This window comes from Lentzea sp. NPDC051213, assembly GCF_044455585.1.
Classification (GTDB): domain Bacteria; phylum Actinomycetota; class Actinomycetes; order Mycobacteriales; family Pseudonocardiaceae; genus Lentzea.
In genome coordinates, this window is sequence record NZ_JBITEX010000005.1 from 506,822 (window position 1) to 619,164 (window position 112,343).

Here is a 112,343-nt window from a genome sequence, read left to right on the forward strand (position 1 = left end):
TGGCGGCTTGCCGTCGCCTCCTGGGCACCCGAGCCCGAGTGCTGGTGGCGGCTTGCCGTCGCCTCCTGGGCACCCGAGCCCGAGTGCTGGTGGCGGCTTGCCGTCGCCTCCTGGGCACCCGAGCCCGAGTGCTGGTGGCGGCCTGCCGTCGCCCCCTGGGCACCCGAGCCCGAGTACCGGCGGTGGTTTGCCGTCGCCTCCCGGCCATGACAGCCCGAGTTCGGGTGGCGGTCTGCCGTCGCCTCCCGGGCACCCCAGCCCAAGTGCCGGTGGCGGCTTGCCGTCGCCTGCTGGGCACCCGAGCCCGAGCTCCGGCGGCGGCCTCCCGTCGCCTCCCGGACACCCCAGCACCGGCACGGACCACTCGACGCCCAGCGGCTCGGGCGGCGCGACCCCGCACGACGGCGGCACGCGTCCGCACGACACCACGCCCAACGGGTCGACGGACACCAAGCCGCACGACACGCCAGACGGCACCAAGCCGCACGACACGACTCCACACGAGTCCGGCACCAAGCCCCACGACGCAGCCGATAAGCCCCACGACACGGGCGACAAGCCGCACGACACCGACGGCAAGCCGCACGACACCGACGGCAAGCCGCACGACACCGACGGCAAGCCGCACGACGCGAGCGACAAGCCCCACGACACCGACGGCAAGCCCCACGACGCGGGCGACAAGCCGCACGACGCGGGCGACAAGCCGCACGACACCGACGGCAAGCCCGACGACGCAAAACCCCACGACACCGACCCGAGCGGCGCCGAGGACCCCAAGCCGGCCCACGACACCCAGCCCGACCCCACCCCAACCGACCACGACCTCAAGCCGCATACCGACGAGCCGGCCCCCACCGGCCAAGACGGCAACAACGGCGACGGCAACAACGGCGACGGCAACAACGGCGACGGCGCAAGCAGCAACCGCCCACCAGGCCCAGACCTCACCCCGCACTTCGACGCGGCCGCGATGGCAGCGCAGGGCGATGGCTACAAGCACCAGCTCGAGCAGATCCTCCCGAACGAGGCCGACCGCGAGCGCTACGTCGACCTGAGCAAGAAGCTCACCACCGAACTGAGCCCGACCGAGGCGCAGCACGTGGCCGACGTCCGCAACCAGATCACGGTCGGCACCGGCGACATCGTCACCAAGGCGCTGAACCAGGGCGCGCTCAGCACCTACCTGCCGGACACGCCCCACGCGGACGGCAGCAAGCAGGCGAACTGGCAGAACCAGATGGGCGGCTCGATCGCCAGGGGCCAGGACGTCGTCGACATCAACACCCCCGCAGGACTCCGTGACGGTCTGGCGCTGGACGACAAGGGCAAGGGGTGGACGCCCATCCCCGAGAACGCCCCGTCCGCCATGCAGTTGCGGTACGAGGTCACCGACCAGAACGCCGGTGCGCACAACGTGCCGTTCGGCGGTCCGAAGAAGGACGTCCCCGACTTCAACACGTTCGGCCCCCGCCAGGACAGCGAGTACCAGTCCCCGCAGGAGCAGGCGCACTACGAGGCTTCCCAGAAGCAGATGGCCGCGGCCGGCGGTGCTGCCAAGCCGTACGACGGGTACGACCCGTTCACCGGCACCGGCTCCACGATGGGCGGTCTGCCGGAGTGGCGCGTCGACGGCGGTACGCCTCTGCCTGACCGTGCGGAGATCTGGCAGGTCAACGCGGACGGCTCGGAGAGCCTGCACGCCGTGTACGACCGCAAGTTCGGCTGGACGAAGCTCTGATGACCAACTACTCGCAGGAGATGGCCGAGTACCGCGGCGAGGTGTACTTCGCGGGCGCCGAGGGGGACGGGTCCGTCTGGATCCGCAAGATCCCCGGGGTGACCTACCGAACCGACGAGGGCTTCGAGAGCTACGGTGGCAGGCACTTCAAAACGGTGCCCGTCACCGAGCTCGACGCCTGGTACTTCGAGAAGATGACGGCCACCTGGCGCGACCAGCCGTTCAACGTCATCGCCGTCGATGCCGGCTTGGCGGAGGCGGGGTACGCCGGAGGCGAGTACGTCTGGGCGGCGCAGAACGGCCTCCAAGGCGACCAGTACAACGGCTTCACGGCCACGCTCGACGTCGAGGAGCTGGGGAACGTGCAGGTCGACCGCACCGACTACCTGGCGCGGTGGAAGGAGAAGAACCCGGGATGAGCACCCCACAGGTCGTGCAGAAGGCGGCCGGTATCGGGCCGCAGACCATCCTGCAGAAGATCGTGCACCCCGCGATCGCGCAGCTCTACCTGGGCAACGTCGTCGTTCCCGGCAAGTTCGAGCCGCACCGCACGGGCGGGTTCGTCACGCGCGGCCAGGACTTCCCGCAGGGCACGGCAGAGCAGTTCGCGGAGGCGTTCGGCGTCGACAAGGTCGCGGAGTGGCCGGGAGGAACGCAGTACCTGCTGCGGTTCCTCGCCCACACCGCGGAGATCTTCGAGACCAGCTTCGGCGGCCCCACGCTCGAAGGCGCGCAGAAGATGGGCACGAGCCGCGTCTACCCGGTGCCGTTCACCGGCACCGGCTACACCCCGAGCGCGCAGCCGATCCCCGAGTACGTCATGGAGCTCACCGAGCTGCCGGCGGGCACCGAGCTGTGGCGGTTCGAGTCGAACGGCGACGCGCGCAGCGTCGGCAAGTACCTCAACCGCCAGACCGGCTGGATCCCCACCGGGGACGTCGGCTTCGGGCCGGGAAGGTTCTGGCAGGCCCCGGTTCCGCTGCGGCCGACCGTCCGGCGTGGACTGATCGGCAAGTTCCGCGGGCAGGACTTCGACCTCGACTTCGGCACCACCCCCGGCTCGGTGCTGCTGCACCCGCTGGCCGGTCACCGCGCGCCGGACGACTTCACCGCGAGCGAGGGCGCCAGGTTCCTCGAGGTGTCGGACGCCGCGGTCCAGGACCTCTCCCTACTGCGCAAGCTCTGCACCTGGAGGGGCGCCGAGTTCGAGATCCTCGGGATCATGGGCGAGAACGCGGTCCTGCACTTCCTCGGTGAGAACTACGAAACGGCCCAGCAGCTCGGTCTGTCCGAAGTAGACTTCCGGCAGTGGCGCACCCTCGCGTCGAGGGGCGAGCTCGGCGACGTCCGCGACGAGGTCAGGCCGATCCAGCGGGGATTGTTCGCGAGGGAGAACTGATGACCACGCCCAACGACAGCTGGAAGTCGCCGGAGTTGCGCGCGGCCGAGGCGCAGGTCGACGCGCGCTTCAAGGAGGCGCAGGACCTGGCGAACCGCCTCAAGGACACGCCGCTGCCGCCGATCCCGCCGGTCGACTTCAAGGCGATCGCCCAGCAGGTCGAGCGCGCGGCGCAGGAAAAGGACGCGCCCGAGCAGCTGAAAGCCTTGAAGCGCAAGGTGGACGCGGGTGAGTTCTCCTGGGAGGACGTCGTCTCGGGCAAGGCCGCCCAGGATCCGGACGTGCAGGCCATGCAGCAGGAGAACGTCAACAAGATGAAGCAGGCGTTCCAGATGCTCCAGGAGGGCATGACCGCCGAGGAGATCATGGAAGCGCAGAAGCCGCGCAGAGGCCGGGGTGACGACGGCGACGAGAACGACCCCGACATCTTCGCGGAGGACAAGTGGTGATGACGGCCTGGCGGACACCGGACATCCTCGCGGCCGAGGACTTCCTGACCAGCACCGTCGCCGAGGTGGACCGCGCTATGCGGTCCGCCCAGCAGGGTCTCAAGGGCAAGGAACCGTCCACTGAGGACATCCGCAGGGTGATGCAGTTCGCCAAGTCGAGCGAGGCGTCACCGGCGATGCGGCAGCTGGCCGACCGCATCGCCCGCGGCGCCGGGCTGAGCTGGCGTCAGGTCCTCACCGGCGAGGCGGGGCACGATCCGCTGGTGCGGCAGGCCCTCGAGGCCGACCGCGCCAGGCTGGACGAGCTGATCCAGGGTGAGGCGCCCCCTCCGCCGGCCCCGCGCAAGCCCGCGCGACGGGACGACGACGAGCCGCCTCAGTTCACCGAAGACGCCTGGTAGCGCGGCGAAAGCCTCAGTCAAGGACCAGGCCGGCGCTGACCAGCACGGCCCAGGCGAGCATCGCGATCCCGGTGAACTGCAGCACCGGGATCAGCTCACGCCCACCGCGCCCGGCGGCCACCCGGCGCACGGCGGGCAGCAACACCGGTGCCGCAAGGAATCCGAGCAACGCGTAGGGCACCCGCACGGTCATCCCGAGCGCGATCAGGAACGGCACGGCCACCAGCGCCAGGTACAGCCGGCGGGTGTCCTTGTCGCCCAGCACCACGGCCAGGGTCCGCTTGCCCGACACCGCGTCCGTCGGGATGTCCCGCAGGTTGTTCGCCACCAGCACGGCGGCCGAGATCGACCCCATCGCGATCGCGGCACCGATGCCGATACCGGTGATCTCGCCGCTCTGCACGTACAGCGTGCCCAGCACCGCGGCCGGTCCGAAGAAGAGGAACACCGCGATCTCGCCGAGGCCCGCGTAGCCGTACGGCCGCTTGCCGCCCGTGTAGAACCACGCTCCAGCAATGCAAACGGCGCCGAATGCGAGCAGGAACCAGTACCCGGACAGGGCCACGAGCACGATCCCGGCGAGCGCGCCGACACCCAGCGAGATGAACGCCGCCAGCCGCACCTTCGCCGGCTCCGCGGCGCCGGAACCGGTCAGCCGGAACGGCCCTACCCGGTTGTCGTCCGTGCCGCGGATGCCGTCGGAGTAGTCGTTGGCGTAGTTGACGCCGATCTGCAGCGCCACCGAAACGACCAGCGCCAGCACTGTGTAGAGCGCGTTGAACTCGTCGATGTGGTGCGCCGCCGCCGCGCCGACGAGCACCGGTGCGATCGAGTTCGGCAGCGTACGGGGGCGGGTCCCCTGGATCCACTGGACGACTGAGGCCATGCCTCCATCCTCCGCCATGGGTGCTGAGGACCCGCCAAAGGGGTGTATCAGCAGGCGGGCGCGCCGCTGACGCCCGCGACGTACGCCTTGGCCACGTGCTTGCCGGACGCGATGCGGTACCAGACGTTCGAGGTGCCCTGCGTGCCCGTCACCGACTCACCTGTGAGCTGGCAGGTCACCCTGACCTGCGCGTAGTTCGCGGCCAGACCCACCTGCGAGGTCGACGAGTTCGCGCCGCTGCGCACGTTCACCGTGCCGTTCGCCGCCGCGGTGCGCACCGTCCCGACAGGACCGGAGCCGGTCCACAGGTACGTCACGGTCACCCACGAGTTCGTGGTCAGCTTGAGGCCGTCCCAGAACGTGCCGTCGGCCAGGTCGATGCCCGCCGGGTTCGCGACCTCGCGGCCGTACTGGTCCTTGCCGCCGTTGTAGTTGTTCTCGTACGCCGCCTGCGCCTCGGGCTTGCCCTGCGGCAGGTCCTTCCACATCTCGCGGGTCGCGGACGGGTTCCAGTAGTCGTCCTTGGTGTTCCACGGGCCGACGTCCCACACCGGTGCCCACTCGCAACGGCCGTTCGACGCGCACACCTGCACGCTGTAGCTGCCGGAGTTGTTGGGCGCCAGGCCACGCCGCGACGGCAGCGCCACGAAGTGGTCGCGCGAACGGATCGTGTGGCCGTTCGCCGTCGTGCCACCGACAAGGCCTTCACGCGTGGCGTACACGCGGTACGAACGGCCCGCCGCAGCAACAGAAACGTCGTCCGCGGCAACAGCGGGCGCGTTGGACGCCGTCAGCTTCACGCGCGATGCCTTGCCACCGCTCAGAACCACCCGCGTCTGCACGGTCTGCGTGCTCACCGGCAACGTGGCCGGCGCCTCCAGCCACTCGGTCCACTGACCGTCCGGCCGCAGCCCGCGCACGTCCACGACACCATCGCCGGTCACCGCCGCCGTGACCGTGTTGGCCGGCTGAGCGAGTCTGTGCGACCCGAGCTCGATCAGGCCCGTCCGCGGGGAGCCACCCCACGTGACGGCGTGGCCGCTGACGTCCGCGGACCACTCGTTGCCCGCCGCCTGGGCAGGGGATGCCAGTCCGACCGTCAGAGCGGCTCCGGCGACCAGCGGTAACAGGTAGCGCATGAGAAACCCCCATCGCTAACGCGCGCGGCCTGGGTCCGCGTGCTTCGCGAGGAGAGTTGTGCTCGGCGGTAAAGGTTCACCTAAAAGAGTCAGCCACCGCTGCTCTGTCGACTTTGCCCGGCCCCCGCAACGGCAACTCGGACACGAACCGCACCAGCTTCGGCGCCGCCGCCCGGCCCACCTCGGAGACGACCGCGGCCTTCAGGTCCTCGACCGAGGGCGTCACACCGCGGGCAACGACGACCGCGGCGATCACCTGCCCCCACTCGTCGTCCGGCACACCGACGACACAGGCCTCCAGCACGCCCTCCACGGTCGCCAGAGCCCGTTCCACCAGCACCGGAGGCACCTTCTCGCCGCCCGTGACGATCACGTCGTCCGCGCGGCCGAGGACCTCCAGCCGCCCGCCGCGCAGCCGCCCGAGATCCCCGGTGCGGAACCACTCGCCGAACGGCTCCGCGCTGCCGCGATAGCCCAGCGCCAGCACCGGGCCGCTGATCTCGATCAGCTCGTCGGTGCGCAGCCGGACGTCCCGCAACGGCACGCCGTCGTAGACACACCCGCCGGCCGTCTCGCTCATGCCGTAGGTCGTGACGACCTGAACGCCCAGGTCACGGGCCTGCTGGAGGAGTTTCGGCGGGGTCGCGGCCCCGCCGATCAGCACGCCGTCGAACTGCCGCAGCGCCGAGAGCCCCGGACCCTCCCCGACCACGAGCCGGGAGAGTTGCGTCGGCACGAGCGCGGTGTAGTGGCGTCCCGGCTGGGCCAGCACCGGCTGCGCGGCCTGCGCGAAGCCCATCGCCCGGAAGCCCTTCGCCATGTCCAGCACGCCGGGGGTGGTGCCGGCGACCAGCGAGCGCACCAGCACCTGGACCCCGGCGATGTGGCTGGTCGGCAACGCCAGCAGCCACGTTCCCGGCCCACCCAGCCGCTCGTGGGTGGCCTCCGCGGACGTGGTCAGCGCGTCCGCGTCGAGCAGCACGGTCTTCGGCTCGCCCGTCGACCCGGAGGTGGGCACGCCGAGCACGGCCCGCTTCTCCCAGCCGTCGAGCGGGCCGTCGACCAGCGGTTCTCCGCCGCTGAGCGCCGAGCGCAGGTCGTCCAGCATGATCAGAAGTAGTACGGGTAGTTCGACCAGTCGGGGTCGCGCTTCTCCAGGAAGGCGTCCCTGCCCTCGACGGCCTCGTCGGTCATGTACGCGAGCCGGGTCGTCTCACCGGCGAAGATCTGCTGTCCCACCAGACCGTCATCGATCAGATTGAACGCGTACTTGAGCATCCGCTGGGCGGTGGGCGACTTCCCGTTGATCTCGCGGGCCCACTGCAGCGCCGTCGTCTCCAGCTCCGCGTGCGGCACGACCTCGTTGACCGCGCCCATCTTGAACATGTCCTCGGCGGAGTACGTGCGGCCGAGGAAGAAGATCTCGCGGGCGAACTTCTGCCCGACCTGCCGTGCCAGGTACGCCGATCCGTAGCCGCCGTCGAACGAGCCGACGTCCGCGTCGGTCTGCTTGAACTTCGCGTGCTCGGCGCTCGCGATGGTGAGATCGCACACGACGTGCAGGCTGTGGCCCCCACCGGCCGCCCAGCCGTTGACCACCGCGATGACGACCTTCGGCATGAACCTGATCAGCCGCTGGCACTCCAGGATGTGCAGCCGTCCCGCCCGCGCCGGGTCGACCGTGTCGGACGTCTCACCGGAGGCGTACTGGTAGCCGCTGCGCCCGCGAATGCGCTGGTCACCGCCGCTGCAGAAGGCCCAGCCGCCGTCTTTCGCACTCGGCCCGTTGCCGGTCAGCAGCACGCAGCCGACGTCGGACGACATGCGGGCGTGATCCAGTGCCCGGTACAGCTCGTCCACGGTGTGCGGCCGGAACGCGTTGCGCACCTCGGGCCGGTTGAACGCGATGCGGACCGTGCCCTGGTCGATCGCGCGGTGGTAGGTGATGTCGGTGAAGTCGAAGCCCTCCACGGACTTCCACAGCGACGGGTCGAAGAGCTCCTGGTCTGCCACGACCGGAGACTCTAGGCGCACCTGGCTGAGATGCTTCACAGAACGGTACTGGGACAATCGAGAGATGAACGGGTCAACCGCGCAGGCGAGGGTGATCGTCGACGAGCTGGTGCGCAACGGCGTCCAGCACGTCGTGCTGTGCCCTGGTTCGCGCAACGCCCCGCTGTCGTTCGCGCTGCACCAGGCCGAGCAAAAGGGCCTGCTCCGGGTGCACGTGCGGATCGACGAGCGCAGCGGCGGCTTCCTCGCGCTGGGGCTCGCCAAGACGGGCACGCCGGCCGTCGTGACCTGCACCAGCGGCACCGCCGTCGCGAACCTGCACCCCGCCGTGATCGAGGCGCAGCTGACGAACGTCCCGCTGATCGCGCTGACCGCCGACCGTCCTGTCGATCTGTACCGGACCGGCTCCAGCCAGACGATCAACCAGCACGACATCCTCGGCATCCCGACGCTGCACATGCCGGAGGCCGCCGACGAGCCGACGACGCGTTCGCTGATCTGCCGTGCCATCGCGGCGGACGGGCCGTCGCACGTCAACGTGCCGTTCCGCCCGCCGCTCACACCGGAGGACGACGCGTGGCCGTCGTCGGATCGCAGTGGCCCGTGGACCGCGACGGACCGGGCGTTCGCGGTCGAGACCAGGCCGTCCGCCCTGCCCGCCCGCACGCTGGTGCTGCTCGGCGACGACCGCCCCGAGCGGCTGCGTCAGGCCGCCTCGCTCGGCTGGCCGGTGATCGCCGAGCCGACCGCGCCGAACGGGCTGCGCCACGGCTCGTTGCTGCTCAACGCGGGCCTCCCCGAGCACCTGCGGCCGGACGCGGTGCTGGTCGTCGGCCGGGTGACGCTGGCGCGCGGGCAGCAGACGTTGCTGCGCGACACAGAGATCGTGCACGCCGTCGGTGACCAGGCGCTGTGGCCGGACGTGCAGTTCACCGCGACACAGGCGTCGACCTGGCTGCCGGAGCCCGCGGAGATCGACGCGGAGTGGGGCCACGCCTGGCAGACCGCGGTCAAGAGCGTAAGCGTGGCCGTCGACGAGCTGCTCGACGCCGAGCCCTGGCCGACCGGGCTGCACATCGCGCGTGACCTCACCCAGGCGCTGCCGACGGGAGCGATGCTGTTCGTCGGGTCCTCGAACCCGATCCGCGACGTCGACTTCGCGGGCGAGCGGCGGTCGGACATCACCGTGCACGCCAACCGGGGTGCGGCGGGCATCGACGGGAGCGTGTCCACGGCCATCGGTCTCGCCACGACCCATCAGGGCCCCGCATACGCGCTGATGGGCGACCTGACGTTCCTGCACGACAGCAACGGCCTGCTGGCCGACCACCACCCGGACCTGACCATCGTCGTGCTGAACGATGACGGTGGGGGGATCTTTTCGTTGCTGGAGCAAGGCGCGCCGGAGTACGGCGGGAGTTTCGAAAGGATATTCGGCACCCCGCACGGGACGGATCTGACCGCTTTGTGCGCGGGCTACCGAATTCCGCACTCCACAGTGGATGGCCAGGAGGAGTTCCGTAGCGCAATTGCGCAGCCCCAGGGCCTCCAAGTGGTGGAAGTGCAGGCAAAACGAGACGAGCTGCGCTCGTTGCACCAACGTCTCAAGTCGACGGTGTCAAACATTTTCAGCAGGTAGGAAACCTACGGAAGTCGGTGGCTCCCGCGTCAAAAGTGTGGATAGCGTCCCGCGCATGTCGATCAGATCCAAGACGACGACCGCGGTAGCGTCCGCGGCCGCGATGACGCTATTCGTGGGGACGGCGCTCGCGGCGTCTCCGGGCGCACCCGGCGTCGGTGACCCGTACTTCCCTGCGTACGGCAACGGCGGATACGACGTTTCCCACTACGACATCAGGCTCAACTACAACCCGACCGGCGACCAGCTGTCGGGCACGACGACGATCCTGGCGAAGGCCACCCAGGACCTGACGCAGTTCAACCTCGACTTCCTGCTCAAGGTGAAGTCGGTGCGGGTCAACAACGTGCCGGCCACGTACGTCTCCGACGGCGGCGAGCTGACCCTGACCCCGCGCGGCGGCGTCCGCAAGGGTCAGGACCTGACGATCGTCGTCACCTACGCCGACACGCCGTCGGCCGTGAAGGACGCCAAGGGTTTCACGGCGTGGACGAAGACTCCCGACGGTGCCCTCGCCATCGGTGAGCCGGAGATCGCCTCCTGGTGGTTCCCGTCCAACGACCACCCGACCGACAAGGCCACCTTCGACGTCAACGTCGCCGTCCCGAACGGCGTCGAGGCGATCTCGAACGGCACGTTCGTCGGCCAGACCCGCCAGATCAACGGCTGGACGCGCTGGAACTGGCGCAGCACCAAGCCGCAGGCGACCTACCTGACGTTCCTGACGATCGGCCAGTTCGAGCTCCGCCAGGGCACCGCGCCCAACGGCCAGCCGTACGTCAACGCCTACTCCGAGCGCCTCGGCGACAACGCAGATGCCGCCAAGGCGAGCATCGAGCGCACGCCCGAGATCAACGAGTTCCTCGCGGAGAGCTTCGGCCCGTACCCGTTCGAGGCGCAGGGCGGCGTCGTGACGCCGAACCTCGGCTATGCGCTCGAAAACCAGACGCGCCCGACCTACGACACCGCGTTCTTCCGCCGTGGCGCCAACACCTACGTCGTCGCGCACGAGCTGGGCCACCAGTGGTTCGGCGACTCGGTGTCCGTCCACCACTGGCGCGACATCTGGCTGAACGAGGGCTTCGCCTCCTACGCCGAGTTCCTGTGGTCCGAGTACATCGGTGAGGGCACGGCCCAGGAGAACGCCGACTTCACCTACGACCTGTACCCGGCGGAAGACCCGTTCTGGCAGGTCCTGCCCGGCGATCCCGGCTCCTCCAACGTCTTCCACGGCGCCGTCTACGACCGCGGCGCGCTGACCGTGCACGCCCTGCGCGTGGCCGTCGGTGACGACAAGTTCTTCGAGATCCTCAAGACGTGGCAGCAGGAGAAGCGCTACAAGGACGCCACCATCGAGGAGTTCATCGCACTGTCCGAGCGGGTGTCCGGCCAGCAGCTCGACCAGCTGTTCCAGACCTGGCTCTTCACCAAGGGCAAGCCGGCCGAGGCTCCTGGCCGTGCCGCTGCCGAGGTGGCCGCGAAGTCCCTCTCGGTGAAGGCCGAGCCGAAGTCGCGCGCCAAGATCCAGCTCACGCACGAGCTGCTGGGTGCGCACGAGCACTGAGTGTCAGACCGGCTGAGTACGTTGTGATGCAGGGGTTCCCAGCTCAAGGGGACCCCTGCGTTAGCGTTGGCCCGAGCCTGCCTGGTCGCCTGCTGGCGTCTGCAAGTACCGCCAACTCAAGGTCAACAGGCACTTTTCTACTACCAACAGACCTTCTCGGCTGTCCCCGGCGACCTGGGAGTCCGGCACGGCGCGCGGGTTGGGTGTAGTTGGCGGCGATTCGATCAAGAGTTGGTGGTACTTGCAGACGCCAACGGCACAAACGGCCATGCAGGACCCCTGCGTTAGCGTTGGCCCGATGAGCGAAGACGCCCCGGCCTGGGCACACGAGCGGGCAGAAGTCAGCCCGCACGACCCCCGCTGGGCCGCCAGAGCAAAGGCGGAGAGCGACCAACTGGCCGACCTCCTGGCCCCCTGGCTGACCGAAGAAATCGAGCACATCGGGTCGACGGCCGTGCCAGGCCTCGCAGCGAAGCCGATCGTCGACCTCATGGCCTCCGTGACCGACCTGGACACCGTGGTCGAGCAGGCCACAGAGCGCCTGGCCACCGAAGGCTGGTGCCTGGTACCGCCGAACCTGGATCTCCGCCCGTGGCGCCGCTTCTACGTGAAGCCGGACGCGGAAGGCCACCGCGAGGCACACCTGCACCTGATCCAGGCAGACCACCCGAGGTGGACCGAGCAGATCAGGTTCCGCGACGCACTCCGCAGCAACACCACCCTCGCGCAGGCATACGAAGACCTGAAGCGTCGACTGGCAACACAAAGCGGCCACGACCGTGAGGCGTACACAGAAGGCAAGGCCGAGTTCGTGGCCAGCGTCCTGGAGAGCTAAGAACTACAGCCCTTCGAGAGCCTCGCGCATAGGCCGCATCTTGGCGTGCGCCTCCTGCACCTCGATGTCCGGATCCGAATCCGCGACCAGCCCGCACCCCGCGAACAGCCGCGCGGTCGACCCGCTGATCTGCGCGCACCGCAACGCGATCCCGAGCTCGCCGTCCCCGTTGCCGTCGATCCACCCGACCGGCCCGGCGTAGCGCCCGCGGTCCATCCCCTCGAGCTGGGAGATCAACGTCGTCGCGTCCAGCCGCGGCGTCCCGCCGACCGCCGCCGTCGGATGCACGGCCTCGCCGAGGTGCAGCAACGACGCGGAGGACCCCAAAGTCCCGATCACGTCGGAAGACAGGTGCGACACGTTCGGCAGCCGCAGAACGGACGGCCCCTCGACTGACATCGTCGTGCAAAAGGGCCGAAGCGTCTCCGCGAGAGAAGTGATCGCGTACTCGTGCTCTTCGAGGTTCTTCTCCGACGACATCAACGCCGAAGCGAGTTCCTCGTCGCTGACCCCGTCGTGCGGCCAGGTCGTTCCCGCCAGCACCCGCGAGTCCACGACCGACCCGGTGCGGCGCAGCAGCAGTTCGGGCGTCGCCCCCACGAGCCCGTCGACGGCGTAGGCCCAGCACTCCGGATAGCGGCGGGCCAGCCCCTGCAGCACGAACCTCTGGTCCAGCCGCTTGTCCGTGACCGCCACCAGGTCGTGCGCCAGCACGACCTTGCCGAGCTCGCCGTCCCGCATGCGCGCCACGGCTTCCCGCACGGCCTCGCGGTACTGCGTCACCGGCAGCTGGCCGTTCGCGTACCGGACGGTCGACGGCCTGGTCAGCGGCGCGACGTCCGGTGCGGTGTCGGCGGCGCCGATCGTGGTGATCCACTGCTCGCCGTTGCGCCTGCCCACGACGACCTCGGGCACGATCAGCACCGAGTCGCCCGGCTCGTCCGCGAAGGCCATGCTGATGAACGCCACCGGCCCGCTGCCCGGCACGCCCAGCTCGTCGTCGACCTCCAGGTGCGCGACGAGTTCGCGCCACCACTTGTCGGCCTGGGCGAACCTGTCCGGTCCGCTGACCTCCAGTCGGGCGGCCTCGCCCCATCCGACCAGACCGGACCCATCTCGCACCCAGGCCAGCGCGTGCGCGGGGTCTGGCAGCAGTCCGAGCAGGTCACCGGCGGTGTCCCGCCTCGACCGGACGCGGATTCGCTGCCGTGCTCGCGATGTGGGTGCTGAGGTCACGGTCCGACTGTATGGACCTCAACCTGAAAGCGCGGCACCCGCCCGGCTCTAGACTTCTCAGTTGTGGTGGAGGACGCAGTGACCAAGCCGCCGCTCGGCGTACGCGTCCGCCGTGCGGTGAGTCGCACTTTGCTCGTTGTCGGTGGGGTCGTGACGCTCGTTTGCGTGCTCCTGCCCATCGCGTGCTGGCGGGATGACGTGGCCATCGAGCGGAACATGGGGCAGGCGGTCGCGCAGGTCGACTCCGTCGCCTTCAACCGGACCGTTGTGCGCTACGCCACACCGGACGGCCGCGTGATCATCCCGTCGCAGGGCGTGCTGTACCCGGCCGGCTTGAAGGTGGGGGACAACGTGCGGGTCGAGTACGACCAGACGAACCCCGAGCTGACTCGCGTGGCGGGCCGGACCGCGGTCCTCAGCCTGCTGCCCGTGGGCACCTTCCTGTTGGTCGTCTGGCTGGTCATCGGAGTCGTTGTGACAGTTCTACGCAGATTCGGCACTCAGGTGTAACATCGGTGGCATGGCGGATGACCTGGAGCTGCGTTTCGAGCGCACCGTGCAGGCCGAATCGCGCATCGAGCCGCGCGACTGGATGCCCGACGGCTACCGCAAGACCCTGATCAGGCAGATCGCCCAGCACGCGCATTCCGAGATCATCGGCATGCAGCCGGAGGGCAACTGGATCAGTCGCGCGCCCTCGCTGCGGCGCAAGGCGATCCTGCTGGCGAAGGTGCAGGACGAGGCCGGGCACGGCCTGTACCTGTACTCGGCGACCGAGACGCTCGGCGCCGACCGCGAGGACCTGACGATCAAGCTCATCGAGGGCCGTCAGAAGTACTCCTCGATCTTCAACTACCCGACGCTGACCTTCGCCGACGTCGGCGTGATCGGCTGGCTGGTCGACGGCGCCGCGATCTGCAACCAGGTGCCGCTCTGCCGCACGTCCTACGGGCCGTACGCGCGCGCCATGATCCGCATCTGCAAGGAAGAGTCGTTCCACCAGCGTCAGGGCTACGAGCTGCTCATGACGATGATGACCGGCACCCAGCAGCAGCGCGACATGGTGCAGGACTCGGTGAACCGCTGGTGGTGGCCGGCGCTGATGATGTTCGGTCCGCCGGACGCGGAGTCCTCGAACACCGAGCAGTCGATGGCGTGGCGCATCAAGCGCGACACGAACGACGAGCTGCGGCAGAAGTTCGTGAACATGAGCATGCCGCAGGCCGAGAAGCTCGGCGTGACGTTCCCGGACCCCGAGCTCAAGTGGAACGAAGAGCGCGGCCAGTACGACTTCGGCTCGCCGGACTGGAACGAGTTCTGGCAGGTCGTCAAGGGCGGCGGCGTCTGCAACGAGCAGCGCATCGCCCACCGCCGCAAGGCGCACGAGGACGGCTCGTGGGTCCGCGAGGCCGCTGCCGCGCATGCTCAGAAGCAGGTTACGAAGGAAGGTGCCGCGTGAGCACGTCTTGGCCGCTGTGGGAAGTGTTCGTGCGCGGCAAGCGCGGCCTGAACCACGTGCACGTCGGTTCGCTGCACGCGCCGGACGCGGAGATGGCGCTGCGCAACGCCCGTGACGTCTACACGCGTCGCAACGAGGGCGTGTCGATCTGGGTCGTGCCCGCCACCGAGATCACGGCCTCCTCGCCGGACGAGAAGGACCCGTTCTTCGCGCCGTCGGGCGACAAGGTCTACCGGCACCCGACGTTCTACGCGATTCCCGAGGACGTGCCGCACCTATGAGCTTCGACAACGCGTACGAATCGCTCCTCGGTCACGAGGACGCGCACTGGGCGTTCGGCACCGGATTCTCGGACGCTCTCGTCGGCGTGAACCGCGAGTTCCCCGCCGGCGTGGATCGCGAGGCGCTGGCCGCGTACTGCCTGATGCTCGGCGACGACGCGTTGATCTTCTCGCAGCGGCTGTCGGAGTGGTGCTCGCGCGCTCCGGAGCTCGAAGAGGACATCGCGCTCGCCAACATCGCCCTGGACCTGCTCGGCCAGGCCCGCATGCTGCTCACCCGCGCGGGTGAGGTGCTCGGCCGCGACGAGGACGCGCTGGCGTACCTGCGCGACGAACGCGAGTTCCGCAACGTGCACCTGGCCGAGATCGACTGCGGTCCCGGTCCTGGCGGCGACTTCGCCACGACCATCGCGCGCCTGCTGGTGTTCTCGTCGTGGCGGCTGGCGCTGTTCTCGCGCCTGCGCGGCTCGGCCGACCCGGTGCTGGCCGCCGTGGCCGCGAAGGGCCTGAAAGAGCTGGCCTACCACCGCGACCACGCCGCCCAGTGGACCGTCCGGCTGGGCGACGGCACCGACGAGTCGCACCGGCGCATGCAGGCCGGTCTCGAGCGCGTGTGGCCGTTCGTGGACGAGCTCTTCGCCACGCACGCCGTGGAAACCGCGCTGACCGGTGTCGCGGTCGACCCGGCCTCTCTTCGGTCCGAAGTGGACGGTGTGCTGGAGGCGGTGCTGTCCGCCGCGGGCCTCACCCGCCCCGCGGACACTCGCGCGGCGCGGGTCGCCGGCATGGCGGGCCGCGACGGCGTGCACACCGAGGCCATGGGCTTCCTGCTCGCCGAGATGCAGCACCTGCACCGCTCGCTGCCGGGAGCGGTCTGGTGACCACGGCACTCGAGGTCGCGTCGGCCGTGCGGGACCCGGAACTCCCGGTTCTCACGCTGGCGGACCTCGGCGTGCTCCGCGAGGTGTCCGAAACCGACGGCCGCGTCGTCGTGACGATCACCCCGACCTACTCGGGCTGCCCCGCGATCGACGAGATGGGCGCCGATCTGCGCCGTTCGTTGCTCTCCGCGGGGTACGCCGAGGTCGAGGTGCGCTTGTCGCTGTCACCGGCCTGGACCACGGACTGGATCAGCTCGGAAGGCCGCTCCAAGCTGGCGGCCGCGGGCATCGCGCCACCCTCGCGCATCGGCCCGTCCGTCGCCGGCCCGGTGCCGTTGAACCTGGTACCGCCGTCACGTCAGGTGGCGTGCCCGCAGTGCGGTTCTCTCAACACCTCGGAGATTTCGCGGTTCGGCTCGACGGCGTGCAAGGCACTGCGCCGCTGCCACGCCTGTTCCGAACCGTTCGAGCACGTCAAGGAGATCTAGTTGTCGCGCCGTGCTGCCTTCCACAAGCTGACGGTCGCCCGCGTCGACCGCCTCTGCGACGACGCCGTGGCCGTCACGTTCGACGTGCCCGCGGACCTGTCGGACGACTTCACCTTCGCCGCGGGCCAGTACCTGACCCTGCGCCAGGGCGAGGAACGCCGCTCGTACTCGATCTGCGCCCCGGCGGGCGCCGCCCCGCGCATCGGCGTGCGCCGCGTCGACGGCGGCCAGTTCTCCAGCTGGCTGGTGGACCGCGTCGCCCCCGGTGAGGTGATCGAGGTCCTGCCCCCGCTGGGCAAGTTCTCCCCGACCGGTGTGGGCACGCACCACGGCTTCGTGGTCGCCGGCTCCGGCATCACCCCGGCCCTGTCGATCGCCGCGACCGTGCTGGCCACCGGCGCCCGCGTGACGCTGCTCTACGGCAACCGCCGCACCGACACGGTGATGTTCGCCGACGAACTGGCCGACCTGAAGGACCGCTACCCGGCCACCTTGCAGCTGGTCCACGTCCTGTCCCGCGAACCGCGCGACGTGGAACTGTTCAGCGGCCGCCTGAACGCCGAGAAGCTGAGCGCGCTCTTCGACACCGTCGTCCCGTTCGACGGCATCGACGAGTGGTGGCTCTGCGGCCCGTACGAGATGGTCCAGGACGCCACCGCCGTGCTGCGCGACCGCGGCGTGCCGGCAGATCGCGTGCACCACGAACTCTTCTACGTCGACGAGCCCCCGCCCCCGCCGCGCCGGGTCGAGGCCGTGGTGGAGTCCGCCGCCTCGGTGACCGTGGTCCTGGACGGCAAGTCGACCACCCTGCCCCTGCCCGCGGACGAGCCGATCCTGGACGCCGCCCAGCGAGTCCGCGCCGATCTGCCGTTCGCGTGCAAGGGCGGTGTCTGCGGCACCTGCCGTGCGCTGGTCACTGAGGGCACGGTCGAGATGCGGCGGAACTACGCGCTTGATCCGCACGAGGTGGAGGCCGGGTTCGTGCTGACCTGCCAGGCGTTGCCGACCAGCGAGTGCGTGACGGTCGACTTCGACGCCTGAGTTCCCCTACGAACCAGCGCGGAACATGGCACGATCACTCACCATGGGGGTCGTAGTCCGTTCAGCGCTCTGGGGTGCCGCATCCGGCACCGTGCTCATCGGTGCCCTCGCGATCATCACCGAGTTTGCGGCGCCGAGCGAAACCCCGACCTCGCCCCTCGTGACCGTCATCGTGATCCTCATCATCACCGCGATGTTCGGCACGGCCCCCGGCGCCATGATCGGCACCGCCGTCGGCCTGATCCGCCGCGCCGTCCAGAAGCCCAAGCAGCCGAGGGTGTTCCACCCGCCGATCCCGCAGCAGCCCTACGACATGTGGTCCGAGCTGGTCGAACGCTGCGCGGAGTCCACGAGGCGGGTCGCGGCGGCGGTCCAGACCGTGCCGAGGTCGGCCGCCAAGGACTGGCTGGTCCGGATCAGCGAGCAGCTCACCCAGGAGCTCGACGACGTGCGCGGCATCGCGCAGCTGGGCAGGGCGCTCGGCGCGGTCGACCGGCAGCACCCGGTGTACCAGCGGCTGCTCACGGCGGCGCACGACTTCAAGGTGTTCGAGAACGAGGTCGGGCGGGTGGCGTTGCAGATGTTCGACCACCCGGAGCTGGACTCGGCGCGCGTCCACCTCGAGGTGCTCGAGAAGCAGCTGCCTCAGCTGTCCACCTGAGCGATCACCTGGAACAGCCGTGCGGTGTGCATGTACGGCTCACGGTCGGTCAGCGCGAGTTCCAGTTCCTCCAGCGCCTCGTACGCGCTGTGCTTCAGCGAGTCGTCGGCGATGTAGTCGCACACGCTGCGGATTCCGTAGTGGCCGAGCACCTCGCACCCGCGCAGTTCGGTGACGATCTCGTCGTACGTGAACAGCCGGATCTCCCGGTCGAACGTCGCCGTGCGTGCCACCGGAGAGTCCAGTGCGGCCACCGCACCGGCCAGGTCCAACGCGCGGATCGCGGTGACCAGCGGTGCGGAGTGGCGGTTGATCGCCATCACGGACACCAGGCCGCCGGGCCGCAGCGGTGCCACCACCGCGGGCAGGCACTCCGGCTCGTACTGCACGAGGTTGTGGCACAACACCACGTCGAACGACCCGAGGTCGGGCATCTCCCACACGGACGCCTCGACGCATTCCAGTCCGCGCGACCTGGCGATCTCCAGCATCGAGGGGGAGTTGTCCACGACCGTCACGTCGTGTCCCAACGAGGTCAGTGCGACAGCGTCGGACCCGTCACCGCCACCGACGTCCAAGATCCGCGCCCAAGGCGGCAGATGACGGCGCAGATTCGCCAGCGCCAACGCGTAGCGGAGCCGCCCCCACGGACTGTCCTGCCATTCCCGCCAAGCAGTTGTCACGCCTCAACACTAAGCGCGGACTGCCACCACCCCAGCACCTCATCGGCAGCATCCGGCGCAGCCACCAGCAACCCGTCCACCGGCAGCTGGGCCCCCTCGCCACGTCTGTCCAAAACCACCGCCCCAGACTCCACAGCCAGCGAAACGGCCCCAGCGACGTCCCACTCGTGATAGCCGTGCAGCACCGCAGCCGCCACATGTCCTAAAGCCACCTGCGCAACGGCCAGGCACTTAGAGCCCAGCACGCGCACGCCCGTGCCAGCGATCGCGGCGGTAGAGATGAACTCACCCATACCGGGCCACGGCCCGGAGCGCGTCATCTCGGTGCACACGACCAGCGAGTCGCCCTGGCGTTCGGTCAGCCGCACCGGCGCTCCGTTGGCACGCATGCCACGGCCGCGGGCGGCGGCGTAGATCTGGGAGCGGTACGGGTCGGCCACGACGCCGACGACGGGGCCCCAGCGGTCCACCAGAGCCAGGCTGTAGGCGCACCAGGGCATACCGGCCGTGTAGTTCGCGGTCCCGTCGACCGGGTCGACCACCCAGCGGAACTCGGAGTCGCCGGGGACGTCCACGTCGGAGTTCTCGCAGAACACCGGGATCGCGGGGAACTCGGCGGTGAGCACGCGGCGGGTGTGGCGTTCCAGGGTGCGGTCGGTGTCGGTCACCCAGTCGAACGGCGACTCGTCGGAGTCGGGACGCACGCCGCGGCCGGCGGTGGCCATGATGACGTCCGAGGCGTCGTTCGCCAGGCGACCTGCCACTTCCAGGGCGATGGACACCAGTCCCGGGTCTACCGGGTGCGCGGGACGGGACGACAAGACGGTCATGCTGGCCTAGTTTCACCGCGTCTGATGGCCGGGAACCGAAGCGAAGATGACGAAACGACGATCACCTGGCCACGACGTGAGGTGTTCGGGCCGCGTCAAATTTCGTGTCACGCGGACTTCATGCTGGCACCTCATGGTGTCCTTGTGCGAGTAGCGATCGTGACCGAGAGCTTCCTGCCCCAGGTGAACGGCGTCAGCAACTCGGTGCTCCGAGTCCTGGAGCACCTGCGGCGCAACGGCCACCAGGCCCTGGTCGTCGCGCCCGGTGCCGGTGCGGACGACCACCACGGCACCCCCGTCGTCAGAGTCGCGTCGGTCGACGTGCCGATGGTGACCAGCCTGCCGGTCGGTGTGCCGAGCAGAAGGGTGCACAACGCACTCGCCGACTTCCGGCCGGACGTCGTGCACCTGGCCTCGCCGTTCGTGCTCGGTGCGAGCGGGCTGAGAGCCGCGCGGAAGATCGACGTGCCCACCGTCGCGGTCTACCAGACCGACGTCGCCGGGTTCGCCGGCAACTACGGGCTCGGGCTCACCAAGCGCGCCGCGTGGCGGTGGACCAAGCGCCTGCACACGCTGGCCGACCGGACGCTGGCGCCGTCCAGCTCGGCGGTCGAGGCCCTGGAACAGCACGGTGTCCCGCGCGTGCACCGGTGGGGACGCGGGGTCGACATCGACCTCTTCCACCCACGGCCGAAGCACAACGACCAGCTCACCGTGGGCTACGTCGGCCGTCTTGCGCCGGAGAAGCAGGTGCACCGGCTCAAGGAGATCCACGACCTGCCGGGCGTGCACCTCAGGATCGTCGGTGACGGGCCTGACCGCGAGCAGCTCCAGAAAGACCTCCCCCGCGCGGAGTTCCTCGGCTTCCGCACCGGTGAGGCGCTCGCGGAGGCCTACGCGTCGTTGGACGTCTTCATCCACACCGGCCCGCACGAGACGTTCTGCCAGGCCGTGCAGGAAGCCCTCGCGACAGGCCTGCCGGTGCTGGCGCCGAACGCGGGCGGCCCGCGCGACCTCGTGCGGCACGGCCGGACCGGGTACCTCTTCGAGGACGACATCGCGCAGTACGTGGAGCTGCTGCGCGACCCGTTGCTGCGCAAGCGGTTCGGCCTCGCCGCCCGCAAGTCGGTGCTCTCCCGCACCTGGCCGGCGATCTGCGACGAGCTGATCGGCCACTACGCCGCGGTCATCGGACTCACTCACCAAGCGGCCGCATGAGGATCGTGCAACTGGCCAACTTCTACGGACCGAAGTCGGGCGGACTCCGCACGGCACTGCACCACCTCGGCACCGGCTACGTGCAGTCGGGTCACGAGGTGGTGCTGGTCGTGCCGGGCGCCCGCCGCGCCGACGAGATGTTGCCCGGCGGCGTCCGGCGCATCACCCTGCCCGCGCTCAAGGTCCCGTACACCGGCGGCTACCGCGTGGTGGACCCGTTGCGCGTCAAGGCCTTGCTGGCACACCTCATGCCGGACCGGCTGGAGGTGTCCGACCGCCTCACGCTCAGAGGCATGGGCGCCTGGGCGAGTGAGCGCGGCATCCCGAACGTGGTGATCTCGCACGAACGCCTCGACCGCCTGCTCCAGTTCGTGCTGCCGGCCGACCCCGCCGTCAGAGCCGCAGACTGGGCCAACCGGCGCATGGCCGAGTCCTACGACACCGTCGTGTGCACGACCGGTTTCGCCCGCGAGGAGTTCGACCGCATCGGCGCCCGCAACGTCACCCAGGTGCCGCTCGGCGTCGACCTCACCACGTTCACGCCTCGCCGTCACTCCGCCGAGCTGCGCCGGGACCTGTTGCAGGGCAAGGAGAACCTGCTCATCCACTGTGGACGGCTCTCGCCGGAGAAGCACGTAGAACGCTCCGTGGACACGGTGGCCGAGCTCCACGAGCAGGGCTACAGCGCGCGGCTGGTGATCGCCGGCGACGGACCCCGCAGAGCGTTCCTGGAGAAGCGGGCCCAAGGCCTGCCCGTGACGTTCCTCGGCTTCGTGAAGAACCGGCTCGACGTCGCGAACCTGCTCGCCTCCGCCGACCTGTCGCTGGCGCCCGGCCCGCACGAGACGTTCGGCCTGGCCGCCCTCGAGGCGCTGGCCAGCGGCACCCCGGTCGTCGTCAGCCAGAGCAGTGCCCTGAAGGAGATCGTCCAGCCGTCGTGCGGCGCCGCCGTCGACGACCACGCGCTGGCTTTCGCGACCGCCGCCCAGCGGCTCCTGGCGTCCAGTTCGCGGGAGGCCGCGCGGGCCAGGGCAGAGGAGTACCCCTGGCAGGCGGCGGTGGACGGCATGCTGACAGCTCTCCGGGTGCCCTAACGCCCTCTCAGCCGGGCTGACTTACGCTCTGGGCATGTCGCGAGCAGGTCTGGACAAGAACCCCCGCGAGGTCGCCGAGATGTTCGACGGCGTGGCCAAGGGCTACGACCGCACGAACTCGGTGATGACGCTGGGCTTCGACCGCCGCTGGCGGGAGTGGAGCAGGCGCGTCCTCGACGCCCGCCCCGGCGAGAAGGTCCTCGACCTCGCCGCGGGCACCGCGGTGTCCACCGTCGAGTACGCCGAGTCCGGCGCGTGGTGCGTCGCCGCGGACTTCTCCGTCGGCATGCTCGCCTCCGGCGCCCACCGCCGCGTCCCGAAGGTCGCCGCAGACGCCCTGCGCCTGCCCTTCAAGGACGAGTCCTTCGACGCCGTCACGGTCTCCTTCGGCATCCGCAACTTCAACGACACGGTCGTCGCCCTCCAGGAGATGGCCCGCGTCACGAAGCCGGGCGGCCGCATGGTGATCTGCGAGGTCTCGACCCCGGTCTGGAAGCCGTTCCGCTTCGTCTACATGCGGTACCTGCTCAAGCTCCTGCCGTTCATCGCGAGGTTCGTGTCGTCGAACCCGGTGGCGTACTCCTACCTGGCCGAGTCCATGGCGACGTGGCCGGACCAGCGCGCGCTGGGCGAGCTGATCGCCAAGGCCGGCTGGGAGGACGTCGCCTGGTTCAACCTGACCGGCGGCATGGTGGCCCTGCACCGCGCGACCAAGCCGAAGCAGGCAGACCCGGAGCCGGCCGCCTGACCTCCGGACCCCCCTTCTCCAGGGAACGCGGGGCCCCTGCGTTTCCTGGGCGGGAACGCGGGGCCCCTGCGTTCCCCTCAAACGGGCCGCCACAGCGTTGCCACCACGCTGGGCCGTGGGCGAGTAGCAGCCGAACGGTATGCGCCGACGAGTTCTTCGAGCACGGCGTTGGGGTCGGTTTTGAGTCGCGACGGAACGGTGTGCACAGTCATCACGCCGTGCGCCAACAGGGCTGAGTGCTGAGCCATCGTGTGGGCATAGTCGTCGGGAGACATGTGGAACTCTTTCGAGTCGATCTGCCATGCCAGCCCCACGTCGTCCCACCAGCCGTCCACGATCGCGAGTTGCCGGCCCCGCGCGGTGCGGATCAGCACGTTGTGCTGGGGCGACGGCAGCGATGAACGGCCGACAAGCGATCGTGCCCAAGCCTCAGCTGCGGAGCGGACACCGTCCGACACCTCGCCCAGCACCGCTCTGGGCAGGGCGGTACCACCGAGGTGGAGGTTCCGGAGCTCGGCTACCAGCGCGTTCGGGGAGCAGAGTTGTCGCTGGACAGCGTCGGCGATCATCGCTCGCACCACGTCGAAGCGGGCTTCCCGGCGCGCGGCGTCGATCAAGGCACGAGCGAGATCGACCACAGGAAAGCCATCACGCACGGTGCCGGACCATGACCGGTTGGTCCGTTCGACCAGGAGAGGACCTTGACTTGAGAGGCCACGCCCGTGAGGTACGAGAACATGGATCCGTTGGTCTTCGGGAATACGTCGCACGCCATGTCGCCGCGCAGCTTCCAGACCGGTCAGGTAAGTGAGCGGACCTGCGCGTAACAACGCACCTCGGACAAGCTGTCTTCGATCAGGAGTTCCGCCCGTCAACAGGTAGACGCCGAGGAACAAGCGCGTCCAACCACCTCCGGGCCGACACTTGAGCGCCATCACCTTCCCCGTGAGCCCAAGTTTGAGCAGTTCACGACGGGCTGCGACGCCGTCCTCGAACAGGTCGGCCAGCCGTCCGTAGTCAGCTGCGGTTCGTTTCGTCATTCGCGCAATCATGGGCAGGAATGAGCGGACAGCAACCACCCCATGATCGACATGTGGACAACTTGAGATCTTCAGGGTTACGCGGGGGTCCTGCGTTTCCTTGTAGGGAACGCGGGGCCCCCGCGTTCCCCCCAGGCAGCAGGGGGCGTGGGGTCTCAGGGAGCGGCGGTTAGAGTCGCGAGCAGAGCTGTGGGCTGTGACAGGTACACGTGTAGGGAGTCTGGATGAGCAGGCGCGGGATCAACGAGGACGCCGACGTCATCGTGGTGGGGGCGGGACCGGCGGGCTCGACCGCGGCGACCTACCTGGCCCGCGCGGGCCTCGACGTGCTGTTGCTGGAGAAGAGCGCCTTCCCCAGGGAGAAGGTCTGCGGTGACGGCCTGACCCCGCGCGGCGTCAAGCAGCTGATCGACCTCGGCATCGACACCCGTGAAGAGAACGGCTGGCTGCACAACAAGGGGCTGCGGGTCGTCGGCGGTGGCGTGACCATGGAGCTCGACTGGCCGGACCTCGCGACCTTCCCGAACTACGGCGTCGTCCGCCCCAGGCAGGACTTCGACGAGATGCTCGCGAACACCGCGAAGGCGGCGGGCGCGCGGCTGCACGAGAACACCACGGTCACCAAGGCCATCGTCGAGAACGGCCGGGTCGTCGGCGTCGAGGCCAAGCAGGGGCCGGAGAAGAACCCGGTCACCTACCGGGCGCCGATCACCGTGGCCTGTGACGGTGTGTCAGCGCGACTGGCGCTGAGCATCGGCCTGCAGAAGGACGACGACAAGCCGATGGGCGTCGCGGTCCGCCGGTACTACTCGAGCCCGCGCACCAAGGACGACTACCTCGAGTCGCACCTCGAGCTGTGGGCGCCGGACGGCAAGCTGCTGCCAGGCTACGGCTGGATCTTCGGCATGGGTGACGGCACCGTGAACGTCGGCCTGGGCATTCTCAGCACGTCAAAGGCCTACGGCACCACGGACTACCGCGCGCTGCTGCGGTCCTGGCTCGACGGCACGCCGGAGGAGTGGGGCTTCCGCGAGGAGAACGCGACGAGCCGCATCGGCGGCGCCGCGCTCCCGATGGGCCTCAACCGCAAGCCGCACTACCGGGCGGGACTGGTGCTCGTCGGCGACGCCGGCGGCATGGTCAACCCGTTCAACGGCGAGGGCATCGGCTACGCCATGGAGTCGGCCAAGATCGCCAGCGAGTGCGTCGTCCAGGCCCTCGCGCGGACGGGCGTCAACCGTGAACGCGCGCTGCACGGCTACCCGGTCCGGATCGAACAGGCGCTCGGCAGCTACTACCGGCTCGGGAACGTCTTCTCGAAGCTCATCGGGAACCCGGCGGTCATGCGGACCGCAACGAAGTACGGAATGCCGCGAAAGCGTCTGATGAAACTCGTGCTCAAGCTACTCGCGGGCCTCTACGACCCGAAGGACGGCGACGCAATGGACCGCCTGATCGTGGCCGCCACGAAGCTCGCGCCCACCGCGTAAATTACTCCGAATAGGTGACGGCACCGGCTCAATACGAGCCGGTGCCGTTTCGCATGTGTCAACGAAGTTAAACCCCCAGGTCAGACCCTGTGACCTAGGTCATTTACAGGCGTTCTACACTGGCCACCGAGCTTGTGAATCACTTCACAACAGTCTGCACAAGCTTGTGAACTGTTTCACAAGCGTTTGTTAGGGCCTCCTAACAAACGGAGCAGTGAAGAACACCCCTTAGGGTGCGCTCGACCGCGAGGAAAGGACGACGGAGCGTGCTTGACCCTTACCTCCCCCTCGTATTGATGTTCGCCCTCGCCGGGGCGTTCGCCCTGTTCTCGGTGACCGCGGCGCCGTACATCGGACCCCGCCGCTACAACCGGGCGAAGCTCGACGCGTACGAGTGCGGCATCGAGCCGAGCCCGCAGCCGGTCGTCGGTGGTGGGCGCATGCCCGTCGCCTACTACCTGACGGCGATGCTCTTCATCTTGTTCGACATCGAAATGGTGTTCCTCTACCCGTTCGCCGTAGCCGCGGACAAGCTCGGCCTGTTCGGGCTGGTGGAGATCGTGCTGTTCGTCGCAACGGTCGGCTTCGCGTACGTCTACGTGTGGCGTCGCGGCGGCCTCGACTGGAACTGAGGAAGTCATGGGTCTCGAGGAGAAGCTCCCGAACGGCATCCTGCTGGTCAGTGTTGAGAAGCTGGTCAACTGGACCCGCAAGTCCTCGCTGTGGCCTGCCACCTTCGGCCTGGCCTGCTGCGCCATCGAGATGATGACGACGGGTGGTCCGCGCTACGACCTCGCCCGCTTCGGCATGGAGGTCTTCCGGGCCTCACCGCGCCAGGCGGACCTGATGATCGTCGCGGGTCGCGTCACCAACAAGATGGCGCCGGTGCTGCGCCAGATCTACGACCAGATGCCCGAACCGCGCTGGGTGCTGGCGATGGGCGTGTGCGCCAGCACTGGCGGCATGTTCAACAACTACGCGGTGGTGCAGGGCGTCGACCACGTCGTGCCGGTCGACATGTACCTGCCGGGCTGCCCGCCGCGGCCGGAGATGCTGATCGACGCGATCCTCAAGATCCACGCCAAGATCATGGACGAGCCGCTGAACGCCGTGCGCGCCAAGGCACTCGCCGACTCGGGCTACCGCACCGACCTCATCCCGTCCTCCGAGCGTTTTGCGAGGAAGAAGTGACCGAGCCAGGGGGAGAGCACTCCAGCGCCGAACGCGCTGTCGAGGGCCTCGAGACGAACGGCGCCGAAGCGAAGGCACCGATGTTCGCCGGCCACGAGCGCCAGGGCCTCTTCGGTGTCACCGGCTCCGGTGACACCTCCGGCTTCGGCGGTCTGCGCCTGCCCGCCCACGTCGCCGCGCCCGCCGAGCGCCCGTTCGGCGGCTGGTTCGACGAGGTCGCCGACGAGCTGTTCGCCGCGATCAGCGACAAGGGCCTGCCCGCCGACACGGTGCAGCAGGTGACGGTCGACCGCGGCGAGATCACCTTCTACCTCAAGCCGGAGACGCTGCTGGAGGTCGCGCGGATCCTGCGCGACACCCCGTCCCTGCGCTTCGAGCTGTGCAGCTCGGTGTCCGGTGTGGACTACGGCGTCGACGTGCCGCAGCGCCTGCACTCGGTCACGCACCTGACGTCGATGACCTACCGCCGCCGCATCCGGCTGGAGGTCGCGGTCGACGTCGACAACCCGCACGTGCCGAGCCTGATCGACGTCTACCCGACGGCGGACTGGCAGGAGCGCGAGACCTGGGACATGTTCGGGATCATCTACGACGGTCACCCCGGACTGACCCGCATCCTCATGCCGGACGACTGGGACGGCCACCCGCAGCGCAAGGACTACCCGCTGGGCGGCATTCCGGTCGAGTACAAGGGCGCGGAGATTCCTCCGCCGGACCAGAGGCGGTCGTACTCATGACCGAGCGACTTTCCGACGCGACCACCGGAACGGCCACCGGCCCGGCCGGTCGCGACAGCGCGCCCGAGGAGATCGCCGAGTCGCGGCGCACCACCGAGGGCACCGTCTACACGGTCACCGGCGGCGACTGGGACGAGGTGCTCGCGGACGCGGTCCACGACGAGCGCATCGTCATGAACCTCGGCCCGCAGCACCCGTCGACGCACGGCGTGCTCCGCCTGGTGCTGGAGCTCGAGGGCGAGACGGTCACGCACGCCCGCAGCGTCATCGGCTACCTGCACACGGGTATCGAGAAGAACCTCGAGTACCGGAACTGGGTCCAGGGCGTCACCTTCATCACGCGCACCGACTACCTGGCGCCGCTGCACCACGAAGCCGCGTACTGCATGGGCATCGAGAAGCTGCTCGGCGTCACGGTGCCCGACCGCGCGCAGGCGATCCGCGTGCTGCTGATGGAGCTCAACCGCATCAGCTCGCACCTCGTCGCCCTCGCCACCGGCGGCATGGAGCTCGGCGCCCTCACGGGCATGACCTCCGGCTTCCGCGAGCGCGAGGAGGTGCTGCACCTGCTGGAGCACCTGACCGGCCTGCGGATGAACCACGCGTTCATCCGTCCCGGCGGCATCGCGCAGGACCTGCCGGCGGACGCGATCGAGAAGATCCGCGCCTTCCTCAAGATCATGCACAAGCGGCTGCCGGACTACGACAAGCTGCTCACCGGCCAGCCGATCTGGCGCAACCGCATGGCGGGCGTGGGTTACCTGCCCGTCGACGCGTGCCTCGCGCTCGGCATCACCGGCCCGATCCTGCGCTCCGCCGGCCTGGCCTGGGACCTGCGCAAGATCGAGCCGTACTGCGGCTACGAGAACTACCAGTTCGACGTGCCCACCTCGAACGCGGCGGACTGCTTCGCGCGGTACCTGCTGCGGCTCGAGGAGATGCACCAGTCGCTCAAGATCATCAAGCAGGTCGTCGACACGCTGCCGACCGGCCCGGTGATGGTCGAGGACGCCAAGATCGCGTGGCCCGCGCAGCTCACGATCGGCAGCGACGGCATGGGCAACTCGCTCGAGCACGTCCGCAAGATCATGGGCCAGTCCATGGAATCCCTGATCCACCACTTCAAGCTGGTGACCGAGGGCTTCAAGGTGCCGGCGGGCCAGGTGTACCAGGCGATCGAGTCCCCGCGCGGCGAGCTGGGCTACCACATGGTCTCCGACGGCGGCACCCGCCCGATGCGCGTGCACGTCCGCGAACCCAGTTTCGTGAACCTCCAGTCGATGCCCGCGATGTGCGAGGGCGGCATGGTCGCCGACGTGATCGCGTCCGTCGCCTCGATCGACCCGGTGATGGGTGGTTGCGACCGATGACTCAGGCCCCAGAACAGACCACGTTCGACCAGTCCACCGCGGACAAAGCGCAGGCGATCATCGCCCGCTACCCGCAGGCCCGCAGTGCCCTGCTGCCGATGCTGCACCTGGTGCAGTCGGTCGAGGGCTACGTGAGCCAGGACGGCATCCGGTTCTGCGCCGGGCAGCTCGACCTGAGCGAGGCCGAGGTCAGCGCCGTCGCGACGTTCTACACGATGTACAAGCGCCGTCCGTGCGGTGAGCACCTGGTCAGCGTGTGCACGAACACGCTGTGCGCGGCGCTCGGCGGCGACGCCATCTACTCCACCCTCAAGGACCACCTCGGGGTGGGCCACGAGGGGACCGCGGGCGAGCCGGGTGCGCCGGGCTCGATCACGCTGGAGCACGCCGAGTGCCTCGCCGCGTGCGACCTCGGCCCGGTGCTCCAGGTGAACTACGAGTTCTACGACAACCAGACGCCGGACAAGGCGCTGGGACTCGTGAAGGCGTTGCAGTCAGGGGAAAAGCCCGCCCCGACCCGCGGCGCTCCGCTCACCGACTTCAAGCAGGCGGAACTCCAGCTCGCCGGCTTCTTCGAGGGCCGCGACGCGGACCTCGACGGACCGTCGGCGGCACCGGAGACGCTCCGGGGCGCCCAGATCGCGAAGGACCGCGGCTGGGTCGCGCCGGAGATGCCAGCCGAGGTCGAGTTCCCTGCCCTGCCGGAAAAGAAGTAGGGGAACCATGGTCAACCCACTGACTCCCGTTCTCACCACGCGCTGGACCGAGCCCAGGTCCTGGACCATCGAGACCTACGAGCGCACCGGCGGCTACACCGCCCTGCCCAAGGCGCTCAAGGCCCACCCGGACCAGCTCATCCAGCAGTGCAAGGACTCTGGACTGCGCGGCCGCGGCGGCGCGGGTTTCCCCACCGGCATGAAGTGGGGCTTCATCCCGCAGGGCGACGGCAAGCCGCACTACCTCGTCATCAACGCCGACGAGGGCGAGCCGGGCACCTGCAAGGACATCCCGCTGATGATGGCGGACCCGCACTCGCTGATCGAGGGCGTGATCATCACGTCGTACGCGATCCGCGCGAACTTCGCGGCGATCTACGTCCGCGGTGAGGTCCTGCACTGCATCCGCCGCCTCAACGCGGCCGTGCGCGAGGCGTACGCCAAGGGCTACCTGGGCAAGGACATCCTCGGCAGCGGCTTCGACCTGGACGTGGTGATCCACGCCGGCGCCGGCGCGTACATCTGCGGCGAGGAGACCGCGCTGCTCGACTCGCTGGAGGGCCGTCGTGGCCAGCCGCGACTCAAGCCGCCGTTCCCCGCGACCTCGGGCCTCTACGCGGCGCCCACTGTCGTGAACAACGTCGAGACCATCGCCTCGGTTCCCTTCATCGTCAACGGTGGCGCCGACTGGTTCCGCGAGATGGGCCGCGATCGCTCACCCGGCCCGAAGATCTTCTCGCTGTCCGGCCACGTGACGAACCCCGGCCAGTACGAGGCGCCGATGGGCACCACGCTGCGCGAGCTGCTGGACATGGCCGGTGGCATGAAGGACGGCATCCCGATCAAGTTCTGGACGCCGGGTGGCTCGTCCACGCCGCTGTTCACGGCCGAGCACCTCGACGTCCCGCTGGACTTCGAAGGCTGTGCCGAGGCCGGCTCGATGCTGGGCACGACGGCACTGCAGATCTTCAACGAGACCGTGTCCGTGCCGTGGGCCGTCATGAAGTGGACGGAGTTCTACAAGCACGAGTCGTGCGGCAAGTGCACGCCGTGCCGCGAGGGCACGTACTGGCTCGTGCAGATCCTGCAGCGGATGGTGGCGGGCAACGGCACGGCGAGCGACATCGACACGTTGCTCGACGTCTGCGACAACATCCTCGGCCGCTCGTTCTGCGCGCTGGGTGACGGTGCCGTCAGCCCGATCACCAGTGGCATCAAGTACTTCAAGGACGAGTTCCTCGCACTGTGCGACACGAACTCCAAGGTCCTGGCTGGAGCGAACGCATGACCATCGCCCCTGACAAGCCCACGACGGCCGAGGTTGTCGTCCCCGAGGGTCACGTCAAGCTGATCATCGACGGCGTGGAGGTCATCGCGCCCAAGGGTGAGCTGCTGATCCGCACGGCAGAGCGCCTCGGCACGGTCATCCCGCGCTTCTGCGACCACCCGCTGCTGGAGCCCGCGGGCGCCTGCCGCCAGTGTCTCGTCGAGGTCGAGATGGGCGGCCGGCCGATGCCGAAGCCGCAGGCCTCCTGCACGATGACGGTCGCGGACGGCATGGTCGTGAAGACCCAGCTGACCTCGCCGGTCGCGGACAAGGCCCAGCAGGGTGTGATGGAGCTGCTGCTCATCAACCACCCGCTGGACTGCCCGATCTGCGACAAGGGCGGTGAGTGCCCGCTGCAGAACCAGGCGATCGCCCACGGCCGCAGCGACTCCCGCTTCCACGAGCACAAGCGGACGTTCCCGAAGCCGATCAACATCTCGACGCAGGTGCTGCTCGACCGCGAACGCTGCGTGCTCTGCCAGCGCTGCACCCGGTTCTCCGCGCAGATCGCCGGCGACCCGTTCATCGAGCTGCTGGAGCGCGGTTCGCAGCAACAGATCGGCATCGCCGAAGAGAAGCCGTTCCAGTCGTACTTCTCCGGCAACACCATCCAGATCTGCCCGGTCGGCGCACTCACCAGCGCTGCCTACCGGTTCCGCGCCCGCCCGTTCGACCTCGTGTCGACGCCGAGCGTGTGCGAGCACTGCTCGTCGGGTTGCGCCGAGCGCACCGACTGGCGGCGCGGCAAGGTGCAGCGCAAGCTCGCCGGCGACGACCCGCAGGTCAACGAGGAGTGGATCTGCGACAAGGGCCGGTTCGCCTTCCGCTACGCCACGGCAGAGGACCGCATCACGCGGCCGATGGTCCGCGACGCCGAGACCGGTGAGCTGCGCGAGTCCTCGTGGACCGAGGCGCTGCAGGTCGCGGCGGCCGGTCTGGCGGCGGCACGCGACGCTCAGGGTGTCGGCGTGCTGACCGGCGGCCGGCTGACCGTCGAGGACGCCTACGCGTACTCGAAGTTCGCCCGGATCGCGTTGCGCACCAACGACATCGACTTCCGCGCCCGGCCGCACTCCGCCGAGGAGCTGGAGTTCCTGTCCGGCACGACGGTGTTCACCAACCCGGACAACGGCGTCACCTTCCAGGGCATCGAGAAGGCACCGGCCGCGCTGCTGGTCGCCTTCGAGCCCGAGGAAGAGGCGCCGATCGTCTTCCTGCGCCTGCGCAAGGCCGCTCGCAAGGGCACCACGAAGGTCTTCCACCTCGGCCAGTTCACCACCCCGGCCGTCGAGAAGACCTACGGCACGCTGCTCGCGTGCGTGCCGGGTGCCGAGGCGAACGCGCTGAACGGGTTGGCAGAGCACGCTTCCGACGTCGTCGAGCTGCTCGGCAAGCCCGGTGCGGTGATCCTCGTCGGCGAACGTGCCGCCGAGATCCCCGGCGCGTTCACCGCGGTCGCGAAGCTGGCCGAGCGCACCGGTGCCCAGGTCGCGTGGATCCCGCGCCGTGCCGGTGAGCGCGGTGCGCTCGCGGTCGGTGCCACGCCGAACCTGCTGCCCGGTGGCCGCCACGTCGCGAACGCGGCGGCGCGCACCGAGGTCGAGCGCACCTGGGGCGTCGAGGAGGGCACGATCCCCGCGACGCCGGGCCGCGACACGACCGGAATCCTCACCGCCGCCGCGAACGGCGAGCTGTCCGGCCTGGTGGTCGGCGGCGTCGACCCGTTCGACCTGCCGGACTCGCTCCTCGCGGAGAAGGCGCTGGCCGGAGCCGGTTTCGTCGTGAGCCTCGAGCTGCGGCCGAGTGCGGTCACCGCGCACGCCGACGTCGTGCTCCCGATCGCCCCGTCGGCCGAGAAGTCCGGCACCTTCCTCAACTGGGAGGGCCGCCGCCGGGAGTTCGGCACGACGCTCGAAGGCACCGGCTCGCTGCCGGACTGCCGCGTGCTCGACACCCTCGCGGTGGAGATGGACGCGGACCTGTTCACGCAGACGCCCGCCAGCGCGGCCGCCGACCTGGCCCGCCTCGGTGAAGGCGCGCCGAGCGGCTCGTCGCTCAACGTCGCCGCACCGCTGCAGAGCCCGGCAGGCTCCGGCAAGGCCGTCCTCGCGACGTGGCACCGCCTGATCGGCAACGGCTCGTTGCAGGTCGAGGAGCCGAACCTGGCCGGCACCGCCCGCCCGGTCGTCGCGAAGGTCGCCGAGGCCACCGCGCAGCAGCTCGGACTGGCGACCGGCGGTCACGTGACGGTCTCCACCGACCGCGGCGCGATCACGCTCCCGGTCGAGACCGACGACCTGCCCGAGGGCGTCATCTGGCTGCCGACCAACTCGGGTGACGTGACCGTCCGCCGCACGCTCGGTGCGGGCCACGGCTCGATCGTCTCCGTCAGCGGAGGGAAGTCATGACCCAGCACGTCTTCGCAGCGGAGATCGGCGACACCGCCAAGCTGCTCGCGGACGACCCGATCTGGCTGGTGCTGATCAAGGTCGTGGCGATCTTCGCGTTCCTCGTGGTCATGACTCTGTTCATGATCAACTGGGAGCGCAAGGTCGTCGCGCGGATGCAGCACCGCCCCGGCCCCAACCGCGTGGGCCCCAACGGCTGGCTGCAGTCGCTGGCGGACGGTCTGAAGCTCGCGTTCAAGGAGGACATCCGCCCGGTCCTCGCGGACAAGTGGGTGTTCTTCCTCGCCCCGGTGATCTCCTGCATCCCCGCGTTCCTCGCGTTCTCGGTGATCCCGCTCGCGGGTGAGGTCAACCTGTTCGGCCAGCAGACCGCGTTGCAGCTCGTCGACCTCCCGGTCGGCGTGCTGGTGGTGCTGGCCTGCTCCTCGCTCGGCGTCTACGGCATCGTGTTGTCCGGCTGGGCCTCCGGCTCGCCGTACCCGCTGCTCGGCGCGCTGCGCTCGGCCGCGCAGGTGATCTCCTACGAGATCTCGATGGGCCTGTCGATCGTCGCGGTGATCATGTTCACCGGCTCGCTCTCGACCGGTGACATCGTCGGCGCGCAGGCGAGCACCGTGCTCGGGTTCGCGCCCGGCTGGTTCGGCCTCCTGCTGTTCCCCAGCTTCGCGATCTACGTGGTGTCGATGGTCGGCGAGACCAACCGCGCGCCGTTCGACCTCCCCGAGGCCGAGTCGGAGCTGGTCGGTGGTTTCCACACGGAGTACAGCTCGCTGAAGTTCGCGCTGTTCTTCCTCGCCGAGTACGTCAACATGGTCACCGTCTCGGCGCTCGCGACCACGCTCTTCCTCGGCGGCTACCACGCCCCGTGGAGCGGCGAGTTCATGAACACCGGCTGGTGGGGCCTGCTCTGGTTCATCGGCAAGACGCTGTTCTTCCTGTTCATCTTCATCTGGCTGCGCGGCACGCTGCCCCGCATGCGCTACGACCAGTTCATGAAGCTGGGCTGGAAGGTGCTGGTCCCGACCAGCCTCGTCTGGATCATGGCCGTCGCGGTCATCCGCACCGGTGCCATCCAGCAGCTCTCGACCGCACAGAGGCTGATCGCGCTCGGCGTGGTCGTCGGCCTCGTGCTGCTGGTCTCGTTCCTGCTGCCGGACAAGAAGGTCCAGGACACCAGAGGCGTGCCGCTGGCCGGCGGAGGCTTCCCGGTTCCGCCGCTCGACCTCGCTGTTCCCAAGGCCGCGCCCAAGCGCAAGGTCAAGGTCGCGACTTTGCCCAAGGACACGGAAGTCCTGGCCGCCGCTCCCACCGCGAAGGAGGCTGAGTAGGGATGTTCGAGTCCCTCAAGGGCTTCGGAGTCACCTTCGGCACCATGTTCAAGAAGGTGGTGACGGAGGAGTACCCCGAGGTCAAGAAGGTGACCGCGCCGCGGTTCCACGGCCGTCACCAGCTGAACCGGCATCCGGACGGGCTGGAGAAGTGCGTCGGCTGCGAGCTGTGCGCGTGGGCCTGCCCCGCGGACGCGATCTTCGTCGAAGGTGGCGACAACACCGAGGAAGCACGCTTCTCGCCCGGTGAGCGCTTCGGCGCGGACTACCAGATCAACTACCTGCGCTGCATCGGCTGCGGCCTCTGCATCGAGGCGTGCCCGACCCGTTCGCTCACCATGACGAACGAGTACGAGCTCGCCGACGACAACCGGCAGGACCTGATCTTCACCAAGGAAGACCTGCTCGCCCCTCTGCTGCCCGGCATGGAGCAGCCGCCGCACCCGATGCGGCTCGGCGAGAACGAGCAGGACTACTACGTGAACGGCCCGCAGCTGGCGAAGGAGGCTCAGCAGTGAGCCTGCTCGTTCAGTTCCTGGCCCAGCAGCCGGAGCCGGTGCAGCGCGCGGTGGACACCGTGACCACCGGTGAGGCGATCACGTTCTGGGTGCTCGGCCCGCTCGCGCTGGCCGGCGCGCTCGGCATGCTCTTCGCGCGCAACGCGGTGCACTCCGCGCTGTGGCTCGTGGTGACGATGCTCAGCCTCGGTGTGCTCTACATGGTCCAGCAGGCGCCGTTCCTCGGCTTCGTGCAGATCATCGTCTACACCGGCGCGATCATGATGCTGTTCCTGTTCGTGCTGATGATGGTCGGCCGCGACAGTTCGGACTCGGTCGTCGAAGTGATTCGCGGGCAACGACTCGCGGCCGCGTTGCTCGGCATCGGGTTCGCCGTCCTGATGGTCGGCTCCGTCGCCCGCGCGCTCAACTCGGTCGAGCCGGTCGGCCTGGCCGAGGCGAACGCCACGAACGGCGGCAACGTCGGCAACATCGGCACGAAGCTCTTCACGGACTACCTGTTCGCGTTCGAGCTCACCTCGGCGCTGCTGATCACCGCGGCGCTCGGCGCGATGATCCTGGCGTTCGTCGGCCGTGACGGGAAGCCCTCCAAGAAGACGCAGAAGGAACTCGTCGAGGAGCGCTTCCAGGACGGCAAGCGGGTCGGGTCCATCCCCGGCCCCGGTGTCTTCGCCACCGCGAACTCGGTGGCCACCCCCGCCCTGCTGCCCGACGGCAGCGTGTCGGAGGAGTCGCTGTTCGAGGTCATCGAGGCGACCGACAAGGACACGCTCTCGGACGACGTGGCCGAGGTCGCGGGCACCGCGCACGAGGCCGACGCGCACGCGCTCAAGGGAAGTGAGTCGTGACTCCCACGTACTACCTGCTGCTGTCGGCACTGCTGTTCAGCATCGGCGCCGTCGGCGTCCTGGTGCGCCGCAACGCCATCGTGGTGTTCATGTGCGTCGAGCTCATGCTCAACGCGGTCAACCTGAGCCTGGTGACGTTCGCGCGGATCAACGGCTCGCTCGACGGTCAGGTGATGGCGTTCTTCGTGATGGTCGTCGCCGCGGCGGAGGTCGTCGTCGGCCTCGCGATCATCATGTCCATCTTCCGGACGCGTCGCTCGGCCTCGGTCGACGACTCGAACCTGCTGAAGTACTGAGGGGTCACCGGTGACGGAACCAGTTGCCGCCAGCGGGATCGCGAGTCTCGCCTGGTTGTTGCTCGCGCTGCCCGCGTTGGGTGCGGCGGTGTTGTTGGTCGGTGGCAAGCGCACGGACAAGTGGGGTCACCTGCTCGGCTGTGCCACGCTCCTCGGCTCGTTCGCCTACGCGATCGCGTTGTTCTTCTCCACCCTCGGCATCTCCAACGCCGAGGAGCGGGTGCAGAACGTGCACCTGTTCAACTGGGTGAACATCAACGCGCTGACCGTCGAGTTCGGACTGCGGATCGACCCGCTGTCGCTCACGTTCGTCCTGCTGATCACCGGTGTGGGCTCGCTGATCCACATCTACTCGGTCGGCTACATGGCGCACGAGGAAGGCAGGCGGAAGTTCTTCGCCTACCTGAACCTCTTCGTGTCGGCGATGCTCCTGCTGGTGCTGGGCAACGGCTTCGTGACCCTGTACTTCGGCTGGGAGGGCGTCGGTCTCGCCTCGTACCTGCTGATCGGCTGGTACCAGTACAAGCCCGAGGCGGCGTCCGCGGCCAAGAAGGCCTTCCTGATGAACCGCGTCGGCGACCTCGGTCTCGCCATCGCGATCTTCATGATGTTCAACCGCCTCGGGACCACGCAGTACACCGAGGTCTTCAGCCGCGTCAGCGAGTTCTCCAGCGCCGAGGTCCTCGCGATCACGCTGCTGCTGCTCCTCGGTGCCTGTGGCAAGTCGGGTCAGTTCCCGCTGCAGGCCTGGTTGCCCGACGCCATGGCCGGCCCGACCCCGGTGTCCGCACTGATCCACGCGGCAACGATGGTCACCGCGGGCGTGTACCTGATCGCCCGCGCGAACCCGCTCTACAACCTGAGCGCGGACGGCCGCCTGGTCGTGATGATCATCGGTGGCGTCACGCTGCTGATCGGTTGCATCATCGGTTGCGCCTACGACGACTTCAAGAAGGTCCTGGCGTACTCCACCGTCTCGCAGATCGGTTACATGATCCTCGCGGTGGGCCTCGGCCCGATCGGCTACGCGCTGGGCATCATGCACCTGCTGACGCACGGCTTCTTCAAGGCCGGGCTCTTCCTCGGTGCCGGTTCGGTCATGCACGGCATGAACGACGAGGGCAACATCCGCCGCATGGGCGGGCTGTGGAAGTTCCTGCCGATCACGTTCGTCACGTGGACGCTGGGCTACCTCGCGCTGATCGGCATCCCGCCGTTCGCGGGCTACTTCTCGAAGGACGCCATCATCGCGGCGGCGTTCGGCGCGGAGGGCTGGCGCGGGTACGTCTTCGGCGGTGTCGCACTTCTCGGTGCCGCGCTGACCGCGTTCTACATGACGCGCCTGCTGATCCTGGTCTTCCTGGGCAAGCCCCGCTGGAAGGAACTGAAGGCGGAGAACGGCAAGGACTACCACCCGCACGAGTCGCCGTGGACGATGACCGTCCCGATGATCATCCTCGCGGTCGGCTCGGTCGGTGGCGGCTGGTTCCTCTCGTCCGGCGGACGTCTCGCCGGCTGGCTCGAGCCGTCGCTCGGCGAGCTGCAGGAGTCGCACGGCGTGCTCTCGCACGGCATGGTCGGGATCTTGACGGTCGCGCTCTCGTTGCTCGGCGTCGGCCTCGCGTGCCTGCTCTTCCTGCGCGGCAAGCAGCCGGTCGAGCGGCCGGAGCGGGTGTCGTTCCCGGTGCGCGCGGCTCGTGCGGACCTCTTCGGCAACGCACTGAACGAGGCCCTGTTCGCGCGGCCGGGCACCTGGCTCACCCGCGCGCTGGTCTTCGTCGACCTGAAGGGCGTCGACGGTCTGGTCAACGGCACGGCGGCGCTGCTCGGCGGTAGCTCCGGCCGGTTGCGCAGGCTGCAGACCGGGTTCGTCCGCTCCTACGCACTGTCCATGCTCCTGGGCTCGATCTTCGTGCTCGGGGCGCTCCTGGTGGTGAGGTTCTCGTGAGCTGGGTTCTGATCGCACTCCTGGTCGTGCCGCTCGTCGGCGCGCTGGTGGTGGCGTTCCTGCGCAACGACGACCTGAAGGCGAAGTACGTCGCACTCGGGTTCTCGATCGTCGAGCTGGTGCTCGCCGCGCTGCTGTGGTTCGCCTACGACCCGGACGGCGAGCGGATCCAGCTCGCGTCCGGAGTGGACTGGATCCCGGCGTTCGGTGTCCGGCTCTCGTTCGGCATCGACGGCATCGCGCTGGTGATGATCGCGGTGATCGCGGTCCTCATCCCGCTGGTGATCGGCGCCGGCTGGACGGAGAAGCTGCCGGCCGGCCGGTCCCAGGGCGGGTACCTCTCGCTGATCCTGGTGCAGACGTCCGTGACGGTCGCGGTGTTCGCCGCCACCGACGTCTTCCTGTTCTACGTGCTGTTCGAGGTCATGCTGATCCCGATGTACTTCCTGATCGGCGGCTACGGCGGCGCGCGCAGGCAGTACGCGGCGGTCAAGTTCTTCCTGTACTCGTTCCTCGGCGGCCTGATCATGCTGGCCTCCGCGATCGGCGCCTACGCGATGGCGTCGGACGAGCTGGGCAAGGGCACGTTCGACTGGGCGACCCTGGTGACCGTGGTCCGCGACGCCGACTCGACGACGCAGACCTGGCTGTTCCTCGGCTTCTTCCTGGCGTTCGCGATCAAGGCGCCGCTGGTGCCGTTCCACACCTGGCTGCCGGACGCGGCCGCCGAGGCGCCGATCGGCGTCACGGTGATCGTCGTCGGCATCCTCGACAAGGTCGGCACGTTCGGCATGCTGCGCTACCTGCTGCCGATGTTCCCGACGGCGTCGAAGAACCTGGCGCCGTTCGTGATCGTGCTGGCGGTCGCGGGTGTCCTTTATGGATCGTTGCTCGCCACGGGCCAGCGGGACATGAAGCGGTTCCTCGCGTACGTCTCGATCGCGCACTTCGGCTTCATCGCGCTCGGCATCTTCTCGTTCACGTCGCAGGCAGGCGTGGGCTCGGTGTCGTACATGCTCAACCACTCGATCTCGACCGGCATGCTGATCCTGGTGATCGGCATGGTGATCGCGCGCGGTGGTTCCTCGAAGATCGCCGACTACGGCGGCATGTCGAAGGTGGCACCGGTGCTCGCGGGCATGCTGCTGCTCTCCGGCCTGACCACGCTGTCGCTGCCCGGCACGAACTCGTTCGTCTCGGAGTTCCTGGTGCTGATCGGGTCGTTCCCGACGCAGCCGGTCGCCACGATCATCGCGACGGTCGGCATGGTGCTCGCGGCGCTCTACGTGCTGTGGCTCTACCAGCGGATCATGACCGGCCCGCTGCGCGGCGACGCGCTGCTGGGTGCGGCCGCCGGTCCTGGCGCTGTCGGTGACCCGGGGACGAAGACGACCATCGGCGACCTGAACAAGCGCGAGATCGCGGTCCTCGCACCGCTCGTTGTCATCGTGCTGGCACTCGGGTTCTACCCGCAGCCGGTGCTCGACGTCATCACCCCGTCCGTCGGGGCGACGCTGACCGAGGTCGGCGTGACCGACCCGGTCTCCGTGCAGGAAGGCAAGTGACGTGAACCTTCTCGTCGCTCAGGCGCAGACGATCGAGGCGCCGGAGATCGATTACGGCGCCATCGCGCCGGTGCTGATCGTGCTCGGCGCGGCGTGCGTCAGCGTGCTGCTGGAAGCGTTGCTGCCCAAGCACCAGCGGTGGGCGGTGCAGCTCGTGCTGTCGCTCGTCACGCTGGTCGGCGCCACCGGTGCGTTGATCCTGTACGCGACCTCCGAGCGTCCTGCGCAGGGCGTGGCGACGCTGGCGGGCGCGGTCGCGGTCGACTCGCCGGCGCTGTTCCTGTGGGCCACGTTGCTGGTGCTGGCGTTCGGCAGCGTGCTGTTGATCGCCGACCGCTCGGTGGAGCCGGGTGGCGCGTTCGTGGCTCAGGCCGCGATCCGTCCCGGCACCATCCAGGACCGCGCCCAGGCGACGAAGACCGGCATGCAGACCGAGGTCTTCCCGCTCACGCTGTTCGCGCTCGGCGGCATGATGACGTTCGTCGCGTCGAACGACCTGCTGACGATGTTCATCGCGCTGGAAGTCATGTCGCTGCCGCTGTACCTGCTGTGCGGCCTGGCTCGCCGCCGTCGCCTGCTCTCGCAGGAAGCGGCCGTGAAGTACTTCCTGCTCGGTGCGTTCGCCTCCGCGTTCTTCCTCTACGGCGTCGCACTGCTCTACGGCTACGCGGGTTCGGTGAAGCTCTCGGCCATCGCGTCCGCGGCCGCCGGCACTGACCGCTCGGACACGCTGCTGTTCGCGGGCTTCGGCCTGCTGGTGGTGGGTCTGCTGTTCAAGGCGGCGGTCGGCCCGTTCCACTCGTGGACGCCGGACGTCTACCAGGGCGCGCCGACGCCGGTGACGGCGTTCATGGCTGCCTGCACCAAGGTTGCCGCGTTCGGCGGCATCCTGCGCGTGCTCACCGTGGCGTTCGAGAACACCCAGTGGGAATGGCGCGGCGTGCTCTACGGCGTCGCGGTCATCTCGATGGTGATCGGCGCGGTGCTCGGCCTGACGCAGACCGACGTGAAGCGCATGATCGCGTACTCGTCGGTCGCACACGCCGGCTTCCTGCTGATCGGCTCGATCGCGCTGACGCCGGAAGGTGGCACTCCCGGTGTGAGCGCCACGATGTTCTACCTGCTGGTGTACGGCTTCACGACGATCGCCGCGTTCGGCATCGTGTCGCTCGTCCGCAACTCGGACGGCGAGGCGACGCACCTGTCGCAGTGGGCAGGTCTCGCGAAGCGGTCGCCGGTCGTGGCCGCCGTGTTCACGTTCCTGCTGCTGGCGCTGGCCGGAATTCCGCTGACGTCGGGCTTCATCGGCAAGTTCGTCGTGTTCAGCGCGGCCATCGAGGCGGGGCTGACCCCGCTCGTGGTGATCGCGCTGGTGGCCTCGGCCGTCGCGGCGTTCTTCTACCTGCGGGTGATCGTGCTGATGTACTTCAGCGACCCGGCTCCGGACGGTCCGACCGTCAGCGTGCCCGGTGCGTTCACCACCATCGCGATCACGTTGGGTGCCGTGGTGACCCTGGTGCTGGGGTTGTGGCCCACGTTCGTGCTCGTTTGGGCGGGTACCGGCACCTTCCTCAGCTAGGTGTACGTAGTCTGCTGGTGTGACCAGTAGCGAGCATGAGGGACCGGGGTTCGCGTTGGTGGACCCCGTGCTCACCGAGGTAGTCCAGGACGGTCTGGCCGAGGTGGAGCGCATTCTGCACGACGTCGTGCAGAGCGAGTTCCACCCGGTGACCGAAACCTCGCTTCACCTTGTGGAGGCGGGCGGAAAGCGGATCCGCCCGCTCTTCACACTGCTCGCATCGCAGTTCGGCGCCGAGTGGGACCAGGAAAAGGTCATCAAGGCCGCGACTGTGGTCGAGCTCACCCACCTCGCCACGCTCTACCACGACGACGTGATGGACGAGGCGACCATGCGGCGCGGCGCGGTATCCGCGAACGCCAAGTGGGACAACAGCATCGCGATCCTGACGGGCGACTTCCTCTTCGCCCACGCGTCGCGGCTCACCGCGGACCTGGGGACGGACGCGGCGCGGATCATCGCGGAGACCTTCTCGGTCCTGGTGACCGGTCAGATGCGCGAGACCGTCGGCCCGCAGCCCGGCGAAGACCCGATCTCCCACTACCTGAAGGTGATCGAGGAGAAGACCGGCGTCCTGATCGCCACCGCGGCACGCTTCGGCGGCATGTTCTCCGACGCGACCGAGGAGCAGATCGACGCACTGCGCCGGTACGCCGAGGTGATCGGTGCGGCGTTCCAGATCTCCGACGACGTCATCGACATCGCCTCGCCGTCGGTCGAGTCCGGCAAGACGCCGGGCACCGACCTGCGTGAGGGCGTGAAGACGCTGCCGATGCTCTACGCGCTGGCGGACCCGTCCGAGACGCGGCTGGCCGAACTGCTCGCGGCGCCGATCTCCGAGGACGAGCTGGTGGACGAGGCGCTGTCGTTGCTGCGGAAGTCCTCCGGCATGGACAGGGCGCGCGAGACCCTGGACGAGTACGCGGACCGGGCCCGCATGGAGCTGGGGAAGCTGCCGCCGTGCGCCGCACGGGACGCTCTGGAGGAGCTGACCACGTACGTCGTGGCCCGCAGCCGCTAGGTGTTATTCGACCGGCGCGAGCAGGTGCTTGCGCCGGTTCTTCACGGCATCGACCGTGAAGATCGTCAGGGCGAGCCAGACGAGGGCGAAGCCGATCCACCTGCTGGGTGGCATGGGTTCGTGGACGACGAACACGCCCCAGGCGAACTGCAGGATCGGTGCCAGGTACTGCAGCATGCCCATGGTGATCAGCGGGATCCGCTGGGCGCCCGCGCCGAACAGCAGCAGCGGGATCACGGTGACGATGCCGGTGCTGAGGATCATCAGGGTGTGGCCGGTGCCGGCGGTGGTGAAGGTGTTCGCGCTGCCGAGCACGACCAGGTAGATCAGCGCGATCGGGGCGATGACGGCGCTCTCCGCGGTGAGACTGGACACGGCGTCCAGCGGGACCTTCTTCTTGAGCAGGCCGTAGACGCCGAACGAGCAGGCCAGGACGAGCGAGATCAGCGGGAGCCGGCCGTAGTCGAAGGTGAGCACGATCACAGCGACTATGACCACGGTGATCGCGACGACCTGTGGCAGTCTCAGCCGTTCCTTCAGGAAGAACATGCCGAGCGCGACGCTGACCAACGGCGTGATGAAGTAGCCGAGCGCGGATTCCACCACGTGCTGGGAGTTGACCGCGTAGATGTAGGTGCCCCAGTTCACCGTGATCAACACGGCTGCTGCGGTAACGATGAGCCAGCCCTTTCCTGATAACTCAAGGAAAGGACGCCACCTCCTGAGCACGGCGACGGCGATGGCGAGCGTGACGAACGACCAGACGATCCGGTGGGCGAGCACCTCGACCGGCTGGGCGGGTACGAGGAGTGGCCAGTACGCCGGGAACAGTCCCCAAAGGACGTAGGCGAGTGCGCCGTAGGTGACACCTCGCCCCTGGGTGTGAACTTCTGCCGAACTACTGGTCGAAGTTGTCAGGGGAGGCACAAAATCCCACTCTACGCTGGGGTTTCTACTGCTTGTTTGCGCTGAACGGCGTAGTGACGGAGCATCAACAAAGGCACTGTAGTTTGGCCATGCTCACCCTTCCGAGTGAGTGGGGTCGGAGTGTGGTCGTAGAAGGGGCTTACCCGTGAACATCTTCGGGCAGGTCTGGCTGTGGAGCTTGCTGTCCTTCGTTGCGGGGGTGCTGCTCACCTGGCTGGTGATGGTGCGGCCCGCACGCAAGCAGATCGCCGACCTCGAAGATCAACTTCTCGACGCTCGCCGGCCGGTCGCACCGATCATGGTGCCGCCTCCCGTCGACGACTTCGAGGTCGACGAGTGGGACGACGTCCCACCGCGCTCGCTGTCGGACGAGGTGCTGTCGCCACCGCCGCCCGCGCCCACGCCGGCTCCCGCGCCGTACGTGGAGCCGCCCGCCTACTTCGGTGAGCCCGTGCAGGCTCCCGTCGTGGCCGAGGAGCCCGTCGCGGAGCCGTTCGTCGAACCCTTCGTGGAGCCCGTCGCGGAACCCGAGCCGGTGGCGGAGGAGCCCGTCCGGCAGTTCCTGGAGCCGGACGAGGCCCAGCGCCGGTTCGAGGAGCAGCTGGCCGAGCAGAAGGCGCTGGCCGACTCCGAGGACGACCGCCCGCGTTCGCTCTTCGAACGCCTGAGCCCGGACGTTCCCGAGGAGCAGCCGGCCGAGCAGACGACGGTCCTGCAGCTGTCCGGCCTCGAGCGTGCCGACTTCGAGGACTACGAGGAGCAGCCGGAGCTCCCCGCCGAGCAGACCTCGTTCGTGCCCGTCGTGGAGCCCGCGGCGGAGGTCGCCCCGTCGGTGCCCGAGCCGACCGCGCCGCCCGAGATCGACGAGCAGGCCGACGACTTCATCTACCAGCCGCGCGAGGTGTGGGCGGAGGACGAGCAGGAGGCGTTCCTCGACGAGGCCGCAGAGCAGGAGGACGAGCCTGCCGTCGAGCGCGAGTTCACGCGCTCCGAGCAGACGACGTTCATCGCGGTCGAGGAGAGCTCCTGGCCGTCGAACGACCTGACCGGCGAGTACCCCGGCCTGCGGGACGAGATCTCCGGCCAGCTGGACGGGTTCACCGAGCCGGAGTCGCCCGCCGAGCAGACCGGCCTGATCGACGCGATCGACCCGGTCGAGCCGGCCGAGCAGGACGACCTGGACGCCCCTCACGTGCGTGGTGGTGTTTTCGAGAGCACGCTGGCCGAGGAACAGGCCTTCACCGAGCCTGAGCCCGCCCCTGAACCCGCGCACAGCTACCGCGAGCCGCTCGAGCCCCAGGTGCTTGAGCCCCAGGTGTTCGAGCCTGAGGCCGCGCACTCCTACCGCGAGCCGCAGGTCTCCGAGCCCGCGCACGCCTACACCGAGCAGCCGGAGCCCCAGGCCCCCGAGCCTGCGCACTCCTACACCGAGCCGCTCGAGCACCGGAAGCCCCACGTCTCCGAGCCCGAGTCCGAAGGGTTCGACGAGCCCAAGGTCTCCACCGCGGCCCCGTTCGCCGACCTCGGTGCCCCCGCGCCCGCGCCGTTCTCGGCGTTCGGTTCGGTCGACGACACCCCCGAGCGGCAGCCGCGCGCCGTCGCCGCCGCCTTCGAGCACGTGGTCGAGACGCCCGCGGCCCCGGCCGCGCCCGAACCGGTGGCCGACCGCCCGCGGTCGCTCTTCGAGCCGCTGCTCGACGCCGACGAGCCGCTGCCGGCGACCGGCCAGACCCGCCAGCTCCCCCAGGACACGGGCAACGACCAGCCGTTCGTGCCGAAGTTCGTGCCGAGCGACGAGCCCCTGCTCGCCGCTCCGCCGGAGCCGGAGCCCGAACCCGTCGAGGTCGAGCTGCCCAACCGGGTGACCGAGGCCGGCCTGCCGGTCCGCGAGGCCCGCCGCACCACCATGCAGCGGCAGCAGAGCTTCCCGGCGTTCCAGGCCTTCGACGCCCCGAAGCCGGAGGCTCCGCCGGCCCCGGCACTGCCCGCACGCCCCCGCCCGGTCGGTTTCTCGCCGTCCACGGGTGGGCGTCCGAACGGCGCCGGCGCCCCAGCCGGTTCGTCGCGCTTCCAGCAGCCGGAGGGCTTCAACCCGCGCTCGCCGTTCGGTCCCGGCTCGGTGCTGCCGAAGTCGGACGGCCACGCGCCGGCCGCGGACTTCGGCGTGAAGGCCACGCTGACCGGCCGTCGCTACTACACCGAGGGCTCCGCGAACTTCGTGGAGACGCGTGCGGACGTGTGGTTCCGCACGGAGGCCGACGCCGAGAAGGCAGGGTTCCGACCGGCACCCTGACCGGGAAGACCGGGACTTACCGCCAAATGGAACGCTGCGGTGGGTCGTTCCGGCGATCGTCGATAGCGTCAGTCGCATGTCTTCCGAGCTGGCGAAATCCCAGATCTCATCGACCATTGTGGACTCGATCGAGAATCTGAAGGGCACCCACCACGGCTTCCGCCGCGCCCACGCCCGAGGCTTCGTGTACGAGGCCACCTTCACGCCGAACGGTGCCGCGGCCCCGTTCACGACCGCCCGGCACCTGCAGGGCGACCCGGTCCGCGCGACCGTCCGCTTCTCGCACACCGACGCGAACCCGCACGCGCCGGACAGCGACCGGGCGGTGCGCGGGTTCGCCACCAAGTTCCACCTCGCCGACGGCACCAACACCGACCTGGTGATGGTGAACGTGCAGCGTTTCGTCGCGGCCACGCCCGAGGAGTTCGTGGAGTTCATCAAGGCCGCCAAGGCGGACACCGATGCCCAGGACCCGTCGGTGCCGCACATCAAGTCGTTCGTCGGTGCGCACCCGACGGTCGGCCCTGCGCTCGTAGCGGCCAAGACCATCGGTATCCCGGTCAGCTACGCCACGACGCAGTACTGGGCCATCCACGCGTTCCTGTGGCGTGACGCGTCCGGTGTCGTGCGTCCGGTGCGCTACTCGTGGGTGCCGGAAGCGGGTGTCGTCGACGCTGACGACGCGGCCTCGTGGACCCCGCACCACCTCACCGAGGAGCTGCGCGACCGGCTGCCGATCTCGTTCGTCCTGCGCGTGCAGTTCGGCGAGCCGGGCGACCCGACCCACGACTCCACGGTGGCGTGGCCGGACGATCGCCGCACCGTCGACGTCGGCCGGCTCGAGATCACCAAGGAGGAGTCGGACCAGGAGCACTGGCAGGCGCAGGTGTTCGACCCGACCGCGCTCGTCGACGGCATCGAGCTGTCCGACGACCCGGTCCTCGCGGCGCGCAGCACGATCTACGCGGTCTCGTACGACCGCCGCTCGCACCAGCGTTGACGAGAAAGGGCCCCCACCGCGTTCTTGGTGGGGGCCCTTTTCCGTTGGTCCGTGATCAGCCGACCACGGTCCAGGTGTCCTTGCCGTGCAACAGCTTGCCCAGGTCCTTCGGCTTCGCGGCCTTGGCCTCGTTCACCTGTGCCCGCGCGCTGTCGTCGTACGTCGCCCGGTCAGCCCGCCGGAACACGCCCGTGACGGTGTGCGAGAGGTCCTGCGTCGACAGCCGCGAGAGCGCGAACGACAGGTTCAGGTCCGACGCGTCGTGGATGACGATGTCGCTCGCGTCCACGTCCGCGGACTTGGCGACCGCGAGCCCGAAGCCCTCGCGGGTCACGCAGTACTCGCCCTCGCGGCCGAACCGGATCGGCTCGCCGTCGACGACGTTGATGATCCTGCGCTGTGCCTCGTCGGCGTCCTTGAGCACGTCGAACGCGCCGTCGTTGAAGATCGGGCAGTTCTGGAAGATCTCGACGAGCGCAGAACCGCGGTGCTCAGCGGCCTGGCGCAGCACCGACGTCAGCCCCGCCTTGTCCGAGTCGAGCGCCCGGCCGACGAAGGAGGCCTCCGCGCCCAGCGCCAGCGACACCGGGTTGAACGGGTGGTCCAGCGAGCCGGCCGGGGTCGACTTGGTGACCTTGCCTTCCTCGGAGGTCGGCGAGTACTGGCCCTTGGTCAGGCCGTAGATCCGGTTGTTGAACAGCAGGATCTTGAGGTTCACGTTGCGCCGCAACGTGTGGATCAGGTGGTTGCCGCCGATGGACAGCGCGTCGCCGTCACCGGTCACCACCCACACGCTCAGGTCCGGCCGTGCCACGGCGAGACCTGTGGCGATGGCCGGCGCACGGCCGTGGATGGAGTGCATGCCGTAGGTGTTCATGTAGTACGGGAAGCGGGAGGAACACCCGATGCCCGACACGAACACGATGTTCTCGCGCTTGAGACCCAGCGACGGCAGGAACGACTGCATGGTGTTGAGCACGATGTAGTCGCCACAGCCGGGGCACCAGCGGACTTCCTGGTCGGACTTGTAGTCCCTGGCCGTCTGCTTCTCGTCGGTGGTGGGAACTCCGGTCAGGCCCGGGATTCCGAGGTCGATCGAGGTCACGCCGACACCCCCTTGATCACGTCAGCGAGCACGTCCTGCAGCTCTTCCGCCTTGAACGGGAGGCCCTGCACCTTGGTGTACGAGATGGCGTCCACCAGATACTTGCCCCTCAACAGCAACGCCAGCTGGCCCAGGTTCATTTCCGGCACGATGACCTTTTCGTACGACTTCAACACGTCGCCCAGGTTCTTCGGGAACGGGTTGAGGTGCCGCAGGTGCGCGTGCGCGACCGGCATGCCCAGCTTGCGCACGCGGCGTGCCGCCGCACCGATCGGGCCGTAGGACGAACCCCAGCCCACGACCAGCACCTTGGCCTCGCCCGACGGGTCGTCGACCTCGACGTCCGGCACCTCGATACCGTCGATCTTCGCCTGGCGTAGGCGGACCATCCGGTCGTGGTTCTCCGGGTCGTACGAGATGTTGCCGGTGATGTCCTGCTTCTCCAGACCGCCGATGCGGTGCTGCAGACCAGGCGTACCGGGCACCGCCCACGGACGGGCCAGCGTCTCCGGATCACGTGAGTACGGCTGGAAGTTCTCCGGGTCCGTCGCGAACTCGACCCGCAGGTCCGGCAGGCTGTCGACGTCGGGGATCATCCACGGCTCGGAGCCGTTCGCCACCGCGCCGTCGGACAGGAACAGCACCGGCGTGCGGTACTTCAGCGCGATCCTGATGGCGTCGACCACCGCGTCGAAGCAGTCAGAAGGCGACTGCGGCGCCACGATCGGCACCGGCGACTCGCCGTTGCGGCCGAACATCGCCTGCAGCAGGTCGGCCTGCTCGGTCTTCGTCGGCAGACCGGTGGACGGGCCACCGCGCTGCACGTCGATCACCAGCAGGGGCAGTTCGGTCATGACCGCGAGGCCGATGGTCTCCGACTTCAGCGCGATGCCGGGGCCCGACGTCGACGTGACGCCGAGCGCGCCGCCGTAGGAAGCACCGAGCGCGATGCCGATGCCCGCGATCTCGTCCTCCGCCTGCACGGTCGTGATGCCGAAGTTCTTGTGCTTCGACAGCTCGTGGAGGATGTCGGACGCCGGCGTGATCGGGTACGTGCCGAGCACGACGGGCAGCTCAGAGCGTTCCGCCGCGGCGACGATGCCGTACGCCGTCGCCGTGTTTCCGGTGATCTGGCGGTACGTGCCGACGTTCAGCTTCGCGGGCGCCACCTCGTAGGTGACGGCGAAGGCCTCGGTCGTCTCGCCGTAGTAGAAGCCGGCGCGGAACGCCAGGACGTTGGCCTCGGCGATGTCGGGCTTCTTCGCGAACTTCTCGCGCAGGAACCGCTCCGTGCCTTCGGTGGGCCGGTGGTACATCCACGACAGAAGGCCGAGCGCGAACATGTTCTTCGCGCGCTCCGCGTCCTTCTTGCCGAGCCCGGTCTCCTCCAGCGCGCCGATGGTCAGCGTCGCCATGGCGACCTTGTGCACCTGGAACTTCTCGAGCGAGTCGTCCTCGAGCGGGTTCGAGTCGTACCCGACCTTCGTCAGGTTCCGCTTCGAGAACTCGTCGGTGTTGACGATGAGGATGCCGCCGTCCGGCAGGTCGACGACGTTCGCCTTGAGCGCGGCCGGGTTCATCGCGACGAGGACGTCGGGACGGTCGCCGGGCGTCAGGATGTCGTAGTCGGCGAAGTGCAGCTGGAACGACGACACTCCGGGCAGCGTGCCCTGTGGTGCGCGGATCTCGGCGGGGAAGTTGGGCTGGGTGGCGAGGTCGTTGCCGAACGCCGCCGCTTCCGACGTGAACCGGTCTCCGGTGAGCTGCATACCGTCACCGGAGTCGCCGGCGAAGCGGATCACGACGCGATCCAGCTTGCGGGTCTCAGTGCTCATTCCTACGCCGATACCTCTCTCCAAGGGTGGCTGTGCCCCACCGCGAGGGTAGTCGCCAGGACCGTCTGCCAGACGGGCCGTGTACCACCAGGCGAGACGAACTGTCCCATCTGCCGCACCGGGTCCTTAACTAAACGGTAAGCACAGCACTACCAGCGGATACCCGAATGCGGCACACGTCACCCTCGATACCTGTTACTCAAGGTAACACTTACTGCCCGCTGATCCGAGCCTTCATCGCGGCAAGCCTGGCAGCGAACTCTGGAGTGTCGATCGAAGCGACCTGTGGCCGCAGTTCGGTCTCCACCGCATCCGCGTGGTCGTCGAGAACATCGGTCACCCGCATGGTCGCCTTGATCGTCCGCACGAGTGCTGCCGGAGCCTCGGCAGACGCCCTCGCCAGCTCTTTTGCTACTGCCAGTGGGTCTTCCGCCCTGGCGTAGGCAAGCCCGGTCCGCACGGCTTCGTCGGCGTCGAGGATCTGCCCGAACAGGGTCATGGCGGTAGCGGTCTGGGGGTTGGTGAGCCGCTGCAGCATCCACGTCATACCGCCACCTGGATGAATGCCGAGCTGCAAAAATCGTGCGTCGAATCGAGCCTTTGGCCCGGCGATCCTCAAGTCGGCCGCGAGAGCGAGGTTCAGCCCGGCCCCGACAGCGGCCCCGTTGACCGCCGCGATCGTCGGAATGGTGGCGTTGGCCACGGCCAGGAACCCCTTGTAGATCTTCTTGAGGCCCTCGTCCTTGGAGCTGCCGAGCTGAGTGAGATCCGCGCCGGCGCAGAACGCGGGCGGTGCTCCCGTGATGATCAGCGCGTTGGCTTTTTGTTCTGCCTGGTGGACCTTGTCCGCGAGCTCCTGCGACAGGTCGATCGTGAGTGCGTTGCGCCGGTCCGGATCGTTGATCGTGATCACGGCGACGGAGTCGTGGTGCTCCAGCAGAACCTCAGCCATGGCCCGGACTCTAGGGCGCGAGCGGCCGGTCGAGCAGCCGGGACAGCACGACTGTCGACACCGTCCGATCGATGATCTCGACGGCCCGAAGCCGTTCGAGCGCGGTCTCCAGGTGGTGGATGTCCGCGGCCCGCAGGTGCACGATGGCGTCCGCCGCCCCCGACACCGTGTAGGCAGCACTGACCTCGGCCATCGGTTCCAGCCGGTGCTGGATGTCGTGCGGCGCCACGTTGCCCTTGCAGTGCACCTCCACGAACGCCTCGGTACCCCACCCGAGAGCCTCCGGATCGACCACCGCCGTGAAGCCCCGAAGGACCCCCGTGTCCAGCAGTTTGTCGACCCGCCGCTTGACCGCGGGAGCGCTCAGACCCACCTCCTTGCCGATCTCCGCGTAGCTGGATCGAGCGTTGGCCATGAGGCACGAAATGATTCGCTGGTCGATGCTGTCCACACGCAACATAATGCCCTAGTTGACGCAACACTGCGGCATTGATCGATGGTCCCTGCGGGATTTACCTTTCGATCCATGACGGTCTCCATCTCCGGGCCCGGCGAGCCGATCACTCTCGACATCGCCCAGCCCCTCGCGCCGACGCGCATGCCGACCACCCGTCGGTACCTCATGTGCCCGCCGACGTACTTCACGGTGGAGTACGCCATCAACCCGTGGATGGACCCCACCAAACCCACCAGCACCTCGCTGGCCGTGGAGCAGTGGACCGCCCTGAAAGAGACCTACGAGCGCCTCGGCCACGAGGTGAACGTGATCGAGCCGATCGCCGGCCTCCCCGACATGGTCTTCTCAGCCAACAGCGGCACCGTCATCGACGGCCGAGTACTCGGCTCCCGCTTCCGCGCCGCACAACGCGCAGCCGAAGCCGACCACTTCCGCCGCTGGTTCCTCTCCTCCGGCTACAACTCGGTCGTAATGCCGACCGCCGTGAACGAGGCCGAGGGTGACTTCACCTGGACCGGCTCACTCCTGCTGGCCGGCACCGGCTTCCGCACCGACCCGCTCGCCCACGGTGAGGCCCAGGAGGTCCTCGGCGTGCCGGTCGTGTCGCTGCAGCTGGTGGACCCGCGCTTCTACCACCTCGACGTGGCCCTGTTCATGCTCGACGACCAGTCCCCGTCACCCCTGGTGGCCTACTACCCGGAGGCGTTCTCGCCGGGTTCGCAGCAGGTCCTGCGCCGCCTGTTCCCGGACGCCGTCATCGCCAACGACGACGACGCGGTCTGCCTCGGCCTGAACGCCGTGTCGGACGGCAAGCACGTCGTGATGCCGCTCGAGGCCACTCATCTCGCTGAGCAGGTGGCTCGTCGGGGGTTCGAGCCTGTGCTCGTGGACATCTCGGAGTTGCGCAAGTCGGGCGGCGGCCCGAAGTGCTGCACGATGGAACTGCGCGGCTGACCTCGCCCACGCAGTGCCGTTCCGCTGTTCCTGCGTGGCTGTCGCTATCTGCCATTGCTCACGGAACAGGCACGGAACAGGAAACGCCCCCAACAAGATCGTTGCTGGGGGCGTTCTTGTATGTGCCTACCTGCCGAAACGGTCCTCACTCGATTTCGGGGACAAGGTCCAGATCGATGTCTACTGCGGCGTCTTCACAGCTGACGACTCGCAGGGTGGCTTCACTCTCGAGTCCGACCTGATTCGCAGGTTGGGCGATCTCAACCTCGACGTCGGCTTTGACCTGTATTAACTCTTCCGAGTGGGGCCTACCCCGACCGGACGGGCTAGCGACCAATGCGACCCCACAGACGGCCGCTTCGGCCGTCCGCCGTGGCGTGACTCACTAGCCGCCTGCCGGCTGACTTCAACAAATCAGCCACCATGCGCGTTCAAGAGGAGCCTCGACAGGGGGAAGGGGGCCTCATGAAGTACGTCGGTGAGTTCTTCGGCGAAGCCGCGGTCGTGCTCGTGCTGCTGGCGATCGGACTCGGCACGGTGTTCCTGGTGAAGTGGGGATAGAGCGAGTCACCGCTCATCACCGTCGTCTCGGTGGCGGCGGCTTTGGGGTTCATGACGTTCGGTGTGGTGACCTGGACCGGGAAGCGAGACTTCGGAACGGTGGGTGCGATCGCGGGCGTGACAGTCGCAGTCGCAGCGGCTGCGGCGGTGGTGGTCGTCCAATACGGCGGACCGCTGCTCAATTCCTAGACGACGGCCTTCAGGCCCGCGGCCGATCCAACCCGGTCAAGCGCGTGAGTGCAGCGAATCCGTCTTCGGTGCCAGGCCAGTGCGCACGTACCGCGTCCAGCCCCGCGCGACGCACCACCCCGCGGAGCACAGCGGTGACGATGATCGCGTCGTCGGCGTAACCGAGCACGGGGATGAAATCCGGTATGAGATCGATGGGGAAGGCCAGATACGCCAACAACAATCCGAGCCGTACACGCACTCCGCGGGGCAAGGTCTTGTCACCGGCGAGCCGATGCACGAGCCGCAGCACGTCGGGAAGAATTCGCAGCGCCTCCCGCAACAGTCCACCGCGCGGACGGGCGATGGCCAGCACGACGATCAGCGCCAGCCAGGTGAGCAGCAGGGCGGCGCCGATCCCGATCAGCAAGTCCCACCAAAGCGAGCCGGTCATTTTGCTTCCCCTCTTGGCGCGGCTGCAACGACGAGAAGGCCGCTGATCAGAGCTTGCATCCCGTACCTAGGTACAGGTTTACCGTCGGAGCATGGCCACCACAGAATCCGCCGCGCTCTGGGCACCGCAGGCCTGCACTCTGCCTACAGCTCAGCAGCCGTTGCGAGTCGCCGAGTTCGACGCACTCTTCGCGACCGCTCTGAACGACCTCCACAGGGTGGACGGAACGCGCCTGCGACTGGAGCTCAAGGCCGATGCGGAGCTGGAGACGACCGCGCGGGACCTGACCGCCAGGGAGAGCCAGTGTTGTTCGTTCTTCGCCTTCACGTTCACGAACGCCGATGAAGCGCTGAACCTCGAAATCGAGGTGCGTCCCGCCCACACCGATGTGCTCGACGGACTCGAAGCCCGCGCCCGCAGCAAGATGGTGGGCACATGACAGCGCTGCTGCGAACGGGCCAGGTCGCCGAGGCAGCAGGGGTGAACATCCAGACCCTGCGCTATTACGAGCGTCGCGGCTTGCTGGCCGAACCCGAGCGCTCGTTGGGCGGCCACCGGCTGTACCCGGCCGACGCGGTCACGACCCTGCGGGTGATCAAAGCCGCTCAACGACTCGGGTTCACGCTGGAAGAGGTCGCCGACCTGCTCGATGCCGGCCGTCATCGTCATGGCGCGGCGGACTCCAGCCTGCAATCGCGCGCCCGGACCAAGCTCGAAGAGGTCGAGGCGCGCATCTCTGACCTGAACACCATCCGCGCGGCTCTACTGGAGGCATTGGACGCCGGCTGCGACGACCTAGCGGTGTGTGCGACCAGCGAGGATTGCCCGCTGCCGTTCGCCGAACTGGCTGGCACGGACGAGTCATCGACCGCATAGGGTTCCTGTTGCAGGAACTTGCCAGCGAGCAGCCACGAAAGGACGCGCGGTGACCTCACCGGCACCACGGCTGGCGCGTCGTCTGGGCACCCGAGACGCGGTGATCATCGGCCTGGGCTCGATGATCGGCGCCGGTGTGTTCGCCGCCTTCGGCCCTGCCGCACGAGCCGCCGGGACCGGGCTGTTGATCGGCCTGGTGATCGCGGCGTTCCTCGCCTACTGCAACGCCACCGCGTCCGCGCAGCTCGCCGCGACCTACCCGACGTCCGGCGGCACCTACGTCTACGGCCGGGAACAGCTCGGCCACTGGTGGGGATTCACCGCGGGCTGGGGATTCGTCGTCGGCAAGACCGCCTCCTGCGCCGCGATGGCCCTCACCTTCGCCACCTACGCCGTCCCCGGCCCCTGGTGGGCGCAACGGCTCGTCGCGGTGGCGGGCGTGATCGGCCTGGCCGCGCTCAACTACCGCGGCATCACCAGAACCGCCGCCCTCACCCGCGTCCTCGTCACCGCCACGCTGATCGCGCTCGCCACGATCGTCGTCGGCATCGCCGTCGGCGGCGAAGCGAGCACCGGCAACCTCGGGGGCTGGCGCGCGCTGGGCACCGGCGGGATCTACGGCACGCTGCAGGCCGCCGGACTGCTGTTCTTCGCCTTCGCCGGCTTCGCGCGCATCGCCACGATGGGCGAAGAGGTCCGCGACCCGCAGCGCACCATCCTCCGAGCCATCCCGGTCGCCCTGGGCATCGCCGTGGTCGTCTACGTCGTCGTCGGCGGCGCCGCTCTCCTCGCCGCCGGACCCGAACGGCTTGCCGCGGCCGCAGCACCCCTGACGGAGGCCGTCACCGCCGCAGGTTCCCCCGCGCTGGCCCCGATCGTGCGCATCGGCGGTGCGCTGGCCAGCCTCGGCGCGCTGCTGGCGCTCATCGCCGGCGTCGGCCGCACCAGCCTCGCCATGGCCCGCAACCACGACCTGCCGCACTGGCTCGCCGCGGTCCATCCCCGTTACCAGGTGCCGCACCACGCCGAGGCCGCGCTCGCCGTCATCGTCAGCGTGCTCGTGCTCACCACGGACCTGCGTTCGGTGATCGGGTTCTCGTCGTTCGGCGTGCTCGTCTACTACCTGATCGCGAACCTCTCCGCCGCGAGCCAACCGGCCGAGCACCGCCGCTGGCCTCGTGCGCTCAACATCATCGGCGCCGCCGGGTGCGTCACGCTCGTCGTGACCCTGCCCCTGCCGGCGGTGATCACCGGATTGGTGATGTTCGCCCTCGGTCTGCTGGGGCGTTTGCTGGTGCGTAGATCGACTGCAGCGGAACGAACAGCGGCCCGTCCGTGATCTTCGCGCTAGCCTCGGGACAATGCCCAACGTTTTAGCGATCGGATTCGATCCGCACACCATCCCTGGCTTCGACCCGGCTCCCATCGCCGCCGGAATCGAGCAAGGCAGCCGGCGCTTCGCCGAGCTCGGCCTCACCGAGGACCTCTGCCTGATCGACTTCGCCGAGCTCGGCGGCACGGCCGAGGCGAAGATCGTCGAACGCCTCAAGCAGAAGCAGTACGACTGCGTGCTGATCGGCGGCGGGGTCCGCAAGGGGCCGGGACTGCTCGAGCTCTTCCAGACCCTGGTGAATCTCGTGCACTGGCATCAGCCGCAAGCCGCGATCGCGTTCAACGAGAGTCCTGGTGACAGCGCAGACTGGGTGCTGAAGGCCCTTGAGCAGCAGCGGAAGCACGTCGAGTAACCCAATAGTGGAGCGGGCGATGATCACTAACGCTGACAGTCGGCGAAGTGAGGCGGTGGCGCGTGCAGGCCTGGTCGTTGCTCGTTGCTGAAGGGGAGCGCAGGTTCGCGGGTAACGAGGGCTACGAAGACGTCCCCGACTCGTACTACCTCTACGACTCCGGGGTGGCGAACCACCTCAACGTCAACAAGGGCGATCTCGTGGTGCTCCGCACCAACGCTGGCTCGCTCGGCGTGGCCAAGATCGAGGACATCGAGGTCGAGGAGAACCACCTCAAGAAGCGGTTGAGGTGCCCGTTCTGCAAGAAGATGCGCTTCAACGAGCGCAAATTCGCCGAGCCGAAGTACATGTGTCGGCGCGAGGGGTGCCAGGGGTACGTCGAGGGCTTCAACCAAGCCGCGGAGAGCATGGAATCAGTCACCCGGTTCCGGGCGATCTACCAGGGCACTTGGCGGCCGCTCACGGGTGCGCTGACGGCCGCAGAGCTCGATGCGGTCGCGCTGACCAAGTCCAAGCAGAACGCCATCAGGAAACTCGACGTCGAGGGCGTTGAACGGCTTCTTAGAGGCGTAAAGGTGCCGCTTCCGCCCACCCCGCCGGCCGGCGCGGCGCCGACGAAGCCGATTGCGGCGGGGGTCACCACGTCACTCGTGAAGGTGCGAACTGGCCAGCAGGAGTTCCGGAAAGCGCTTCTGGAGCGGTACGGCCTGGTGTGTCTGATCACCGGGCCGGCGCCGGAGCAGGCGTTGCAGGCCGCTCACTTGCGGGCTTTCGCCGAGCATCGTCGCCATCTGCCGGAGGAAGGCGCACTGCTGCGGGCTGACATCCACCAGCTGTTCGACAAGGGCATGATCGCGGTCGATCCAGGCAGTCTGACCGTGGCCATCGATCCGCGGTTGCGGGACTACGGCACGTACGCCGCGCTTGCCGGCAAATCGTTGGAGGTGCCTCGGGAACAGGTGCCGTGCCTGGAGGCGCTCAGCGATCACTACACGGAGGCCACCTCGCGCTGGGTCCAGATCGACGTGTCGTGGCGCTCGATCGAGGTTGAGGGCCTGACCGGCCATCGCTAGCTACGTCGTGTCCCCCCAACCGTGCAACGACCATGAACCGACGCAACCCCGGCTCCGTACACCTCTTCAAGACAGCGAAAAACGCCATCCAGCTATCAAGTAACCCCTGGCCAGGGCAACACACCCCATCCCAACTACAAAGCGTGACTAAGTCACTCGATCGCGTGGTCGTCGGGCTAACCCATAACGAGAGCTGAGCTCACACCGAACTAACAGACAGCTTCGCCAGTTCGTCAGGAGGCAACGATGAACTTAAGCAGGAAGCAAGTGGCTCGCTGACTGTCTGTTAGCTGCGTGTAGCCCAACCCATCGGAAACGTGACGAGAGTCACCCAACGGGCGCTCAAGCTTGCCTGCGCTCGTGACGCGAGGTTACGTTCTCGCCCGCCGATAACGGTTTGGTCACCGGCAGGACACAGGACCAGCATCACCTAGGGTCCAAAGTCCGCTCGGATCCCCCGCCGAGAAGCCCGGTGGCCAAGCTCCCCGACGCAGGAGGCTCCCCCTTGGCCCGGCATAGCAAGGCCGCTGGCCGAACCGTGTACACGGTCGTGCCCAATGCAGAACTGAAGGCCGGCGCGCATCGCGTCGAGGACGACAAGGTCCCGCTCTCGCACCGTGTGAGCGCCATCGTCGTCGCAGCAGGTGTCGCCGCCGGCACCGCTGCCATCGCCAACGCCGCCACCAGCGGCTCCTCCTCGGAGCTGGCCGCGGGCGCGGAGTTCGGTGCTCTGCCGGACCAGCAGGCCCAGAACGTCCTCACCATTCACGACGTGAACCCCGGTGGTGAGGTCGGCAGGCTGCTGCAGTTCCAGCAGATGTACGCGATGCAGACCTTCGAGCAGGCCAGCAAGATCGCCGCGGACTCGCACGCTCAGCGCGAGGCGGCGGCCAAGGCTGAGGCCGAGCGCCTGGTGGAGATGCGCAAGCCCGCCAAGCAGCGCGAGATCGAGGGCTGGATCAAGGAAGCCATCAAGGTGCTGCAGGCCAACGGCACGAAGATCGACAACGGCAGCGTCGATGAGATCTACACGATCATCATCAAGGAGTCGAACGGCAACCCCAACGCCGTGAACAACTGGGACTCCAACGCGCTGCGCGGTACGCCGTCCAAGGGCCTCATGCAGTGCATCGACCCGACGTTCCGCGCCTACAAGCTGGCCGGATACGACAACATCCTGGCGCCGGTCGACAACATCATCGCGGGTGTTCGCTACACCTACGCTCGCTACGGTGGCTTCCAGAACCACCCAGGGTTGGTCAGCATGAACCTGGGTGGCGGCTACAAGGGGTACTAAAGACGTCATTCCGCACGTGTCGGGGTGCGGAAAACGTATTACCAGGCGATGCTGTCAAACAGGTTCACCCACAAGCATGGCGGCCCTAGCGGGCACACGCCCGGTAGTGCTCCCATCGAAGCGATCCCCGAACGCAGGGAGTGGCCGATGAACGAGCAACAGGCACGCGACGACGAGCTGGCGAAGGTCCGCTCGGAGGCGACGAACTGGCTGGCCAAGATGGCCAAAGCCCAGCAACGCCCCAAAGTCGAGCAGCGGAGGCCTGAGCACGACGCCATGACACCCGCGAAGAAGTGAGAACAGGAAGCGCCTCGGCTACGGCCGGGGCGCTTCTGCTTTGAAGGCCGACCACAGCAGGTTGAGCGGGTGATCCGCCGGATGCTTCACCAGCTCGTCCGAACGGGCGAACACGCCCACAAGCCGCTCCAGCGAGTCATCTGAGAGCTCGACGACGCGGAGGCCGCCTCCCTCCCTCAGCTCGTTGTTCGACGCCACCACGCCCAAACCAGACGTCACAATCATGGCTCCCTGGACGAGGTTCGAGCGCAGCAGCGAGATGCCGTACTGGATCTCGTCGATCTCGGCCGCGATGTCGAGCCCCTGGCGGTAGTCCGGCCCGAACCAGCCGCGCAGGAACTCCGCGATCAGCCCGGCCCCCGGCACCACCAACGGCACCGAGCGCAGCGACGGCACGCGCACGCGGTCGCCGACGACCGTCTCCGGCAGGTTCGTCAGCAACGCCAGCCCGCCGCGCCGCCACTCGATCACGTCGAACTCCGGGCGCTCCCAGCCGGCGCCGGCGCGCGTCACGACGCTGCCGCACACGATGTCGACTTCCTGCGTCTCCAGCTTCGTCCAGATGTCCTTGGTGCGGATGTGCACGACCTTGAGGTCCACGTCGCGCTCGCGGAACTCGTCCGCGACGTGGTGCCACGCCTTCGCGAGCGTGTCCAGCATGTATCGCGTGGTGCCCACGGTGACCGTCGTGCCGAGCTTGCGGCGGCACTCGTGAATTCCGTCGAGCCACTCCGCGAGCGTGTCCCTGGCCAATTCGACGAGCGACTCACCGGTGGGCGTGAACAGCACATCTTTTCCGCGGCCCTGCTTCACCACCAGCGGTTCGCCGCACAGTTCCTGGAAGTTCCTGTTCAACGTGTCCAGCTGCTTCTGCACGCTCGACTGCTCACGTCCCAGCGCTCGCGCGGCGCGCAGTGCGGAACGGGTCTCGTGCACTGTCAGCAACGTCCTGAGCTGGTCCATCGTGGTGTCCAGCAACGCACCGGGCATGTTCAGCAGACGGTGCAACGTGGTACTCGTGGGGAGGACCAACTGGGACGAGCCGGACATCGAGACCCTCTCTGATGTTCTACCGATCAGTTGTACTGAACTTGACCACAGTTCGCCGACAAATTATCTGCAGATCCTGTTTGCAAATCCCTGGACGTGAATCGGGCGGTGTAGAAAACTACCCCCGGCGACCACGCGTGGGAGCCGATTCCGGGGGGAATCATTGGGGGGTGGGGGTCCGCCAGGCGCAAGCCGGCGGGCCCCCAAGTATTACCCTCGCTCGTTGTGACGGCTTCCGCTCGCCCGGACTGTGTTGTCTTGAACTGGGGCACCACCTACCGGGTCACCGTGCTCGAACTCGGTCTCGCCTGCTGCGGAGTCGAAGTGATGGCAGCTCTCGACCGCCTTCCCGGCCTCGGGGTCACGCCGGTCGACGGCGCGGGCGAGGCGCACGTTCTCGTCGTTTCCGGCACCGTCACCGACGTCATGTTGCCCGCCGTGATCCGCAGTTTCGAGGCCATGCCCGAACCGCGTTATGTGATCTCCGTGGGAGCGTGCAGCAACACGGGCGGACCGTACTGGGACTCCTACAGCGTCACCAAGGGCATTGACCAGGCACTTCCGGTCCACGTGGCCGTTCCCGGCTGCCCGCCCCGCCCCGAGGCACTCCTCGAAGGCCTCAAAGCCCTCCACGGGCTGGTGAACGCATGACCACCACCCCGAAGACCGCGTTCGGCCAGACCATCCACCACGTCGAGCTCGCCGAATGGCTGGCGACAGCCACGCGGCACCACGACGAGGGCTACGCCATGTTCGACTGGCTCGGCGTCGAGGACGCGGGCCGGCCGGGCGCCTCCGGGCAGCGTCACGCAGTGTTCCTGCACGTCATCAACCCGCAGACGCGCGATTCCGTGATGCTCAGGACCGAGCTGACCGCCGAGGACGCCCTGCCGAGCATCGCCCACCTGTGGAAGGGCGCGGCCTGGCACGAGCGCGAGGCCGCCGAGATGTTCGGCATCACCGTCGACGGCGAACCGGAGCACCTGCTGCTGCCGGACACCTTCGAGGGCCACCCGCTGCGCAAGGACTTCGTGCTGGCCTCGCGGGTCGTGCGCCCGTGGCCAGGCCGGTTGGAGCCGGGCGAGGACAACACGAGTGCCCCGAGCCGCCGCCGCACCGCACCGCCAGGAGTGCCGGACCCGTCTTGGGGCCCGCGCCGTGATGAGGAGCAGTCATGACCAGCCTTCCGCCGCGCACGAGGGGCGTTATCGCGCTGTTGGAGGCCAACTGCACGGTCTGCATGATCTGCGCGCGAGAGTGCCCCGACTGGTGCATCCACATCACCTCGCACACGGAGGTCGAGCAGCAGCCGGGAAGTGCCCGCCCCCGCAGCCGCAACGTGCTCGACCGGTTCGCGATCGACTACGGCCAATGTCTGTACTGCGGCATCTGCGTCGAGGTCTGCCCGTTCGACGCCCTGCACTGGGCGCCGGAGTTCGGCTATCCGGGCACGGGGTCGATCGAGGGCGACGGTGCCGTCGCGGAGCTGGTCCACGAACGGGACGTGCTGGCCACGTGGGTCGAGAAGGTGCCACCGCCGCCCACGCTCGACCCGGCCGCGGAACCGGCGCCGGAAACGGCGACAGGAACTGGCAGGAGGCCTGGTTCGTTGAGAGGTAGGACGTAAAAGACCCGGAGGCAGAACCGTGCACAAGCACATCAACGGGTTGAAGACGGCCTTGCTGCTCGGCGGGATGAGCGGGCTGATCATCGTGATCAGCGGCCTGTTCGGCCGGACGGCACTGGTCATCGGCCTGGTGCTGGCCTTGGGCGTGAACGCCTACGCGTACTTCAACTCCGACAAGCTCGCGCTGCGGGCGATGCGGGCGCAGCCCGTGTCGCAGGTCGAGCAACCAGCGCTCTACGCGATCGTGCGTGAGCTGTCGCAGAAGGCGCGCCAGCCCATGCCGAGGCTGTACCTGAGCCCGACCATCGCACCGAACGCGTTCGCGACGGGCCGGAACCCGCGCAACGCGGCCGTCTGCTGCACCACGGGCATCCTGGACCTGCTGGACGAACGAGAGCTGCGCGCCGTGCTCGGCCACGAGCTCGCACACGTCTACAACCGCGACATCCTGATCAGCTGCGTGGCCGGCGCGCTGGCCGGCGTGATCACCATGCTCGCGAACCTGGCCCTGTTCGCCGGGATCTTCGGCGGCGGTGGCGACGAGGACGACGGCCCCGGCCTGGTCGGCCTGCTGCTGATCGCACTGCTCGGCCCGGTAGCCGCCACCGTGGTGCGCCTGGCCGTGAGCCGCTCCCGCGAGTTCCAGGCCGACGCGTCTGGCGCCGAGCTCACGGGCGACCCGCTGGCGCTGGCCTCGGCGTTGCGCAAGATCGAGCTGGGGACGCGGGCGGCGCCACTCGCACCGGAGCCGGCGGTGGTGTCGCAGAGCCACCTGATGATCGCGAACCCGTTCCGCACAGGGGACCAGTTCGCGAAGTGGTTCTCGACCCACCCGCCGATCGCCGACCGCATCCGCAGGCTCGAGGAGATGGCCAGGCGCTAGCGGCCTGTCTTCGCCACGGCCATGAGGTACTCGCCGTACCCGGACTTGCCGAGCTTCTCGCCGAGCGCGTAGCACTCGTCGGCGGAGATGAAGCCCATGCGCAGTGCGATCTCCTCAGGACACGCGATGCGCACGCCGGTCCGGTGCTCCAGCACCTGCACGAACTGCCCGGCCTCGAGCAGCGAGTCGTGCGTGCCGGTGTCGAGCCACGCGAACCCGCGGCTCAGGTCCACCAGCTGCGCACGACCCTCGCGCAGGTAGGCGAGGTTGACGTCGGTGATCTCCAGCTCGCCACGCGGCGACGGCTTGAGCTTCGCCGCGATGTCCACCACACCGTTGTCGTAGAAGTAGAGCCCGGTGATCGCCCGGTTCGACTTCGGGTGCTTCGGCTTCTCCTCGATGGACAGGAGCTTGCCGGTCAGGTCGACCTCGCCCACGCCGTACCGCTCGGGGTCCTTCACCTGGTACCCGAACAGCACGCATCCGTCCAAAGAGGACGCGTGGTGCTGCAGCGTGGTGGAGAAACCCTGGCCGTAGAAGATGTTGTCGCCCAGCACGAGCGCCACGGGGTCGGCACCGACGAAGTCCGCGCCGATGATGAACGCCTCGGCGAGCCCGTTCGGCGCGGCCTGCTCCGCGTACTCGAAGCTCATGCCCCACTGGGACCCGTCACCGAGCAACCGCCGGAACAGCGGTAAATCCGTCGGCGTGCTGATGATCAGCACTTCCCGGATGCCGGCCAGCATGAGCACCGACAGCGGGTAGTAGATCATCGGCTTGTCGTAGACCGGCAGCAGCTGCTTGGAGACGGCCTGCGTGATCGGGTGCAGGCGCGTCCCGCTGCCACCGGCGAGGACGATGCCCTTCACCGGTAGTTGGTGAACTGGAGGGCGATGCCGAAGTCGGAGCCCTTCAACAGGGCGATGACATCCTGCAGGTGGTCCTTCTTCTTTCCGGACACCCGCAGCTGGTCGCCCTGGATCTGCGCCTGGACGCCCTTGGGCGCCTCTTCGCGGATCTTCTTGGCGATCTCCTTGGCCTTCTCGGAAGTGATGCCCTGCACGAGGTTCCCCGTGACCTTGAACACCTTTCCGGACACCGCGGGCTCGCCGATCTCGAACGCCTTCATCGAGATGCTGCGCTTGACCAGCTTCTCCTGGAAGACGTCGATGGCCGCCTTGCAGCGCTCCTCGGTCTCGGAGGTGAAGGTGATCGCCTCTTCACCGGCCCAGGCCACGGTGGTGTTGGTCCCGCGGAAGTCGAAGCGAGTGCTCAGCTCCTTTGCCGCCTGGTTGAGCGCGTTGTCGACCTCCTGCCGGTCCACCTTGCTCACCACGTCGAACGACGGGTCCGCCACGACTTCACTCTCCAACGATCTCGGGGTCACAGCCAGCGTCGATGCTACTGGGGTACCCCGATTTGGGGGCTCCCGCTGGGGTTATGTATTGTTCTGCCCGCACCGTTACGGCGGTGTGGGGCGGGTTGCCCGAGCGGCCAATGGGAGCGGACTGTAAATCCGTCGCGAAAGCTACAGAGGTTCGAATCCTCTACCCGCCACAACAGCTCAAAGACCCCCGTGACCAGCATCAACAGGTCACGGGGGTCTTTGCGTGTTGTACGGCTCTATCGGCCTTTCACTGGTGTCTGTGCCGAATACGCGCCGAAGTCCTGTATCCGGCTCGCCAGCGCCTGGTACGTCCAAGCGGTCGTTGCGCTGGTGGGCAGCATCATCCTGACGACGCCACCGTGCCAACCCAGAAAGACCGCGACAACGAGCGATCATTGACCGCCTGCGACCACTAACCCCTTGGACTCACACGTGTCTGCAAGGTGGGGTCGGTGGCGTCCATCGGCTTCTCAGGCACAACCGAGATGGTTCCTTCGCCGTACCGCTCATCGAAAGCGCGCTGTTCCTCCGGGGCGCCTCGGGCGGTGAACACCTCGACCGCCGAGCCATCGGACCTGGGGCCTGCGCCGTTCACCTCGATGCCGTTCGCGCTCCACTGCTCACGCTCGCGCATGACCTCGTCGCGGATCTCGCGCATGCGGGCAAGAGAGATCTTCGAGTCGCTGAGCTCGACCCGCACGGCCTGGACCCGTGCACGGACGAACTCGTCGAGGGCGTTGTCCGGCTTTCGGTAAACGACCATGGTGCGGTCGGCGTTTTTCAGCACCACACCCGAATAGGTCTCCTTGAACCGGGCTTCGAGCTCGGGAACCAGCGCGTCGGCCGCAGCGGACAGTGCGGGGTCGTTGGTCGCACTGGTAGGTCCGTTGCCGACCGGGGCCCGCGTTCCGCAGCCGGCCATGGCGATGCTCAAACCGAGACACAGTGCGAGCGCAGCCCCCGTTCGCCGAATGGGCACCCGTTTCTCCTCTCAGCCATAGCAGCCCTGCCAAAGCAGGACGAAGCCGATGCGCTCGCAGGTTGCACCGGCTTCGTCCTGAGCTGCTCAAGGCGTGATCATCCAGTTCGGACGGTGATACCCAGCGCGCGCATCGTGAAGGTCACGTCTGAGAAGTAGATCCGGTGTGAACACCGTCTTCCCGCAAGCCCACCGGGCTGGCCCTCGCCTGGAACGCCCTCACATGGGTCCCACAGCTCGGGAACGTTGGTACCGGCCGTTTGGACGCCACGGATGACGACCCTGGCGTCGCCGTCGAGGCTGAACACGGGAGCGCCGCTGTCGCCGTTGCCTGCCGCTGCTCGCCGCGGGATCGTCTCCCGGCCGCCGCGCACCATGTCGATCTTCAGTCCGGACTGCGATCGGTACGACACACCGGTTTGCTCGACCAGGATCGGGCAGGCCGCGCCGGAGAGCGCGCCGGAAACGCAGACGTACTCGCCCGTGCGGGTTCCGCTGGCGCCCGACACCGTCTTTGTGAACTGCGGCCGCTCGTTCCAGATCGATCCGCCGTCGAAGATCAGCGGAGCCGACTCGGTCACGATCAGCTGCGTGTCGTGTGCAACGTCCACCGCGCCCGCGGTCGCACCGATGTAGGTCCCAGCGCCGGTGAAATGGTCGCCTGTACCGCAATGGGCCGCCGTCGCCATGAACGTCAAACCGCCTGCCTGCGCGGCGAAACCGCTCGTGCACGACCCTGCGAAGGTTCCGTTCACACGCCTCTCGATGTAGCCGCCGCCGTAGAACGGCCTGATGTCGTCCCAACGGCTGGTGTCCGCTGCCATCTCGTCCGGGACGACCTCGGTTTCGACGGCACTGGCGATGCCGGGGATCGCGTTCCTCGCGTCCGCTGTCGTGACGTTGGCGGACATGCCGGAAACCCCGAGCACGATCCCCGTTCCGTCGTACTTGAGGGCGGCCGAGACCAGGCTCGGGCCGTCCACGCGCGCCCCCGTCATGTTCACTTCGCCGAGGCGCTTCACCTCGGCACGGAGGTGGGCTCGCGTGTACGGGGCCGGGATGACCTCGACGGTCACGCCCTTGGCCTGCGCCTGCTCGATCGCCTGGAGCGCCGCCTTCGAGACGTCGCCCTTCCAATACACCTTCAACCTGTTCTGCTTGGCGTCCACGTAGAAGCCGCTCAGACCGGTGGCGTCGGTCTCCGGTCGGGCTTCTTCGATGCGATCCGCCACTTTCCCGATCTCGTGCTGCTTCTTCATCAGCTCGAGAGTCGCTTTGTCGGTGATGCCCGGCGACGCGGGTTTCTTGTCGTCCGCGGCTGCGACCGGGGTGAGCAGAGTGGCGAAGAGGAGTGATGCTGCGCCGATTTTTCGGGCACGCCTAGTGAGCTTGTGAGATTTCAAGATCCCCCCAGGGAACGTCGATCGAAATCGATGTTCTTGACGAATGCCGAGGGCACCTCCCCAGGACCTCAGCGATTTCATCCTGTTGTAGATGACCGAGTGGTAAACACAGCCGTTCGGGGCAAGCAGAGGGTGACGTGCATCACACTGAATCTGCTTGCTGCAGCCCCTGTGTGGTGCGGTCGCCACGCTTGCTGTGGCAATGGCGAAGGCTCGGTTACCCTGTGTCGAACGCGTGCCGATTTGGTGCGCTCAGGGGCAATCATTGCAGGTAGAGGGGCTTCAGGGCGGAGTTCTGCAGATCCGTCGCGAAAGCCGAGGGGGACCACTGTGCGCACGCAGATGGCAACAGAGGCGGGAAGAGCAACGGCGCCGAGCGAGGACCGCGCCCTGGTCGGGCCGAACCTGCTCGTCGTGCTCGACGGTGTGACGGCGAAACCGGAGACGGGTTGCGCGCACGACGTTGGCTGGTTCGCCGATCAACTGTCCGCGGAAATCATGCGATTCGCGCACCTGGGCCCCGCCGCGGGGCTGGCAGAAGCCATTCGGCACACGGCGGACCTGCATTCCGGCACCTGCGATCTCGACCACCCGGACTCGCCGAGCGCGGCGGTCGGGCTGGTCCAGATCAAGGACGACGTGCTGCGCTATCTGGTGCTGGGCGACGCCACGGTCGTGGTCGACACCAAGCGTGAACTGCACGTCGTGAGCGACACGACGACGAACCGCACGGCCGGTGCGAACCCGGCCGACGTCGAGCACGCGCTCACCGGGGAAATCCCCTTGCAGGACGTCAAGCGCGTCGCGATCCTTTCCGACGGCGCCGCGCGTGCTGTCGACCTGTTCAATCTCTTCGACTGGCCCAAGGCGCTCGAACTGATGGCGGCGAATGGGCCGGACGATCTCATTCGTAAAATGCGTCAGGTCGAGAAAGAAGACGCCAAGGCCGTCGACTGGCCGCGCAAGAAGATTTCCGACGACGCGACTGTGTTGTATTTCGACCGGTGACGGCTGACCTCTCCGCGCTGGACGCCGTGCTGCGGAACGCATCAAGTGTCCGAATCGCCGAGATCGAGTGGTACGGCGACATGATCGTCGCCCTGTCACGCCCGGACGAGCGAGATCGGCTGCGTGCGGCGATGGCGGTGGGGTCGTTGCCCGGCATGGTGTGCGCGTGCCGCGGCCAGGTCCGGTTCGAGTTCCTCGATGCTCAGGGAGAACGCCTCACCGTCGTCGTTCTCCACCACGGGATCACGCTCGACTGGCGTGGGTGGGAAGGTCACGCGACGCTCGCGGACGGCGCGGCGTTGCTGCGCTGGCTTGACGAGCACGGCATGTCCGCACCGTTGCGAGGCGCGGACGAACGGCCGGAGCGGCTCGATTGGATTGCGGCGATACCCGCCGCGCTGGAGCCGATGACCAAGCAGCTGCTCGGGCACTTCCGCAGAACCAGCGAGTCCGCCGTCGTGGTCGAGGCGCGGGAGCGGATGTACGGCGCCGACTTTGATCCGGCGAGCCGGGTGCTGCAGCTGTTGGCCTGGTGCGCTTCCGGTACCGGCAGGCAGTCGGATCACCCTCCGTACGAGGACATTCCTGGACTGGTCCTGCGAGAGGTGCCGATCGCGGAGATCGCTGCCGCGTTGGAAGACCCGCGGGCCGGGGGAGGTCACCACGCGGGTGCCGCCCGGCACCTGCTCGGCGTCAAGACCAGGGACAAGCAACGACTGGACGTCGCCCGCTTGCCCAGCCCCGTCCGGATCCGCCTGGGAGAAGCCGCGAGGGCCGCAGGCGTTGAGATACCGCAGTGGGCGGAACGCTTCCTCAGTGCCTAGGCGCCGGCTCGACCCCGCGCCGCCGCGCGATCGCCTGCATGTTCTCGTCACCCCAGTCGCCCAACGGCAACAACGCCTCGTTCAACCGCACACCCAACCCGGTGAGCGAGTACTCGACGCGGGGCGGCACCTCGTGGAACACCTCGCGGTGCACGAGCCCGTCGGCCTCCATCTCGCGCAGCACCTGGATGAGCATCTTCTCGCTGATGCCGGACACCTTGCGCCGGAGCTCGCCGGTGCGCAGTGGGCCGGCGTGCAACGCCCACAGGAGCAAGGCCTTCCATCGCCCGCCGATCACGTCGATGGCCGCGTCGAGTCCGCAGCGGTAGGTACGGGGCAGCATGCAGGATCCTTACCAAAAGGTGGGTACCTGACAAAATAGTAGGTACTTGTCGCTTCGACAGTGGCAATCCGAGTATTGCCCCATGACGGAGATCAAGAAAGTGAGCGTGCTCGGCCTCGGCCGGATGGGCAGCGCGCTCGCGGCCGCCCTGGCGAACGAGGGCCACGAGGTGACCGTGTGGAACCGGTCGCCGAAGGCGCTGCCGAACACCAGAAGTGTTGCCACGCCACAGGAAGCGTACAAAGAAGCCGACGTCGTCGTGACCTGTCTGTCCACTTACGACGTTCAGCAACCGTTGCTGAGCGAGAACATCAAGAAGCTCGTCAACCTGACGTCGGGCACGCCAGAACAGGCGCGAGCCACCGCGAAGTGGGCCCAGGACAACGGTGTCGAGTACGTCGACGGCGTGATCATGGCTGTGCCGCAGCAGATCGGCACGAAGCAGGCCCGGATCCTGTTCAGCGGCAGCCAGGACCACCAGGTCCTCCAAGCCTTCGGCGAGCCCGTGTACCTGGGTGAGGACGCCGGACTGGCCGCGCTGTACGACCTGGCCCTGCTCGGGATCATGTGGGCAACCTTTGGCGGCTACCTGCAGGCCCTCGCCCTCGTCGGTATGGCCCGGATCAGCCCGCAGCAGTTCACGCCGTTGGCCACTGACTGGCTCGCCACCGTGAACACCTTCCTGCCCGAGATGGGCGAAGAGACCCACCACAGGGACTACGAGACCGACGTGTCCGCGCTGGACATCAACGTCGCGGGCCTTCGCCTGCTCGCCGAGGCCGCCAAAGAGCAGGGCCTCGACACCACGGTTCCGCAGGCACTGCACGACCTGTTCCAACGCGCCCAGGAAAGAGGCCACGGCGCGCACAGCATCGCGAGCGTCATCGAGGTGATCCGGTGAAGTACCTGGGGAAGAAGGCCGTCGTCACGGGCGGCACGCACGGCATGGGCCGCGCGGTCGTGGACAGGCTGATCGACGGTGGGGCCGAGGTGCTGCTGACCGGCCGCACGACCGAGAAGGCCGAGGGCGTCAAGGCGCACGCCGTTGCCTCGGACGCGGCGGACCTCGGCGACATCATCAAGCTCGAGCGCGAGGTCCGGGCGCGGCTGGGGGAGATCGACCTGCTCTTCATCAACGTCGGCTACGCGACGCTGTACGAGTTCCCGGATGTCACGCAGGACGACTACGACCGGACGTTCGACGTGAACACCAAGGGCGCGTTCTTCACCGCCCAGCAGCTGGCGCCGCTGATCAAGGAAGGCGGCTCGATCGTGTTCACGACGTCGATCGCGCAGACCGGCGGGGCGAAGGGGATGAGCGTCTACTCGGGAGCCAAGGCCGCGGTGCGGTCGTTCGGCAGGTCGTTCGCCGCGGAGCTCGCGCCCAGGAACGTGCGGGTCAACGTCGTGAGCCCCGGCTTCATCGACACGCCCTCGATGGGCGTGACCGGTGTGCCGCAAGACGTTCTCGACGCGTTCAAGCAGGTGGGCGACGAGACGACGCCGCTCAAGCGGCACGGCAGGCCCGGTGAAGTGGCCGACGCCGTGCTCTTCCTGGCCTTCGACGCCACCTTCACGACCGGCGCCGACCTGCCCGTGGACGGCGGTCTCGGCCAGGGCCTGGCCTCGTAGAAAAAATCTTCGGAGAACCTGTCGCACCCGCGTCGCCTGCCGGGTCTAGAGAGCAGAAGACAACGGAGACAGGGAGAACGAAGATGAGGATCGCCAACCCGATGATGACCGTGCCCGGCGCGATGCAGGCGCTCCTGGGGTTGTCCGAGGCAGCGGAGAAGACCGGGCTGGACAAGAACTTCCTGGAGCTGATCTACCTGCGGGTCAGCCTGATCAACAGCTGCGGTGTCTGCATCGACTACCACTGCAAGCTGCTCCGCAAGGCCGGTGAGACGGACGAGCGGGTCTACTCCGTCGCCGGGTGGCGGGACGTGCCGTACTACACCGACGCGGAGAAGGCGGCGTTCGCGCTCGCCGAGGAGATGACGCACGTGCACGTCAGCGACGACGTGTGGAACGAGGCGGCGAAGCACTGGAGCGAGGCGCAGCTCGGCGGGCTGACCATCGCGATCTCGTCGATCAACGTGTGGAACCGGCTCAACGTCGCGACGCAGCAGAAGGTCGCCTGAACAAGGCTGAAGCCGGCGCGCAAGAGCTTCCTCTCTCTTGCGTGCCGGCCTCAACGCGCAGCATACCGCATATCGAACAGATGTTCGATCTTTCGGCGATCAACTCGCCGCGAGTGCTGCCCGGCCGTCGTCGGTCAGTTCCGCGCAGACGCGGCGGCCGAAGCTCGTTGGCTGCGCTGGGCGCAGCAGTCCTGCGTGCACGAGGTCGTGCGTCGCCGTCTGGTCGCAGCAGGGCAATCCGTCGACGTACAGGTCAGGTTCCACACCGCCTGTCACCTCGGCACGTCCTGCGGCGACAGCCCGCAGCATCGCCCTCGCTCTTCCGCTGAGTTCCATCTCGACCCCCCAGGTGTGGTCCGAATCCGCTACCCCTTTGTCGAAATAGAGGCCGAATTCGTTCCACAAGTACGGTGTCGTTCGGGTTCTTCACTTGTGCGAACGGCTAGATCATGTCTCATTAGGCCGTTCGGGTCATGAAGACACGCCGGATGACGTCCGCAAAGCCGGGCGGCGGGCCCACAGCGTCCAGCGCGGCCGGTACCCGTGCGAGTACCAGAACGGCGTCGAGCGCGGGTTCGGCAGGGCGTGGTGGAGCAGTGTTGCTGCCACGCCCGCACGGTCCAGCACGTCATGTGCGTGTGCCACGAGAGCGCTGCCCGCGCCGGTGCCGCGAGCGTCCGGCCGGACGCCGAGGTGTCCGAGATAGGCGAACGGCCGCGCGTCGGTGTACCGCTCCACCCACACCGCGTCCTCTGGCATGTCGACGTAGATCATCCCGATGGGCGTGCCGTCGCGGACGGCGAGCCACATGACCTCGTGATCGCGGTCGAGCACGCCTGCCAGCGAGGCTCGCAGGTGCACGGCGGTGTCCGGGCGTTCGGTGACCATGCCGAAGGCCGCGTCGTACCTGACGGTGTGCATGTTGATCTCGAGCACGGCGTCGAGGTCCGCGTGCGTGGCCGGCCGCACCTCGACGTCGGACGGCCGCCGCGGGGTGTCGCGGCCCGCTTTTCGTTCGGCCACGACCGTCAGCGGGGCGAAGCCGCGGTTGATCAACGTCAGCGTGTCGCCGGTCTCGTGGCTCGGCAGCGTCACGATCGCCGCGGTGTCCGGGTCGTCCAGGCCGGTGAGGCGTGGCTCCCATTCGTCGAGCAGCGCGGGCAGGTTCCAGCCGGGCTGCCAGAACAACCCGTGGGTGCGCAGCGCGCCCCAGGTCGGCAGCAGCGAGTTCGGATCGCTTTCACGGTACGAGAAAATCTCAGCCACGCCCCATCAGAGCATGGCAAGGTCGGGCCGGTGGAGATCTACGTCGTGGATTCGTTCACCAACAAGAGGTTCGCGGGCAACCCGGCCGCGGTCGTGCTTCTGACAGAACCTCGCGACGACGAGTGGATGCAGAACGTCGCCGCCGAGATGAAGCACGCCGAAACGGCCTTCGTCACCCCCGACAACCACCTGCGCTGGTTCACGCCCGTGGTCGAGGTCGACCTCTGCGGGCACGCCACGCTCGCCACCGCGCACGTCCTGGGCGGGGAGCAGAAGTTCACCACGCGTAGCGGCGTCCTCACATGCGTGAATGACGATGGGTGGATCCGGATGGACTTCCCGGCGGACCCACCAGAGTTGACTGACCCGCCAGTCGGACTAGTGGAGGCGCTGCCACATGCGACGATCAAGTCAGTCTCGCGCGGGCGCTTCGACTACCTGATCGAGCTGGGGAGCGCGGCGGAAGTCCGTTCCTTGCGACCTGATGTCCAAGGACTGACACAGATTTCCTCACGCGGAGTAATCGTGACGGCGCCCGGCGACGGCGAAGCGGACATCGTCAGCCGCTGTTTCTACCCGGCCGCCGGCATCCCGGAGGACCCCGTCACCGGTTCGGCCCACTGCACGCTGGCGTCCTATTGGGTGCCTCGGCTTCAGCGCGCTGACCTGCTGGCGGAGCAGGCCTCGCCGCGCGGCGGGGTGCTCAGGGCCGAGCTCGTCCAAGATCGCGTACTGCTCTCCGGGCAGGCCGTGACCGTGCTCCACGGACACCTGAGCGAGTAGCCACGTCTGGGTGAATCAAAGTCACTAGGGGTGCTCGACCTGCCATTTCGTCCCCCGAGCGGGGTACATTAGTGCCCCTGGAGGGGTCCTGATCGCCAAGTGCGGGACCCCTCAGTCACGCCTAGAGGTCCCCCACCCCAGGCCGACGAGGAGGCTGGATGTCCGACCGAGCGTCGGCCCCCGTGTCGGACTCGGCCGCCTGGTCGGCCAAGTCGACCAACCGTGCTTTCAGCGCGTTCGCCGTCACCCTTCTGGTGGCCGGCGTCCTCTGCGCGGGCATGGTGGCGGCCTGGCTACCGGACAAGCAGCAGACCTCCCTCTTCTGGATTGGTCCGCTGCTCGTGGTGGGCTTCCTGCTGGCCGAGCAGCTGGCGATCAACGTCGACGTCCGCAGCGGCGTCGCCTGGACGATCTCCTTCACGGAAATCCCGCTGGTGCTGGGACTTCTGGTCGCTCCGTTCGAGATCGTGCTCGCCGCACACGTGGTCGCGGGCGTCGGCACGTTGCTCGGCAGGCGGATCCTGGACAGGGCCGTCTACAACGCGGGCCTCATGTTCATGGAGATCTCCGTCGCGTTCGCCGCGGCTGAGGCCGTGAACAGGATGGTCGGCGCGGGCGGGCCGTTCTGGGCGGGCGCGTTCGTCGGCACCATCACCGTGCCGCTGCTCGCGAGCGTGCTGGGTCTCTGCGCGTTGCGCCTCATGGGCAAGTCGATGCGCGTCGGCAACAGCGTCCGTCTTGTGCTGCAGACGCTGGTCGTGGCTCTGCTGAACACCTCGGCCGGTCTCGTCGGCTTCCAGATCGTCTCCACCACCGAGTGGGGCGGCGTCCTGATCATCCTGGTGCTGGCGGGCATCGTCGCCACCTACCTCGCCTACTCCGGGCTGCTGCGCGAGCAGCGCGACCTGGAGGCGTTGAGCGAGGTCAGTCTTCGTGTCGCGAGGTCGGGACAGCACGGCACCGGCCCGCGCCAGCCCGACGACGACCTCACGACGGGCGTCGAAGAGGACGAGTGGCAGCTCATCGCGGAACGCATCCGCGAGCAGCTCAACGCGAACAGGGTCGTGCTGCGCCTGCGCACCGATCCACAAGAAGCCATGATCACCCTCGTCGCCGGCGAACCGCTGCCGGACGAGATGGCCGCGACGGACCCGCGCGCAGTGCGCGAGGACCCGGTCCTCCAGCTGCCCGGCACGCACGTCCGCTACTACCGCGTGGCCGATGCGACCGAGGACGTCACCGAGGCTCTGCTGCGCCGCGACGCGCAGGAGGCGCTGGTCGTCCCGTTGCGCGGCGCGACCCAGTTGCTCGGCGCGGTCGAGGCGCACGACCGGTTGTCCCGCTGGCGCGGATTCGGCAAGGCCGACATCCAGCTGCTGCGGACGCTGGCCTCGCACCTCGCGACCGCCGTCGACAACCGCCGCCTGCTCGCCCGGCTGCGGCACGACGCCTACCACGACCCGCTGACCGGCCTGCTGAACCGGCCGGGCTTCCGCGAGGCCTGCGCGGAGCCGTTGCGCGACTCCCAGAAGGGCGTGGTGCTGCGGATCGACCTCGACATCCTGTCGACCGTGTCCGACGCGCTGGGCCAGGCCTGGGGCAACCGCATGGTCGTCGCGGCCGGTCGCCGGCTGCGGGACGCACTGGGTGCCGACGTGCCGCTGGCGCGCTTGGAGGGCGGCGCCTTCGCCGCGTTCCTCGACGACTCCCGTTCCGTCTCCGCGCACGAGACCGCGGAACGGTTGCGGGCAGGGCTTTCCGTGCCGTACCCCGTCGACCGCCTCACCGTCGAAGCCTCCGCGGTCGTGGGTTACGCCTCCAAGGCGGACTCAGAGACGGAGGACCCGGACCCGGATGCGTTGCTGCAGCGGGCCGATGTCGCCGTGCGCGCCACGACTGAGGGCACGCCCGTGAAGGCCTACGCCCCGAGCATGGGCCATCTCTTCCTGCGCCGCTTCCAGCTCGTGACGCAGTTCCGCCAGGCCGTCGAGACCGGGCAGATCTCCGTGCACTACCAGCCCAAGGTGGCGCTGCCGTCACGTCAGGTCGTGGGCGCGGAAGCGTTGGTGCGCTGGACACATCCGGAGTTCGGCCGCGTCGACCCGGACGAGTTCGTGCCGGCCGTCGAGGCCACCGGTCTGGTGGACGTGCTGACCGACTTCGTGATGGACCGCGCGCTGGAACGCGTGCGCCGCTGGCTCGACCGCGGGCTGCGGATGTCCATCGCGGTCAACCTCTCCGTGCGCACGCTGGCCGACGAGGACTTCCCGAACCGCGTGGAGGACGCCCTCGCGCGTCACGACGTGCCGTCGGGGCTGCTGACCTTCGAGCTCACCGAGTCGGGCGTCATGGCCGATCCCGAGCGCGCTCTGCCGGTGCTGCGGCGCCTGCACGCGATCGGCGTCGTGCTGGCCGTCGACGACTTCGGCACCGGCTACTCGTCGCTCGCGTACCTGCGGCAGCTGCCGGTGGACGAGGTGAAGATCGACAAGTCGTTCGTGCTCGGGATGGGCACGGACCTCGGCGACATGGCCGTGGTGCGGTCGATCGTGGAGCTCGGTCACTCGCTCGGCCTGGTCGTGGTGGCCGAGGGCGTCGAGGACGACGCCGCGCGCGACCAGCTGGTCGGGATGGGCTGCGACGTCGCTCAGGGGTACCTGATCTCCAGGCCGCTCTCAGAGGACCGCTTCGAGGCCTGGCTGCGGGCGCGAACCGTGCAGGTCAGGGGAGCCCGCGATGAGACGGTCCTCACCCTCGTCCACTAGAGCCACCCCCGGATTTCGTTCTTGGTTGAGGCGTGTTGTAGAGTTCTCCTTGCTCGACAGGAACGAAGAGCAAGCCCCTTTAGCTCAGTCGGCAGAGCGTCTCCATGGTAAGGAGAAGGTCTACGGTTCGATTCCGTAAAGGGGCTCCACGACTCGGCCGCGATGTCAGCATCGCGGCTTGTGTTGTGTAAAGCGGTGTAGCTCAGTTGGTAGAGCAAGCGGCTCATAATCGCTGTGTCGCCGGTTCAAGTCCGGCCACCGCTACGCGAGTGGGTGGGGTCTGTCGGCGGAAAGCGTCGACCTGCCTCGCTCCGCAATCACATTCCCTGGGGGCTGCGCCCCCAGACCCCGCCGGGTGGTAAGCCCACGCCGGTCGCCTCATCAGAGGCCGGGGCCCGTGTGCTCTCAGGAAGGCAAGGACCGTGGCTGCAACCGACGTACGCCCGAAGATCACCCTCGCGTGCGAGGAGTGCAAGCACCGGAACTACATCACCAGGAAGAACCGGCGCAACGACCCGGACCGCCTGGAGATCAAGAAGTTCTGCCCGAACTGCAAGACGCACCGCGCGCACAAGGAAACCCGCTGAGCGCGTAGCTCTACTTCCGGCGAGGCCCGTCCCACACCTGGGACGGGCCTCGCCGCGTATAGGCTGCTCGGGTGCCTCTGGACCCCTCTTTCATCGGACGCAGCTATCCGCCGTCGCAGCCGTACGACGTGAGCCGCGAGAAGATCCGCGAGTTCGCCGACGCGATCGGCGCGACCAGCCCGGCCTACCGCGACGTCGAAGCCGCGAAGGCGTTGGGGCACAGGGATGTCATCGCTCCGCCGACGTTCGCGATCGTGGTGTCGATGAAGACCAACGAGACGGTCATGTTCGACCCGGTGCTGGAGCTCGACTACAGCCGTGTCGTGCACGGCGACCAGAACTTCACGCACCACCGCCCCATCACCGCCGGCGACCAGCTCGTCTGCGTGGCGCACATCGACGCCATCACGAACCGCATGGGCAACGACATGGTGACCGTGCGGACCGAGATCGCCACCGTCGAGGGTGAGCCGGTCACGACCGCCAAGTCGATGCTCGTCGTGAGGGGAGAGGACGCGTGAGCGTGGAGATCGGTACCGAGCTGCCGCCGTTGTCGGTGCGCCTCAAGCGCGCCGACCTGGTGCGGTACGCGGGCGCCTCCCTGGACTTCAACCCGATCCACTGGAACGAGAAGACCGCGAAGGACGTCGGCCTGCCGGACGTGATCGCGCACGGCATGCTGACCATGGCCGTGGCCTCGCGGATCGTCGCGGAGTGGATCGGCGACCCCGGTGCGATCGTCGAGTACGGATGCCGGTTCGGCCGGCCGGTCGTGGTGCCCAACGACGACGAGGGCGCGCTGGTCGAGGTGACCGCGAAGGTCACCAAGGACTTCGAAGACGGAACTGTGAAGGTCAACATCAACGCGGCTTTTGACGGCAAGTCGGTGTTGACAGGCGCTTTTGCCCGCGTGCGGGTTCGTTGATCATGTGATCAAGAACACCACCCGGTGACCGCGGCCGGTGGTGTTTGCAGTGCTCACGGGAGAATTGCGGCTGGGTCGCGATGCGGTTGACCGACCCTGATTCGTGTTCTCGGTGCCCGTGTGGGTAGGCTGTGCGACAGGCCGCTCGGTGAATGCTTGAGCGGTCTGGTTGGAGTGGACGGGCGAGGCTGACGTACACTCCTGACCTTGTGGCCAGGGGGTCTCTACGTGGACCCCAAAGGGGTGTAGCTCAACTGGCAGAGCAGCGGTCTCCAAAACCGCAGGTTGCAGGTTCAAGTCCTGTCGCCCCTGCTGTTGAAGCGTCATGGGTGGAGGAGGACGGCATGGCCGAGGGCCGCGAGCAGGACCAGCCGGAGGAGCGCGAAGGCGCTGTCCGGCCGTCCACTGCTGCGGCGCGACGTGAACGTCGTGCCTCCTCTCGCCCTGCCGCCCGCAAGGACGGCAGCAGCGCTGAGTCGAAGAAGAGCGTCGCCAAGTCCGACGAGTCGGACGAGGACGCGAAGAAGGGTCGCCCGACCAAGACCCGTGATGGACAGGAGAAGCGTCCCTCGCTGATCGGGCGGTTCTTCCGCTACATCCGCGAGGTCGTCGGCGAACTCCGCAAGGTGATCTGGCCGACGCGCAAGCAGCTCGTCACCTACACCGGCGTCGTGCTGGTGTTCGTGGTGTTCATGGTTGCGCTGGTGTGGGCTCTCGACCTCGGCTTCGGCGCGGCTGTTTTCGAGTTGTTCGGCTGAGCCGGACAGCTGCCGCTGCAATCAGGAAGCGAGATCCACAGTGACCTCCGATAACGGCGTCGACGCCCAGGAGCAGACCGACCTCACCGACGACGAGGTGTCCGAGGACACCGCGGTCGACGAGACGGTCGAGTCGGAGACTGTGGAGTCGGAGGACGTGGACACCGCGGACGACGCTGAGGCGGCCGGCGCGGACGAGGCCGAGGTCGACGTTCTCGCGATCGACGAGACGCCGATCGACGAAGAGAGCGCGGACCCCGCCGAAGAGCTGCGTCAGGCCCTGCGCCACGCGCCCGGCGACTGGTACGTCGTGCACTCGTACGCCGGTTACGAGAACAAGGTCAAGGCGAACCTCGAGACTCGTATCCACACGCTCGACATGGAGGACTACATCTTCCAGGTCGAGGTGCCGACCGAAGAGGTCACCGAGATCAAGAACGGCCAGCGCAAGCTGGTGCAGCGCAAGGTGCTGCCCGGCTACATCCTGGTCCGCATGGAGCTCACCGACGCGTCCTGGAGCGCCGTCCGCAACACGCCGGGCGTGACCGGGTTCGTCGGAGCCACCTCGAAGCCTTCGCCCCTCACGATCGACGAGGTGCTGAAGTTCCTGCTCCCGCAGCAGGAGCAGAAGCCCGCCGAGGGCAAGAAGACCGCCTCCACCACCGTGTCGAAGCCGACCATCGAGGTCGACTTCGAGGTCGGCGAGTCGGTCACCGTCATGGACGGACCGTTCGCCACGCTGCCCGCGACGATCAGCGAGGTCAACGCGGACGGCCAGAAGCTGAAGGTCCTGGTGTCGATCTTCGGCCGGGAGACGCCGGTCGAGCTGTCGTTCAGCCAGGTCTCCAAGATCTGAGCGATCTCCTCACGGAGGTCGGTCGGCCACGCTGCGGCTGGCAGGGTCGCGCGCGGACACTGCAATAACAGGAAGTACGGAAAATGCCACCCAAGAAGAAGAAGCTGTCAGCGATCATCAAGCTGCAGATCAAGGCTGGTGCCGCCAACCCGGCGCCTCCCGTTGGTCCCGCGCTGGGTCAGCACGGCGTCAACATCATGGAGTTCTGCAAGGCCTACAACGCCGCGACCGAGTCGCAGCGCGGTCAGGTCGTGCCGGTTGAGATCTCCGTGTACGAAGACCGCTCGTTCGACTTCAAGCTGAAGACCCCGCCCGCCGCGAGGCTCATCCTCGCCGCTGCCGGTGTCGACAAGGGATCGGGCGAGCCCCACCGCGTCAAGGTCGCCAAGGTGACCATGGAGCAGGTGCGCAGCATCGCGCAGGTCAAGATGGTCGACCTGAACGCGAACGACATCGACCAGGCCGCGAAGATCATCGCCGGCACCGCCCGTTCCATGGGTATCACGGTCGAAGGCTGATCGCACCACCCTTAGAAAGCGTGGGAGAGCCGAGCGCGGCTCACGAACCACGAACTGATCTCGAAATTTAAGGACAGTTGGAATGAAGCGCAGCAAGGCCTACAAGGCCGCAGCAGAGCTGGTGGACCGGGAGCGGCTGTACTCGCCGCTGGAGGCCGCCAAGCTCGCCAAGGAAACGTCCAAGGTGAAGCTGGACGCCACCGTCGAGGTTGCAATCTGCCTCGGCGTCGACCCTCGCAAGGCCGACCAGATGGTCCGCGGCACCGTGAACCTGCCGCACGGTACGGGCAAGACCGCCCGCGTGATCGTCTTCGCAACCGGTGACAAGGCCGCTGAGGCCGAGGCCGCCGGTGCGGACGCTGTCGGCTCCGAGGACCTCATCGAGCGCATCCAGGGTGGCTGGCTCGACTTCGACGCCGCGATCGCGACCCCCGACCAGATGGCGAAGGTCGGCCGCATCGCCCGCATCCTCGGCCCGCGTGGCCTGATGCCGAACCCGAAGACCGGCACCGTGACCCCCGAGGTCGCGAAGGCCGTCAACGAGATCAAGGGCGGAAAGATCAACTTCCGCGTTGACAAGCAGGCCAACCTGCACTTCGTCATCGGCAAGGTGTCGTTCGACTCCGAGAAGCTGGTCGAGAACTACGCCGCTGCTCTGGACGAGGTGCTCCGCGCCAAGCCGTCCGCGGCCAAGGGCCGGTACGTCAAGAAGGTCACCGTCTCCACGACGATGGGCCCTGGCATCCCGGTCGACCCGAACCGCACCCGCAACCTGCTGGTGGACGAGGCCTGAGCCTCACGGTTCTAGTACGTCTGTGAAAGGCCCCCGGTTTCGCCGGGGGCCTTTCGCGTTGTGTCAGCCACAGGTGCTGGGCGACCAGTCGGTGATCACCCAGCCGGCGTTGACCTTCTCCACGACGAACGTGCCGAGCCGCGGGCCGCCTTCGACGGTCAGCAAGCAGGAGTCGATGGTGACCGTGGTGCTCGTCGGGGTCTTGAGCATGTCCGGCGGGAACATGATCTGCTGGTACCTGTCGACGCTGGTCACCTTGGTCTTCAGGTCCTTGACCGCGGCACCGCAATCGCTTGCGCCGTAGGCGTTGGCGAACTTCTGACGGGTGTCGTCGCGCAAGAACAAAGTGCATGCGCGGGTCGTGTCCGCGAACGAGACGTGCTTGTAGAACATGCCGACGGTCCCCTGCAGGCCGGCCGGCGCGGAGAGGCCCTGGGCGGGACCCGTCACGCCGCCGCTGTCCGAGGCGACGTCACCGGGGTCGTCAACGCCGAAGAAGTGGTTGTAGGCCCAGAGCACGGAGACCACGACAACGACGAGGAAGAGCGCGCGCCAGAAGATGCGGCTGCCGAGCACGACGAACCACCAGCGCTTGCCCTTCGGTGGCTGGGGCGCCTGGCCCGTCGCCTCCTGGTAGCGCTGGAACTCCTGGAAGCGCTGGAACTCCTGGAACTGCCGAAGCTGCTCGGCGTCCACGTCGGGCTGGCGGGGCGCGAGTTCCTTGCCGGGCTCGTCTGTCACAGGTCACATCATGCCGATTTGGATCGGCGGACACGACTCGCGTAGTCTCAGTGACGGTTCTACCGAAGACCGCAGGTTTTCTCCGCGAGGAGAACGAAGGCCCCGTTGCAACACGGGCGGCCCGCGCAGGGAGGACGAGGTCAGTCTTACGACGCCCCGTGCTGCTGCGCGCGAGGGCGTTTTTGTTGTTTTGGGACCTTCTCTGATCGGCGGTCTAACCCAGCCCAGAGAGGAGGCGATCATGGCGAAGCCCAGCAAGGTTACGGCGGTCGCTGAGCTCGCGGACCAGTTCCGCAGCAGCTCGGCAGCTGTTGTCACCGAGTACCGTGGCCTCTCCATGGCGCAGCTCACCACGCTGCGTCGCGCTCTCGGCGCGGGCACCAAGTACACCGTTGCGAAGAACACGCTGGTCAAGCGTGCGGCTGAGGACGCCGGCATCGAGGGCCTCGAGGCCCTGCTGTCGGGTCCGACCGCCATCGCGTTCGTCGAGGGCGAGCCCGTCGACGCCGCGAAGGCGATCCGCGACTTCGCGAAGGACAACAAGGCCCTGGTCATCAAGGGCGGCTACATGGATGGCCGCCCGCTCTCGGTTGAAGAGGTTGCCGCGATCGCGGACCTCGAAAGCCGTGAGGTGCTGCTTGCGAAGCTCGCAGGCGCGATGAAGGGCAACCTGGCCAAGGCCGCGGGTCTGTTCAACGCCCCGGCTTCCCAGGTCGCTCGCCTGGCTGCTGCCCTGCAGGAGAAGAAGGCCGCTGCCGCGGCCGACGCTCCCGCCGAAAGCTGATCACCCAAAGACACGCCCGACGCTTTCGCGCGGGAGATTAGAAAGGACCGCCGATCATGGCGAAGCTCAGCACCGACGAGCTGCTCGACGCTTTCAAGGAGATGACCCTCCTGGAGCTGTCCGAGTTCGTGAAGCAGTTCGAGGAGACCTTCGAGGTCACCGCCGCGGCTCCCGTCGCCGCCGTTGTTGCCGGCCCGGCCGGCGCCGCCCCCGCCGAGGTTGAGGAGCAGACGGACTTCAACGTCGTCCTCGAGTCGGCCGGCGACAAGAAGATCCAGGTCATCAAGGTCGTCCGCGAGGTCGTCTCGGGCCTGGGCCTGAAGGAGGCCAAGGAGCTGGTCGAGTCCGCTCCGAAGGCGATCCTCGAGGGCGTGGCGAAGGACGTCGCCGACGCCGCCAAGGAGAAGCTCGAGGCTGCCGGCGCCAAGATCACCCTCAAGTGATCTCGGCCCCTTTGGGGGCTGGCGTTCTGCCTTGCAGTGCCTGAGACGGGCGTGCACCTTTTCAACGGGGGTGCACGCCCGTTTCTTGCTGTTTCTGGGCTTTGGTTGGTGGTCATCTTGCGTTGGCGGGTTCCTGTTGGGTGCTTCCACCTGGGGCTCTGCCCCAGACCCCGGCAATCTGATCTGGGGGTTCCGCGCCGTGGGCGGGTTGATGGCACGCCTGTTGGGTTGGGCGGCTGCCGGTTGCGTAGGTGCTTGCGTTGGCGGTGGGGTCCCGTCACGAGTCGCACGAGAGGCGGCCACACCTGGGGGATGAGGTCAAGTCGACGAAAAGCGTGTCGACTTGACCTCATCCCCCAGGCGCGGCAACAGCATCCATGCGACTCGTGACGGGACCCCACCGCCGGGTCTGTGTGACTAAGAGCTGGAGGGCTCGGCTTCGCCTTCGCTTTGCCTTTGTCCCGGTTGTTGGGGAGTGGTCTAGGTCCTTGTGACCGTTTTGCGAGGTCACGCTCTGTGCTGTTATCTGAACGCAACCGCCATTAGGCCAACTGGTGAGTAACCTGCCGCGAACGAACTCGTTGCCCAGGTGTGACGCCGGTCCCCACGGCGTCTTGGGCGTGTGCGGAGGTGCGGATGGGCGTCGAGGTGGTCGTCGAGGGTCTGACCAAGTCCTTCGGCAAGCAGACCATCTGGCAGGACGTCACGCTCACGCTGCCGCCAGGTGAGGTCAGCGTGATGCTCGGGCCGTCTGGTACCGGCAAGAGCGTGTTCCTGAAGTCGCTGGTGGGGTTGCTCAAGCCGGAGCAGGGCAAGATCATCATTAACGGTACGGATCTGGTTCGGTGCTCTGAGCACCGGTTGTACGAGATTCGGAAGATGTTCGGCGTGCTGTTCCAGGACGGTGCGTTGTTCGGGTCGATGAACCTGTACGACAACATCGCCTTTCCGCTGCGTGAGCACACCCGCAAGACCGAGGCCGAGGTCAGGCGCATCGTCCTCGAGAAGATGGAGATGGTCGGTCTCGTCGGCGCGGAGAAGAAACTCCCCGGTGAGATCTCCGGCGGTATGCGCAAGCGGGCCGGTCTTGCGCGGGCGCTGGTGCTCGACCCCGAGATCATTCTGTGCGACGAGCCGGACTCCGGGCTGGATCCCGTCAGGACCGCTTACCTGAGTCAGTTGCTGATCGACCTCAACGCGCAGATCGACGCGACGATTCTCATCGTCACGCACAACATCAACATTGCTCGGACTGTGCCGGACAACCTCGGGATGTTGTTCCGGCGCGAGCTGATCATGTTCGGGCCTCGGGAAGTTCTCCTCACCAGTGACGAGCCTGTTGTTGAGCAGTTCCTCAACGGGCGGCGTCTTGGGCCCATCGGCATGTCCGAGGAGAAGGACACCGCGACGATGGCCGCTGAGCAGGCTCACGCGGACGCTGGGCACTCTGACGGGTCGCCTGAGGGTGATGTGCGCGGGATCGTGCCTCAGCTCGAGCCGACGCCTGGGCTGCCTTTCCGCGATGCGGTGCGTCGGCGCAAGGACCGGGTCATGTCGATCATTCATCAGCTGCCTTACCAGGCGCAGCAGGGCATCATCGCCAGCCTCACGGCCGATGACCAGGCGCGCTACAACGTGCACGCTTCCGCGCCCAGCCCGTGGCCTCGCCAGGGTGGTGTGCTGTGAGCACGCAGACGACTTTCCCCGGTGCCGGTGCGCTGCGGGAGACCGGGAAGCTGTGCCAGCTCGGCATCGACGTCGTCCGGACGACGTTCAAGCGGCCGTTCCAGCTGCGGGAGTTCATCCAGCAGAGCTGGTTCATCGTCAGCGTGACGGTGCTGCCGACGGCGCTGGTGTCCATTCCGTTCGGTGCGGTCATCGCGCTTCAGCTCGGTAGCTTGACCCGGCAGATCGGCGCGCAGAGTTTCACCGGTGCGGCCAGCGTGCTCGCGATCATTCAGCAGGCCAGTCCCATCGTGACGGCGCTGCTGATCGCTGGTGCGGGTGGCAGCGCCATCTGTGCTGATCTCGGTAGTCGCAAGATCCGCGAAGAGATCGACGCCATGGAAGTTCTCGGCGTCAGTCCGATCCACCGGCTCGTGGTGCCGCGCGTGCTCGCGACGATGCTGGTTGCGGTGCTGCTCAACGGCATGGTCAGCGTCGTCGGCGTGCTCGGCGGGTACTTCTTCAACGTGATCATGCAGGACGGCACGCCCGGTGCTTACCTCGCCAGCTTCTCCGCGCTGGCCCAGTTGCCCGACCTGTGGATCAGTGAGCTCAAGGCGCTCATCTTCGGGTTCATCGCGGGCATCGTGGCCGCGTACCGGGGGCTCAACCCGGCCGGCGGGCCGAAGGGGGTCGGTGACGCGGTGAACCAGGCCGTGGTCATCACGTTCCTGCTGCTGTTCTTCGTCAACTTCGTCCTCACCACGATCTACCTGCAGGTCGTGCCCGCGAAGGGGAGCTGATGGCGAACAAGGCGCTGTCCACTCTGGACGGATTCGGCGACCAGCTGGCGTTCTACATCAAGGCGTTGGCTTGGACGCCCCGTGCGCTCAAGCGGTACTCCAAGGAGACGCTGCGGCTGCTGGCCGAGGTCAGCTTCGGGTCCGGGGCGCTCGCGGTCATCGGCGGCACGATCGGTGTGATGGTCGGGCTGAGCGTGTTCACCGGCACGGTCGTTGGTCTGCAGGGCTTCACCGCGCTGAACCAGATCGGCACGAGTGCCTTTGCTGGCTTCGTGTCCGCGTACTTCAACACCCGTGAGATCGCGCCACTTGTCGCCGGTCTCGCGCTGAGTGCGACGGTCGGCTCCGGGTTCACCGCCCAGCTCGGCGCTATGCGGATCTCCGAGGAGATCGACGCGCTGGAGGTCATGGGCATTCCCAGCCTGCCGTTCCTGGTCACCACGCGGATCATCGCCGGCTTCGTCGCGATCATCCCGCTGTACGTGATCGGGCTGCTGACGAGTTATCTGGCCGCCAGGACGATCACGGTCGAGTTCTACGGGCAGTCGGCGGGCACGTACGACCACTACTTCAACCTGTTCCTACCGCCGATCGACGTGCTGTGGTCGTTCGGCAAGGTGCTGGTCTTCGCGGTCGTGATCATCATGACCCACTGCTACTACGGCTACCGCGCGAGCGGCGGGCCCGCGGGCGTTGGTGTGGCGGTCGGTCGCGCGGTGCGGACCGCGATCGTCACGACGGCGCTGCTCGACTTCTTCCTGAGCCTCGCGATCTGGGGAGCGACGACGACGGTGAGGATCGCGGGATGAGGAAACGTGTGCTCGGTATCGCGTTCCTCCTCGCGATCGCGATGTTCCTGTCACTCACGGTGGCGCTGTACAAGGACGCCTTCGGTGAGTACGTGAAGGTCACGCTCAAGACCGACCACATCGGCAACCAGCTGATGACGGCCAGCGACGTCAAGGTGCGCGGGCTGATCGTCGGGTCGGTGAAGGCCATCCGCACCAGCGGGAACGGTGCCGAGCTCGAGCTGGCCCTGTTGCCGGACAAGGTCGAGCAGATCCCCGGCAACGTCAGCGCCCGTCTGCTGCCCAAGACGTTGTTCGGCGAGCGGTACGTGAACCTGGTGCTGCCGCAGCAGAAGAGCGCGGCGATCAGGGAAGGCGCGGTCATCGAGCAGGACCGCACCAGCAGCGCGATCGAGCTGGAACGCGTGCTGGACAACCTCATGCCGGTGTTGCAGGCGATCCAGCCGGAGAAGCTCGCCACCACGCTGACCGCGCTCTCGCAGGCGCTGGACGGCCGCGGCAAGCCGCTCGGCGAAACTCTGGGCTCACTCGACAAGTACCTCGGTGAGCTCAACCCGCAGCTGCCGGCGTTGAAGGAGAACATCTCCAAGCTCGCGGACGTCGCGAACGTCTACGCGGACGCCGCGCCGGATCTGTTGCAGGCGCTCAACGACATGACCACGACGACCAAGACCGTCGCCGAGCAGCGGGAGAACCTGCTCGCGCTGTACGGGTCGATGACCACGACGTCGCAGGACCTCACCAGCTTCGTGACGGTCAACAAGAACAACCTCATCGCGCTCGCCGACACCAGCCGGCCGACGCTCGAGCTGCTCGCCAAGTACGCGCCCGAGTACCCCTGCCTGCTCAAGGGACTCGCGGAGTTCCAGCCGATCATCAGCAAGGCGTTCGGCGAGGGCACCAACGAGCCGGGCCTGCACATCACGCTGGAGATCACCCAGAACCGCGGCAAGTACAAGCCGAACCTGGACGAGCCCGAGTACAAGGACAAGCGCGGCCCCCGCTGCTACGACATCGTGCCGAGGCCGAACCCGTTCCCGCAGTACCCGCCGGAGGGCCCGGTGCAGGACGGCGCCAGTTCGCCGCCGCCCGCCCGCGTCGCCAACGACGGGATCCTGCCGCCTGCCAACGCGGGCAACGTGACCAGCACGTCGTCCGCGCAGGACGTGCTGCGGCTCGCCAACTCGCCGGAGGAAGCCAGGATGATCGCGGCGCTCTTCGGGCCGCAGCTCGGGATGGACCCGCGAGACATGCCCGGCTGGTCGAGCCTGCTGCTCGGACCGCTGGTGCGCGGGACGGAGGTGACGGTCAAGTGAAGGGAGTGCTCTCTCCGCTGCTGAAGCTGATCACCTTCGCGGTCGTCACGATCCTCGCCACGTCGTTGCTCGCGGTCACCATCGCCAACGTGAACCTGGCCGGTGCCACGGACTACAAGGCGCGGTTCACCGACGTCACGGCGTTGAACGAGGGTGACGACGTCCGCATCGCCGGCGTACGCGTCGGGCAGGTCGACCAGATCAAGGTCGTCGAGCGCAAGACCGCCGAGGTGTCGTTCTCCCTCGACGGCGACCGCAAGCTGCCCGAGTCGGTCCTCGCGACGATCAAGTACCGCAACCTGGTGGGCCAGCGCTACATCGCGCTCGAGTCCGGTACCGGTGACACCAAGGCCGTGCTGCCCGAGGGTGGCACGATCCCGTTGGAGCGCACCAAGGCCGCGCTCGACCTCACGGTGCTGTTCAACGGCTTCAAGCCGCTCTTCCAGGCGTTGTCGCCGGAGGACGTGAACAAGCTGTCGTTCGAGATCATCCAGGTCCTGCAGGGCGAGGGCGGCACGATCGACAGCCTGCTCAAGCACACGGCGTCGCTCACCAGCACGCTCGCCGGCAAGGACAAGGTCATCGGCGAGGTCGTCGACAACCTGAACACCGCGCTGGACACGGTGAACTCGCGTGACGAGGACTTCAACCGCCTGGTGGGCACGTTGCAGGCGCTGGTATCCGGGCTCGCGCAGGACCGCCAGCCGATCGGTGACGCGATCACCGCGCTCGGCGACCTGACGAACGCGACGGCCGGCCTGCTGGAGCAGGGGCGCGAGCCGTTGAAGAACGACATCGCGCAGCTCGGCATCGTCTCCAAGACGTTGGGGGACAACGAGGTGCTCGTCGACCAGTGGCTGCAGCGACTGCCGAACAAGCTGGAGACGATCACCCGCACCGCCACCTACGGCTCGTGGTTCAACTTCTACCTGTGCGAGGCCAGCGGCCAGATCGCCGTACCGCCGGTCATCAACAACCCGATCCCGATCACGGCGTTGCCGGTGACACAGCAGAGGTGCCGCCGATGAACCAGCGCAACCCCATCGCCACCGGCGCGATCAGCCTGACACTGATCGCCCTGCTGCTCCTCGCCGCGTTCTACTCCGACGACCTGCCGATCGTCGGCGGCGGCACGAGCTACGCCGCGGACTTCAGCGAGGCCGCGGGTCTGGTGCCGGGCAACGAGGTCCGCGTCGCCGGGGTGAAGGTCGGCAAGGTGACCAAGGTCGGCCTCAACGGCGACCGCGTGCGGGTGACGTTCAAGGTCAAGGACGCCTGGGTGGGCGACCGGACGACCGCGATGATCCGCATCAAGACGTTGCTGGGCCAGAAGTTCCTGTCGCTCGACCCGCAGGGCAGCGCGCCGCTCAGCCCAGGTGACCCGATCCCGAAGGAACGCACGCTCGCGCCGTACGACGTGAACGAGGCGTTCAACGGTCTGGCCACCACGGTCGGGCAGATCGACACCAAGCAGCTCGCGGACAGCTTCACCGTGCTGTCCGACACCTTCAAGAACTCGCCGGAGCACGTCCGCGGCGCGCTGGACGGGCTTTCCGCGCTGTCGAAGACGATCTCCTCGCGGGACGAGCAGCTGGCCAAGCTGCTGGCCAACACCAGGCAGCTGACCAAGACGCTGGCCGACCGCAACGCGGAGTTCGAGAAGCTGCTGGCGGACGGCAACCTGCTGCTCGGCGAGCTGCGCAAGCGGCGCGAGTCGATCAGCGCGCTGCTGACCGGGACCCGCGACCTGGCGCGCGAGCTGAGCGGTCTGGTGCAGGACAACCAGAACCAGCTCAAGCCGGCGCTGGAGCAGCTCGGCAGGGTCACCACGATCCTGCAGCGCAACCAGGACAACCTCGAACGCAGCGTCGCGCTGATGGCGCCGTTCTACCGGGTGTTCGCGAACACCCTGGGCAACGGGCGCTGGTTCGACACCTACATCTGCGGCCTGCTGCCGCCTTCGGTGAACCTCGGCGTCGTCGGGTTCAACGAGGAAGGCTGCCTGCCGCCGGGGGTGAAGCGATGACGACCTCCAACACCAAGGCAGGGCGCGACCTCGCCAGGTTCATCGCGATCGCGTGCGTGCTCGCGCTGGTCGTGACGGCGGGCATGTGGTGGCTCTTCGCCGGCATGAACTCCCGCAAGGTCACCGCGCACTTCGCCGCGGCCGTCGGCGTCTACCCCGGCGGTGACGTGCGGGTGCTGGGCGTGAAGGTCGGCACCATCGACGAGGTCGTGCCCGAGGGCAAGACCGTGCGGGTCGTCTTCAGCCTCGACCGGGAGATCCGCGTCCCGGAGAACGCGCAGGCCGTCGTGGTCTCGCCGAGCGTCGTCAGCGACCGGTACGTGCAGCTCGCGCCCGCCTACACCGGTGGACCGACGCTGGGCGACAACGCCGTGATCCCGCGCGAGCGCACCGCGACACCGGTCGAGCTGGACGAGCTGTACTCGTCGCTGGACAAGCTCACCACCGCGTTGGGTCCCAACGGGGCGAACGCCGACGGCGCGCTGGCCGACCTGCTGAACGCGGCGGCGAAGAACCTCGAAGGCAACGGCCAGGCGCTCAACGACACGTTGAAGAACCTCGGCCAGGCCACCAGGACGCTGTCGGGGTCCAAAGAGGACCTGTTCGCGACCGTGGACAACCTGCAGAAGTTCACCGCGATGCTGGCCGCGAACGACAGCCAGGTGCGGGACTTCAACCGGCAGCTCGCCGACGTGTCGAAGCTGCTCGCCGACGAGCGCGGTGACCTCGGCGCGGCGCTGAAGGAGCTGGCGACCGCGCTGCAACAGGTGCAGGGCTTCATCAAGGACAACCGCGCGGTGCTCAAGTCCAATGTGGACAAGCTGGCCTCGATCACGCAGGTGCTGGTGAACCAGCGGGCGGCGCTGGCGGAGACGCTGGACGTGGCACCGCTCGCGCTGGGCAACCTGCAGAACTCCTACAACGCGGCGTCGGGCACGCTCGACACCCGCGCGAACATCAACGAGCTGAACCAGCCGCCGATCGTGCTGGTCTGCAAGCTGGTGCAGCAGGCGACGCCGAACAACGTGCCACCGATCCTGGCGCAGACGTGCAAGCAGCTGGAGCCGATCCTCAGCGGCGCGGTGCCGCTGAACTCGCCGGCCCAGGTGGTCAGCGACCTCCAGGCGGGCAAGTTGCCGCTGCCCCTGCCGCTGACGGGGGTGCCCAGGTGAAGAAGCTCCTGATCGTTTTGACGGCCCTGGCGCTGACCGGTTGCGGCACGGGCGGGTTCGACGGCGTCTACAACATGCCGCTGCCGGGCGGTGCCGACGTCGGCGACCACCCGTACCGGGTCAAGGCGCAGTTCCAGGACGTGCTGGATCTGGTGCCGCAGGCCGGCGTGAAGGTCAACGACGTGCCGGTCGGCCGGGTCGAGAAGATCGATCTGGGCCAGGACGGCTGGACCGCCGAGGTCACCATGCTGGTCAACGGGGGCGTGCAGCTGCCGGCGAACGCGTTCGCGAAGCTGCGGCAGTCCGCGTTGCTGGGTGAGAAGTTCGTCGAGCTGGGCAAGCCCAAGGACGCCGAGGGCAAGCTCGCCGACAACGCGGTGATCCCCCTGTCGAAGACCAACCGCAACCCCGAGGTCGAAGAGGTCTTCGGTGCGTTGTCGTTGCTGCTCAACGGCGGTGGTGTCGCGCAGCTGCAGAACATCACCAAGGAGCTCAACGCGGCGATGGAGGGCAACGAGCAGGAGATCCGCTCGTTGCTGGGCAACCTGAACACGTTCGTCGGGGAGCTCGACAAGCACAAGGCGGAGATCGTCCGCGCGCTCGACTCGATCAACCGCCTCGCCGGCACGCTGGCGCAGCAGCGGGAGAAGATCGCCGTCGCGCTGACGGACCTCGAGCCGGGCCTGCGGGTGCTCGCCGAGCAGCGCACACAGCTCGTGACGTTGCTGAAGTCGTTGAACACCCTGTCCGACGTCGCCACCGACACGGTGAACAAGAGCCGCGACGACATCGTGGCGGACCTCAAGGCGCTGCAACCGACGTTGCAGAAGCTCGCCGAGTCCGGCCAGAACCTGCCGAAGTCGCTGGAACTGCTGCTGACCTACCCGTTCCCGGACGCGGCGGCCGACGGCATCAAGGGCGACTACACGAACGCGTTCATCGACCTCGACCTGAACCTGGGCACCATCCTCGACAACCTCGGCCGGTCGCGGCAGACCCCGCTCGACGGCCTGATCCCGAGCCAGGGCACGCCGTTGCCGTTGCCGAACCTCCCGCTGCCCGATCTCGGGAAGGGCACCGGGTCCGGGCTGGGCGACCTGCTCGGCGGCCTGCTGGGAGGTGGCCGGAAGTGATCACGCGCGGAACCAAGCTCAAGATCGGCGCGTTCGTGCTGGTCGCGTTGCTGGGCGTGTCGTACGTCAGCGCGTCGTACGTGGGCCTGTTCAGGTCGTCGGCGACGACGGTGACGATGCAGCTCGCCGACTCCGGCGGCATCTTCACCAACGCCGAGGTCACCTACCGCGGCGTCACGATCGGCCGGGTCGGCCAGCTGCGGCTGACCGCCGACGGCATCGAGGTCGACCTGGAGCTCGACTCCGACGCACCGCGCGTGCCCGCGTCGACCGAGGCCGTGGTGGCGAACCGGTCGGCCGTCGGTGAGCAGTACGTGGACCTGCGGCCGAAGTCGGACGGCGGCCCGTACCTGCAGGCCGGGTCGGTCATCCCGCGGTCGGCCACGAAGACGCCGCCGCCGGTCGACGGCCTCCTGACCAACCTGGACGCGTTCGCGTCGTCCGTGCCGACGGACTCGCTGAAGACGGTCGTGGACGAGCTCCACACCGCGTTCAGCGGCACCGGCGGCGACCTGCAGGTGCTGATCGACAACACCGCGGCCTTCACCGCGGCGGCGTCCGAGCACCTGCCGCAGACCACGCAGCTGCTCAAGGACGGCAAGATCGTGCTGTCCACGCAGGCCGCGCAGGGCGGTGCCATCCGGTCGTTCAGCGGCGACCTGCGGTTGATCGCGGAGCAGCTGAAGAACTCGGACGGCGACCTGCGGCGGTTGATCGTCGCGATCCCGCCAGCGTCCGAGCAGGTCTCAGGGCTGCTTAAGGAGAGCGGCCCGAACCTGGGCGTGGTCTTCGCGAACCTGCTGACCACCTCGAACATCCTGGTCACGCGCCGGGACGGGTTGGAGCAGATCGCGGTGACGTACCCCATCGCCGTCGGTGGTGGCTTCTCCGTGGCGCCGGGTGACGGTTCGGCGCACTTCGGCCTCGCGCTGAACGTTTTCGACCCGATGCCCTGCACCGTCGGGTACGAGGGCACGACCATCCGCACGGGCAACGACACCTCGGCCGCGCCGCTGAACACGCAGGCCTACTGCGCTCTCGCGCGCGGGAGTGCGACCTCGGTGCGAGGCTCGCAGAATGCGCCGTACGGTGGAACGCCGACGACACCGGTCGGCAATGCGTCGACTCAGCCGGGTCAGGAGCCGGCCGGTCAGCAGGCCGCCGAGTTGCCGTTGCTGACGTCGCTCGGCCAGCTGCTGGGCTTGCCAGAGGGGAAGAAGTAGTGCGGATCTTCACGGTGGTCGCCGTGGTCCTGGCGGTGCTGACGTTCGGGTACGCCGCGTACTTCGGCGTGGCCTGGTACGCGGCCTCCAACTCGTCCGAGTCGTCCTACGCGGCGCATCGCGACGAGGCCCTGCGCTCGGGCAACGTCGGCGTCACGAACTTCCTCACCCTCGACTACAAGAAGGTCGACGAGGACCTGCAGCGCTGGCTCAACTCGTCGACCGGCGACCTGCGCGCTGAGATCGACAAGGACAAGGACTCGCGCAAGAAGCAGCTGGTCGACGCCAAGACGGTGACGACGTCGAAGGTCCTCGACTCGGCCATCACCGAGCTGGACGACCGCACCGGCAAGGCCAAGATGATCGCCGTCGTGGAGAGCGCCGTGGCTCCGGACGGCGGCCAGCAGGTCACCAAGATCAACCGGTACCTCACCGAGCTCACCCGCACCGAGGACGGCTGGAAGCTGAGCCAGCTGGGCCCGCTGCGCGCGGGTGTCTGACCTGGCCAGAACTCGATTGGACTGAGCACGTGCCCCCATCCCGCCGCCGCCCCATCCCCACGACGCCGGCCGGAGGCCGCCCCAAGGTCGCCGGTCTGAACCGGCGCGCCTCGGCTGCTGACGAGCCAGAGGCCGTCACGGAGGTCGTGCCGGAGGTCGAGGCCGAGGTCGAGGAGTCCGAGCTCAAGGCGCCGACGGCGGTCGAGTGGACCCCGCCGGCGGTGAAGAAGCCGAGGACGTCCGCTCAGAAGAAGGCTGCGGAGAAGGTCGCCGAGCCCGCTGCCGAGAAGAAGCCGGCCTCGTCGACGCCGAGTTGGGTGCTGCCGGTGGCGTTGCTGCTGGTCGCGGTGGTCCTGGGCGGTCTCGGCACGTTCTTCCTGATCAAGTCCAGGTCGGTGTCCTACGACGCCGCCCTGGTCGACTCCGCGACCACCTCCGCGGTGAACGGCCAGATCCGCGAGGCCGTCGAGAAGTCGTTCTCGTACAACTTCGCCGACGTCGAGTCCACCGAGAAGGCCGCCCGCGAGCTGCTCACCGGCAAGGCGCTGTGCCAGTACAACGCCGTGTTCGGGCCGGTCAAGGAGGTCGCGCCGCAGCAGAAGCTGGTCGTGACCGTCCGGGTCGTGTCCTCCGCCGTGTCGTCGCTGAAGGGCGACAGGGCCACCGTGCTGGTCTTCGCCGACCAGGTCACCACCCGGACGACCGACAACCAGTCCGGCGGCGGCACCGCCATGCTGCGGGTCAGCGCCGTGGACGCCGGTGGCCGGTGGAAGATCGACAACATGGAGATGTTCGGGGCGACGGCGGAGCAGAACCGCCAGCTGCAGGGCTGCTGATCACCGGGTGATCGTTTGGCCCGGGCCGATGGCAGGGCCCTGGCCTGGGTGTCCTAAGATCAACAGCCTCCTGAAAGACCTTCAGATGCACCCCGGAGACACCCTCCACCAGCCCCGACACGCGTGATCTCGGTCACACAAATCTTGTGGCGCTCTGTAAGTTCACTTGAAGCCGCCAACTTCCCACCAAATCGGCCGCACGCGTGTTTGTGCAGGTCAAACGGGTGACTATCGGTGAGTGGCGCTCCATCCAGAGGGTGGATACGCGCCGAACATCTTGACTGCACGCTCATGCAGGGTCACTCTGTCGGTGAGCAAGAGGAGGGTCCTTCCAGGTGCCTCTCGACAGTCGCCGTGCGCGTGGCTAGACTGCCCCTTTGCGCTGCCCATTTTCCGCTTGCCCTTCGCCGAGAGCGTGGATTAGTCGAGCAGCGCCGCACCCTTGACAGCCGTGCTAGTTCGCTCTAGCCAGCTATTTGTCCCTGGAAGGACGCATCTTGGCGATCTCTCGCGCGACCAAGGCCACTGCTGCGACCAACTCCACGTCGGGGATCCCTGGAGCGCCGAAGAGGGTCTCGTTCGCGAAGATTAACGAGCCGCTTTCGACGCCCAACCTGCTTGACCTGCAGATCCAGTCTTTCGAATGGCTCACCGGCAACGAGGCGTGGTTCCAGCGCCGCGTCGACGCCGGCGACGAGACCCCGACGGGCGGCCTCGAAGAGGTCCTCAACGAGATCTCGCCGATCGAGGACTTCTCCGGCTCCATGTCACTGTCCTTCTCCGACCCGCGCTTCGACGAGGTCAAGGCCTCGACCGAAGAGTGCAAGGACAAGGACATGACGTACGCGGCACCGTTGTTCGTCACGGCGGAGTTCACCAACCACACCACTGGCGAGATCAAGAGCCAGACGGTGTTCATGGGTGACTTCCCGATGATGACGAACAAGGGCACGTTCATCATCAACGGCACCGAGCGCGTGGTTGTCTCGCAGCTCGTGCGTTCGCCTGGTGTCTACTACGACACCGCGGTCGACAAGACGACGGACAAGGACGTCTTCAGCGTCAAGATCATCCCGTCCCGGGGTGCCTGGCTGGAGTTCGACGTCGACAAGCGCGACACCGTTGGTGTCCGCATCGACCGCAAGCGTCGCCAGCCGGTGACGGTGCTGCTGAAGGCCCTGGGCTGGAGCACCGAGCAGATCCGCGAGCGGTTCGCGTTCAGCGAGACGTTGCTGACCACGCTCGAGAAGGACCACACCGCGGGTACCGACGAGGCGTTGCTCGACATCTACCGCAAGCTGCGCCCCGGCGAGCCGCCGACGAAGGAGTCCGCGCAGGCCCTGCTGGAGAACCTGTTCTTCAAGGACAAGCGCTACGACCTGGCGAAGGTTGGCCGGTACAAGGTCAACAAGAAGCTGGGCCTGGACACCGAGATCAACACCGGTGTGCTGACCGAGGACGACATCGTCACGACGATCGAGTACCTCGTCCGCCTGCACGCGGGTGAGACGATCATGGACGCCGCCGCGGGTGGCGACGTGCCGGTCGAGGTCGACGACATCGACCACTTCGGCAACCGTCGTCTGCGCACGGTCGGCGAGCTGATCCAGAACCAGATCCGCGTCGGTCTGTCCCGCATGGAGCGCGTCGTCCGCGAGCGCATGACCACGCAGGACGTCGAGGCCATCACGCCGCAGACCCTGATCAACATCCGTCCCGTCGTGGCGGCGATCAAGGAGTTCTTCGGCACCTCGCAGCTGTCGCAGTTCATGGACCAGACGAACCCGCTCGCGGGTCTGACCCACAAGCGCCGCCTGTCGGCGCTGGGTCCCGGTGGTCTGTCCCGTGAGCGCGCCGGCATGGAGGTCCGCGACGTCCACCCGTCGCACTACGGCCGCATGTGCCCGATCGAGACGCCGGAAGGCCCGAACATCGGCCTGATCGGTTCGCTCTCGTCGTACGCGCGGGTCAACCCGTTCGGCTTCATCGAGACGCCGTACCGCAAGGTCACCGACGGCCGGGTCACCGACCAGATCGACTACCTGACCGCGGACGAGGAAGACCGCTTCGTCAAGGCGCAGGCGAACTCGCCGACCGACGAGGACGGCAACTTCACCGACGACCGCGTCCTGGTCCGCAAGAAGGGCGGCGAGGTCGAGTTCATCGACCCGACCGACGTCGACTACATGGACGTCTCGCCGCGCCAGATGGTGTCGGCCGCGACGGCCATGATCCCGTTCCTCGAGCACGACGACGCGAACCGCGCCCTGATGGGTGCGAACATGCAGCGTCAGGCCGTGCCGCTGCTCCGCTCCGAGTCGCCGCTGGTCGGCACCGGTATGGAGCTGCGTGCCGCCGTCGACGCCGGTGACGTCGTCGTCGCGAAGAAGACGGGTGTGGTCGAGGAGGTCTCCGCCGACTACATCACCGTCATGGCCGACGACGGTGCGCGCAACACCTACGCGCTGCACAAGTTCCGTCGCTCGAACCAGGGCACCTGCATCAACCAGAAGCCCATCGTCAACGAGGGTGACCGGATCGAGGCGGGTCAGGTTCTGGCCGACGGTCCTTGCACCGAGAACGCCGAGATGGCGCTCGGCAAGAACCTGCTCGTGGCGATCATGCCGTGGGAAGGCCACAACTACGAGGACGCGATCATCCTGTCGCAGCGCCTCGTGCAGGACGACGTTCTCACCTCGATCCACATCGAGGAGCACGAGATCGACGCCCGCGACACGAAGCTCGGCGCCGAGGAGATCACCCGGGACATCCCGAACGTCTCCGAAGAGGTCCTGGCCGACCTGGACGAGCGCGGCATCATCCGCATCGGTGCCGAGGTCCAGCCCGGCGACATCCTCGTCGGCAAGGTCACGCCCAAGGGCGAGACCGAGCTGACGCCCGAGGAGCGCCTGCTCCGCGCGATCTTCGGTGAGAAGGCGCGCGAGGTGCGCGACACCTCGCTGAAGGTGCCGCACGGTGAGTACGGCAAGGTCATCGGCATCCGCGTCTTCTCGCGTGAGGACGACGACGAGCTGCCTCCGGGCGTGAACGAGCTCGTCCGCGTCTACGTGGCCCAGAAGCGCAAGATCCAGGACGGTGACAAGCTCGCCGGCCGCCACGGCAACAAGGGCGTCATCGGCAAGATCCTCCCCGTGGAGGACATGCCGTTCCTCGAGGACGGCACGCCGGTCGACATCATCCTGAACACGCACGGTGTGCCGCGTCGTATGAACATCGGCCAGGTGCTGGAGACCCACCTCGGGTGGATCGCCAAGCAGGGCTGGAGCATCAACGGCGACCCGGACTGGGCGAAGAACCTGTCCGACGAGCTGATCGACGTCGAGCCCGGCACCAAGACCGCCACCCCCGTCTTCGACGGCGCCAAGGAAGAGGAGATCACGGGCCTGCTCGGCTCGACGATCCCGAACCGCGACGGCGAGCGGATGGTCAAGGAGAACGGCAAGGCGCAGCTCTTCGACGGTCGCTCCGGCGAGCCGTACCCGTTCCCCGTGTCGGTCGGCTACATGTACATCCTGAAGCTGCTGCACCTGGTCGACGACAAGATCCACGCGCGTTCGACCGGCCCGTACTCGATGATCACGCAGCAGCCGCTGGGTGGTAAGGCGCAGTTCGGTGGTCAGCGTTTCGGTGAGATGGAGTGCTGGGCGATGCAGGCGTACGGCGCCGCATACACCCTGCAGGAACTTCTCACCATCAAGTCCGACGACGTGCTCGGCCGCGTGAAGGTCTACGAGGCCATCGTCAAGGGCGAGAACATCCCGGAACCCGGTATCCCGGAGTCCTTCAAGGTGCTGCTCAAGGAGCTGCAGTCGCTCTGTCTCAACGTCGAGGTCCTGTCTTCGGACGGTGCCGCGATCGAGATGCGCGACGGCGACGACGAAGACCTGGAGCGCGCGGCCGCGAACCTCGGCATCAACCTGTCGAGGTCCGAGTCGCCCTCCGTGGACGACGTCGTCAACTAGTCACCTCGCCGGTCAGGGAGCGCAATGCCTCCCGCGTAGCGCTCCCTGACCCTCCGACCAGCTCCTTTGCCACCGATCTAAAAAGGGGAAGAGAGTAGACGTGCTCGACGTCAACTTCTTCGATGAGCTCCGTATTGGTCTCGCGACCGCGGACGACATCCGCCAGTGGTCTTTCGGCGAGGTCAAGAAGCCCGAGACCATCAACTACCGCACGCTCAAGCCTGAGAAGGACGGCTTGTTCTGCGAGAAGATCTTCGGTCCCACCCGGGACTGGGAGTGCTACTGCGGCAAGTACAAGCGCGTGCGCTTCAAGGGCATCATCTGTGAGCGCTGCGGCGTCGAGGTGACCCGCGCGAAGGTGCGTCGTGAGCGCATGGGCCACATCGAGCTCGCCGCTCCCGTCACGCACATCTGGTACTTCAAGGGCGTCCCCAGCCGGTTGGGCTACTTGCTCGACCTGGCCCCCAAGGACCTCGAGAAGATCATCTACTTCGCCGCCTACGTCATCGTGGGCGTGAACGCAGAGCTGCGTCACAACGACCTGCCGACGCTCGAGAGCGAGATGCAGGTCGAGCGCAAGCGCGTCGAGAACCGCCGCGACGCCGACGTCGAGGCCCGCGCCCAGAAGCTCGAGGCCGACCTGGCCGAGCTCGAGGCCGAGGGTGCGAAGTCGGACGTGCGCCGCAAGGTCAAGGAGGGTGGCGAACGTGAGATGCGCCAGCTCCGTGACCGCGCCCAGCGCGAGCTGGACCGCCTCGACGAGATCTGGTCCACGTTCACCAAGCTCGACAAGGCGCAGCTGATCGCGGACGAGCTCCTCTACCGCGAGCTCTACGACCGCTACGGCGACTACTTCACCGGTGCCATGGGCGCGGAGGCCATCCAGAAGCTGCTGGGTGACTACGACGTCGACGCCGAGGCCGACATCCTGCGGGAGACGATCCGCAGCGGTAAGGGCCAGAAGAAGCTGCGTGCGCTCAAGCGCCTCAAGGTCGTTGCCGCCTTCCAGGCGACCCGCAACAACCCGCAGGGCATGGTGCTCGACTGCGTTCCGGTCATCCCGCCGGACCTGCGTCCGATGGTGCAGCTGGACGGTGGCCGCTTCGCGACCTCCGACCTCAACGACCTGTACCGCCGCGTGATCAACCGCAACAACCGCCTCAAGCGACTGATCGACCTCGGCGCGCCCGAGATCATCGTCAACAACGAGAAGCGGATGCTGCAGGAGGCCGTCGACGCGCTGTTCGACAACGGCCGCCGCGGCCGCCCGGTCACCGGTCCCGGTAACCGCCCGCTGAAGTCGCTGTCCGACCTGCTGAAGGGCAAGCAGGGCCGGTTCCGTCAGAACCTGCTCGGCAAGCGCGTCGACTACTCCGGCCGTTCGGTCATCGTGGTCGGCCCGCAGCTCAAGCTGCACCAGTGCGGTCTGCCCAAGCAGATGGCCCTGGAGCTCTTCAAGCCGTTCGTGATGAAGCGGCTGGTCGACCTCAACCACGCGCAGAACATCAAGTCCGCCAAGCGGATGGTCGAGCGTGCGCGCCCGGCCGTGTGGGACGTGCTGGAAGAGGTCATCACCGAGCACCCGGTGCTGCTGAACCGCGCACCTACGCTGCACCGCCTCGGCATCCAGGCCTTCGAGCCGCAGCTGGTCGAGGGCAAGGCCATCCAGCTGCACCCGCTGGTCTGTGAGGCGTTCAACGCCGACTTCGACGGTGACCAGATGGCAGTCCACCTGCCGCTGTCCGCCGAGGCGCAGGCTGAGGCCCGCGTCCTGATGCTGTCGTCGAACAACATCCTGTCCCCGGCGTCCGGCAAGCCGCTGGCCATGCCGCGTCTGGACATGGTGACGGGCCTGTACCACCTGACCCGTCTCAAGGAGAACGACCTGGGCGAGGGGCACTCCTTCTCGTCCCCGGCCGAGGCTCTGATGGCGTTCGACCGCAAGGTCCTGGGCCTGCAGGCGATGGTCAAGATCCGCGTCTCCGACAAGAACCCGCCCAAGGGTCAGGAGCCGGAGGGCTGGGAGCCCGGTCAGCCGTGGCTCGCGGAGACCACGCTGGGTCGCGTGCTGTTCAACGAGATCCTGCCGCAGGACTACGCCTTCATCAACGAGGTCATGCCCAAGAAGCGGCAGGCCGTGATCATCAACGACCTCGCCGAGCGGTACCCGATGGTCACCGTCGCCCGGACGCTGGACAAGCTGAAGGACGCCGGTTTCTACTGGGCCACCCGTTCCGGCGTGACCGTCGCGATCTCGGACGTCCTCGTGCCGGCGGCGAAGCAGGACATCCTCGAGGAGCACGAGCGCCTCGCGGACGCCGTCGAGAAGCGCTACCAGCGCGGTCAGCTCTCCCACGAGGAGCGCAACTCCGAGCTGGTCAAGGTGTGGACCAAGGCCACCGAGCAGGTCCACGAGATCATGGAAGACAACTTCCCCGAGGACAACTCGATCCGCGTCATCGTGCAGTCCGGTGCTGCCGGCAACATGACGCAGGTCCGTTCGCTCGCGGGTATGCGTGGTCTCGTGACCAACCCGAAGGGTGAGTACATCCCGCGCCCGATCAAGAACTCGTTCCGCGAGGGCTTGTCGGTGCTGGAGTACTTCATCGCGACGCACGGTGCCCGCAAGGGTCTGGCCGACACCGCGCTGCGTACCGCCGACTCGGGTTACCTGACCCGTCGTCTGGTGGACGTCTCGCAGGACGTCATCATCCGCGAGGTCGACTGCGGCACCACCCGTGGTGTGCAGATGACCGTCGGCGAGCAGCTGGGCGACAAGGTCGGCCTGCACGAGTTCTCGCAGACGTCGGTCTACGCCCGCACGGTCGCGGACGACATCACCGACGCCCAGGGCAACCTGGTCCTGAACCGCGGCGACGACCTCGGCGACCCGGCGCTCGTGTCGCTGGTCGAGGCCGGCATCCTCCGCGTGAAGGTGCGCTCGGTGCTGACCTGCGAGTCCGCGGTCGGCGTGTGCGCGTCCTGCTACGGCCGCTCGATGGCCACCGGCCAGCTGGTCGACGTCGGCGAGGCCGTCGGCATCGTCGCCGCCCAGTCGATCGGTGAGCCCGGCACGCAGCTGACGATGCGTACGTTCCACCAGGGCGGTGTGGCCGGTGACGACATCACGACCGGTCTGCCCCGTGTCCAGGAGCTCTTCGAGGCCCGCGTCCCGAAGGGCAAGGCGCCGATCGCCGACGTCGACGGCCGCGTCCGCATCGAGGACGGCGACCGCTTCTGGAAGATCACGCTGATCCCGGACGACGGTTCCGAGGAGATCGTGTTCGAGAAGCTGTCGAAGCGTCAGCGTCTCGCCAACACGGCCACCGGCCCGCTGCAGGACGGCGACCACGTCGCTGTCGGCCAGCAGCTGCTGGAAGGTACTCCGGACCCGCACGAGGTCCTGCGCGTCATGGGCCCGCGCGAGGCCCAGCTGCACCTGGTGCAGGAAGTGCAGAAGGTGTACCGCGCCCAGGGTGTGGCGATCCACGACAAGCACATCGAGGTCATCGTCCGGCAGATGCTGCGCCGGGTCACGATCATCGACTCGGGTGCTACGGAGTTCCTGCCTGGCTCGCTGGTCGAGCGGGCGGACTTCGAGTCGGGTAACCGCGCTGTCGTTGCCGAGGGTGGCGAGCCGGCTGCTGGTCGTCCCGTGCTGATGGGTATCACGAAGGCCTCGCTGGCTACCGACTCGTGGCTGTCCGCGGCGTCGTTCCAGGAGACCACTCGGGTTTTGACCGACGCTGCTATCAACGGGCGGTCGGACAAGCTGATTGGTCTGAAGGAGAACGTGATCATCGGTAAGTTGATCCCGGCTGGTACTGGGATCAACCGGTACCGGAACATCCAGGTTCAGCCGACTGAGGAGGCTCGCGCTGCTGCTTACGCGATTCCTTCTTACGACGACGGGTACTACACGCCTGACGTCTTCGGTACTGGTACCGGTGCTGCTGTGCCGTTGGATGACTACGACTTCGGTCGGGACTACCGGTAGGTAGTTGGTTTTTGAACGGCCCCTGGAGTGTTTCTCCGGGGGCCGTTCTGTTGTGTCTCGTAGGTGGTCTTGTTGGGTTGGCGGGTTCCTGTTTAGGGATTCGGGGCTCCGCCCCGGGCCCCGCCAATCTGATCAAGGACCGGCCAGCGCCGTTCGCGGGTTGATGGCACGCCGGTTGCTTTTGGCGGCTGCGGGTTGCGTTGGTGGTGCGGTTCGGGTGGGTGATCCCGTCACGAGCCGGGCCAGAGCTGGCCACACCCGAGGAGGGGTGTCAACTCGACGAAAAGCGTGTCGAGTTGACACCCCTCCTCGGGTGCAGCAAGAGCTTGGGCACGACTCGTGACGGGACCACCCACCGGAACCTCGTGTTTCAGGCAGCTCGGCTGCGCCGTCGCCGAAGCGCTCGGCTTCGCCGTCGCCGTCGTGTGCCGTTGTTAGCGGTTGGCGATGCCGTCTAGGCGGAGCGTTGCCGACTCGTCGCGGTGGCTGCCCTTGGTGCCCACGTGCTTTTCGCTGATCTGTGGGCCGTTCTTCAGCACGTGGTACAGCGCCATGCCGTGGCCTCGGCCCAGGTCGTAGTCGGTTTTGAGCCACTCCAGGACCACGCCTGCCTTCGTGGTTGCGTCGTAGCCGCGCGATGCCGCTTCCGTCAGCAGTTCGGCCGGGGTCTTGCCGGTCTTCTTCTCCGCGCCGTCGAGGTAGGCCTGGAAGGACATCGTGGTCTCCGTTCGTCTGGTGAGGAGAGCGTAGGACAAACTGAGCTGTCTTGACAACTTTTTTTGTCGGTAGAATCCGAGGTTGTTCACGTCTGCTTCTACGGAGGTCGATGACTTCGTGTTGGACGGGAGCCCTAGCGGCGGCGGGCTCTGGCCAGGGCTCGGGCGCGGATTACCAGGTCGTCTACCAGGAGCTCGTCGACGAGCGGGGGGATGCCCGACTCGTCGGTGCAGCAGCGTGGCTTGGTGCGCTTCTCGGAGAGCTTGGGGCGTACGCCGGCCAGTTCGTAGAGGACCTCGTAGAGGTCTTGGCCCGGGTCGTCGTCGTGTGGGCCCACCAGGAGTACCCACACGACGTCTGGGGAGGGGAAGGCGACTACTACTCGGTCGGCGCCTCGCAGGTGCTTCACGCACAGGCGGGGTAGGGGTTCTGGGCCCGTTACGCGGTAGCCGAGGGCTGTGCAGCCTGAGTGGGCCAGTTCGTCCAGGAAGCGTTCGTAGGCCACGCGGGCGCGGCCGCGCAGGCCTGCTGCCTGGGCGTGGGCTGTGTGGGTTTCTACTACCTGGATCAAGCTTTGCGGACCACTGTTCCCTTGCCGCTGCGCATCTCGTCGAGGGACGAGGCCAGGTCTTGGCGGTCCAGCAGTGACTGGTCGCTGAGGCGGCGGTGGACTTCGTCGATCAGGCCGCGGGACTTGCCTGCGCGGCGGAGGTCGGCCACCAGGTGGAGGACCTCGTGCAGGCGCACGGTGTCGAGCAGCATGCGCGGTTCTTGGCTGTGGATGGCCAGCACGCCTTCGCGGGCCCAGGCCTTCACCGTCTTCTCGGTGAGGTCCAGCAGTTCGCCGGCCACGACTGGGCGGACCGGTGGGGCCTGGCGGAGCGTTTTGGCCACTACGCCGTCCAGGCGGCGGCGGCGTTCATCGTCTACTTCCAGGGATGACGCGACGGCTTCGATCTCTTCGATGGTGTCGAAGAGATCGCGGATCTGGGCGGCCTCGGTCGCGACAGACATGGCTACTCCTCCCGTTGACTACCAATTATCACCCTGATTCTTGGTAGTCGTCAACGGCCCCGGAGCAGGGATCCGGGGCCGTCGGGTGTCACGAGGAGAAGAAGAGGCCGCCGAGTCCGCGGTGCTTGCGGTGGCCGTAGCCGTAGCCGGCGTGACCGCCGTGGTGGTGGTGGACCTGCTGCGGCGCTGCGCCCCAGGCGGGCTGGGCCGGCTGGGGGTACGCGACGGGCGGTGGGGCCGGGGCGGCCGGCGGCGGGGCCTGGAGCTGGGCCTCGAGACGGGTGATCGACTCGAGCTCGCCGTAGTCGAGGAAGACCCCGCGGCAGCCGTCGCACTGCTCGATGTGGACGCCCATGCGGTCGAACGTGCGCATGTTCGCATGACACTTGGGACACTGCATCGTGATGAGCCTCCTGGGTGGGACCGGACAAAACGATATTAGCCGCGGTCGCCGTTGTCGTGCGTCGCGATGATCCGACGACACGCCTCGATCAGCGGTTCCACTGCCTGCAGGCCGCTCACGAGTGCCCGCGCTGCCATCTGAACAACGTACGCCTGAGCCGGAATGTTGAGGGCATCCCATTCCGATGTCGTCACGGCCACACCGCCCGTTTCACGGTAGGAGCCCAGGAACCGCGCCCACAGGTCACCGGGCAGGACGCCGGCCGCGAACAACGCCGCAGGTCGGGCCAGGTCCCACACCGGATCGCCGACCCCGAGATCGTCCACGTCGATGAGCCGCCACGCGCCCCGGTGCACGAGCTGTCCGAGGTGCCAATCGCCGTGGATAAGCGCCTTTGTCGACATGTCGAGCGGCGGCAAGACCTCGAACGCGGCCAGCACCACATCGGCGTGCGGGAGCTCTGGCGGCAACGCTCGAATGGCTCGCACAATCCGTTCCGGCGCACCGGCGGTCGGTCCCTGTACGGGCAGTGCGTGCAGCTTTGCCAGCAGTGCCGCGCTCTCCTCCCACGGCGCCACGTCGGGGTCCGCCTGACTCACCGGCGTCCCGTACGGCCACACCGTCACGGGGCGGTCGTCGACGAACTGCAACGGCTTCAGCGGCGGCAGCAGCAGCTCTGGATGCGCCGCCGCGATCTCCAGACGCTGCCGCAACGCCTCGACGTCGGTGTCGGCCGGGTGCGCCTTGGCCACCACGTCGCCGACCCGCACCACCACCACGTCACCGCGGTCGCCGCCGAGCACCTCCGGAGCCGCGTTCGAGCCGGTCAGCGAGGCCATGGCGGCAACGAGTTCGTCCACGCGCACAGTGAATCAGGAAGCCTCACCTGGTGATGCAGATGGTCTTCTGCGGCTGGAGGTAGATCTTGGAGTCGTCACCGGCGCACAACGCGCGGTCCGACACGCCCTCGACCACCTTCGTCACCTTGCGGGTGCCCGTGCCGCACGGCACCCACTCGAAGTACTGGTTGACCGCCTTGAGGCAGTCGCCTTCCTGCACGTTGAGCACGTAGCAGTACCGCGTCTTGTCGGTCTTCCGCGTGCGGTTGGACGTCTCGTCCAGGTAGTCGCCGGTCGGGCACATCGTTCGCCGCTCCCGCGACGACACCCGGTACACGGCCTCCTGCGACGAACAGTCCACTTCGGTCATGTCGACGTTGGTGTCGTTCACGTCGATCTGCTTCGCGCACTCGCCGACGGTCGCCTGCTCGTGCCATCCGGAACAGCCGGACACGAGCAGAGCCAGCGCGGCGACCACGACGGCGGTCTTCACGGCTTCACCATGCAGATCGTCCTGGCAGGCTTGGAAAAGGCGAGCGAAAGGTCCTTGTTCGCGCACTTCGACTTGTCGTACACGTCATGAATGATGCTCTCGGCCTTCCGGGCGCCCGGCTCCTTGCACTTCCCGAGGACGAAGACCGGCTGGGTCGTGTTGCCGAACTGCTTGGACACGTAGCAAGCACCGCCGGCGAAGGTCGGCAGATAACAGGCCTTCTCGTCGTCCCTGGGGACCGCCGTGTAGTCGCCGGGCGGGCAGGTCGACTCGATCGCCCCGACCTCGAACTCCCTCCCCGTTCCCTTCTTCGACCTCTTCCGCTCGCTGCAGGGGACCTCCTCGAACGTCAGGTCGGCAGCGCTGTGGTTCACCTGCTTCACGCACTCACCGACCAGAGGGTTCGGGGCGAGGTCCCGCCACAGGAAGTAGCCGCTTGGTACGACGATGGTCAAGGCGCCTGCGGTGGCGAGGAGCCAGTACCACCACGTCTCGAAGCCGTGTTTCTTCGTCATCTGGTCTCACACCCTCGCAATGCGGATCGTCACCTGTGGCGAAAGTCGCACTGCCGCGGGGCGGGACTCGACGCTCAGGACCGAGCCGGCGGCCCCGGCCACGACCGTGACGGTGCGATCAGGTGATGTCGCCGCCGTGCGCAGCGCCGACAACTCTTCTTTCGTGCTCTCGTAACCAGCGATTCGCAGTTCGGCCTCGCGGTTCGCCTCGGCGACCGATTCCGCGGCGTGCTGTGCCAACGCCGTTCCTCCCGGGTAGATCTTGATCAGGCGAACGATGTCTACTGGACGCCCGCACGCGGTACCCCCGTTTTGACCCAGGTAGACGTGGGCGGGTATCTTTGCTACTCGTGCCCGACCCATGTCGGGCCGCTCCGCGTGCCCGTGAGGCCGCGGTGTCCTCCACTCGCAGGGACAGTTGAGCCGTAACCGGTGTGAACTGTTGCCTGTGGACCTTGGGAGCGGGCGACACGCCCGACCTCGGGTGCAGAGAGGGATCAAGAAAAACGAGGGTGTACCGCGAGGTAGATCCTCAAAAGACGGAAGAAGCAGCCGGCGAATGCCAACGATCCAGCAGCTGGTCCGCAAGGGCCGCCAGGACAAGGTGGCCAAGCAGAAGACGGCGGCCCTCAAGGGCTCGCCGCAGCGGCGCGGTGTGTGCACCCGCGTTTACACCACCACCCCCAAGAAGCCGAACTCCGCACTGCGCAAGGTCGCTCGCGTGAAGCTGACCAGCGGCATCGAGGTCACGGCCTACATCCCCGGTGAGGGTCACAACCTCCAGGAGCACTCGATGGTGCTCGTGCGCGGTGGTCGTGTGAAGGACCTGCCGGGTGTTCGTTACAAGATCATCCGTGGCTCTCTCGACACGCAGGGTGTCAAGAACCGCAAGCAGGCTCGCAGCCGCTACGGCGCGAAGAAGGAGAAGAGCTAATGCCCCGCAAGGGACCGGCCCCGAAGCGGCCGCTTATCTCTGACCCGGTCTACAGCTCGCCCCTCGTGACCCAGCTCATCAACAAGGTGCTGGTCGACGGTAAGCGCTCCGTGGCCGAGAAGATCGTTTACGAAGCGCTCGAAGGTGCTCGCGAGAAGACCGGCACCGACCCGGTCGTCACGCTGAAGCGCGCGCTGGACAACGTGAAGCCCTCGCTGGAGGTCAAGAGCCGCCGCGTCGGTGGTGCGACCTACCAGGTGCCGATCGAGGTCAAGCCCGGTCGCTCCACCACGCTGGCGCTGCGCTGGCTGATCACCTTCTCCCGGCAGCGCCGTGAGAAGACCATGGTCGAGCGTCTGATGAACGAGCTGCTCGATGCGAGCAACGGTCTCGGTGCGAGCGTCAAGCGCCGTGAGGACACGCACAAGATGGCCGAGTCCAACAAGGCCTTCGCCCACTACCGCTGGTGATCTGACGCCCGGCTTGCCAGTCAGGCCGGGCTCTCCCAGCCCTAGTGAGCTACTAGCTCAAGACAGGGGAAAGACCCGTGGCACAGGACGTGCTCACTGATCTTGCCAAGGTCCGCAACATCGGGATCATGGCCCACATCGACGCGGGCAAGACCACGACGACTGAGCGGATCCTCTTCTACACGGGGATCAGCTACAAGATCGGCGAGGTCCACGACGGCGCTGCCGTGATGGACTGGATGGAGCAGGAGCAGGAGCGCGGCATCACGATCACGTCGGCCGCGACGACCTGCTTCTGGAAGAACCACCAGATCAACATCATCGACACGCCCGGCCACGTCGACTTCACCGTCGAGGTCGAGCGCAACCTGCGCGTCCTCGACGGCGCCGTTGCCGTCTTCGACGGCAAGGAGGGTGTCGAGCCCCAGTCCGAGCAGGTCTGGCGGCAGGCGACCAAGTACGACGTCCCGCGCATCTGCTTCGTCAACAAGATGGACAAGCTCGGCGCGGACTTCTACTTCACCGTCAAGACGATCTCCGACCGCCTCGGTGCCAAGCCTCTCCCGATCCAGATCCCGATCGGTTCGGAGAGCGACTTCATCGGGTGTGTCGACCTCGTCGAGATGCGCGCCCTCACGTGGCGTGGTGAGGTCCAGAAGGGTGAGGACTACACGGTCGAGGAGATCCCGGCCGACCTCGCCGACAAGGCCGCCGAGTACCGCGAGGCGCTCCTCGAGGCCGTCGCCGAGACCGACGACGCCCTCATGGAGAAGTTCCTCGACGAGGGCGAGCTGACCGTCGCCGAGATCAAGGCCGGTCTGCGCAAGATCGTCGCCGAGGGCACCGCGTACCCGATCCTGTGCGGTTCCGCGTTCAAGAACAAGGGCGTTCAGCCCATGCTCGACGCGGTCATCGACTACCTGCCGGCGCCGCTCGACCTGCCGCCGGTCGAGGGCACGCTGCAGGACGGCGAGACGCCGGCCTTCCGCGCGCCCAAGATGGACGAGCCGTTCTCCGCGCTCGCCTTCAAGATCGCGTCGCACCCGTTCTTCGGCAAGCTGACCTACATCCGGGTCTACTCGGGTCGTATCGACTCGGGCACCCAGGTCATCAACGCCACGAAGGACCGCAAGGAGCGCATCGGGAAGATCTTCCAGATGCACGCCAACAAGGAGAACCCGGTCACCGAGGCCATCGCGGGGCACATCTACGCCGTGATCGGTCTCAAGGACACCACGACCGGTGAGACCTTGTGCGACCCGCAGCACCCCATCGTGCTCGAGTCGATGACCTTCCCCGAGCCCGTCATCCAGGTGGCCATCGAGCCCAAGACGAAGGCGGACCAGGAGAAGCTCGGCACCGCGATCCAGAAGCTCGCCGAGGAGGACCCGACGTTCCGGGTCAACCTGGACGAGGAGACCGGCCAGACCATCATCGCCGGCATGGGCGAGCTCCACCTGGACATCCTGGTGGACCGCATGCGCCGCGAGTTCAAGGTCGAGGCCAACATCGGCAAGCCTCAGGTGGCGTACCGGGAGACCATCCGCCGTGCGGTGGAGAAGTACTCCTACACCCACAAGAAGCAGACCGGTGGCTCCGGGCAGTTCGCGAAGGTGCTCGTCACCGTCGAGCCGCTGGAGAAGAAGGAAGACGGCGCGCTCTACGAGTTCGTCAACGCGGTCACCGGTGGTCGCATCCCGCGGGAGTACATCCCGTCGGTCGACGCCGGCGCCCAGGACGCCCTGCAGTACGGCGTGCTGGCCGGGTACCCGCTGGTCGGCGTGAAGGTGACGCTGCTCGACGGTGCCTACCACGAGGTCGACTCGTCGGAAATGGCCTTCAAGATCGCCGGCTCCATGGCGCTGAAGGAAGCTGCTCGACAGGCTTCCCCGGCGATCCTCGAGCCGATCATGGCCGTCGAGGTCACTACGCCCGAGGACTACATGGGTGAAGTGATCGGCGACCTGAACTCCCGCCGTGGCCAGATCCAGGCCATGGAGGAGCGCAGTGGTACCCGTGTCGTCAAGGCACTGGTTCCGCTGTCGGAAATGTTCGGGTACGTGGGTGACCTGCGGTCCAAGACCCAGGGTCGTGCCAACTACTCGATGGTGTTCGACTCCTACGCCGAGGTTCCTCAGAACGTCGCGAAGGAGATCATCGCGAAGGCGACTGGGGAATAACCCCTCACCGGAGCACCGCAGTTCCACCGCGGGCTCTCCGGGGGTAGTTCCCTGGGGTCCGCACTTTCCGACCCTGACGTGTAGTCCGGCCGGCCGCCACATTGTCGGCCGGACCAGCAAAAAGAAGTCCAGGAGGACAATCCAGTGGCGAAGGCGAAGTTCGAGCGGACGAAGCCGCACGTCAACATCGGCACCATCGGTCACATCGACCATGGCAAGACCACGCTGACCGCGGCGATCTCCAAGGTTCTGCACGACGCGTACCCCGATGTGAACGCTTCGTTCGCGTTCGACCAGATCGACAAGGCGCCGGAAGAGAAGCAGCGCGGTATTACGATCTCGATCGCTCACATCGAGTACCAGACCGAGAACCGTCACTACGCGCACGTTGACTGCCCCGGTCACGCCGACTACATCAAGAACATGATCACCGGTGCGGCGCAGATGGACGGCGCCATCCTGGTGGTCGCGGCGACCGACGGCCCGATGCCGCAGACGAAGGAGCACGTCCTCCTGGCCCGCCAGGTCGGCGTCCCCTACATCGTCGTTGCGCTCAACAAGGCCGACATGGTCGACGACGAGGAGATCCTGGAGCTCGTCGAGCTCGAGGTTCGCGAGCTGCTCTCCGAGTACGAGTTCCCCGGTGACGACCTGCCGGTCGTCCGCGTCTCCGCGCTGAAGGCGCTGGAGGGCGACGAGGCCTGGGGCAAGTCGGTTCTCGAGCTGATGGCCGCCGTCGACACGGCGATCCCGGAGCCCGAGCGTGACACCGAGAAGCCGTTCCTCATGCCCGTCGAGGACGTCTTCACGATCACCGGCCGCGGCACCGTGGTGACCGGTCGTATCGAGCGCGGCATCATCAACGTGAACTCCGAGATCGAGATCGTCGGAATCAAGGAGACGTCGAAGAAGACGACGGTCACCTCGATCGAGATGTTCAAGAAGTTCCTGGACGAGGGCCGCGCCGGCGACAACGCCGCGCTGCTGCTCCGTGGCATCAAGCGCGAGGAGGTGGAGCGCGGCATGGTCATCGTCAAGCCGGGCACCACGACCCCGCACACCGAGTTCACGGCGCAGGTCTACATCCTGTCCAAGGACGAGGGTGGCCGCCACACGCCGTTCTTCAACAACTACCGTCCCCAGTTCTACTTCCGGACGACGGACGTGACCGGCGTTGTGACGCTGCCCGAGGGCACCGAGATGGTCATGCCGGGTGACACCACCGGTATGGACGTCAAGCTGATCCAGCCGATCGCCATGGACGAGGGCCTCCGCTTCGCGATCCGCGAGGGTGGCCGCACCGTTGGCGCCGGCTCGGTGACCAAGATCCTCAAGTGATCTGGCTCTAGTCGCGTTCTACGCGGTTAGTTCGGCGCAAGGTCGGGCCAACGACTTCGTTGGCCCGGCCTTCGTCGTTGCGGGCGCGAGGTGTGTGCGACAGCTCACGTCCAAGTGTTCGGGGTAGGCAGGCGTGGATCCGCCGCGGAGATTTCGTTGCTGGACAACGGAACCGTCCGGCGGGCGGCTCCACACGCGACAGACGGCAGCAGGTGCAGGCCCAGGCCGGCACGTGATCTGCCTCTAACTCACCCACCCCGATTTGGACCGCCTCGTGCCCGTGTGGCATTCTTTACGGGTTGCTCGACGAAGGCCGGGTCACTTCGTGTGCCCGTGCTATTCGACCGAGCGTCCGCGCCCTGTTAGTGAACGCCTCCTTGCGGAGATGGGCATCAGGGTGCATGGGCTGTGGTAGGCCCAATCCCACCGGGGAGACCTTGAGTGGGACCGGTATGCGCACCGGGCGCGACACGCCCGACCGCGTGGACCGGGCACCATGACACTTCAACAGGGGCGGAGCGCGCCAAGAGGCTGTAACAGGCCTCATCCGAGGCACCGCACCGCAGCGGTTACGAGAAGCAGAGGAACGGCAAGCCATTATGGCGGGACAAAAGATCCGCATCCGGCTCAAGGCCTACGACCACGAGGCGATCGACGCGTCTGCGCGCAAGATCGTTGAGACCGTGACGCGCACCGGCGCTCGGGTTGTCGGGCCCGTGCCGCTGCCCACTGAGAAGAACGTGTACTGCGTCATCCGCTCGCCGCACAAGTACAAGGACTCGCGCGAGCACTTCGAGATGCGCACGCACAAGCGGCTGATCGACATCCTCGACCCGACGCCGAAGACGGTTGACGCGCTCATGCGCATCGACCTGCCGGCCAGCGTCGACGTCAACATCCAGTAAGCGTTGGGCGCGGAGAGTAACGGACCAATGTCTGACAGGCAGATGAAGGGCATCCTGGGCACCAAGCTCGGCATGACTCAGGTCTTCGACGAGAACAACCGGGTTGTCCCGGTGACGGTCGTCAAGGCTGAGCCCAATGTCGTGACCCAGGTACGCACCGAAGAGAAGGACGGCTACACCGCCGTCCAGCTGGCGGCCGGCGCGATTGACCCGCGCAAGGTCAACAAGCCCGTCGCGGGCCACTTCGCCAAGGCCGGGGTCACGCCCCGTCGCCACCTGGTGGAGCTGCGCACGACGGACGCCAGCGAGTACACGGTCGGCCAGGAGATCACCGCTGAGGTGTTCGAGGCCGGCGCTGTTGTCGACATCACCGGCACCAGCAAGGGCAAGGGCACCGCGGGTGTCATGAAGCGCCACAACTTCAAGGGCCTCGGCTCCAGCCACGGCACCCAGCGCAAGCACCGCTCGCCGGGTTCCATCGGCGGCTGTGCCACCCCTGGTCGCGTCTTCAAGGGTCTGCGCATGGCCGGCCGCATGGGCCACGTGCGCGTCACGACCCAGAACCTGAAGGTGCACAAGATCGACGCCGAGAACGGCCTGCTGCTCATCAAGGGCGCTGTTCCCGGCCCCAAGGGTGGTCTGGTGTTCGTCCGGACTGCCGCGAAGGGTGGTGCCTGATGTCGACGGTTGAGATCCGCACCCCGGACGGCAAGTCCGCCGGCACGGTCGAGCTTCCCTCGGCTGTTTTCGACGCGCAGGCCAACGTGGCGCTGCTGCACCAGGTCGTGGTGGCCCAGCAGGCCGCCGCGCGCCAGGGCACGCACTCGACGAAGACCCGCGGCGAGGTTCGTGGTGGCGGCAAGAAGCCGTACCGCCAGAAGGGCACCGGCCGCGCCCGTCAGGGCTCGACCCGTGCGCCGCAGTTCGCCGGCGGTGGCGTCGTCCACGGCCCGCAGCCGCGCGACTACTCGCAGCGGACGCCCAAGAAGATGAAGGCCGCCGCTCTGCGCGGTGCCCTCTCCGACCGGGCCCGCGCGAACCAGGTCCACGTCGTGTCCGGCCTGGTGGACGGGGACACCCCGTCGACCAAGACCGCGCGCAAGGTCCTGCAGTCGGTCACCGAGGCCCGTCGCGTGCTCGTGGTGCTGAACCGCACCGACGAGGTCGCGTGGGTCAGCGTGCGGAACCTTCCGCACGTGCACGTGATCGCGCCCGACCAGCTCAACACCTACGACGTGCTCGTCAACGACGACGTGGTGTTCACCAAGGACTCGCTCGACGTGTTCCTCGCCAGCAAGTCCCAGCAGGGTTCTGGCTCGGCTGAGGCCACGGCGGTCGTAGTGGACGAGGAGGGTTCCAAGTGATCCCCGACCACAGGGACATCTTGCTCGCGCCGGTCATCTCCGAGAAGTCCTACGGGCTGCTCGAGGAGAACAAGTACACCTTCTTGGTGGCGCCGGGGTCGAACAAGACCCAGATCAAGATTGCCGTGGAGAAGGTCTTCGGCGTCAAGGTCGTCAGCGTCAACACCATCAACCGCCAGGGCAAGCGCAAGCGGACCAAGAGCGGTTTCGGCAAGCGCAAGGACACGAAGCGCGCGATCGTCACGTTGTCGGCTGACAGCAAGGCGATCGAGATCTTCGGCGGCCCTGCCGCCTGATGACGAGGACTGCGTAGAGATGGGCATTCGCAAGTACAAGCCGACGACGCCTGGTCGTCGCGGTGCGAGCGTCTCCGACTTCGCCGAGATCACTCGGTCGACTCCGGAGAAGTCGCTGATCCGCCCGCTGCACAAGCTGGGTGGACGCAACGCGTCGGGCAAGATCACCACGCGGCACAAGGGCGGCGGTCACAAGCGCGCTTACCGCTTGATCGACTTCCGTCGCAACGACAAGGACGGCGTGCCGGCCAAGGTCGCTCACATCGAGTACGACCCCAACCGGACCGCGCGCATCGCGCTGCTGCACTACGCAGACGGCGAGAAGCGCTACATCATCGCCCCGGAGAAGCTCAAGCAGGGTGACACGGTTGAGAACGGCCCCAAGGCCGACATCAAGCCGGGTAACAACCTGCCGCTGCGCAACATCCCGGTCGGTTCCGTGATCCACGCGATCGAGCTCCGCCCCGGTGGCGGCGCGAAGATGGC

At 67.5% G+C, this 112,343-nt stretch carries 117 protein-coding genes, 4 tRNA genes and 1 pseudogene (1 of these 122 cut by a window edge); 91 read left to right on the forward strand and 31 right to left on the reverse strand.

The window, feature by feature from the left end; translation table 11 throughout:
• The 6 genes from ACIA8G_RS24945 to ACIA8G_RS24970 form a co-directional block, all read left to right on the forward strand.
• Positions 1-210 (forward strand): hypothetical protein (locus ACIA8G_RS24945; RefSeq protein WP_396421060.1); only part of this gene is annotated, 210 nt, incomplete at its 5' end.
• Positions 211-277: 67 nt separating this feature from the next.
• Positions 278-1,741, forward strand: a complete 1,464-nt coding sequence (locus ACIA8G_RS24950) for a hypothetical protein (protein ID WP_396421061.1) — start codon at positions 278-280, stop codon at positions 1,739-1,741.
• Positions 1,741-2,160, forward strand: a complete 420-nt coding sequence (locus ACIA8G_RS24955; RefSeq protein ID WP_396421062.1) for a hypothetical protein — start codon at positions 1,741-1,743, stop codon at positions 2,158-2,160. The genes ACIA8G_RS24950 and ACIA8G_RS24955 overlap by 1 nt, the downstream gene beginning before the upstream one ends.
• Positions 2,157-3,140: a hypothetical protein gene (locus ACIA8G_RS24960; RefSeq protein ID WP_396421063.1), complete on the forward strand. Its 984-nt coding sequence runs from the start codon at positions 2,157-2,159 to the stop codon at positions 3,138-3,140. The genes ACIA8G_RS24955 and ACIA8G_RS24960 overlap by 4 nt, the downstream gene beginning before the upstream one ends.
• Positions 3,140-3,589: a hypothetical protein gene (locus ACIA8G_RS24965; RefSeq protein ID WP_396421064.1), complete on the forward strand. Its 450-nt coding sequence runs from the start codon at positions 3,140-3,142 to the stop codon at positions 3,587-3,589. The genes ACIA8G_RS24960 and ACIA8G_RS24965 overlap by 1 nt, the downstream gene beginning before the upstream one ends.
• Positions 3,589-3,990 (forward strand): hypothetical protein, encoded by a 402-nt coding sequence (locus ACIA8G_RS24970; RefSeq protein ID WP_396421065.1) that lies wholly within the window; start codon positions 3,589-3,591, stop codon positions 3,988-3,990. Before ACIA8G_RS24965 ends, ACIA8G_RS24970 begins: the two co-directional genes overlap by 1 nt.
• A gap of 13 nt (positions 3,991-4,003) precedes the next feature.
• Here ACIA8G_RS24970 and ACIA8G_RS24975 read toward each other — a convergent pair whose 3' ends face one another.
• The 4 genes from ACIA8G_RS24975 to ACIA8G_RS24990 form a co-directional block, all read right to left on the reverse strand.
• Positions 4,004-4,876 (reverse strand): 1,4-dihydroxy-2-naphthoate polyprenyltransferase, encoded by an 873-nt coding sequence (locus tag ACIA8G_RS24975; protein ID WP_396421066.1) that lies wholly within the window; start codon positions 4,874-4,876, stop codon positions 4,004-4,006.
• Between the two features lie 47 nt (positions 4,877-4,923).
• Entirely contained in the window at positions 4,924-6,015 is a 1,092-nt protein-coding gene (locus ACIA8G_RS24980; RefSeq protein WP_396421067.1) for a hypothetical protein, read from the reverse strand.
• A 76-nt stretch (positions 6,016-6,091) separates the two neighbouring features.
• The gene (menE, locus tag ACIA8G_RS24985) at positions 6,092-7,123 is read right to left on the reverse strand and encodes an o-succinylbenzoate--CoA ligase (protein WP_396421068.1); all 1,032 of its coding nucleotides are present in this window, start codon (positions 7,121-7,123) and stop codon (positions 6,092-6,094) included.
• A gap of 2 nt (positions 7,124-7,125) precedes the next feature.
• Entirely contained in the window at positions 7,126-8,028 is a 903-nt protein-coding gene (locus tag ACIA8G_RS24990; RefSeq protein ID WP_396421069.1) for a 1,4-dihydroxy-2-naphthoyl-CoA synthase, read from the reverse strand.
• Positions 8,029-8,092: 64 nt separating this feature from the next.
• Between ACIA8G_RS24990 and menD the strand changes: the two genes are divergently transcribed.
• From menD to ACIA8G_RS25005, 3 genes are all read left to right on the forward strand, one after another.
• Entirely contained in the window at positions 8,093-9,667 is a 1,575-nt protein-coding gene (gene menD, locus ACIA8G_RS24995; protein ID WP_396421070.1) for a 2-succinyl-5-enolpyruvyl-6-hydroxy-3-cyclohexene-1-carboxylic-acid synthase, read from the forward strand.
• A 55-nt stretch (positions 9,668-9,722) separates the two neighbouring features.
• Positions 9,723-11,231, forward strand: a complete 1,509-nt coding sequence (locus ACIA8G_RS25000) for a M1 family metallopeptidase (RefSeq protein ID WP_396421071.1) — start codon at positions 9,723-9,725, stop codon at positions 11,229-11,231.
• A gap of 298 nt (positions 11,232-11,529) precedes the next feature.
• Complete coding sequence (locus tag ACIA8G_RS25005; RefSeq protein WP_396421072.1) at positions 11,530-12,066, forward strand: GrpB family protein; 537 nt, start codon at positions 11,530-11,532, stop codon at positions 12,064-12,066.
• 3 nt (positions 12,067-12,069) lie between these two features.
• Here ACIA8G_RS25005 and ACIA8G_RS25010 read toward each other — a convergent pair whose 3' ends face one another.
• Entirely contained in the window at positions 12,070-13,302 is a 1,233-nt protein-coding gene (locus ACIA8G_RS25010) for an isochorismate synthase MenF (protein ID WP_396421073.1), read from the reverse strand.
• Between the two features lie 78 nt (positions 13,303-13,380).
• On the opposite strand from ACIA8G_RS25010, the gene ACIA8G_RS25015 reads away from it, so the two are divergent.
• The 7 genes from ACIA8G_RS25015 to ACIA8G_RS25045 are packed head-to-tail and all read left to right on the forward strand — an operon-like array spanning position 13,381 to position 18,113.
• Complete coding sequence (locus ACIA8G_RS25015) at positions 13,381-13,812, forward strand: DUF3592 domain-containing protein (RefSeq protein WP_396421074.1); 432 nt, start codon at positions 13,381-13,383, stop codon at positions 13,810-13,812.
• A 10-nt stretch (positions 13,813-13,822) separates the two neighbouring features.
• A complete protein-coding gene (gene paaA, locus ACIA8G_RS25020) occupies positions 13,823-14,761 on the forward strand; it encodes a 1,2-phenylacetyl-CoA epoxidase subunit PaaA (RefSeq protein ID WP_396421075.1) in 939 nt (312 codons plus the stop codon).
• Positions 14,758-15,042 (forward strand): 1,2-phenylacetyl-CoA epoxidase subunit PaaB, encoded by a 285-nt coding sequence (paaB, locus tag ACIA8G_RS25025; RefSeq protein ID WP_089915556.1) that lies wholly within the window; start codon positions 14,758-14,760, stop codon positions 15,040-15,042. Before paaA ends, paaB begins: the two co-directional genes overlap by 4 nt.
• Entirely contained in the window at positions 15,039-15,923 is an 885-nt protein-coding gene (gene paaC / locus ACIA8G_RS25030; RefSeq protein ID WP_396421076.1) for a 1,2-phenylacetyl-CoA epoxidase subunit PaaC, read from the forward strand. The genes paaB and paaC overlap by 4 nt, the downstream gene beginning before the upstream one ends.
• Positions 15,920-16,411, forward strand: coding sequence for a 1,2-phenylacetyl-CoA epoxidase subunit PaaD (gene paaD, locus ACIA8G_RS25035; protein ID WP_396421077.1), 492 nt, complete (start codon positions 15,920-15,922; stop codon positions 16,409-16,411). Before paaC ends, paaD begins: the two co-directional genes overlap by 4 nt.
• Positions 16,412-17,452: a 1,2-phenylacetyl-CoA epoxidase subunit PaaE gene (paaE, locus tag ACIA8G_RS25040; RefSeq protein ID WP_396421078.1), complete on the forward strand. Its 1,041-nt coding sequence runs from the start codon at positions 16,412-16,414 to the stop codon at positions 17,450-17,452.
• Positions 17,453-17,495: 43 nt separating this feature from the next.
• Positions 17,496-18,113 (forward strand): hypothetical protein, encoded by a 618-nt coding sequence (locus ACIA8G_RS25045; protein ID WP_396421079.1) that lies wholly within the window; start codon positions 17,496-17,498, stop codon positions 18,111-18,113.
• Here ACIA8G_RS25045 and ACIA8G_RS25050 read toward each other — a convergent pair.
• The gene (locus tag ACIA8G_RS25050; RefSeq protein WP_396421080.1) at positions 18,098-18,796 is read right to left on the reverse strand and encodes a class I SAM-dependent methyltransferase; all 699 of its coding nucleotides are present in this window, start codon (positions 18,794-18,796) and stop codon (positions 18,098-18,100) included. The two genes, ACIA8G_RS25045 and ACIA8G_RS25050, sit on opposite strands and share 16 nt — an antisense overlap.
• Complete coding sequence (locus tag ACIA8G_RS25055; RefSeq protein WP_396421081.1) at positions 18,793-19,626, reverse strand: inositol monophosphatase family protein; 834 nt, start codon at positions 19,624-19,626, stop codon at positions 18,793-18,795. Before ACIA8G_RS25055 ends, ACIA8G_RS25050 begins: the two co-directional genes overlap by 4 nt.
• A 144-nt stretch (positions 19,627-19,770) precedes the next feature.
• On the opposite strand from ACIA8G_RS25055, the gene ACIA8G_RS25060 reads away from it, so the two are divergent.
• From ACIA8G_RS25060 to ACIA8G_RS25070, 3 genes are read left to right on the forward strand one after another with little or no spacing between them, the layout of a single operon-like run.
• Positions 19,771-20,844, forward strand: coding sequence for a glycosyltransferase family 4 protein (locus ACIA8G_RS25060; RefSeq protein WP_396421082.1), 1,074 nt, complete (start codon positions 19,771-19,773; stop codon positions 20,842-20,844).
• Positions 20,841-21,938, forward strand: a complete 1,098-nt coding sequence (locus ACIA8G_RS25065; RefSeq protein WP_396421083.1) for a glycosyltransferase — start codon at positions 20,841-20,843, stop codon at positions 21,936-21,938. Before ACIA8G_RS25060 ends, ACIA8G_RS25065 begins: the two co-directional genes overlap by 4 nt.
• A 34-nt stretch (positions 21,939-21,972) precedes the next feature.
• Positions 21,973-22,686: a demethylmenaquinone methyltransferase gene (locus ACIA8G_RS25070; protein WP_396421084.1), complete on the forward strand. Its 714-nt coding sequence runs from the start codon at positions 21,973-21,975 to the stop codon at positions 22,684-22,686.
• 77 nt (positions 22,687-22,763) lie between these two features.
• Here the strand turns inward: ACIA8G_RS25070 and ACIA8G_RS25075 are convergent, their stop codons facing one another.
• Positions 22,764-23,726 (reverse strand): hypothetical protein, encoded by a 963-nt coding sequence (locus tag ACIA8G_RS25075; RefSeq protein ID WP_396421085.1) that lies wholly within the window; start codon positions 23,724-23,726, stop codon positions 22,764-22,766.
• Between the two features lie 224 nt (positions 23,727-23,950).
• Here ACIA8G_RS25075 and ACIA8G_RS25080 point away from each other — a divergent pair, with 224 nt between their 5' ends.
• From ACIA8G_RS25080 to ACIA8G_RS25155, 16 genes are all read left to right on the forward strand, one after another.
• Entirely contained in the window at positions 23,951-25,216 is a 1,266-nt protein-coding gene (locus ACIA8G_RS25080) for a geranylgeranyl reductase family protein (RefSeq protein WP_396421086.1), read from the forward strand.
• Positions 25,217-25,482: 266 nt separating this feature from the next.
• Entirely contained in the window at positions 25,483-25,848 is a 366-nt protein-coding gene (locus ACIA8G_RS25085; protein ID WP_167975087.1) for an NADH-quinone oxidoreductase subunit A, read from the forward strand.
• A 7-nt stretch (positions 25,849-25,855) separates the two neighbouring features.
• Positions 25,856-26,407 carry a NuoB/complex I 20 kDa subunit family protein gene (locus tag ACIA8G_RS25090; protein WP_396421087.1) on the forward strand — a complete coding sequence of 184 codons (552 nt, stop codon included), beginning with the start codon at positions 25,856-25,858 and terminating at the stop codon, positions 26,405-26,407.
• On the forward strand, positions 26,404-27,144 hold the full coding sequence (locus ACIA8G_RS25095) for an NADH-quinone oxidoreductase subunit C (protein WP_396421088.1): 741 nt from the start codon (positions 26,404-26,406) through the stop codon (positions 27,142-27,144). Before ACIA8G_RS25090 ends, ACIA8G_RS25095 begins: the two co-directional genes overlap by 4 nt.
• Positions 27,141-28,514 carry an NADH-quinone oxidoreductase subunit D gene (locus ACIA8G_RS25100; protein WP_396421089.1) on the forward strand — a complete coding sequence of 458 codons (1,374 nt, stop codon included), beginning with the start codon at positions 27,141-27,143 and terminating at the stop codon, positions 28,512-28,514. Before ACIA8G_RS25095 ends, ACIA8G_RS25100 begins: the two co-directional genes overlap by 4 nt.
• Positions 28,511-29,230: an NADH-quinone oxidoreductase subunit NuoE gene (gene nuoE, locus ACIA8G_RS25105; RefSeq protein ID WP_396421090.1), complete on the forward strand. Its 720-nt coding sequence runs from the start codon at positions 28,511-28,513 to the stop codon at positions 29,228-29,230. Before ACIA8G_RS25100 ends, nuoE begins: the two co-directional genes overlap by 4 nt.
• Positions 29,231-29,237: 7 nt before the next feature.
• A complete protein-coding gene (nuoF, locus tag ACIA8G_RS25110) occupies positions 29,238-30,518 on the forward strand; it encodes an NADH-quinone oxidoreductase subunit NuoF (protein ID WP_396421091.1) in 1,281 nt (426 codons plus the stop codon).
• Complete coding sequence (locus tag ACIA8G_RS25115) at positions 30,515-32,965, forward strand: NADH-quinone oxidoreductase subunit G (RefSeq protein WP_396421092.1); 2,451 nt, start codon at positions 30,515-30,517, stop codon at positions 32,963-32,965. Before nuoF ends, ACIA8G_RS25115 begins: the two co-directional genes overlap by 4 nt.
• Before the next feature lie 23 nt (positions 32,966-32,988).
• Entirely contained in the window at positions 32,989-34,293 is a 1,305-nt protein-coding gene (nuoH, locus tag ACIA8G_RS25120) for an NADH-quinone oxidoreductase subunit NuoH (RefSeq protein WP_396421275.1), read from the forward strand.
• A gap of 2 nt (positions 34,294-34,295) precedes the next feature.
• Positions 34,296-34,811, forward strand: coding sequence for an NADH-quinone oxidoreductase subunit NuoI (gene nuoI / locus ACIA8G_RS25125; RefSeq protein WP_189158977.1), 516 nt, complete (start codon positions 34,296-34,298; stop codon positions 34,809-34,811).
• 2 nt (positions 34,812-34,813) lie between these two features.
• Entirely contained in the window at positions 34,814-35,659 is an 846-nt protein-coding gene (locus ACIA8G_RS25130) for an NADH-quinone oxidoreductase subunit J (RefSeq protein WP_396421276.1), read from the forward strand.
• Entirely contained in the window at positions 35,656-35,955 is a 300-nt protein-coding gene (nuoK, locus tag ACIA8G_RS25135; RefSeq protein ID WP_030473209.1) for an NADH-quinone oxidoreductase subunit NuoK, read from the forward strand. The genes ACIA8G_RS25130 and nuoK overlap by 4 nt, the downstream gene beginning before the upstream one ends.
• Positions 35,956-35,965: 10 nt before the next feature.
• Positions 35,966-37,903, forward strand: coding sequence for an NADH-quinone oxidoreductase subunit L (gene nuoL / locus ACIA8G_RS25140; RefSeq protein WP_396421093.1), 1,938 nt, complete (start codon positions 35,966-35,968; stop codon positions 37,901-37,903).
• A complete protein-coding gene (locus tag ACIA8G_RS25145) occupies positions 37,900-39,468 on the forward strand; it encodes an NADH-quinone oxidoreductase subunit M (RefSeq protein ID WP_396421094.1) in 1,569 nt (522 codons plus the stop codon). The genes nuoL and ACIA8G_RS25145 overlap by 4 nt, the downstream gene beginning before the upstream one ends.
• Before the next feature lies 1 nt (position 39,469).
• Positions 39,470-41,047, forward strand: a complete 1,578-nt coding sequence (gene nuoN, locus ACIA8G_RS25150; RefSeq protein ID WP_396421095.1) for an NADH-quinone oxidoreductase subunit NuoN — start codon at positions 39,470-39,472, stop codon at positions 41,045-41,047.
• Between the two features lie 19 nt (positions 41,048-41,066).
• Positions 41,067-42,068, forward strand: a complete 1,002-nt coding sequence (locus tag ACIA8G_RS25155; protein WP_396421096.1) for a polyprenyl synthetase family protein — start codon at positions 41,067-41,069, stop codon at positions 42,066-42,068.
• A 3-nt stretch (positions 42,069-42,071) separates the two neighbouring features.
• On the opposite strand, the gene rarD is transcribed toward ACIA8G_RS25155, so the two are convergent.
• On the reverse strand, positions 42,072-42,995 hold the full coding sequence (gene rarD, locus ACIA8G_RS25160) for an EamA family transporter RarD (protein WP_396421097.1): 924 nt from the start codon (positions 42,993-42,995) through the stop codon (positions 42,072-42,074).
• Positions 42,996-43,140: 145 nt separating this feature from the next.
• Between rarD and ACIA8G_RS25165 the strand changes: the two genes are divergently transcribed.
• Positions 43,141-45,288: a hypothetical protein gene (locus tag ACIA8G_RS25165; RefSeq protein WP_396421098.1), complete on the forward strand. Its 2,148-nt coding sequence runs from the start codon at positions 43,141-43,143 to the stop codon at positions 45,286-45,288.
• Between the two features lie 76 nt (positions 45,289-45,364).
• On the forward strand, positions 45,365-46,288 hold the full coding sequence (locus ACIA8G_RS25170) for a catalase family peroxidase (RefSeq protein ID WP_396421099.1): 924 nt from the start codon (positions 45,365-45,367) through the stop codon (positions 46,286-46,288).
• Positions 46,289-46,343: 55 nt separating this feature from the next.
• On the opposite strand, the gene ACIA8G_RS25175 is transcribed toward ACIA8G_RS25170, so the two are convergent.
• From ACIA8G_RS25175 to ACIA8G_RS25190, 4 genes are all read right to left on the reverse strand, one after another.
• Positions 46,344-47,393 carry a 2-oxoacid:ferredoxin oxidoreductase subunit beta gene (locus ACIA8G_RS25175; RefSeq protein ID WP_396421100.1) on the reverse strand — a complete coding sequence of 350 codons (1,050 nt, stop codon included), beginning with the start codon at positions 47,391-47,393 and terminating at the stop codon, positions 46,344-46,346.
• On the reverse strand, positions 47,390-49,228 hold the full coding sequence (locus tag ACIA8G_RS25180) for a 2-oxoacid:acceptor oxidoreductase subunit alpha (protein WP_396421101.1): 1,839 nt from the start codon (positions 49,226-49,228) through the stop codon (positions 47,390-47,392). The genes ACIA8G_RS25175 and ACIA8G_RS25180 overlap by 4 nt, the downstream gene beginning before the upstream one ends.
• 211 nt (positions 49,229-49,439) lie before the next feature.
• Positions 49,440-50,180, reverse strand: coding sequence for an enoyl-CoA hydratase (locus tag ACIA8G_RS25185; RefSeq protein ID WP_396421102.1), 741 nt, complete (start codon positions 50,178-50,180; stop codon positions 49,440-49,442).
• A gap of 10 nt (positions 50,181-50,190) precedes the next feature.
• Complete coding sequence (locus ACIA8G_RS25190) at positions 50,191-50,631, reverse strand: Lrp/AsnC family transcriptional regulator (protein WP_035913697.1); 441 nt, start codon at positions 50,629-50,631, stop codon at positions 50,191-50,193.
• A gap of 147 nt (positions 50,632-50,778) precedes the next feature.
• Here ACIA8G_RS25190 and ddaH point away from each other — a divergent pair, with 147 nt between their 5' ends.
• Positions 50,779-51,591 carry a dimethylargininase gene (gene ddaH / locus ACIA8G_RS25195; protein ID WP_396421277.1) on the forward strand — a complete coding sequence of 271 codons (813 nt, stop codon included), beginning with the start codon at positions 50,779-50,781 and terminating at the stop codon, positions 51,589-51,591.
• A gap of 760 nt (positions 51,592-52,351) precedes the next feature.
• On the opposite strand, the gene ACIA8G_RS25200 is transcribed toward ddaH, so the two are convergent.
• On the reverse strand, positions 52,352-52,774 hold the full coding sequence (locus tag ACIA8G_RS25200; protein ID WP_396421103.1) for a YkvA family protein: 423 nt from the start codon (positions 52,772-52,774) through the stop codon (positions 52,352-52,354).
• A gap of 91 nt (positions 52,775-52,865) precedes the next feature.
• Here ACIA8G_RS25200 and ACIA8G_RS25205 point away from each other — a divergent pair, with 91 nt between their 5' ends.
• The 7 genes and pseudogenes from ACIA8G_RS25205 (at position 52,866) to ACIA8G_RS25235 (ending at position 58,062) form a co-directional block, all read left to right on the forward strand.
• Positions 52,866-53,213, forward strand: coding sequence for a hypothetical protein (locus tag ACIA8G_RS25205; protein ID WP_396421104.1), 348 nt, complete (start codon positions 52,866-52,868; stop codon positions 53,211-53,213).
• Positions 53,210-53,650, forward strand: coding sequence for a MerR family transcriptional regulator (locus ACIA8G_RS25210; protein ID WP_396421105.1), 441 nt, complete (start codon positions 53,210-53,212; stop codon positions 53,648-53,650). The genes ACIA8G_RS25205 and ACIA8G_RS25210 overlap by 4 nt, the downstream gene beginning before the upstream one ends.
• A 121-nt stretch (positions 53,651-53,771) precedes the next feature.
• Positions 53,772-54,989, forward strand: coding sequence for an APC family permease (locus tag ACIA8G_RS25215; protein ID WP_396421278.1), 1,218 nt, complete (start codon positions 53,772-53,774; stop codon positions 54,987-54,989).
• Positions 54,990-55,011: 22 nt separating this feature from the next.
• Positions 55,012-55,395: a hypothetical protein gene (locus tag ACIA8G_RS25220; protein ID WP_396421106.1), complete on the forward strand. Its 384-nt coding sequence runs from the start codon at positions 55,012-55,014 to the stop codon at positions 55,393-55,395.
• A 47-nt stretch (positions 55,396-55,442) separates the two neighbouring features.
• Positions 55,443-56,468: an HNH endonuclease gene (locus ACIA8G_RS25225; RefSeq protein ID WP_396421107.1), complete on the forward strand. Its 1,026-nt coding sequence runs from the start codon at positions 55,443-55,445 to the stop codon at positions 56,466-56,468.
• Between the two features lie 946 nt (positions 56,469-57,414).
• Positions 57,415-57,765: pseudogene (locus ACIA8G_RS25230) on the forward strand (transglycosylase SLT domain-containing protein); the annotation flags it as partial.
• Between the two features lie 147 nt (positions 57,766-57,912).
• On the forward strand, positions 57,913-58,062 hold the full coding sequence (locus ACIA8G_RS25235; protein ID WP_319971336.1) for a hypothetical protein: 150 nt from the start codon (positions 57,913-57,915) through the stop codon (positions 58,060-58,062).
• 18 nt (positions 58,063-58,080) lie between these two features.
• Here the strand turns inward: ACIA8G_RS25235 and ACIA8G_RS25240 are convergent, their stop codons facing one another.
• Positions 58,081-59,112, reverse strand: coding sequence for a LysR family transcriptional regulator (locus ACIA8G_RS25240; protein WP_396421108.1), 1,032 nt, complete (start codon positions 59,110-59,112; stop codon positions 58,081-58,083).
• A 258-nt stretch (positions 59,113-59,370) separates the two neighbouring features.
• Between ACIA8G_RS25240 and ACIA8G_RS25245 the strand changes: the two genes are divergently transcribed.
• The 4 genes from ACIA8G_RS25245 to htpX are packed head-to-tail and all read left to right on the forward strand — an operon-like array spanning position 59,371 to position 61,622.
• Entirely contained in the window at positions 59,371-59,763 is a 393-nt protein-coding gene (locus ACIA8G_RS25245) for an NADH-quinone oxidoreductase subunit NuoB (protein ID WP_301325116.1), read from the forward strand.
• Positions 59,760-60,290, forward strand: coding sequence for an NADH-quinone oxidoreductase subunit C (locus tag ACIA8G_RS25250; RefSeq protein ID WP_396421109.1), 531 nt, complete (start codon positions 59,760-59,762; stop codon positions 60,288-60,290). The genes ACIA8G_RS25245 and ACIA8G_RS25250 overlap by 4 nt, the downstream gene beginning before the upstream one ends.
• Positions 60,287-60,739 (forward strand): 4Fe-4S binding protein, encoded by a 453-nt coding sequence (locus ACIA8G_RS25255; RefSeq protein WP_396421110.1) that lies wholly within the window; start codon positions 60,287-60,289, stop codon positions 60,737-60,739. The genes ACIA8G_RS25250 and ACIA8G_RS25255 overlap by 4 nt, the downstream gene beginning before the upstream one ends.
• A 19-nt stretch (positions 60,740-60,758) precedes the next feature.
• Positions 60,759-61,622, forward strand: coding sequence for a zinc metalloprotease HtpX (htpX, locus tag ACIA8G_RS25260; protein ID WP_396421111.1), 864 nt, complete (start codon positions 60,759-60,761; stop codon positions 61,620-61,622).
• Here htpX and rfbA read toward each other — a convergent pair.
• On the reverse strand, positions 61,619-62,491 hold the full coding sequence (gene rfbA / locus ACIA8G_RS25265; RefSeq protein WP_396421112.1) for a glucose-1-phosphate thymidylyltransferase RfbA: 873 nt from the start codon (positions 62,489-62,491) through the stop codon (positions 61,619-61,621). The genes htpX and rfbA overlap by 4 nt on opposite strands.
• On the reverse strand, positions 62,488-62,979 hold the full coding sequence (locus ACIA8G_RS25270; RefSeq protein ID WP_396421113.1) for a YajQ family cyclic di-GMP-binding protein: 492 nt from the start codon (positions 62,977-62,979) through the stop codon (positions 62,488-62,490). Before ACIA8G_RS25270 ends, rfbA begins: the two co-directional genes overlap by 4 nt.
• Before the next feature lie 119 nt (positions 62,980-63,098).
• Between ACIA8G_RS25270 and ACIA8G_RS25275 the strand changes: the two genes are divergently transcribed.
• A tRNA-Tyr gene (locus ACIA8G_RS25275) sits at positions 63,099-63,179 on the forward strand.
• A gap of 242 nt (positions 63,180-63,421) precedes the next feature.
• On the opposite strand, the gene ACIA8G_RS25280 is transcribed toward ACIA8G_RS25275, so the two are convergent.
• Positions 63,422-63,943 carry a hypothetical protein gene (locus ACIA8G_RS25280; RefSeq protein WP_396421114.1) on the reverse strand — a complete coding sequence of 174 codons (522 nt, stop codon included), beginning with the start codon at positions 63,941-63,943 and terminating at the stop codon, positions 63,422-63,424.
• Between the two features lie 143 nt (positions 63,944-64,086).
• Entirely contained in the window at positions 64,087-65,580 is a 1,494-nt protein-coding gene (locus ACIA8G_RS25285; RefSeq protein ID WP_396421115.1) for a hypothetical protein, read from the reverse strand.
• Between the two features lie 141 nt (positions 65,581-65,721).
• Between ACIA8G_RS25285 and ACIA8G_RS25290 the strand changes: the two genes are divergently transcribed.
• Both ACIA8G_RS25290 and ACIA8G_RS25295 read left to right on the forward strand, forming a co-directional pair.
• Entirely contained in the window at positions 65,722-66,399 is a 678-nt protein-coding gene (locus tag ACIA8G_RS25290; protein ID WP_396421116.1) for a protein phosphatase 2C domain-containing protein, read from the forward strand.
• Positions 66,396-67,223 (forward strand): hypothetical protein, encoded by an 828-nt coding sequence (locus ACIA8G_RS25295; protein ID WP_396421117.1) that lies wholly within the window; start codon positions 66,396-66,398, stop codon positions 67,221-67,223. Before ACIA8G_RS25290 ends, ACIA8G_RS25295 begins: the two co-directional genes overlap by 4 nt.
• Here the strand turns inward: ACIA8G_RS25295 and ACIA8G_RS25300 are convergent.
• On the reverse strand, positions 67,213-67,566 hold the full coding sequence (locus tag ACIA8G_RS25300; protein WP_396421118.1) for a winged helix-turn-helix transcriptional regulator: 354 nt from the start codon (positions 67,564-67,566) through the stop codon (positions 67,213-67,215). The genes ACIA8G_RS25295 and ACIA8G_RS25300 overlap by 11 nt on opposite strands.
• A gap of 46 nt (positions 67,567-67,612) precedes the next feature.
• Here ACIA8G_RS25300 and ACIA8G_RS25305 point away from each other — a divergent pair, with 46 nt between their 5' ends.
• From ACIA8G_RS25305 to ACIA8G_RS25315, 3 genes are all read left to right on the forward strand, one after another.
• A complete protein-coding gene (locus ACIA8G_RS25305; protein ID WP_396421119.1) occupies positions 67,613-68,467 on the forward strand; it encodes an NAD(P)-dependent oxidoreductase in 855 nt (284 codons plus the stop codon).
• The gene (locus tag ACIA8G_RS25310; protein WP_396421120.1) at positions 68,464-69,198 is read left to right on the forward strand and encodes an SDR family NAD(P)-dependent oxidoreductase; all 735 of its coding nucleotides are present in this window, start codon (positions 68,464-68,466) and stop codon (positions 69,196-69,198) included. Before ACIA8G_RS25305 ends, ACIA8G_RS25310 begins: the two co-directional genes overlap by 4 nt.
• Positions 69,199-69,281: 83 nt before the next feature.
• Positions 69,282-69,707, forward strand: coding sequence for a carboxymuconolactone decarboxylase family protein (locus tag ACIA8G_RS25315; RefSeq protein WP_396421121.1), 426 nt, complete (start codon positions 69,282-69,284; stop codon positions 69,705-69,707).
• A 99-nt stretch (positions 69,708-69,806) separates the two neighbouring features.
• Here ACIA8G_RS25315 and ACIA8G_RS25320 read toward each other — a convergent pair whose 3' ends face one another.
• On the reverse strand, positions 69,807-70,016 hold the full coding sequence (locus ACIA8G_RS25320) for a hypothetical protein (RefSeq protein WP_396421122.1): 210 nt from the start codon (positions 70,014-70,016) through the stop codon (positions 69,807-69,809).
• A 162-nt stretch (positions 70,017-70,178) separates the two neighbouring features.
• Positions 70,179-70,973 (reverse strand): GNAT family N-acetyltransferase, encoded by a 795-nt coding sequence (locus tag ACIA8G_RS25325; protein WP_396421123.1) that lies wholly within the window; start codon positions 70,971-70,973, stop codon positions 70,179-70,181.
• A gap of 30 nt (positions 70,974-71,003) precedes the next feature.
• On the opposite strand from ACIA8G_RS25325, the gene ACIA8G_RS25330 reads away from it, so the two are divergent.
• The 12 genes from ACIA8G_RS25330 to rplA all read left to right on the forward strand — a co-directional run bounded on the left by ACIA8G_RS25330 (position 71,004) and on the right by rplA (position 78,958).
• Complete coding sequence (locus ACIA8G_RS25330; RefSeq protein WP_396421124.1) at positions 71,004-71,756, forward strand: PhzF family phenazine biosynthesis protein; 753 nt, start codon at positions 71,004-71,006, stop codon at positions 71,754-71,756.
• A gap of 158 nt (positions 71,757-71,914) precedes the next feature.
• Positions 71,915-74,521 carry a putative bifunctional diguanylate cyclase/phosphodiesterase gene (locus tag ACIA8G_RS25335; RefSeq protein WP_396421125.1) on the forward strand — a complete coding sequence of 869 codons (2,607 nt, stop codon included), beginning with the start codon at positions 71,915-71,917 and terminating at the stop codon, positions 74,519-74,521.
• A 73-nt stretch (positions 74,522-74,594) separates the two neighbouring features.
• Positions 74,595-74,670, forward strand: a tRNA-Thr gene (locus ACIA8G_RS25340).
• A gap of 42 nt (positions 74,671-74,712) precedes the next feature.
• Positions 74,713-74,785, forward strand: a tRNA-Met gene (locus ACIA8G_RS25345).
• A gap of 158 nt (positions 74,786-74,943) precedes the next feature.
• The gene (gene rpmG, locus ACIA8G_RS25350) at positions 74,944-75,108 is read left to right on the forward strand and encodes a 50S ribosomal protein L33 (protein ID WP_015105301.1); all 165 of its coding nucleotides are present in this window, start codon (positions 74,944-74,946) and stop codon (positions 75,106-75,108) included.
• A gap of 71 nt (positions 75,109-75,179) precedes the next feature.
• On the forward strand, positions 75,180-75,629 hold the full coding sequence (locus tag ACIA8G_RS25355; RefSeq protein ID WP_396421126.1) for a MaoC family dehydratase N-terminal domain-containing protein: 450 nt from the start codon (positions 75,180-75,182) through the stop codon (positions 75,627-75,629).
• Between the two features lie 2 nt (positions 75,630-75,631).
• Positions 75,632-76,033: a MaoC/PaaZ C-terminal domain-containing protein gene (locus ACIA8G_RS25360; protein ID WP_396421279.1), complete on the forward strand. Its 402-nt coding sequence runs from the start codon at positions 75,632-75,634 to the stop codon at positions 76,031-76,033.
• Positions 76,034-76,272: 239 nt separating this feature from the next.
• Positions 76,273-76,345 (forward strand) — tRNA-Trp (locus ACIA8G_RS25365).
• 32 nt (positions 76,346-76,377) lie between these two features.
• The gene (secE, locus tag ACIA8G_RS25370; protein ID WP_396421127.1) at positions 76,378-76,791 is read left to right on the forward strand and encodes a preprotein translocase subunit SecE; all 414 of its coding nucleotides are present in this window, start codon (positions 76,378-76,380) and stop codon (positions 76,789-76,791) included.
• 40 nt (positions 76,792-76,831) lie between these two features.
• Complete coding sequence (gene nusG, locus ACIA8G_RS25375) at positions 76,832-77,647, forward strand: transcription termination/antitermination protein NusG (RefSeq protein ID WP_396421128.1); 816 nt, start codon at positions 76,832-76,834, stop codon at positions 77,645-77,647.
• Positions 77,648-77,730: 83 nt separating this feature from the next.
• Positions 77,731-78,165, forward strand: coding sequence for a 50S ribosomal protein L11 (rplK, locus tag ACIA8G_RS25380; RefSeq protein ID WP_030478269.1), 435 nt, complete (start codon positions 77,731-77,733; stop codon positions 78,163-78,165).
• 82 nt (positions 78,166-78,247) lie between these two features.
• A complete protein-coding gene (rplA, locus tag ACIA8G_RS25385) occupies positions 78,248-78,958 on the forward strand; it encodes a 50S ribosomal protein L1 (protein ID WP_396421129.1) in 711 nt (236 codons plus the stop codon).
• A gap of 63 nt (positions 78,959-79,021) precedes the next feature.
• Here the strand turns inward: rplA and ACIA8G_RS25390 are convergent, their stop codons facing one another.
• On the reverse strand, positions 79,022-79,699 hold the full coding sequence (locus ACIA8G_RS25390; protein ID WP_396421130.1) for a hypothetical protein: 678 nt from the start codon (positions 79,697-79,699) through the stop codon (positions 79,022-79,024).
• A 241-nt stretch (positions 79,700-79,940) separates the two neighbouring features.
• Here ACIA8G_RS25390 and rplJ point away from each other — a divergent pair, with 241 nt between their 5' ends.
• The 15 genes from rplJ (at position 79,941) to ACIA8G_RS25465 (ending at position 100,389) form a co-directional block, all read left to right on the forward strand.
• On the forward strand, positions 79,941-80,483 hold the full coding sequence (rplJ, locus tag ACIA8G_RS25395) for a 50S ribosomal protein L10 (protein WP_396421131.1): 543 nt from the start codon (positions 79,941-79,943) through the stop codon (positions 80,481-80,483).
• 56 nt (positions 80,484-80,539) lie between these two features.
• The gene (gene rplL / locus ACIA8G_RS25400) at positions 80,540-80,926 is read left to right on the forward strand and encodes a 50S ribosomal protein L7/L12 (RefSeq protein WP_396421132.1); all 387 of its coding nucleotides are present in this window, start codon (positions 80,540-80,542) and stop codon (positions 80,924-80,926) included.
• Between the two features lie 636 nt (positions 80,927-81,562).
• Positions 81,563-82,612 carry an ABC transporter ATP-binding protein gene (locus tag ACIA8G_RS25405; RefSeq protein WP_396421133.1) on the forward strand — a complete coding sequence of 350 codons (1,050 nt, stop codon included), beginning with the start codon at positions 81,563-81,565 and terminating at the stop codon, positions 82,610-82,612.
• Entirely contained in the window at positions 82,609-83,394 is a 786-nt protein-coding gene (locus ACIA8G_RS25410) for an MlaE family ABC transporter permease (RefSeq protein ID WP_396421134.1), read from the forward strand. The genes ACIA8G_RS25405 and ACIA8G_RS25410 overlap by 4 nt, the downstream gene beginning before the upstream one ends.
• Positions 83,394-84,203, forward strand: coding sequence for an ABC transporter permease (locus ACIA8G_RS25415; protein WP_363764273.1), 810 nt, complete (start codon positions 83,394-83,396; stop codon positions 84,201-84,203). The genes ACIA8G_RS25410 and ACIA8G_RS25415 overlap by 1 nt, the downstream gene beginning before the upstream one ends.
• On the forward strand, positions 84,200-85,519 hold the full coding sequence (locus ACIA8G_RS25420; protein ID WP_396421135.1) for an MCE family protein: 1,320 nt from the start codon (positions 84,200-84,202) through the stop codon (positions 85,517-85,519). Before ACIA8G_RS25415 ends, ACIA8G_RS25420 begins: the two co-directional genes overlap by 4 nt.
• Positions 85,516-86,547, forward strand: a complete 1,032-nt coding sequence (locus ACIA8G_RS25425; RefSeq protein ID WP_396421136.1) for an MCE family protein — start codon at positions 85,516-85,518, stop codon at positions 86,545-86,547. The genes ACIA8G_RS25420 and ACIA8G_RS25425 overlap by 4 nt, the downstream gene beginning before the upstream one ends.
• Positions 86,544-87,545, forward strand: coding sequence for an MCE family protein (locus ACIA8G_RS25430; protein ID WP_396421137.1), 1,002 nt, complete (start codon positions 86,544-86,546; stop codon positions 87,543-87,545). Before ACIA8G_RS25425 ends, ACIA8G_RS25430 begins: the two co-directional genes overlap by 4 nt.
• Complete coding sequence (locus ACIA8G_RS25435) at positions 87,542-88,717, forward strand: MCE family protein (protein ID WP_396421138.1); 1,176 nt, start codon at positions 87,542-87,544, stop codon at positions 88,715-88,717. The genes ACIA8G_RS25430 and ACIA8G_RS25435 overlap by 4 nt, the downstream gene beginning before the upstream one ends.
• On the forward strand, positions 88,714-89,850 hold the full coding sequence (locus ACIA8G_RS25440) for an MCE family protein (protein WP_396421139.1): 1,137 nt from the start codon (positions 88,714-88,716) through the stop codon (positions 89,848-89,850). Before ACIA8G_RS25435 ends, ACIA8G_RS25440 begins: the two co-directional genes overlap by 4 nt.
• Positions 89,847-91,073, forward strand: a complete 1,227-nt coding sequence (locus ACIA8G_RS25445) for an MCE family protein (RefSeq protein ID WP_396421140.1) — start codon at positions 89,847-89,849, stop codon at positions 91,071-91,073. Before ACIA8G_RS25440 ends, ACIA8G_RS25445 begins: the two co-directional genes overlap by 4 nt.
• Positions 91,073-91,573, forward strand: coding sequence for a hypothetical protein (locus ACIA8G_RS25450; RefSeq protein WP_396421141.1), 501 nt, complete (start codon positions 91,073-91,075; stop codon positions 91,571-91,573). Before ACIA8G_RS25445 ends, ACIA8G_RS25450 begins: the two co-directional genes overlap by 1 nt.
• 29 nt (positions 91,574-91,602) lie before the next feature.
• Positions 91,603-92,409 (forward strand): hypothetical protein, encoded by an 807-nt coding sequence (locus tag ACIA8G_RS25455; RefSeq protein WP_396421142.1) that lies wholly within the window; start codon positions 91,603-91,605, stop codon positions 92,407-92,409.
• Positions 92,410-92,906: 497 nt separating this feature from the next.
• Complete coding sequence (locus ACIA8G_RS25460; protein WP_396421143.1) at positions 92,907-96,392, forward strand: DNA-directed RNA polymerase subunit beta; 3,486 nt, start codon at positions 92,907-92,909, stop codon at positions 96,390-96,392.
• Between the two features lie 100 nt (positions 96,393-96,492).
• A complete protein-coding gene (locus ACIA8G_RS25465; RefSeq protein ID WP_396421144.1) occupies positions 96,493-100,389 on the forward strand; it encodes a DNA-directed RNA polymerase subunit beta' in 3,897 nt (1,298 codons plus the stop codon).
• 434 nt (positions 100,390-100,823) lie between these two features.
• On the opposite strand, the gene ACIA8G_RS25470 is transcribed toward ACIA8G_RS25465, so the two are convergent.
• The 8 genes from ACIA8G_RS25470 to ACIA8G_RS25505 all read right to left on the reverse strand — a co-directional run bounded on the left by ACIA8G_RS25470 (position 100,824) and on the right by ACIA8G_RS25505 (position 104,610).
• A complete protein-coding gene (locus ACIA8G_RS25470; protein WP_396421145.1) occupies positions 100,824-101,105 on the reverse strand; it encodes a DUF4287 domain-containing protein in 282 nt (93 codons plus the stop codon).
• Between the two features lie 134 nt (positions 101,106-101,239).
• On the reverse strand, positions 101,240-101,677 hold the full coding sequence (locus ACIA8G_RS25475; RefSeq protein WP_396421146.1) for a hypothetical protein: 438 nt from the start codon (positions 101,675-101,677) through the stop codon (positions 101,240-101,242).
• On the reverse strand, positions 101,674-102,120 hold the full coding sequence (locus ACIA8G_RS25480; RefSeq protein WP_396421147.1) for a hypothetical protein: 447 nt from the start codon (positions 102,118-102,120) through the stop codon (positions 101,674-101,676). Before ACIA8G_RS25480 ends, ACIA8G_RS25475 begins: the two co-directional genes overlap by 4 nt.
• 88 nt (positions 102,121-102,208) lie before the next feature.
• On the reverse strand, positions 102,209-102,520 hold the full coding sequence (locus ACIA8G_RS25485) for a zf-TFIIB domain-containing protein (protein WP_396421148.1): 312 nt from the start codon (positions 102,518-102,520) through the stop codon (positions 102,209-102,211).
• A 38-nt stretch (positions 102,521-102,558) separates the two neighbouring features.
• Positions 102,559-103,383, reverse strand: coding sequence for a phosphotransferase family protein (locus tag ACIA8G_RS25490; RefSeq protein WP_396421149.1), 825 nt, complete (start codon positions 103,381-103,383; stop codon positions 102,559-102,561).
• A gap of 22 nt (positions 103,384-103,405) precedes the next feature.
• Entirely contained in the window at positions 103,406-103,855 is a 450-nt protein-coding gene (locus ACIA8G_RS25495; protein ID WP_396421150.1) for a hypothetical protein, read from the reverse strand.
• The gene (locus ACIA8G_RS25500; protein WP_396421151.1) at positions 103,852-104,370 is read right to left on the reverse strand and encodes a hypothetical protein; all 519 of its coding nucleotides are present in this window, start codon (positions 104,368-104,370) and stop codon (positions 103,852-103,854) included. The genes ACIA8G_RS25495 and ACIA8G_RS25500 overlap by 4 nt, the downstream gene beginning before the upstream one ends.
• Positions 104,371-104,376: 6 nt before the next feature.
• Complete coding sequence (locus ACIA8G_RS25505) at positions 104,377-104,610, reverse strand: hypothetical protein (RefSeq protein ID WP_396421152.1); 234 nt, start codon at positions 104,608-104,610, stop codon at positions 104,377-104,379.
• A gap of 319 nt (positions 104,611-104,929) precedes the next feature.
• Here ACIA8G_RS25505 and rpsL point away from each other — a divergent pair, with 319 nt between their 5' ends.
• The 9 genes from rpsL to rplB all read left to right on the forward strand — a co-directional run.
• Positions 104,930-105,304: a 30S ribosomal protein S12 gene (gene rpsL / locus ACIA8G_RS25510; protein ID WP_030473471.1), complete on the forward strand. Its 375-nt coding sequence runs from the start codon at positions 104,930-104,932 to the stop codon at positions 105,302-105,304.
• A complete protein-coding gene (gene rpsG, locus ACIA8G_RS25515) occupies positions 105,304-105,774 on the forward strand; it encodes a 30S ribosomal protein S7 (protein WP_030478293.1) in 471 nt (156 codons plus the stop codon). The genes rpsL and rpsG overlap by 1 nt, the downstream gene beginning before the upstream one ends.
• Before the next feature lie 77 nt (positions 105,775-105,851).
• Positions 105,852-107,954, forward strand: coding sequence for an elongation factor G (fusA, locus tag ACIA8G_RS25520; protein ID WP_396421153.1), 2,103 nt, complete (start codon positions 105,852-105,854; stop codon positions 107,952-107,954).
• A 144-nt stretch (positions 107,955-108,098) separates the two neighbouring features.
• Positions 108,099-109,292 carry an elongation factor Tu gene (gene tuf, locus ACIA8G_RS25525; protein ID WP_396421154.1) on the forward strand — a complete coding sequence of 398 codons (1,194 nt, stop codon included), beginning with the start codon at positions 108,099-108,101 and terminating at the stop codon, positions 109,290-109,292.
• 599 nt (positions 109,293-109,891) lie between these two features.
• Positions 109,892-110,197 (forward strand): 30S ribosomal protein S10, encoded by a 306-nt coding sequence (rpsJ, locus tag ACIA8G_RS25530; protein ID WP_003938093.1) that lies wholly within the window; start codon positions 109,892-109,894, stop codon positions 110,195-110,197.
• Between the two features lie 27 nt (positions 110,198-110,224).
• Positions 110,225-110,875: a 50S ribosomal protein L3 gene (gene rplC / locus ACIA8G_RS25535; protein WP_396421155.1), complete on the forward strand. Its 651-nt coding sequence runs from the start codon at positions 110,225-110,227 to the stop codon at positions 110,873-110,875.
• Positions 110,875-111,561, forward strand: coding sequence for a 50S ribosomal protein L4 (rplD, locus tag ACIA8G_RS25540; protein WP_396421156.1), 687 nt, complete (start codon positions 110,875-110,877; stop codon positions 111,559-111,561). The genes rplC and rplD overlap by 1 nt, the downstream gene beginning before the upstream one ends.
• Positions 111,558-111,857: a 50S ribosomal protein L23 gene (gene rplW, locus ACIA8G_RS25545; protein ID WP_045309807.1), complete on the forward strand. Its 300-nt coding sequence runs from the start codon at positions 111,558-111,560 to the stop codon at positions 111,855-111,857. Before rplD ends, rplW begins: the two co-directional genes overlap by 4 nt.
• Positions 111,858-111,876: 19 nt before the next feature.
• Positions 111,877-112,343, forward strand: the 5' portion of a protein-coding gene (rplB, locus tag ACIA8G_RS25550) for a 50S ribosomal protein L2 (protein ID WP_030478299.1). 367 nt of this gene lie beyond the right edge of the window; the window shows 467 of its 834 coding nt (coding positions 1-467); it begins with the start codon at positions 111,877-111,879; its stop codon lies beyond the right edge, outside the window.

Excerpts from the sequence above, each read along its gene's own strand:
- ACIA8G_RS24955 (WP_396421062.1), top strand. The coding sequence starts at position 1,741 with ATGACCAACTACTCGCAGGAGATGGCCGAGTACCGCGGCGAGGTGTAC.
- ACIA8G_RS24960 (WP_396421063.1), top strand. The coding sequence starts at position 2,157 with ATGAGCACCCCACAGGTCGTGCAGAAGGCGGCCGGTATCGGGCCGCAG.
- ACIA8G_RS24965 (WP_396421064.1), top strand. The coding sequence starts at position 3,140 with ATGACCACGCCCAACGACAGCTGGAAGTCGCCGGAGTTGCGCGCGGCC.
- ACIA8G_RS24970 (WP_396421065.1), top strand. The coding sequence starts at position 3,589 with ATGACGGCCTGGCGGACACCGGACATCCTCGCGGCCGAGGACTTCCTG.
- ACIA8G_RS24975 (WP_396421066.1), bottom strand. The coding sequence starts at position 4,876 with ATGGCCTCAGTCGTCCAGTGGATCCAGGGGACCCGCCCCCGTACGCTG.
- ACIA8G_RS24980 (WP_396421067.1), bottom strand. The coding sequence starts at position 6,015 with ATGCGCTACCTGTTACCGCTGGTCGCCGGAGCCGCTCTGACGGTCGGA.
- menE (WP_396421068.1), bottom strand. The coding sequence starts at position 7,123 with ATGCTGGACGACCTGCGCTCGGCGCTCAGCGGCGGAGAACCGCTGGTC.
- menD (WP_396421070.1), top strand. The coding sequence starts at position 8,093 with ATGAACGGGTCAACCGCGCAGGCGAGGGTGATCGTCGACGAGCTGGTG.
- ACIA8G_RS25000 (WP_396421071.1), top strand. The coding sequence starts at position 9,723 with ATGTCGATCAGATCCAAGACGACGACCGCGGTAGCGTCCGCGGCCGCG.
- ACIA8G_RS25005 (WP_396421072.1), top strand. The coding sequence starts at position 11,530 with ATGAGCGAAGACGCCCCGGCCTGGGCACACGAGCGGGCAGAAGTCAGC.
- paaA (WP_396421075.1), top strand. The coding sequence starts at position 13,823 with ATGGCGGATGACCTGGAGCTGCGTTTCGAGCGCACCGTGCAGGCCGAA.
- paaC (WP_396421076.1), top strand. The coding sequence starts at position 15,039 with ATGAGCTTCGACAACGCGTACGAATCGCTCCTCGGTCACGAGGACGCG.
- ACIA8G_RS25045 (WP_396421079.1), top strand. The coding sequence starts at position 17,496 with ATGGGGGTCGTAGTCCGTTCAGCGCTCTGGGGTGCCGCATCCGGCACC.
- ACIA8G_RS25055 (WP_396421081.1), bottom strand. The coding sequence starts at position 19,626 with ATGACCGTCTTGTCGTCCCGTCCCGCGCACCCGGTAGACCCGGGACTG.
- ACIA8G_RS25065 (WP_396421083.1), top strand. The coding sequence starts at position 20,841 with ATGAGGATCGTGCAACTGGCCAACTTCTACGGACCGAAGTCGGGCGGA.
- ACIA8G_RS25070 (WP_396421084.1), top strand. The coding sequence starts at position 21,973 with ATGTCGCGAGCAGGTCTGGACAAGAACCCCCGCGAGGTCGCCGAGATG.
- ACIA8G_RS25075 (WP_396421085.1), bottom strand. The coding sequence starts at position 23,726 with ATGACGAAACGAACCGCAGCTGACTACGGACGGCTGGCCGACCTGTTC.
- ACIA8G_RS25080 (WP_396421086.1), top strand. The coding sequence starts at position 23,951 with ATGAGCAGGCGCGGGATCAACGAGGACGCCGACGTCATCGTGGTGGGG.
- ACIA8G_RS25090 (WP_396421087.1), top strand. The coding sequence starts at position 25,856 with ATGGGTCTCGAGGAGAAGCTCCCGAACGGCATCCTGCTGGTCAGTGTT.
- ACIA8G_RS25100 (WP_396421089.1), top strand. The coding sequence starts at position 27,141 with ATGACCGAGCGACTTTCCGACGCGACCACCGGAACGGCCACCGGCCCG.
- nuoE (WP_396421090.1), top strand. The coding sequence starts at position 28,511 with ATGACTCAGGCCCCAGAACAGACCACGTTCGACCAGTCCACCGCGGAC.
- nuoF (WP_396421091.1), top strand. The coding sequence starts at position 29,238 with ATGGTCAACCCACTGACTCCCGTTCTCACCACGCGCTGGACCGAGCCC.
- ACIA8G_RS25115 (WP_396421092.1), top strand. The coding sequence starts at position 30,515 with ATGACCATCGCCCCTGACAAGCCCACGACGGCCGAGGTTGTCGTCCCC.
- nuoI (WP_189158977.1), top strand. The coding sequence starts at position 34,296 with ATGTTCGAGTCCCTCAAGGGCTTCGGAGTCACCTTCGGCACCATGTTC.
- ACIA8G_RS25170 (WP_396421099.1), top strand. The coding sequence starts at position 45,365 with ATGTCTTCCGAGCTGGCGAAATCCCAGATCTCATCGACCATTGTGGAC.
- ACIA8G_RS25180 (WP_396421101.1), bottom strand. The coding sequence starts at position 49,228 with ATGAGCACTGAGACCCGCAAGCTGGATCGCGTCGTGATCCGCTTCGCC.
- ACIA8G_RS25185 (WP_396421102.1), bottom strand. The coding sequence starts at position 50,180 with ATGGCTGAGGTTCTGCTGGAGCACCACGACTCCGTCGCCGTGATCACG.
- ddaH (WP_396421277.1), top strand. The coding sequence starts at position 50,779 with ATGCCGACCACCCGTCGGTACCTCATGTGCCCGCCGACGTACTTCACG.
- ACIA8G_RS25200 (WP_396421103.1), bottom strand. The coding sequence starts at position 52,774 with ATGACCGGCTCGCTTTGGTGGGACTTGCTGATCGGGATCGGCGCCGCC.
- ACIA8G_RS25205 (WP_396421104.1), top strand. The coding sequence starts at position 52,866 with ATGGCCACCACAGAATCCGCCGCGCTCTGGGCACCGCAGGCCTGCACT.
- ACIA8G_RS25210 (WP_396421105.1), top strand. The coding sequence starts at position 53,210 with ATGACAGCGCTGCTGCGAACGGGCCAGGTCGCCGAGGCAGCAGGGGTG.
- ACIA8G_RS25215 (WP_396421278.1), top strand. The coding sequence starts at position 53,772 with ATGATCGGCGCCGGTGTGTTCGCCGCCTTCGGCCCTGCCGCACGAGCC.
- ACIA8G_RS25220 (WP_396421106.1), top strand. The coding sequence starts at position 55,012 with ATGCCCAACGTTTTAGCGATCGGATTCGATCCGCACACCATCCCTGGC.
- ACIA8G_RS25235 (WP_319971336.1), top strand. The coding sequence starts at position 57,913 with ATGAACGAGCAACAGGCACGCGACGACGAGCTGGCGAAGGTCCGCTCG.
- ACIA8G_RS25240 (WP_396421108.1), bottom strand. The coding sequence starts at position 59,112 with ATGTCCGGCTCGTCCCAGTTGGTCCTCCCCACGAGTACCACGTTGCAC.
- ACIA8G_RS25250 (WP_396421109.1), top strand. The coding sequence starts at position 59,760 with ATGACCACCACCCCGAAGACCGCGTTCGGCCAGACCATCCACCACGTC.
- ACIA8G_RS25255 (WP_396421110.1), top strand. The coding sequence starts at position 60,287 with ATGACCAGCCTTCCGCCGCGCACGAGGGGCGTTATCGCGCTGTTGGAG.
- ACIA8G_RS25300 (WP_396421118.1), bottom strand. The coding sequence starts at position 67,566 with ATGCTGCCCCGTACCTACCGCTGCGGACTCGACGCGGCCATCGACGTG.
- ACIA8G_RS25315 (WP_396421121.1), top strand. The coding sequence starts at position 69,282 with ATGAGGATCGCCAACCCGATGATGACCGTGCCCGGCGCGATGCAGGCG.
- ACIA8G_RS25320 (WP_396421122.1), bottom strand. The coding sequence starts at position 70,016 with ATGCTGCGGGCTGTCGCCGCAGGACGTGCCGAGGTGACAGGCGGTGTG.
- ACIA8G_RS25335 (WP_396421125.1), top strand. The coding sequence starts at position 71,915 with ATGTCCGACCGAGCGTCGGCCCCCGTGTCGGACTCGGCCGCCTGGTCG.
- secE (WP_396421127.1), top strand. The coding sequence starts at position 76,378 with ATGGCCGAGGGCCGCGAGCAGGACCAGCCGGAGGAGCGCGAAGGCGCT.
- rplK (WP_030478269.1), top strand. The coding sequence starts at position 77,731 with ATGCCACCCAAGAAGAAGAAGCTGTCAGCGATCATCAAGCTGCAGATC.
- rplA (WP_396421129.1), top strand. The coding sequence starts at position 78,248 with ATGAAGCGCAGCAAGGCCTACAAGGCCGCAGCAGAGCTGGTGGACCGG.
- rplJ (WP_396421131.1), top strand. The coding sequence starts at position 79,941 with ATGGCGAAGCCCAGCAAGGTTACGGCGGTCGCTGAGCTCGCGGACCAG.
- rplL (WP_396421132.1), top strand. The coding sequence starts at position 80,540 with ATGGCGAAGCTCAGCACCGACGAGCTGCTCGACGCTTTCAAGGAGATG.
- ACIA8G_RS25405 (WP_396421133.1), top strand. The coding sequence starts at position 81,563 with ATGGGCGTCGAGGTGGTCGTCGAGGGTCTGACCAAGTCCTTCGGCAAG.
- ACIA8G_RS25415 (WP_363764273.1), top strand. The coding sequence starts at position 83,394 with ATGGCGAACAAGGCGCTGTCCACTCTGGACGGATTCGGCGACCAGCTG.
- ACIA8G_RS25420 (WP_396421135.1), top strand. The coding sequence starts at position 84,200 with ATGAGGAAACGTGTGCTCGGTATCGCGTTCCTCCTCGCGATCGCGATG.
- ACIA8G_RS25430 (WP_396421137.1), top strand. The coding sequence starts at position 86,544 with ATGAACCAGCGCAACCCCATCGCCACCGGCGCGATCAGCCTGACACTG.
- ACIA8G_RS25435 (WP_396421138.1), top strand. The coding sequence starts at position 87,542 with ATGACGACCTCCAACACCAAGGCAGGGCGCGACCTCGCCAGGTTCATC.
- ACIA8G_RS25470 (WP_396421145.1), bottom strand. The coding sequence starts at position 101,105 with ATGTCCTTCCAGGCCTACCTCGACGGCGCGGAGAAGAAGACCGGCAAG.
- ACIA8G_RS25480 (WP_396421147.1), bottom strand. The coding sequence starts at position 102,120 with ATGTCTGTCGCGACCGAGGCCGCCCAGATCCGCGATCTCTTCGACACC.
- ACIA8G_RS25485 (WP_396421148.1), bottom strand. The coding sequence starts at position 102,520 with ATGCAGTGTCCCAAGTGTCATGCGAACATGCGCACGTTCGACCGCATG.
- ACIA8G_RS25500 (WP_396421151.1), bottom strand. The coding sequence starts at position 104,370 with ATGACGAAGAAACACGGCTTCGAGACGTGGTGGTACTGGCTCCTCGCC.
- rpsL (WP_030473471.1), top strand. The coding sequence starts at position 104,930 with ATGCCAACGATCCAGCAGCTGGTCCGCAAGGGCCGCCAGGACAAGGTG.
- rpsG (WP_030478293.1), top strand. The coding sequence starts at position 105,304 with ATGCCCCGCAAGGGACCGGCCCCGAAGCGGCCGCTTATCTCTGACCCG.
- rpsJ (WP_003938093.1), top strand. The coding sequence starts at position 109,892 with ATGGCGGGACAAAAGATCCGCATCCGGCTCAAGGCCTACGACCACGAG.
- rplC (WP_396421155.1), top strand. The coding sequence starts at position 110,225 with ATGTCTGACAGGCAGATGAAGGGCATCCTGGGCACCAAGCTCGGCATG.
- rplD (WP_396421156.1), top strand. The coding sequence starts at position 110,875 with ATGTCGACGGTTGAGATCCGCACCCCGGACGGCAAGTCCGCCGGCACG.